Here is a 115,343-nt window from a genome sequence, read left to right on the forward strand (position 1 = left end):
CAGCGCAGGCAGGAGAAGCGATATGGGGTTGCGATGCGACCAGGTCCGCTAGAGCGGTGGCAGGTCCCGGGCAATATCGCCGGCCGCTTGGCGTACGGCATCGCGCGCCGCTTCCAGCGCCGGGTTGTCGTTGTCGTCGCGCCAGGCCAGATGCAGCTCGGCGCAGATGCCCGCCGGCAGCGGCAGTTCGCGAAAGCGTACCTGCTGGAAGCGGATCGCGCTGGCCCCGCGCGGCACCAGCGCCAGGCCGAGGCCAGCGTTGACCAGCGAGAGGATGGTCAGCGTCGAGCCGAGTGACTGCACGAATTCGGGCTGGATACCGCTGGCGCGGAACAGCCCGGTGTGCAGCTCGTTGAACGGCTGCCAGGCGCCATGGGCATAGAGGATGAACGGCTCGCCGTGGAGCATTTCCAGCATCGGCGCCGGATGCTGCGCCAGCGGGTGGTCGGCCGGCGTGGCCAGCACAAAGGGCTCGCGCAGCAGGCATTCACTGACCAGTCCCGGCTGCCGCAACGGCTCGCGCACCACCGCCAAGTCGACCCGACGCGCGCGCAGAGCCTGCAGTTGTTCGAAGGTGGTGGTCTCCAGCAGGTTGATGGCCACACCTGGCCGTTCCCGGCGCACTTGGGTGATGGCGCGCGGCAGGAAGTCGTAGACCGCGCTGGCAACGAAGCTGATGGTCAGCGAGCCGCTCTCGCCCAGTGCGGCCAGGCGCGCACCTTGTGCGGCGCGGTGGGCCTGGTCGAGCAGGGCCTGGGCCTCGACGAAGAAGGCGCGACCGGCAGCGGTGAGTGCTACCGAGCGCGTGCTGCGGGTGAACAGCGCGACGCCGAGCTGATGCTCCAGTAGCTGGATCTGCCGGCTCAGCGGCGGCTGCGTCATGTTCAGGCGCTCGGCCGCGCGACGGAAATTCAGTTCGCTGGCCAGGGTGGTAAAGCAGCGCAGTTGGGCGAGTTCGAACATTGATCCGTTCCTAGTATCAATCGAAAGCGTTAATGAATTGGACCGTATCAATCAGCCGGCGGATTATCCAGCGCATCCCCTGACTGGCGAGGCGGTGCACGAATGAGCGACCTCTATGAAGCTGACCGCATCAGCTGGATCGGCCTGCGTGCGGTGGAGCTGCCGCTGCAGCGGCCGGTCAGCGACGCCAAGGTACTCACCGGGCGGCAGCTGCCGCTGGCGTCGGTCAGCCTGTTGTTCGTTGAACTGCAGTCGCAGCAGGGTCATAAGGGGCTGGGCTTCAGCTACAGCCTGCGCAGCGGCGGGCCGGCGCAATATGCCCATGCGCGGGAGCTAGCGCCGTTGCTGCTGGGCGAGGATCCCAACGACATCGCCCGCCTGTGGAGCCGATTGAGCTGGGCCAGCGCCTCGATCGGGCGCGGCGGCCTGGCGGTGCAGAGCATCGCTGCCTTCGATACCGCGCTGTGGGACCTCAAGGCGCGCCGCGCCGGATTGCCGCTGGCCAAGCTGCTCGGCGCCCACCGCGACGCGGTGCCTTGCTACAACACCTCCGGCGGCTACCTGCAGGCGCCCATCGAGGAGGTCATCGAAAAGGCCGAGGCGTCTAGGGCGCGAGGCATTGGCGGGATCAAGCTGAAGGTCGGCCAGCCCGATCGGCACGCCGACCTGCGCCGGGTCGAGGCGTTGCGCAAGCACTTCGGTGACGGGGTGGCGCTGATGGTTGACGTCAACCAGCAATGGGATCGCACCACCGCGGCACGCATGGGCAGGGCGCTGGAGGAGTTCGAGCTGACCTGGATCGAGGAGCCGCTGGACGCCCACGATCTGGAAGGCCACGCCGCCCTGGCTGCACAGCTGATCACCCCGGTTGGCACTGGCGAGATGCTCGGCAGCGCGGCCGAAGCCTGTGCCTTCATCGAGCGCGGGGCGGTGGACGTGATCATGCATGATGCGCCGCGCATCGGTGGCATCACGCCGTTCCTGCAGGTGGCCGAGGCGGCGCGGCGACGTGGAATCGTGATGGCGCCGCATTTCGTCATGGAATTGCATATCCACCTCGCTGCGGCCTACGAACATGCCACGTGGGTCGAGCATTTCGAGTGGCTGGAGCCGCTATTCCGGGAGCGGCTCGAGATCCGCGATGGCTGCATGCAGGTGCCGACTCGGGCCGGGCTGGGGCTTAGCCTCAGTGAGCAGGTGGCGGGTTGGACGCTGGCAAGCGAGACGTTCGGCACCAAGCCGTGACGGCAGCCCCTCTGCTCGCGCAGAGGGGCGCAGGTTCAGGTGCGTAGCGCCTGACCGAGCACGCCGCTCCGTGGCCGCATCGCGCTGTACAGCTGCCAGAGCACGAAGGCCAGGGCCAGCCCGAGGAAAGTCGCGGCGATGGGGTTGGTGAAGAAGGATGCAAAGTTGCCATCGGAGAGCATCAGCCCGCGGCGCAGGTTGGTCTCCGCCATCGGCCCGAGGATAAAGCCGATTATGAAGGGCGCGACGGGCATGCCTGCCTTGACGAATCCGTAGCCGAGCACACCGAACAGCAGGATCGACCAGACATCGAACAGTCGGCTGGAGAGGCCGAAGGCACCGACCACACAGAGCACCAGGATGATCGGCAGCAGGATGTGTTTGGGCACGTCGAGCAGCTTGATGAACAGGCGCAGGCCGTAGAACTCCATGAACAGCATCATCACCGAGGCCACCAGCAGCGCGGCGAAGATGGTGTAGACCAGCGGGCCCTGGCTGATGAACAGCAGCGGGCCGGGTTGGATGCCGTGGATCAGGAAGCCGCCGAGCAGGATCGCCGTGGTGGTGTCGCCGGGAATGCCCAGGGTCATCAGCGGCATCATGGCGCCACCGATGCCGGCGTTGTTCGCGGTCTCGCTGGCGACCACGCCACCGATGTTGCCCTTGCCGTAGGTTTCCGGCTGCTTGGCGCGCTTCTTCGCGACGATGTAGGAGAGCAGGTTGGAGGTGCCGGCACCGATCCCCGGCAGGATGCCCACCGCCAGGCCGATCAGGCCGGAACGGGTCGCGTTGGGCAGCTCCTGGCGGAACTCCTTGAGCGAAAAGCCGAAGCCTTTGATCTGCTTCATGCTCACTGAACCGGCCTTGTTGCGCACGGCATGCCGGCCGGTTTCGGCGAGCTTGATGACCTCGGCCACGGCGAACATGCCGATCATCACCGTGAGCATGGAGAAGCCGCCGTTCAGCTCGCTGACGCCGAAGGTGAAGCGGCGCACCGCCTCCACCGGGGCGATGCCGACGGTGGATACGGCGATGCCGAGGGTGCCGGCAAACAGGCCCTTGACCATCGAGCCGGCCGACAGGGTGGCGATCAACGTCAGCGAGAACACCGCGATGGCGAAGTATTCGTGCGGGCCAAAGCTCAGCGCCACCTTGGCCAGCTGCGGGGCGATGAACATCAGCGCGATGATGCTGAAGATGGTGCCGAGAAAGGAGAACACGATGCCGACGCCGAGCGCCTTCACGCCCATGCCCTGCTCCATCAGCGGGCCGCCGTCGAACACAGTGGCGATGGACGATGGCGTACCGGGGATCTTCAGCAGAATCGCTGAGATCAGCCCGCCGGACGTAGCGCCGATGAACAGCGCGACGAGCAGCGACAGGCCAGCTTGCGGCCCCATGGTGAAGGTCAGTGGCAAGCACAGCGCCACTGCCATCGTCGCCGACAGGCCGGGTACGGCGCCGAAGACGATGCCGACCGCGACGCCGCCGAGCATCAGCAGCAGGATGTTGAGCGAGAAGACGGCACCGAAGCCTTGCTGCAGTAATTCGAGCATGGTCGATTCCTCAGAGGAAATTCAGCAGGCCAGCGGGCAGCAACAGATCGAAGGCCTCGCGGAACAGCAGATAGATGACGATGGACGTGACAAGCGCGATGCCCGCATAGGGCAGGTGGCGGATCTTGCGCTCCACCGGGGTCAGCACGATGAACTGCAGGTACAGGTAGAGCGTGGTCATGATGGGAAAGCCCACCGGTCCCAGCAGCACGACGTAGAGCAGGATCAGGCCCAGTGTCTTGAGTACGGTCAGCGGCTCGGTGACCGTTGCCTTGGGCTCGTCTGGCGTATCGCTGGTGCCTACGTCAGCCCGCGCATGGCGGGTGAAAGCGCTCAGGGTCTGCAGCAGGCCCAGCAGACAGAGCAGGACGGCCAGCAGAAAGGGCACGGTGGCGGCATCGATGCCTTCGTGGCCAGGTACACGAGAGGCCATCACCAGATAGGCCACGCTGGCGCCGAGCATGGCTACACCGATGGTCAGTTCTTTCTTGTTCGCAGTGGTCATGGCAAACCTCCGTACGCGAAGAGGAGCGGCCAGCCGGTCCGTTCAGCCGGCTGGCGCTGCGTCGGGTTTATTTCTTGGCCGTGCGCAGCTCGTCCTTGAATTGCATGAAGTCCTCGCGGGTCTTGGCCAGGATTTGCTTGGCTTCCTCGGTGCCGTAGTAGGCCACCGGCTGCTTGAACTTCTTCAGGTCCTCGGCGTACTCGGGGATCTCGGTGATCTGCTTCATCAGGTCGGCCATCTTCTTCACGATCGCCGGGTCGGTGCCTTTCGGGAAAGCGACCACGTAGGGCTTGTCCATGGTGATATCCAGGCCCTGCTCCTTGAGTGTCGGCACGTCGCCGAGCAGCGGGTTGCGCTCGTCGTTGGGCTGGCCGAGGGCGACCATCTGCCCGCCGCTGACGTAGTCCTGCACCGAGCCGTAGGTGATCGCGCCGAGGTCCAGGCGGGCGCCGAGCATGCCCACCACGCGGTCGGAAACGGTGCCGCCGTCAACCATCTTCAGCTTGGTGTCGGTCAGCTTCTCCAGCATCAGCCCCTGCACGTGGGAGAAGCTGCCCATCTCGGTGCCGTAGGTGACGCTGCCTGGCTTGGCCTTCGACTTGTCGATCAGGTCCTGCATGCTGGTCACGCCGGACTGCTTGGAGGCGACGAACACCGTGCTCTTGTCGACGCCGGCGATGCACGAGACGTCGAAGGTTTCGTAGCTGTCCTCGGTGAGGCCGGCGACCTCGTTGACGATCAGCTGGCCGGGGTGGGTGAAGAGGATGGTGTTGCCATCGGCTGCGGCGCCCTTGACCTGCTCGGCGGCCAGGGTGCCGCCGCCGCCGGCGATATTGGTCACCACCATGCTCTTGCCGGTGATCTGGTTGAAGTACTTGGCCATGGTGCGGGCGTTGAAGTCGGTGTCGCCGCCGGGGTTGGCGATCACCACCACCTGCACGGGGCGGGTCGGCCATTTCACATCGGCGGCCATCGTGGTGGAGGCGGCAGCGAGACCGGCGATGCCGACGAGGGCGGAAAGCAGGGAGGCGCGGAATATTGTTTTCATTGGAGTTCTCCGGGTTTGGGCTGCGGGTTCAGGTATTGCGGCCGAGGCTGGGTTTCTTCGGGTCGTAGGTCCAGCCAGGCACCAGGTAACGCATCGCCATGGCGTCGTCGCGCGAGCCGCTGGCGACCTTCTTGTACAGCTCGTGGGCGGCCATGATCCGGTCCATGTCCGGCTCGATACCCAGGCCCGGGCGCTCGGGCACGCGCACCTGGCCGTCGACGATCTGCAGTGGCTCGCGGGTCAGGCGCTCCTGGCCTTCCTGCCAGATCCAGTGGGTGTCGATGGCGGTAATGCGTCCCGGCGCGGCGGCTGCGGCGTGGGTGAACATGGCCAGCGAGACGTCGAAATGGTTGTTCGAATGCGAGCCCCAGGTCAGGCCGAACTGCTCGCACATCTGCGCCAGGCGCACCGAGCCCTGCATGGTCCAGAAGTGCGGGTCGGCCAGCGGGATGTCGACTGCCTCCAGGCGCAGCGAGTGGCCCATCTGCCGCCAGTCGGTGGCAACCATGTTGGTGGCAGTGGGAATGCCGGTGGCGCGCTTGAACTCGGCCATGATCTCGCGGCCGGAGTAGCCATTTTCCGGGCCGCAGGGGTCTTCGGCGTAGGCGAGCAGGTGGCCCTGGCCCTTGCACAGGGCGATGGCTTCGTCCAGCGACCAGGCGCCGTTGGGGTCCAGCGTCACGCGGGCATCGGGGAAGCGCGCCTTGATCGCGGCGATCGCCTGCATCTCCTCCTCCCCGCGCATCACGCCGCCCTTGAGCTTGAAGTCGGCGAAGCCGTAGCGCGCACGCGCGGCCTCGGCCAGGCGGGCGATGGCGTCCGGGGTCAGCGCCTGCTGATGGCGCAGGTGGTACCAGTCCTCGCCAGTGCTGGCCAGATAGGGCAGGTCGGTGCGCTGGCGATCACCTATATAGAAGAGGTAGGCGAGCATCGGCACCGCGTCGCGCTGCTGACCGCTGCCGAGCAGCTCGGCTACCGGCACGTCGAGGTGCTGGCCGAGCAGGTCGAGCAGGGCGGCCTCTACCGCGGTGATCACGTTGTCCAGGCGCAGGTTGATCTCGTGAGGCTGCTTGAGTACCGCCGCCTCGGCTTCGGAGGTCACCTCGTGGCGGGTTGCCTGCGGCGTACCGGCGGCGTTGCTGGCGATGGCGCTGCGCAGGCTGTTGAGCGTGCGGTTGTAGAGGCCGATCGGCTGGCCGATGACCAGCGCCCGGCAGCGCTCCAGTGCCTGGCGGATGCCTTCGCCACCGGGTACTTCGCCGATGCCGGTGTTGCCGGCATTGTCGGTGAGCAACACCAGATTGCGGGTGAAGTAGGGGGCATGGGCGCCGCAGAGGTTGAGCAACATGCTGTCGTGGCCGGCCACGGGGATGACCTGCATGCTCTTTACATGGGGTGTCGCGCTGAACGGCTGACTCATTGTGCACGGCCTCCGCTGCAGGCGAAGCGAGCTGCCGGGACAGTCGCCCTGTGAGAATTGGCTGGGGTGGTGCGGCGGATGGTGGTATCGGCAGCCGGCGGCTGCGCAGGGGACGGGCAATTGCGGAACATGTCCGGGGCCTCGCTATTGTTATTGTGGTCATAGGTCGTCGTACGACTATGGAGGATTTTTTACAGTTCGCTACGTCAGCTGTCAAACGAAATAATCAGTGCATTTGCCTGGGTTTGCTCAACTGCTTATGCCATTAAGCAGCAGACTTCGCACCGCTTGCCCTGGCGGGAGGAGTGAAAGGCAGAAAGCTTTCATTCAGCTTTCAGCGCTGAAGAAAATGCGAAGAAAAAACGGTTGGACTATTTTTAGTTGTACGATAACGTATCTCACGGCTGATGCCCTTGTACCTCCTCAACATGCATTCAGGATGCTCGAATAATGAATCCACAAGAATTGAAGGCCATCCTCTCTTCCGGCCTGCTGTCGTTCCCGGTCACTGACTTCGACGCGCAGGGCGACTTCCATCGCGCCGGCTATATCAAGCGTCTGGAATGGCTCGGCCCCTACGGTGCCTCGGCGCTGTTCGCTGCTGGTGGCACCGGCGAGTTCTTTTCGCTGGAGCCGCGCGAGTACAGCGAGATCATCAAGACCGCCGTCGACACCTGCGCCGGCACGGTGCCGATCCTTGCCGGTGTCGGTGGTCCGACCCGCCTGGCCATCCAGATGGCGCAAGAAGCCGAGCGCCTCGGTGCCAAGGGTTTGCTGCTGCTGCCGCACTACCTCACCGAAGCCAGCCAGGAAGGCGTAGCGCTGCATGTCGAGCAGGTCTGCAAGTCGGTGAACATCGGCGTGGTGGTTTACAACCGCAACGTCTGCCGCCTGACCGCGCCGCATCTGGAGCAGCTGGCCGAGCGCTGCCCGAACCTGATCGGCTACAAGGACGGCCTCGGCGATATCGAGTTGATGGTGTCGATCCGCCGCCGCCTCGGCGAGCGCTTCAGCTACCTCGGCGGCCTGCCGACCGCGGAAGTCTATGCCGCCGCCTACAAGGCGCTGGGCGTGCCGGTGTATTCCTCGGCGGTGTTCAACTTCATTCCGAAGACCGCCATGGACTTCTACCAGGCCATTGCCCGCGAGGATCACGAAACTGTCGGCAAGCTGATCGACGATTTCTTCCTGCCGTACCTGGACATCCGCAACCGCTGCAAGGGCTACGCGGTCAGCATCGTCAAGGCCGGTGCACGCATCTCCGGCTACGACGCCGGCCCGGTGCGCGCGCCGCTGACCGAGCTGAAGCCCGACGAATACGAGCGCCTGGCGGTGCTGATCGAGAAGCAGGGCGCCCAGTAAGCCTTTCCGGAATCGCCCCGGCGCTACGCTGCCGAACGGCCGCGTCGGGCATCATCAGAGGACACTTTGCATGGCTGACGTACAACGCTACGACAACTTCATCGACGGCCAGTGGGTCGGCTCGGATCGCTACCAGGCCAACACCAACCCGTCCGACCTCTCTGACGTGATCGGCGAGTACGCCCAGGCCGATGCCGCACAGGTCGAGCAGGCCATCGCCGCCGCCCGTCGCGCCTTCCCGGCCTGGGCCACCTTTGGCATCCAGGCGCGCGCCGATGCGCTGGAAAAGGTCGGCCTGGAAATCCTCGCCCGACGCGAAGAACTCGGCACGCTGCTGGCGCGGGAAGAGGGCAAGACCCTGCCGGAAGCCATTGGTGAAGTCGCCCGCGCCGGCAATATCTTCAAGTACTTCGCTGGCGAATGCCTGCGCCAGGCCGGCGAGACGCTGCAGTCGGTGCGCCCCGGTGTCGGCGTGGAAGTGACCCGCGAACCGCTCGGCGTGATCGGCCTGATCACCCCCTGGAACTTCCCGATTGCCATTCCGGCCTGGAAGATCGCTCCGGCGCTGGCCTTCGGCAATTGCGTGGTGATCAAGCCGGCCGACCTGGTTCCCGGCTGCGCCTGGGCCATCGCCGAGATCATCTCCCGTGCGGGCTTCCCGGCCGGCGTGTTCAACCTGGTGATGGGCAAGGGCCGTGAGGTCGGCGAGGCCATCGTCAATGCCAAGGATGTCGATGCGGTGAGCTTTACCGGCTCGGTGGGTGTCGGTCGCGGTATCGCCCAGACCTGCGTGGCGCGTGGCGCCAAGGTGCAGCTGGAGATGGGCGGCAAGAACCCGCAGATCGTGCTGGACGATGCCGACCTCAACGTTGCCGTCGAGCTGTGCACCCAGAGCGCGTTTTATTCGACCGGCCAGCGCTGCACGGCGTCGAGCCGCATCATCGTCACCGAAGGCATCTACGACCGTTTTGTCGAAGCGATGGTCGAGCGCATCAAGAAGATCAAGGTTGGTTCGGCGCTCGAGCAGGGCGTTGACGTCGGCCCGGTGGTGTCCGAGGCGCAGCTGGAGCAGGACCTGCGCTACATCGAGATCGGCAAACAGGAAGGCGCACGCCTGGCCTGCGGCGGCGAGCGGGTGAAGTGTGGCACCGAGGGCTACTTCCTGGCGCCGACGCTGTTCGTCGACAGCGACCCGAACATGCGCATCAGCCGCGAGGAAATCTTCGGCCCGGTGGCCAACGTGGTGAAGGTCAAGGACTACGATGAAGCGCTGGCGATGGCCAACGACACCGAGTTCGGCCTGTCCGCCGGCATCTGCACCACCTCGCTGAAGTACGCCAATCACTTCAAGCGTCACGCCCAGGCCGGCATGGTGATGATCAACCTGCCCACCGCCGGGGTGGATTACCACGTGCCGTTTGGCGGCCGCAAAGGTTCGTCCTACGGCCCGCGCGAACAGGGCCGCTACGCCCAGGAGTTCTACACCACGGTGAAGACCACCTACATCGGCTGAGGTGAAAGCCGGTCGAAAGGCCACGCTGCGAAACTGCGTAACGGCGCCCCGCGCGGGCGCCGCATCCCCGACAAGAACAACAGAGGACACCCATGACCATTGCCGCAACGGGCACACCCCGCATTACCGAACTCACCGTCGTGCCCGTCGCCGGGCAGGACAGCATGCTGATGAACCTCAGCGGCGCTCACGGCCCCTGGTTCACCCGCAACATCCTCATCCTCAAGGACAGCGCCGGGCATGTCGGCGTCGGCGAAGTGCCGGGCGGCGAAGCCATCCGCCAGACGCTGGAAGACGCCCGCGTGCTGCTGGTCGGCGAGCCCATCGGCCAATACAACGCCCTGCTCAACCGTGCGCGCCGCGCTTTCGCCGACCGCGATTCTGGCGGCCGCGGCCTGCAGACCTTCGACCTGCGCATCGCCATTCACGCCGTCACCGCACTGGAGTCGGCGCTGCTCGACCTGCTCGGCCAGCACCTTGAGGTGCCCGTCGCTGCACTGCTCGGCGACGGCCAGCAGCGCGATGAAGTGGAAATGCTCGGCTACCTGTTCTTCATCGGTGATCGCAACAAGACCGACTTCGGCTACCGCGACGAATCCGGCGCCGATGACGCCTGGTTCCGCCTGCGCAACGAGGAGGCCATGACGCCGGAGAGCATCGTCCGCCAGGCCGAGGCGGCCTACGAGCGCTACGGCTTCAAGGACTTCAAGCTCAAGGGCGGCGTGCTGCGCGGCGAAGAAGAGGTCGAGGCCATCCGCGCCCTGGCCGCGCGCTTCCCCGACGCCCGCGTGACGCTGGACCCCAACGGCGCCTGGTCGCTGGACGAAGCCATCGGCCTGTGTCGCGACCTGCACGGCGTGCTGGCGTACGCCGAAGACCCCTGTGGTGCCGAGAACGGCTATTCCGGCCGCGAAGTGATGGCTGAATTCCGCCGCGCTACTGGCCTGCCCACCGCGACGAACATGATCGCCACCGACTGGCGGCAGATGAGCCACACCGTGCAGCTGAACTCGGTGGACATTCCGCTGGCCGACCCGCACTTCTGGACCATGGCCGGCTCCGTGCGCGTGGCGCAGATGTGCGCCGACTTCGGTCTGACCTGGGGCTCGCATTCGAACAACCACTTCGACATCTCGCTGGCGATGTTCACCCACGTCGCCGCCGCCGCACCGGGCCGCGTCACCGCCATCGACACCCACTGGATCTGGCAGGACGGCCAGCACCTGACCCTCGAGCCGCTGAAGATCGTCGGCGGCAAGGTCGCGGTGCCACAGAAGCCGGGGCTGGGTGTCGAACTCGACTGGGATGCCCTGCAGCAGGCCCATGCCCACTACCAGGAGAAGGGCCTGGGCGCCCGCGACGACGCCATCGCCATGCAGTACCTGATCCCGGACTGGACCTTCAACAACAAGAAGCCCTGCATGGTGCGCTGAGCGAAGCACCCGGTGGACGGCTTCGGCCGTTCACCGTCCGAGGTCGGCCATGCATGGCATCCTCGGTGATCGCCAAACAGAACAACAACCGGACCAACCGGAGCAGACATGAGCGAAACCGTGCAACTGATTCCCCACCAGGACTCCCCGCGCTGCATCCGCCTGAATGAGGCGGACAACGTCGCCGTGGTGGTCAATGACGGCGGCGTGCCGGTCGGTGCGCAGTTCGAGGGCGGGCTGGTCACGGTCGAGGCCGTGCCGCAGAGCCACAAGGTCGCGCTGGTCGATATCGGCGAAGGCGAGCCGGTGCGCCGTTATGGGCAGATCATCGGTTACGCGCTCGAACCCATCCGTTGCGGTAGCTGGGTAAAGGAAACGCAGTTGAAGATGCCCAGCGCGCCGCCGCTGGAAAGCCTGCCGCGTGCCACCGCCGTGCCGGACAAGCTCGCGCCGCTGGACGGCTATACCTTCGAAGGCTTTCGCAATTCCGATGGCACGGTCGGCACGCGCAACATCCTCGGCATCAGCACCACGGTGCAATGCGTCACCGGCGTGCTGGAACACGCGGTCAAGCGCATCCGCGACGAGCTGTTGCCGAAATACCCGAACGTCGATGACGTGGTCGCGCTGACCCACAGCTACGGCTGCGGCGTGGCGATCAATGCCCGCGACGCCTACATCCCGATCCGCACCGTGCGCAACCTGGCGCGCAACCCCAACCTCGGCGGCGAAGCGCTGGTCATCAGCCTCGGCTGCGAGAAGCTGCAGGCCGAGCAGGTGATGCACGAGGGCGATCCCTCGGTGGACCTGCGCGAGCCCTGGCTGTACCGCCTGCAGGAATCGAACAGCGGTTTCGGCGAGATGATCGAGCAGATCATGGCGCTGGCCGAAACGCGGCTGAAAAAACTCGACCAGCGCCGCCGCGAAACGGTGCCGGCCAGCGAGCTGATCCTCGGCATGCAGTGCGGCGGCAGCGACGCCTTCTCCGGCATCACCGCCAACCCGGCGCTGGGCTATGCGGCGGACCTGCTGGTGCGCGCCGGCGCCACGGTGATGTTCAGCGAGAACACCGAGGTGCGCGATGCGGTGTACATGCTTACCGCCCGCGCCGAAACGCCGGAAGTGGCCGATGCGCTGATCGCCGAGATGGACTGGTACGACCGCTACCTGGAGCGCGGCGCCGCCGACCGCAGCGCCAACACCACGCCGGGCAACAAGAAGGGCGGGCTGTCGAATATCGTCGAGAAATCCCTTGGTTCGATCGTCAAATCCGGCAGCGGCGCCATCAGTGGCGTGGTCGGGCCGGGCGGGCGGGTCGCGCGAAAGGGCCTGATCTTCTGCGCCACCCCGGCATCCGACTTCGTTTGCGGCACGCTGCAGCTGGCGGCCGGGATGAACCTGCACGTGTTCACCACCGGCCGCGGCACGCCCTACGGCCTGGCCATGGCGCCGGTGGTCAAGGTTGCCACGCGCACCGAGCTGGCCGAGCGCTGGCCGGACCTGATCGACATCGATGCCGGGCGCATCGCCAGTGGCCGCGCAAGCATCGAGGAGCTCGGCTGGGAGCTGTTCCACTACTACCTGGACGTCGCCAGCGGCCGCCGCAAGACCTGGGCCGAGCAGCACCGCCTGCATAACGACCTGGTGCTGTTCAACCCGGCGCCCATCACCTGACGGGCGCCGCAAAGGCCGGATCGGGCTGGCACACTCAACACCGCGAAACTGACATCAGGCGCGGTCTACGGAGCACGCTTCGAGGAGAACACCATGGCTTATCTGCTGCAGGTCGCGCCGCTGTCGGCGCGGCTCGACCGTGAACTGGCCAGCCGCTACGACATCCTGTCGCTGTGGCAGGCCGAGACCGCAGCGCGCCTGGACGAGCTGGCCGACGCGATCGAAGTGGTGGTGACAGGCTCGCGCTTCGGCTGCTCGGCCGAGCTGATGGCGCGGCTGCCGGCGCTCAAGGCCATCGTCAGTTTCGGCGTCGGCTACGATCCCATCGACGTGCCGGCGGCGCAGGCCCGCGGCATCGCCATCAGCAACACGCCGGAGGTGCTCAACGACTGCGTCGCCGACCTCGCCATGGGCCTGATCATCGACGGCCGCCGGCAGCTGAGCCGCGCCGATCGCTTCGTCCGCGCCGGCGGCTGGCCCAGCGGCAACCTGCCGCTGGCGCGTCGGGTCACCGGCAGCCGGCTGGGCATTCTAGGTCTCGGCCGCATCGGCCACGCAGTAGCCAAGCGCGCCGAGGGCTTCAGCATGCCCGTGCGTTACCACAACCGCCGGCCGCTCGCCGACTGCCCCTACGAGTACGCCGGCAGCCTGGTGGAGTTGGCGCGCTGGGCCGACGTGCTGCTGCTGACCTGCGTTGGCGGCCCGCAGACTCGCGGTCTGGTGAGCCGCGAAGTGCTCGATGCGCTCGGCCCGGACGGCCTGCTGGTGAACGTCGCGCGCGGTTCGGTGGTGGACGAGCCGGCGCTGGTCGAGGCACTGCAGGCGGGCCGCCTCGGCGGCGCCGCGCTGGATGTGTTCGCCGAGGAACCCCAGGCGCCCGAGGCGCTGCTGGGCATGGATAACGTGGTCCTGCTGCCGCACATCGGCAGCGCCACCCGGGAAACCCGCGGTGCGATGGAGGACCTGGTGCTGGCCAACCTGCAGCGCTTCCTCGCCGAGGGGCAGTTGGTGACGCCGGTCTGAGTACGGCTGGCGTCCGTACACGGCACGGGCCATAAGCCTGCGTCGGCATTGCATGACCCATCGCCGCCGCACCTGGGGCGCCACAAGCGCCCTAGCGGTGTGGCGGCACACATTCTGGAAAGACGCATGGCTTCGTTCGACGAACTCCACCTGACCCGTGGCGGTTTTCAGCTCGCCGTCTGCCCGGCGCTGGGCGGCGCGATCACCCGTTTCGCCTTCGACGGCTTCGATCTGCTGCGGCCCTGGGATGGCAGCGAGCAGGTACGGCGCACGGGCTGCTTCGTGCTGGCGCCGTATTCCAACCGCGTCGCCGATGGCCGCTTCGACTTTGACGGCAGCTCCCATCAACTGCGACGCAACTCGGCCGATCACGCCTTGCCGATTCATGGCGTGGCCTGGAAGCGGGCCTGGCAGCTGGACGAGCGGGGCGCCGATCACCTGCTGCTCAGCCTGTCGCATGACCCGCGCGAGGGCGAGAACACCGCGGACTGGCCGTTCGCCTTTCACCTCAGCCAGCGACTGCAGCTTCTCGATGACGGCCTGGCACTGGAGCTACGGCTGCACAACCGCGACAGCCGGCCGATGCCGGCGGGACTCGGCTGGCATCCGTACTTCCCTCGGCATGCCGGTGTCGAGTTGCAGTTCGCCGCCGCGACGGTTTGGCTGGCCGATGAGCAGCAGCTGCCGCTGCACCAGGCGGCGATTCCGGCTAGCTGGGATTTCCGCCAGCTACGCGCGGTGGACGAGCCCGGGCTGGACAACAATTTCAGCGGCTGGAACGGCCAGGCCCAGCTCTGCTGGCCGGAGCAGCGGCTGAGCCTGGCGATCGAGGCTGGGCCGGGGCTGCAGCATCTGATCGTCTACACCCCGCCGGCCGTCCAGGGCTTCATCGCCGTGGAGCCGGTGTCGCACGCCAATGGCGCACTCAATCGTGGCGCAGAAGGGCTGGAAATCCTCGCGCCCGGACAGACCCTGATCCGTGATTGCCGCTGGCGGCTCAGTCCAGCGGCGGGCTGACCGCGCCGGCTGCCATCTGCTCAGAGGCGACCCTCCAGCAACGGGCAGGCAAGGCATTTCCACGAAAAGCCGAACCGCTCGGCAAAACAAAACACATCTTCTAAATGCAAACATTTATCAATATCATGCGCGTTCACATAACAACCAAGGAAGAACGCCATGAGTCGCGTTGTCGCTTCGCCTCCATTTTCGTTGCGCCCGCTGGTGCTGGGTCTGCCCATGCTGGTCGCCTGCTTCGCCGTGGAGGCGCAGGAAGCGGTCGAGCTGGAGGCACAGCAGATCACCGCGCCGCGCGAAGTCGAGCGGGGTAATGGCCCGGTGGAAGGCTACGTTGCCAAGCGCAGCGTCAGCGCCACCAAGACCGACACACCGATCATCGAAACGCCGCAGTCGATCAGCGTGATCACTGCCGACCGCATTCGCGACCAGGGCTCGCTGACCATCCAGGACTCGCTGCGCTACGTGGCCGGCATGCGCGGCGAGGCCTATGGCTTCGACAGTCGCGGCGACTTCGCGCTGATCCGCGGCGTTGCGCCAACACTCTTCTTGGATGGCCTGCAGCAGAGCGTGGGCTTCTACACGAACTCACGTACCGATCCGTTCACCCTGGAACGCGTCGAGGTGATCAAGGGGCCATCCTCGATGCTCTACGGGCAGAGTTCGGTCGGCGGCCTGCTCAATTTCGTCAGCAAGCGTCCGCAGGCGGAACAGAAGAGCGAGCTGCAGCTGCAGTACGGCAGCTTTGATCGCAAGCAGATCGCCTTCGACAGCACCGGTCCGCTGGACGACGATGGCACGCTGCTCTATCGCGTGGTGGCGATCCAGCGCGACAGCCAGACCCAGGTCGATCACACCAAGGACAACCGTCTGCTGTTCATGCCGTCATTGACCTGGCGCCCGAACGAGCAGTTCGAATGGACGCTGATAGCCAACGTGCAGAAGGACGATGGCGGCACCACCAGTGGGTTCCTGCCGCACCGCGGCACTGTGCTCAGTGCGCCTTATGGCGAGATCGGCAGTGAGCGCTTCGTCAGCGAGCCCGGATTCGACGAGTACGACACCGAGCAGAAAGCGCTCACCTCGCAGATGGCCTGGCGCCTGGACGACACCTGGACACTGCGGCAGAACCTGCGCTGGCAGAAGAGCAAGGTCAGCTACCAGTCCATATACGGATGGCCGCCAGTACTGGGCGCCGACGACCGCACGGTCAATCGTGTCTATTACGTTTCCAAGCCGGAAGTGACCATCTGGAGCGCAGACCATCAGGCCGAGTCGCGCTTCGACACCGGCCCGCTGCAGCACACCGCGCTGGTGGGCATCGACTATCGGCATGCGGTCACCGATAGCCGGACCGCTCGCGGTAACGCTACGCCGCTGGACCTTTACGACCCGGTGTACGGCACCTTCGATCCGTCCGGCATCACCCTGTCTGACGTTCCGCAGCAGCGTGTCGCGCAGCAGGGTCTTTATGTTCAGGACCAGATCCGTCTGGACAAGTGGCTGGCCACCCTGGGCCTGCGCAAGGACTGGGCCGACACCCGCGTCGAGCAGGGCACCCGGCAGAAGGATGACGCGGTCACCGGTCGCGTCGGTCTGACTTACCTGTTCGACAATGGTGTGGCGCCCTACATCAGCTACAGCGAGTCCTTCACCCCTATCATCGGTCTGGATAACGTCACTCAGCAGTCCTACAAGCCGCTAGAAGGCGAGCAGTGGGAGCTCGGTGTGAAGTATCAGCCGGCTGGCAGCAACACGCTGCTCACGGCCGCAGTGTTCGATCTGCGCGAGAAGAACCGCCAGATGCCGAACCCGGCAAACCCGCTCAGCACCATTCAGGCCGGTGAAGCGCGGGTCAAGGGGCTGGAGCTGGAAGGGCTGGTGGAGATGAACTCGAACTGGGATCTGATCGGCACCTACACCTACCTGGACAGCGAAGTGGTCAAGGGACCGGTCGCCCAGCAGGGCAAGCGCATCGCCAGCGTGCCCGAACACATGGCCTCGCTGTGGTCGCAGCATCGCTTCAGCATCGCCGGCATTCCCGGCTTCAGCGCCGGTGCCGGGGTGCGCTATGTCGGCGCCAGCTGGGACGGCACCGATAGCCTGAAGACGCCTTCGACCACGCTGTTCGACGCCATGCTCGGCTACGCCTACCAGGACTGGTCGCTCACCCTCAACGCCACCAACCTGGAAGACGAGACCTACTACACCACCTGTCTGTCACGCGGCGACTGCTTCACCGGCAACCGTCGCACGCTGACAGCGACGGCGAGCTACAGCTTTTGATCGCCGCTGAGCCAGGCGCCGCATACCGACCTGCAAGGGAGGGCTCCAGGTGAGTCGCAACATATCCATCAACCGCTGGAACATCGCGTCGCGCGTGCTCGCGGCGCTGGTCGGCGGTTACGCGGTCGCCTACGCGGTGACCGCCTTTCTTGCGGTCTACCTGCCGCTGGCGCGCCCTGATCGTGTGGTGTTTTCCAGCCTGGCGAGCTTCGCCGTGTGGACCGCCGTGGTGATCTACGTGTTCGCTGCCCGCAGCGCCACACGGGTATGGCTGTTGATCGTCGGCGTGACTGCGGTGCTGTGCCTGGCCGCATTCTTTTCCGGTGACTGGAGGGTGCGTCCATGAAACTGCGCCAAAGCATGGCCGGCCTGCACACCTGGGGCGGACTGCTACCGAGCTGGTTGCTGTTCGTGATCATCTTCGCCGGCACCGTCGCCTGCTTCGACAAGGAACTCAGCCGCTGGATGCGTCCCGCGCTGCACGACGGCGTGGTATCGAGTCTGGGCGCCGATGACGTGCACGGCTGGTTGCAGCAGAACGTCAGCGAGGAGCTGCATGCCTTCTGGATGCACGGCCCCACCGAGCGCGAGCCCTATTGGCGACTGGGCTGGGAAGTGGACGCCACCAAGACGATCCACAACGTCGCCTTCGACCCGCGCAGTGCGCAGGCCGAACCGATGGCGGAAACCGTCGGTGGCGAGTTCTTCTTCAAGCTGCATTACAACCTGCACGCCGGCGACATCGGCATGTACATCGTCGGTTTGGCCGGCATGTTCATGCTTGTCGCGCTGGTGTCGGGAGTGATCATCCACCGGCGCATCTTCAAGGACTTCTTCACCTTGCGGCCCAAGGCCAACGGGCAGCGTGCATGGCTCGATGCGCACAACCTGTTCGGCGTGGTCGGCTTTCCATTCCATCTGGTGCTGGCCTACACCGGCGTGGCGATCTTCGTTGCGTCCTACATGCCGGCTGCCGCCCAGGTGAGCTATTCCGGCAACGTCATGCAGTACTTCGGCGAGGTGATGGGCAGCTTCGAGCGCGAAGAAGTGGGCCAGCCGCCACCGGCTCCGGTGTCCCTCGATGCGCTGATGGTCGAGTCGCAGCGGCAGTGGGGCGGAGGCGAGGCGGGCTGGGTCAGCGTGCATCATCCCGATGATGCGTCGGCGGTGGTGGACGTCCGGCGCCGGGACCGTTCGCGGATCGGCTCGCCGCAGGACACCCTCAGCTACGACGCCGGCACTGGTGAACTGCTCAACCGTCAGGATGCCTCCACCGGCTATCGCGCCTACCTCTGGCTGGCGGGGCTGCACATGGCGCAGTTCGGCGGCACGCTGGTGCGTCTGCTCTATCTGCTGATGGGGCTTGCCGGTTGCGCCATGCTGGTCGGCGGGCTGCAGGTCTGGCTGGCCAAACGCGAGCAGCGCGGTGATGCGAGCGTGGTCTGGGTGCGTGCGCTGAACGCCTCGGTGTTCGCCGGCCTGCCGCTGGCCAGCCTGGCGCTGCTGTGGGGCAACCGGTTGATCCCGGCCGGTTTCGCCGAGCGGGCGGTCGCCGAAGGCTGGGTGTTCGCCGGCGCCTGGCTGCTGGTCGCGCTCTGGTCCGTGCTGCGGCGTCAGCAGGCGCGGCAACTGCTGCGTGAGCAGTTGCTAATCGGTGCGGCGCTTGCGCTCGGCTTGCCGCTCATCAACGCGCTGAGCTCCGATGGTCACCTGATCGCCAGTCTCGGACGTGGTGACTGGGCGCTGGCATCGGTCGATCTGTTCATGATCGTCGCCGGGCTGATCTGTGCGACCTGCGCCTGGCGCCTGAACACAACCCCGGCTGCCGCTGCGGTGCGCGGTCGTGCGACTCGAGTACAGGAGGCATGAACGTGCTGCTATTGGCTTTTGCCCTGGCCTATCTGGGCATGGCGTTGTTGTGCCTGACGATGAATCGCCACCGGGGCGTGCTGTTGCGCGCCGGTACGCGTCTGCCTGGCGTGGTGATCCTGCGTTTGCTGGCTGCGGGCTGTTTCGGCATCGCCTTGTGGCTGGGAATCGCCAGCCAGGGCGGCGAGATCGGAACGGTGGTATGGCTTTGTCTGGTGATGCTATCGGGGTTGCTGCTGGTACTGCTGTTGGCCTGGCGTGCGCACTGGGTGCTGCCCGCGGCGCCGTTACTGACGCTGGGCGGTATCTTGCAGGGGGTGTTGTAACGGCTGGGCGCCGGGTTCGCCCGGCGTGAGACGAAAAAAGGCCCGTCAGACGACGGGCCAAAGATTTACCGCAACCGGAGCGAGGAGGGTTGCGTACTGCGCTACCGCTTACAGCACAGATAGCGGGTAGTTGAAGATCAGGCGGTTCTCGTCGAACTCGTTGGCGCTGTAGTCGCGACGGATGCTGGAGTTGCGCCACTTGACGTTGAGGTTCTTGAACGGACCGCTCTGCACCGTATAGGCGAGCTCCGACTCGCGGCCCCATTCCTTGCCGTCATCCACGCCGCCAGCTTCGATGCGATCGCCGCTGATGTAGCGGTTCATGATCGTCAGACCCGGAACGCCCATGCCGGTGAAGTTGTAGTCATGGCGCAGCTGCCAGGAGCGCTCGTTGCGGTTGTCGTAGGCCGAGTTGAACGAGTCGTTGGCCAGGGTGCCGCCGCTGGTGCCGTTGACGCGCATCCAGCCATTGTCGCCGCTGACCTTCTGCAGGCCGACGTAGAAAGTGTTGCCACCCACTTGCAGACCGAACAGACCGGAGTAGGTCTTGTTGTCCAGGTCGCCGACCCGCGCACTGCCTTCTTCCTTGCCGGTGAAATAGCCGAGGTTGGCGGTCAGCGCCATGCCTTCGCCGATTGGCTGGGTGTGCAGGAACTGGAAGTAGTTCTGTTGGTAGATGTCTTCCAGTCGTGCATGCCAGGCGCCGACCTTGGTCTTGGCGCCAAGCTCGTACTCGCCACCCACGAAGTTGAAACGGTCGGACGTCACGCCAGCGAAACCCTGCAGGAACATGTCGTCCATGCTGCCGTCGTCGCGCGGGCTGTTCTGCCGCATCTGGCCGCCGTAAAGCGCCAGGCCGTTGATCTCCCTGGAGGTGATCATGCCGCCCTGGAAGGTCTGCGGCAGCGAGCGGCCGTCATCCGAGCGCAGGATCGGCAATGCCACCATCCACTCACCGACACGCACTTCGGTCTCGGACAGCTTGGCCTTGGCCGCGACTGCCACGCGGGCGAAATCATCCGGCGGATGGCGGTCGCCCGGTGCGCCATGTACCGGCAGCAGGCCGGTGCCGTAGGTGCCGCCACCGCCATCGAGCTTGACGGCCAACAAGCCCAGCGCATCCACACCGAAACCGACCGGGCCAGGCGTGTAGCCGGACTGGAAGTTGAGGATGAAGCTCTGTGTCCATTCCTCACCCTTGCTCTGGGCGTAGTCGGGGTCGACGAAGTTACGGTTGATGTAGAAGTTGCGCAGGTTCAGTGAAAGCTTTGCGTCATCGATGAAGCCTTCGGCTTGCGCGCTGGCGGTAAAGCCGAGCGATGCCAGGGTCATGCAGCCGCCAGCGAACAGCGCGACGGACGAGGGGGTGCGTGGGGTCATTATTGTTGTGCTCCCTTGCTTGATGGGCCGCCCCGGTGTGGCCACCGTGGGGGCGGTGGTCTATGCCTGATGGCAAGTCTAATGACGTCAGTTGTCATATGACTGCTCGCATTATGGGCATGCCTGCATCGTTGTCAACGTCGCCTAAAGTCGAACGCAAGGGCAGGTTGTATGGGCGGCTGGCAGTTTTTTAGCCCGTAGAATGGCCATGAGCGCCATTCTGGCGGCTATGCAGCGCTTGAAGATGGGCTATTGCATCTCGTCGGATGCGTGCCCGAAGGATCACCCTTGAATCGACGGGTGATCGTATGACCTAGGGGCGGCGATAGGGTGAGGTTGCTGCCGGAGAGAGATCGAAGGTGCCTTTCTCGACGAAGCGCTGGGTGCCGAACAGGCCGCCGGCAAGCTTGCCGCGCAGCACGTAGGGCACCTCGTCGAGACCGACGTGCTCGGCCAGCCCCAGCGCCTGGCGCGCAGCCGAGAAGGCGGAAATGGTCACCGGCACGCTGAGCACGCTCTCGCCGAAGCGCGGCACCGTGCCGCGCTGGTCGCTGACGCCGCTGGCCAGTCGGCGACCGTTGACCTCCAGATCGAGGGCGACGCCGTTGTAATCGATGGCGGCCTCGTTGGGGTTCTGCAGGCGCAGCCGGACCATGAAGCGCAACTCCAGACCTTCGCCCTGCAGCGGCTGGATGCCGGCGACCTGAACGTTCAGCGGGTCGCGTGGCGAAAAGGCTGCGCAGGCGCCGAGCGCCGAGGCAAGCAGGGCGATCAGCAGCAGACGCAGCGGGCGGTGAAGCGTGGCAAGTATGTGCACTCAGGGTTTCCTGTCGAGGTTCTTGATGCCCTGCAGCAGCTCGATGGGCAGCGGGAAGACGATGGTGGAGCTCTTGTCGCCGGCGATGTTGCTCAGCGTCTGCATGTAGCGCAGCTGCATCGCGCCTGATTGCCGGCCGAGCATTTCGGCGGCCTGCATCAGTTTTTCCGAAGCCTGCAGTTCGCCCTCTGCATGAATGACCTTGGCGCGCCGCTCGCGTTCCGCCTCGGCCTGGCGCGCGATGGCGCGGACCATGGACTCGTCGAGGTCGACGTGCTTGATCTCGACGTTGGCCACCTTGATGCCCCAGGCGTCGGTCTGTGCGTCCAGAACCTGCTGGATATCGGTGTTGAGCCGCTCGCGCTCGGCCAGCATGTCGTCCAGTTCGTGCTTGCCGAGTACCGCGCGCAAGGTGGTTTGCGCCAGCTGGCTGGTCGCCGAGTGGTAGTCCTCGACCTCGATGATCGCCTTCTGCGCATCGAGCACTCGGTAATACACCACCGCATTGACCTTCACCGAGACGTTGTCGCGGGAGATCACGTCCTGCGTCGGCACGTCCAGCACCAGTGTGCGCAGGTCGACCCGCACCATCTGCTGCACGCCGGGGATGATCAGAATCAGCCCAGGCCCTTTGACCTTCCAGAAGCGGCCGAGCATGAACACCACGCCGCGTTCGTACTCGCGCAGGATGCGAAACGCCGAGGCCAGCACCCCCACCAGCAATACCAGCAGCACCAGAAAACTCATTTCATAAGCCATGGTTCAGCTCCTCTCGATTGGTTGCAGATGGTGGCGCGACCTCCAGTTGCAGACCGTCCCGGGCGATCACGCGCACCTGCTGGCCGACCTGCAGTGCGGTGGTGCTGCGCACCTGCCAGTTCTCGCCGTGCAGGTGCACCCAGCCGCTGTGCGGGTTCTGTGTTGGCACTGCGTCGACCAGCACCAGGCTGCCGATCAGCGCGCTGTCGCCGCTGACCAGCCGCTGGCGTCTCGCTTTCAACGCCATGGCGACGAGGGCGAACACCAGCAGGGCGCTGATGATTCCCAGCGGCACGATCAGCGAGAGCGGTATGCCGAAACCGGGCACGTCGGTGTCGATCAGGATCACCGCGCCGGTGACGAACGCGGCAACGCCACCGATGCCGAGCATGCCGAAGCTGGGCAGAAAGCCCTCGGCGACCATGAAGGCGATGCCGAGCAGGATCAGCGCGACGCCGGCGTAGTTCACCGGCAGCAGTTGCAGCGCATACAGCGCAAGGATCAGGCAGATGCAGCCGAGCACGCCGCCGCCACCCATGCCCGGGCTGGAAAATTCGAGGATCAGCCCGTAGATGCCGATCATCATCAGGATCAGCGCGACGCTCGGGTTGGTGATCACCGCCAGCAGGCGTACCCGCCAGTCCGGCGCATGCTCGATCAGCTGCGCATCGGCGGTGTTCAGGCTGACGTCGCCCGCGATGGTGGCGAGGGTCTTGCCGTCGAGCTGGCGCAGCAGGTCGGCGACATCGCGCGCCAGGTAATCGATCACCTCCAGTTCCAGCGCTTCGCTGGCAGACAGGCTGACCGCCTCGCGCACCGCCTGCTCGGCCCACTCGGCGTTGCGTTCGCGCAGCTGAGCGAGGCCGCGGATATAGGCCGCCGCATCGTTGATCTGCTTGCGGCTCATGGCATCGGCGGGCTTCTGCGTGTCCTCATCCTTTTCGCCCTTCGGCTGCTCGGGTGGAGCACCGGGCATACCGCCGCCGATCTGCACCGGCGTTGCCGCGCCGAGATTGGTACCGGGCGCCATCGCCGCGACATGACTGGCGTAGAGCATGTAGGTGCCGGCGCTGGCGGCACGGGCGCCGCTGGGGGTGACATAGGTGGCCACCGGGATCGGGCTGGCGAGGATCGCCTTGATGATGGCGCGCATGGAAACGTCGAGCCCGCCGGGAGTGTCCAGCTCCAGCACCACCAGTTGTGCGCCCTCGTCGCGGGCATGTTCGAGGCCGCGCAATACATAGTCGGCACTGGCCGGACCGATGGCGCCATCCACCCGCAGCAGTGTCACCGGCGCCGCGGCGCTCGCACCCTGGACCGCCAGCGCGCAGAGCAGGAAAAGCAGCCAGCTAAGGGGGTGGCGAGGCATGACGATGTCCTCTGGCGACGGCACGGCACAGTGTCGTGCCCTTGCTGGCAGCTTAGACCACCGCCGTGCTGGCACAGCGAGGCAGGACGCCGCGCATCCGCCGGCCGGGCTGAACTCCGGTCGCGTCCACGGCCTCAGAGCCAGTAAGGGCAGGCCTTCCGGCCTGCATGCTGATCAAGGGAGTCGCCATGCGCATCCATCATTTGAACTGTGGCTGCATGTGTCCGCTCGGCTGCCTGAAGCATCGCGCCGAGACGCGGTTCTGCAGTCACGACTCGCGGGAACTGGCGCGCATGCAGGGCGGGGCGCACTGATGGCGGCGCCACGCAGCAAGACGGTCGAGACGATGATGGCCGCGGTGCGCTGGATCGGCTTCGCTGCCTGTTCGGTCGCCGCCGTCGGCTATGCAGCGATCGGCAATTACAACATGGCCGGGGCGATGCTCGCGCTGGCCGTGCTTTCCTGGATCAATATCCGCCGCAAGCGCGGGGCGCCGCCGCCCCGCAGCTGAATGCCTCAGCGTCTGCGCCGGCCCAGCGCCCAGCCTGCGCCCAGGGCCAGTAGCGTGCCGGCACCCAGCGCGAGCTTGCCAACAGTCGCCGAGCTGAGCGCCAGCGCACGTGGCTGGGCCTGATCGCTGAAGCGTCCCTCGGTGGCGTGCAGCCCCTCGACCGGCTCGAACAGGTTGTCGGGTCGGCCCTCAGGCGCGCGTTCGGGGATCAGCTGGCCGTCCCAGGCTTGCCGCGCGAGCATGCGATCGAGCAGGCCGGGCATGAACAGCGTGCCGATGATCGCCTTCAGGCTCGCGCTGCCGACCCACAGCTCTCGCGGCGCCTCCCGGGCTGCGTGCAGGATCGCACGGGCGGCGACCTCCGGCGTGTGGATCGGTGGCACCGGCTGCGCACGCCAGCCGATCTTGTTGCGCGCCCATTCGAACTGCGGCGTGTTGTGCGCCGGCAGCTGCACCATGCTCAGGCGGATGGCGCTGTTGTCGTGAATCAGCTCGCAGCGCAGCGAGTCGATGAAACCGCGGATGGCGAACTTGGCGCCGCAATAGGCGGACTGCAGCGGTATCGCGCGGTAGGCCAGCGCCGAGCCAACCTGGACGATGGTGCCGCGGTTGCGCGAGCGCATGTGGCGCAGCGCGGCCAGGGTGCCATGCACGCTGCCGAGATAGGTCACCTCGGTGACGCGGCGGATCTCCTCGGCGGTCAAGGCAGCGAAGGGGCCGAACACCGTGGCCATCGCCGCATTGACCCAGACATCGATGGCGCCGAGCTCCGCTTCGATGCGGCTGGCTGCGGCATCCAGCGCAGCGGCATCGGCGACGTCTGCGGAAATCGCCAGAACCGTCGCGCCGAGCGCTTCGAGTTGCTCCTGGGTGTCGCGCAGGCCCTGTTCGCCGCGCGCGATCAGCGCGACCCGGTAGCCGGCTTTGGCGAAAGCCTCGGCGGTCGCACGGCCGACTCCGGCGGTCGCTCCACAGATCACCGCGGTTGGTTCTGGCATAGGAAACCCTCTGGTCGATGCATGGGAAAGCCGCGTGGTGGCACGCAAGCTGTGGTTAGACGACCCGCGCAAGCCGTGGCGAGTTCCGACCCCGGCGCCGGGGTTGTTCCCTACCGAATTGCTCGGCTATCGACCAATGGCCAATGGCGGCTACGCCTTTGGTCTGGGATGGTTAGCAGGCTAAGCGAAAGCTGGCGCCGCCCCTTTGCTCAAAAGGCGAAGCGGCATGACGCACGATGCCACTCTAGGTGGCTGCGTCTTCCCTCTCTGAGCATCCATCCGATGCCCTCGGCGGCTTATCCGGTCGCCTGCGGACTTTTCTACCCGCTGCCCTGCGGCAGCGGGCATCCCGCCTCACAGCAAGGAACCCGTCTGCGCCGATCAGGTCGATTCAGTAGGCCCTCTTGATGGCCATCCCTGACTGACGGAGACCCTGATGGACCTTATCCGCATCATCGTTGCGATTCTGCTGCCACCGCTTGGTGTGTTTCTCCAAGTCGGCTTCGCTGGCGCGTTCTGGCTGAACATCCTGTTGACGCTGCTCGGCTACATTCCCGGCATCATCCACGCCGTCTGGATCATCGCCCGCCGCTGATCGTCCCGGCCCGGGTTCTGCCGGGCCGTTTTTGAACTCCTCTCCCTGCCCGTGTAGAGTCGCGCGTTCTGCGCTGCGGAACCTATTACGCGCGAAACACTCAAGAAAACGCTGGTAACCCAGCGCCATCGAACCTTGCTGGCGTCTGCACATCCATGCGCGTTCAGCCCACTCCGGGCATACGGAAAGGAAACCATGAGCGAGTCCTTCATCGACCAGAGCAATTTCAGACGGATACTCAACCGTAACGTGGCCGTGCCACTGGGTTTCGGTTTCCTCAGCGCCTTCTTCTTCAGCGCCATCGTCTATTACCTGCTGAGCGTCGGCCATTGGGTCGAACAATCGGTCAAAGGGGTCGCCCACGCCCATGAAGCGTTGCGCCTGGTCGCCGACCTGGAAACCGGTCTGCGCGGCTACCTGATCGCCGGTGAGGAGCCGTTTCTCGACCCCTATCGCCAGGGGCTGGGGCAGATGGAGCGCGAGCTGGACGCGCTCAAGGTCTACGCGGGCAGCGACCCTCTGCAGCTTTCGCGCCTCGAGAAAATCGACGCGGCCCACCATCTCTGGCTGGCTTTTGCCGAAGAGGGCATCTCACGGCGGGCGGCCGGTGAGCCGGTGGTCGATTACGTGCGCACCCGCCGGGGCCTGGACCTGACCAACCAGCGGCGCAACCTGCTCAACGAATTCATTGCCGAGGAGCGCCAACTGCGCGCCCAGCGCACCGATACTTCGGAAGTCATCACCACCGCGCTGATCGGTGGCTTCCTGCTGTTCAGCCTGATTTTCAGCGGCATGCTGGTCTATCTCGGTCGTCGTGACCTGACCTCCTTGTCCACCACCTACTCAGAGTTGCTGGGCAAGCAACATGCCCATGCCGAGGCATTGGAACAACAGGCCTGGTATCGCACCGGGCAGACCCAGCTCAGCGATTCGATCATCGGCGAACTGGCCTTGCCGGCACTGGGCCAAGGCGTGCTGAACTTCCTCTCGCGCTACATCGACGCGGCCGTGGGTGCGCTGTACGTGGTGCAGGACGGCAAGCTGCAGCGCGTCGCCGAATACGCCTACGACCCGGATCACCTGCAGAGCGGCCGAACGCTCAACGTCGGCACCGGTCTGGTCGGCCAGGCAGCGCTCGAACGCCGGGTCATGGCGCTGGAAGACCTGCCGGCGGATTATCTCAAGGTCACCTCGGCGCTGGGTGACACCGCGCCGCGCTCGGTGCTCATCGTGCCGGTGGAAGACAGCGGCATGCTCAACGGCGTGATCGAACTCGGCTTCCTGCGGCCATTGCGCGAGCAGGACAGCGAACTGCTGCGACGCATCGCTCCGAGCATCGCCTCGGCCATCGAAGCCGCGCGCTACCGTCAGCGCCTGCAGAAGGTGCTGGCCGAGACCCAGCAGCTCAACGAGGAGCTGCAGGTGCAGCAGGAAGAGCTGCGCGCCGCCAACGAGGAGCTGGAGGAGCAATCCAACGCCCTGCGCGAATCCCAGGCGCACATGGAAGAGCAACAGGCCGAGCTGGAGCAGACCAACGAACAGCTGGCCGAGCAGACCGAGGCCCTGGCCCGTCAGCGCGATCAGATGGACGAGAAGAACCAGCGCCTGAACGAGGCGCAGCTGATGCTCGAACAGCGCGCCGATGAGCTGCAGCGCGCCAGCCGCTACAAGTCCGAATTCCTCGCCAACATGTCCCACGAGCTGCGTACGCCGCTGAACAGCTCGCTGATCCTGGCCAAGTTGCTAGCTGACAACCCGGCCGGCAATCTCAGCGACGAGCAGGTCCAGTTCGCCCGCTCGATCTACTCGGCGGGCAACGACCTGCTCACGCTGATCAACGACATTCTCGACATTTCCAAAGTGGAAGCCGGCAAGTTCGAGGTCCATCCCGAGCTAACCATCCTCTCCCGTCTGGTCGACGGCATGAAGAATCTGTTCTTGCCCCAGGCGATGGAGCGCTCGCTGCAGTTCAGCGTCGAACTGGCCGACGACCTGCCGGCCAGCCTGTTCACCGACCGCCAGCGGCTGGAGCAGATCCTCAAGAACCTGTTGGCCAACGCCTTCAAGTTCACCGAGAAGGGTTCGGTGACGCTGCGTGTGGAGCCTCGTGATGACGACCTGCTGGCCTTCGCCGTGCGCGATACCGGCATTGGCATCGCGCAGGAACAGCAGGCAGTAATCTTCGAAGCGTTCCGCCAGGCCGACGGCACCACCAATCGGCGTTACGGCGGCACCGGCCTGGGCCTGTCGATTTCCCGCGAGCTGGCCAACCTGCTCGGTGGCCAGATCGAGGTGCAGAGCGCGCCGGGGGCGGGCAGCACCTTCACCCTGGTCGTGCCGCAGAGCTACAGCGAAGCACGCGTTGCCGAGCCGCTTGTGGTGGAGCCGAGCAGCAGCCCGTCTCTGCCGAGCCGGCCGGTCGAGCCGCCGCAGCGCCGCGCAGAGCCGCAAGCGCCGCGCCATGCGGTCAGTGCACCGCCGCAGCGCCTACCGGATGACCGCGACAGATTCCCCTTCAAGGAGCGCTGCGTGCTGGTCATCGAGGACGAGCCGCAGTTCGCCCGCATCCTCCACGATCTCGCCCATGAACTGCAGTACAGCTGCCTGCTGGCGCAGAACGCCGACGACGGCTTCGATACCGCGCTGCAGTACAAGCCGGACGCGATCCTGCTCGACATGCGCCTGCCGGACCACTCCGGCCTGACCGTGCTCGAGCGCCTCAAGGAAAACCCGGCGACGCGGCATATCCCGGTCCACGTGGTCTCCGTGGAGGATCGCAAGGAGGCTGCGATGCAGATGGGCGCGGTGGGCTATGCGATGAAGCCGACCACCCGCGAGGAACTGAAGGACGTGTTCAGCCGCCTGGAAGCCAAGCTGGCGCAGAAGGTCAAACGCATCCTGCTGGTCGAGGACGACGCCCTGCAGCGGGAGAGCATGTCGCGGCTGATCGAGGACGTCGACATCGAGATCACCGCTGTCGAGTTCGGCGCGCAGGCGCTGGAACAGCTGCGCGATACGGTGTTCGACTGCATGATCATCGACCTCAAGCTGCCGGACATGGACGGCAGCGAGCTGCTCGAGCGCATGGCCAAGGAGGACATCTGCTCCTTCCCGCCGGTGATCGTCTATACCGGGCGCAACCTCACCCGCGACGAAGAAGCGGCGCTGCTCAAGTACTCGCGCTCGATCATCATCAAGGGCGCGCGCTCGCCGGAGCGTCTGCTCGACGAGGTCACGCTGTTCCTGCACAAGGTCGAGTCGGATATGCCGCCGGAGCGGCAGAAGATGCTGAAAAGCGCGCGCAGCCGCGAGAAGGCCTTCGAGGGCCGCAAGATCCTGGTGGTGGACGACGACGTGCGCAACGTCTTCGCCCTGACCAGCGCGCTGGAACAGAAGGGCGCGCTGGTGGAAATCGCCCGCAATGGCCTGGAGGCCATCGACAAGCTGCAGCACGACACTGACATCGACCTGGTGCTGATGGACATCATGATGCCGGAAATGGATGGCTTCACCGCCATGCAGGAAATTCGCAAGGATGTTCGTTTCGCCAAACTGCCAATCATCGCGGTAACCGCCAAGGCGATGAAGGATGACCAGGATCGCTGCCTGAGCGCTGGTGCCAATGACTACCTGGCCAAACCCATCGACCTCGACCGGCTGTTCTCGCTGATCCGCGTCTGGCTGCCGAAAGTGGAGCTGCTGTGAAATGCCCGACCGTAATGTCGAGATCGAACTCAAGCTGCTGATCGAGGCCATCTACCTCAAGTACAGCTACGATTTTCGCGACTACTCCGGCGCCTCGCTCAAGCGCCGGGTGTTGCTGTCGCTCAAGCAGCTGAACTGCGACAGCATCTCGGAACTGCAGCGCAAGATTCTCTACGACCCGCAGGCTTTCATGGACCTGCTGCAGTACCTCACCATTCCGGTCAGCGAGATGTTCCGCGACCCGAGCTACTTCCGCTCGCTGCGCGAGCATGTAGTGCCGGTGCTGCGCACCTATCCGTCGCTGAAGATCTGGATCGCCGGTTGCAGCACCGGGGAAGAGGTCTACTCGATGGCCATCCTGCTCAAGGAGGAAGGTCTGCTGGAGCGCTCGATCATCTATGCCACCGACATCAACCCGCGTTCGCTGGAGCAGGCGCGCCAGGGCATCTTCGCCATCGACCACCTGCGCCAGTACACGGCCAACTATCAGCAGGCCGGCGGCACGCGCAGCTTTTCCGACTATTACACCGCCGCTTACGACTCGGCGATCATGGACAAGGCGCTGAAAGAAAAGGTTACGTTTGCCGACCATAGCCTGGCGACCGATAGCGTATTTTCCGAAACGCAGTTGATCTCCTGCCGCAACGTGCTGATCTATTTCAACAAGCCGCTGCAGGATCGTGCCTTCGGGCTGTTTCACGAATCGCTCTGCCATCGGGGTTTTCTCGGCCTCGGCAGCAAGGAAACCGTCGAGTTTTCCGGCTACGCCAGCTACTACGAGCCGTTCGACAAATCGGAAAGGATCTTCCGCAAGCTATGAGCAGCCCCGCGCAGGCGCTTCTTCAGGCGAGACGCCAGCCGCCCATCGAGGCGGTGGTGATCGGTGCGTCCGCCGGTGGGCTGGAGGCGCTCGGCATGGTGCTCGAAGGCCTGCCCAGCGGTTACCGTCCACCGATTCTGGTGGTCCAGCACATACCTGCCAGCGGACCCACTCATCTGGCCGAGATCTTCGCTCGCAGAACCCGGCTGCAGGTCAAGGAAGCGAACGACAAGGACCAGTTACGCTGCGGAATGCTGTACTTTGCCGCACCCGGTTATCACCTGTTGGTCGAGAATGACCGCAGCCTGTCGCTGAGCCAGGACGATGCGGTGCATTTTTCCCGCCCGTCGATCGACGTGCTGTTCGAATCGGCAGCCGATACCTGGGGCGCGCAGGTCGCCGGTGTTCTGCTGACCGGCGCCAACGAGGACGGCGCTGCCGGTCTCGAGGCGATTCACCGCTGCGGCGGTTTGACCGTGATCCAGGACCCCGCCGAAGCGGCGGTGCCGACCATGCCACGCGCCGCCCTGCAGCGCTTCGCACCGGATTTCATCTTGCCTCTGCGCGACATCCACCGTTTGTTGCGAGAACTGGAGTGACCATGCCCGACCGTGCCGACGAGGTGAACCTGCTGATCGTCGATGACCTGCCGGAAAACCTGCTGGCGCTGGATGCCTTGTTGCAGGCGCCTGGCGTGCGGGTGCATCAGGCCGAGTCGGCCGAGCAGGCGCTCGAACTGTTGCTGCGGTACGAGTTCGCCCTGGCCATTCTCGACGTACAGATGCCGGGCATGGACGGCTTCCAGCTGGCCGAGCTGATGCGTGGCACCGAGCGCACCAAGCAGATCCCGATCGTTTTCGTCAGCGCGGCCGGCCGCGAGCTCAATTACGCCTTCAAGGGCTACGAGAGCGGTGCGGTGGATTTCATGCACAAACCGCTGGATGCCCATGCGGTGCGCAGCAAGGTCAGCGTGTTCGTCGACCTGTACCGCAGCCGCAAACGCCTGGCGCGTCAGCTCGAAGCGCTGGAGCGTAGCCGTCGCGAACAGGAAGTGTTGCTCGATGAACTGCGCAGCACCAAAGCCGAGCTGGAAGATGCAGTGCGCATGCGTGACGATTTCATGTCGATCGTCTCCCATGAGCTGAAAACGCCGTTGAACACGCTGATTCTGGAGGTGCAGCTGCGCAAGCTGCAGCTCGGCCGCAACAACTTCGCGGCCTTCAGCGAAGAGCGCCTGCGCAACATGGTCGACAAGGACGAGCGGCAGGTCCAGAGTCTGATCCGCCTGATCGACGACATGCTCGATGTTTCGCGCATCCGCACCGGAAAGTTGTCGATTCGCCCGAGTCGCACCGACCTTGCCGAGCTGGTCGGTAACGTCGTGGAGAGCTTCGCCGCGCAGATGGAAGCCTGCGGTTGCGAGCTGCGACTGGAGCGGGCCGAGTCGATCATCGGCGTGTGGGACGCTTTCCGCATCGAGCAGGTGCTGGCCAACCTGCTGACCAACGCCATGCGTTACGGTGCCGGCAAGCCGGTGCAGGTCAGCGTCACCTCATGCGCAGAAGGTGCCTGCATCGAGGTGCGCGACCACGGCATCGGCATCAGCCCACAGAGCCTGGAGCGCATCTTCTGCCAGTTCGAGCGCGCCGAGGGCAGCGAAGGCAGCGCTGGCCTGGGGCTGGGCCTGTTTATCGCCGACCAGATCGTCCGCGCACACAACGGCCGCATCCAGGTGCAGAGCGTGGAGGGGCAGGGTTCGCAGTTCCGCGTCCTGCTGCCACTGGGCGAATAGCCGAAGCCTGTCGGCTGGCCTCTATCGCCTGTCCATCCTCAGGACGAACAGCTGATTTCCAGATGCTTGCCCCATTCCGGTGGCCGTTCGGCGTAGCGCTGCATGCCGGGCTGTTCCTCAAAGGGCCGGGCAAGTACGGTGTGCAGCTCGCGTACCGGGGCGTAGTCGCCTTTCTCCGCGGCCTCGATGGCCTGCTGCGCCAGGTAGTTGCGCAGGATGTACTTGGGGTTCACCGCCTGCATCCGCGTTTGCCGCTCGGCTGGATCGCCGCCCTCCAATGCCGTGCGGGTGCAGTAATCCGCCGCCCAGGCATCGAACCCCTGCAAATCGACGAAGTCCTCGCGTAGCCGGCGTACCGCCTGCTCAGCAGGGCTCTCGCTCAGCTCGCGAAAGAAATTCGTGTAGTCGACGGCACTGGCCTGCATCAGCTGCAACAGACGGCGCACCAGCGCATCATCAGTCGCTTCGGCCTGGGCGAAACCCAGGCGCCGACGCATCAGGTCCAGCCATTCGGCCTCGTACAGTGGCAGGAACAGCTCCATGGTTTCGCGCAGCACCTTCACCTCGACGAAAGGCGTCAGCGCCTGCGCCAGCGCGGCCAGGTTCCAGTGGGCAATGGGCACCTGATTCTCGAAGGAATAGCGGCCGGTGTCGTCGGAATGGTTGCAGATGAAGCGCGCATCGAAGTCGTCGAGGAAGGCGTAGGGGCCGAAATCGAAGGTGATGCCGAGGATCGACATGTTGTCGGTGTTCATCACTCCATGGCAGAACCCGTAGGCCTGCCAGCGCGCGATCAGCGCGGCGGTGCGCTCGAGCACCGTGCGGAAGAACGCATGGAAGGGCTCGGGGTGTTCGAGCAGCTCGGCGAAGTGCGCCGCGATGACGTGCTCGAGCAGCTGCTTCAGTTCGCCGTGCTGGCGGGTGTAGTAGAAGAATTCGAAGTGGCCGAAGCGCACATGGCTGGGCGCCAGGCGCAGCAGCATGGCACCGCGTTCCGGGCGCTCGCGGTAGACCAGTGAATCCGAGCTGGTGACGCACAGCGCACGGGAGCTGGGAATGCCCAGCGCATGCAGGTGTTCGCTGGCCAGGAACTCGCGGATCGATGAGCGCAGCACGGCACGGCCATCGCCCATGCGCGAGTAGGGCGTCTTGCCGGCGCCCTTGAGGTGCAGGTCCCAGTATTCGCCCGCTTCGTTGACGACCTCGCCGAGCAGCAGTCCGCGGCCATCGCCGAGTTGCGGGTTGTAGCTGCCGAACTGGTGGCCGGAATAGACCATGGCGCGCGGTTCGGCCGTGGACCAGATCTTGTGCCCGGAAAACAGCTTGGTGAACAGCGGCTGCTCGGCTTCGGTAGGGGCCAGATCCAGCAGCGCCATCGCCGCTTCGCTGGCAACTACCAGGCGCGGATCGCTCAGCGGCTGCGGCGACACCTCGGTGGAAAAGGTGTCGCCGAGACGGGCGAAGCGATTGTCGAAGGTCAGTTGGGTCAGGCTTTTCAAGATGCCTCCGGCACGGCGTACAGCAGCAATGGCCCGGCCGGTGCCGGGCGTATTCAGGACGTTGGAGGCCGCGAGCTGGCTGAGCGTTCCTCAGCCGCGATCGTCGGTCGACGGCTTCTGTTCGTCGGCGGGTTTGGGCGTGGCGCTCAATTGCAGCTGCTGACCGGCAAAATTCTTCAGGAACACGTCGACCTGGCGGAAGGCGATGTTGATGCCGGCCTTGTTGAACTCGCGATCGATGAAGCGGTTGATCTCGTCGGTGGCCGGGTTGCGGTCGCCGAGATCGCGCACGTGGATGCGCAGTTCGTGATCCAGGGTGCTTTCACCGAAGTTGAGGAAGAACACCTGCGGCTCTGGATCCTTGAGTACGCGCGGGTTGGCTTGGGCGGCCTTGTAGAGCAGGGTCTTCACCTGCTCAAGGTCCGAGCCGTAGGCCACGCCGACCTTCAGCGTCACGCGGGTGACGGTGTCGCTCAGCGACCAGTTGATCAGCTGGCCGGTGATGAAGGTCTTGTTCGGGACGATGATGTCCTTGCGGTCGAAATCGGTGATGGTGGTGGCGCGGATGCGGATCCGGCTGACGGTACCCGACAGGTTGCCGATGGTCACCACGTCACCGATGCGTACCGGGCGCTCGAAGAGGATGATCAGGCCGGAAATGAAGTTGGCGAAGATCTCCTGCAGGCCGAAGCCCAGGCCCACCGAAAGTGCCGCCACCAGCCATTGCAGCTTGTCCCAGCTGACGCCGAGGGTGGACAGCGTGGCGACGATGCCGAAGCCGGCCAGCGCGTACGACAGCAGGGTAGTGGTGGCATAGGCGCTGCCCTGGGCCAGGCGCAGCTTGGACAGCACCATGACCTCCAGTAGGCCGGGCAGGTTGCGCGCCAGGGCGACGGTGATGGCGATGATCAGCAGCGCGCCGAGCAGGTTGTTCAGGCTGATTGCCGCGGTGGTCAGGGCATCGCCGCTGCCGCTGGTGTATTCGTAGAGGGTGATGTTGTCCAGGTAGGACACCACCGAAATCAGGTCCGACCAGACCCAGTACAGCGCCACCAGGAACACGCCGAACATGGTCATGCGGGTCAGGCGCAGTGACTGCTGGTTGACCTGTTCGATATCCAGCCCCGGCTCGCCCTGGGTTTCCACCGGGTCGCCGGGTTCTTCGGTCTGCGCCTGACGCTTGGCCAGTGCGCGCTTGTAGGCCAGACGCCGCGCGGCTACGGTCAGTCCGCGGATCAGCGCCGCCTCGACGACGATCCAGATCATCAGCAGGTAGAGCGTATCGATCAGGCGATCGGTGAGCTTCAGTGCGGTGTAGTAATAGCCGAAGCCCACCGCGACGATCAGCGCGATCGGCAGCATGCTGAACAGCAGGCCGATCATCAGGCGCAGCGGCGGCGCGTTCTGGCTCGACGGCCCCTTGAGCAGCAGACGGTTGAGACGCCAGCTCATCAACGCGAAGCAGGCCAGCACCACGAGGATGCCGAGGACGTCGTCGGCCAACCGCGCTGGCTGGTGTTCGGCCACGCTGACCACGGCGACCAGAGCCATGACGATCATGCCCAGGCGGCGGATCTCGTCACGCAGGAACGCCACCTGCGGCCGTGACCAGCCGAAATGCAGTTCGGCCACGCGGCCTGGCGAGAGCATCCGGTAGGCGCTGTAGAACACCAGCCAGGCCTGGGCCATTTCGTACAGCGCAGCGCCAAGCACGTAGTTCTGCCCGCGGGCGTCCATCTGCAACAGGTAGCCGCACAGTGCCAGGAACAGTGCGCCGGGCAGCGCCAGCAACAGGTTGAGCAGCAGCGCCAGCGGCGTGTGCAGCTGGCTGTCGTTGCGGAAGTGGCCGATCTGCTCGCTCAGTGAGCTGAGCTTGGCGTCGATGGTCTTGCGCCACCAGAGCAGCCCGGCGATCAGCAACAGCAACGGCAGGAAGAACAGCGGGCGTTCCTTGAGCCCGGCGCCCAGTTCCTGGATTGCTGAAAGCCACGGCATCGCCGCCAGCTGGGCTTTCAGGCGCTGTACCGACCCCTGCAGCCAGCCGAGATCCAGCGGCTTGTTGCTCGGAATCCAGAACATCTGCTCGTCGAGGGTATCGCTCAGGGTGCGCGCGGTGTCCTGCAACTGTTTCTGATTCAGCTGCAGGGTGATCGAAGCGTTGAGCAGGGCGTCCAGTTCCCGGTTTAGGCGATCCAGCAGTTCGCTGCGGGTGGTCGCCAGGTCCATCAGCGTGCGCCGCAGCTCAGGCGTGATTTCCTCTTCCTTCTGCTGTGCCAGCAGTTGTTCGACGTAGGCCGCGGGGTTGCCGGCGGCCTCGCGGCGCTGGTTGAGTTCGAACTGATAGAGACGGATATCGGCGATTTCGTCGGCAAGATTCTTATCCAGTTGCAGGCTCGGCAAGGCTTGCTTCTGCTGGTAGAGAATGCGCGACAGCAGCAGGCTGCCCTCGAGCACGGCGATCTGTTCTTCCAGCGCCTGGTCGGTCTGGTTGAGGGTGTCGAGCTGCTGGCGGGTCCTGAGGTTCTGCTGATTGAGGCGGTTGAGGCGCTCGGTGGCGCGCAGCAGGTAGTCGGACAGTTTGAGGTTCTCGGCGCTCTCGGCGGCAAGCAGCTTGTCCGAGCCGGCCTGCTGCACCCGTGCCGAGAATTCGGCCACGGTCTGTTCCGATTCTGCGCGGCGCTTTTCGTTGATCAGGCTCTGCAGCGCCTGGGTGTCCTGCTCGGCGCGGGCGATGCGCTCGGCGAGCAGGTCACGGCGTGCCTTGCCCAGGTCCTGCAGCAGGCTGTTGCCGGCCAGTTCCTGGCGGCGCAGATCGATCTGCGCACTGAGCGAGACGATTTCGGCGTCCAGCAGCCCCCGGCGTTCCTCGCTCAGCGGCTTGCCTGACTCGCGCCCGCTCTTGAGCAGATTGTTGATTTCCTGGATACGCGTCTGCGCCGTGCTGATCTGCGCCTGGGCGCGCTCCGGGCGGGTCTGCGCGGTGATGATCATGCTGTTGGCAGCGCTGAACTGCTTCTGCCATTCGGAGAGTTCTTCGACCCGCGCGCTCAGACGCTGCTCCAGCGCTTCGACCGATTGCTTGGCGTAGCGCTGCGCCGGGTCTTCATCCGGACTGGCCTTGAGCTTTGCCAGCTCGCGCTGGGCCTCGGCGATCTCCTTGGGGGCCTGGGCCAGCAGCGCCTTCAGGTCCTCGGCGCGCTTGTTGCTGGTTTCGGTCTGCTGAACCATGCGTTGGGTTTGCTCGCCCAGCGACAGTTGCGCAGGTTTCGCCTCGCCTTCGGTGGCTGGCGGTGTGCCAGTCAAGCTATCCAGCGATTGGGCGTGCAGGGGAGCGACGAACAAACAGATCGTCGAGAACAGCAGGGTACGCAGAAGTGACATGGGGGCGTGACGTAGGCGGATGACCAGAGAGGGCGAAAGTCTACGGGCTGCGCCAGTTCTGCGCGAGTACCGCGCAACTGACCGACGGACGGGCGGTTGCCGCGCTGCTCGCCGGCTAGAACATCAGCTGCGGGCCGGGCTTGTCGCCTTCCGGGAATTTGAGGCCGACCTTGCGCACTTCGCCGGCTTCCATCGCTGCCACCGTCCAGGTCAGGCCGTTCCATTCGACCTGGTCACCGACCACCGGATTGCCACTGACCTGTTCGGCCATGAAGGCGCCGATCGTCTGGTTGCCATCCACCTCGCGGAGCTTGAGGCCGTAGAGCGCCGCGATGGCGCTGAGCTGAGCGTCGGCTTCGAGGATGAAATCACCGAAGAAACGCAGATCCTGGCCGCGCGTGGGCGCCTGGCTGAACAGCTTGCCGAGCGCCGGCAGATCTTCGTCGTGGCCGATCACGCAGAGAATGTCGTCGACCTGCAGCCGGGTACTGCCGGAGGGGTGCAGCAGTTCCTTGCCGCGGAACAGTGCGGCGATGCGTGTGCCGGGCGGCATCTTCAGCTCGCGCAGCGCGGCGCCGACGCACCATTTGCTGGCGCTCAGGCGGTAGACGAACATCTCCCACTGGCTGGTGGTGTGCACCTGCAGGCCGCTACGCGAAACCGGCATCGGCGAGGGCGGTACTTCCACCTTGGCCTTCTTCGCCGCCCAGGCCAGGGTCGAACCCTGCAGCAACAGCGACACCAGCACGATGAAGAACGCCACATTGAAGAACAACTGCGCGTTTTCCAGCCCTGCCATCAGCGGGAACACCGCGAGGATCACCGGCACCGCGCCGCGCAGGCCGATCCAGGAAATGAACAGGCGCTCGCGCAGGTGAAAGCTGCGAAACGGCAGCAGGCTGACGAACACCGCCAGCGGTCGGGCGAAGAGGATCATCCACAGCGACAGGGCCAAGGCCGGCAGCGCGATGGGCAGCAGCTCGCTGGGTGTCAGCAGCAGGCCGAGCACGAGGAACATGCTGATCTGGCTGAGCCAGGCCAGGCCGTCGAACATGTGCAGGATGCCGTGGCGATTGCGGATCGGCCGGTTGCCCAGCAACAGGCCGCACACGTAGATCGCCAGGATGCCGCTGCCGCCGATGGCGCCGGACAGCGCGAAGATCATCAGGCCGCCGGCCACTGCCAGCAGCGGATAGAGGCCGTCGGCCACCGACAGGCGGTTGATCAGTTGCAGCAACAGCCAGCCGCCAAGCAGACCGAGCACGGTGCCGATGCCGAACTGCTGCAACAGGGTGAGAAGGAAGTCCCAGCCGAAGGTGGTGCGGCCGGCGAGCAGCATGTCGATCAGCGCGACGGTGAGGAACATCGCCATCGGGTCGTTGCTGCCCGACTCGATCTCCAGGGTCGAGCCGACCCGCTCGTTGAGTCCCTTGCCGTTGAGCAGATTGAACACCACCGCGGCATCGGTGGAGCCGACGATGGCGCCGATCAAAAGCCCCTGCAGCAGCGGCAGATCGAACAGCCAGGCGGCGGCCAGCCCGGTCAATCCGGAGGTGATCGCCACGCCCAGGGTCGCCAGGGAGAACGCCGGTTTCAGTGCAACGCGGAAAGTGGCGGTGCGGGTGCGCATGCCGCCATCGAGCAGGATCACCGCCAGCGCCAGGTTGCTGATAATGAAGGCCAGCTGGTAATCGCCGAAGACGATACCGCCAACGCCGTCGACCCCAGCGAGCATGCCGACGGCAAGAAAGATGACCAGGATCGGTACGCCGAGGCGGTTCGACAATGAGCTCATCAGGATGCTCGCAGCCACCAACAAGGCACCGATAAAGAACAGGTGGTTGAGGTTGCCGAGGTCCAAATCAGGTCTCCGTCAGAGAATGCCGCCTCGCGCTCATGCACGGGATATGCCAGCGATTCTAACCCGATGATTTGGCAGGCTGTAAAAAAAACGCCCCGCATGAGCGGGGCGCCGTACGTGTTGTACGCGATGCCCTAGAACCAGGCGTCCTGCATGGTCAGGCAGGTGTCGTCGCGGGCTTCGAGGATGGCCAGTTCGGGCTCGCAGGCCGGAACTTCCCAGGTCAGGAAGTAACGCGCCGCCTGCAGCTTGCCGCGATAGAAGTCGGCGTCTGCGGCGTTGCCCTCGGCGAGTCCGCGTTCGGCGCGCAGGGCCTGTTCCAGCCAGCGCCAGCCGATCACCGCATGGCCGAACACCTTCAGATACAGTGCCGAGTTGGCCAGCGCCTGGTTCACCTTGCCCGCTGCGAGATCGCCGAGCAGCGCCTGGGTGACGCTGGTGAGGCGGGCGATATGCTGCTCCAGCGGCTTGCGCAGGGCGGTCAGCGAGTCGTATTCGGCGGCGCGTGCGCAGCTGGCCTGGATCAGCCCAAGCAGTTGACGCAGGCCGGCGCCCTTGTTCTGCATCAGCTTGCGGCCGAGCAGGTCCAGCGACTGGATGCCGTGGGTGCCTTCGTGGATCGGGTTCAGGCGGTTATCGCGGTAGTACTGCTCCACCGGATATTCGCGGGTGTAGCCATGCCCGCCGAGAATCTGGATCGCCAGTTCGTTGGCTTTCAGGCAGTACTCCGACGGCCAGGATTTGACGATCGGTGTCAGCAGGTCGAGCAGCTCGCTGGCATTGCGCCGCTCCTCCTCGCTCTCGGCGGTGTGCTCGTCGTCCACCAGGCGTGCCGAGTACAGGCCGAGATCGAAGGCGCCTTCGACGTAGGCCTTCTGCATCAGCAGCATGCGCTTGACGTCGGTGTGCTCGATGATCGGCACCTGGCTTGAGGCCGGGTCCTTGCCGTCCGGCAGGCGGCCCTGCGGGCGGCCCTGCGGGCGCTCGCGGGCGTAGTTCAGCGAATAGAGGTAACCGGCGTAGCCGAGCATGATCGCGCCCATGCCGACGCCGATGCGCGCCTCGTTCATCATCTGGAACATGTAGGCCAGGCCCTTGTGCGGCTCGCCTACCAGGTAACCGACGCAGTTGCCGTTGTCGCCGAAGTTCAGCGCGGTGCTGGTGGTGCCGCGCCAGCCCATCTTGTGGAACAGCCCGGCAAGCAGCACGTCGTTGCGCTGGCCGAGGCTGCCGTCGTCGTTGACCAGGAACTTCGGCACGATGAACAGGCTGATGCCCTTCACTCCGGGGGGCGCGTCCGGCAGCTTGGCCAGGACCATGTGCACGATGTTTTCCGACAGCGGATGGTCACCACCGGAAATGAAGATCTTGTTGCCCTTGAGCCGATAGCTGCCGTCGCCCGCCGGTTCGGCGCGGGTGCGGATGTCCGACAGCGAGGAGCCGGCGTGCGGCTCGGTGAGTGCCATGGTGCCGAAGAAACGGCCTTCGAGCATCGGCTGCAGGAAGCGCTGCTTCTGCTCTTCCGAGCCGAAGGTTTCGATCAGGTGCGAGGCGCCCATGCTCAGCATCGGGTAGGAACTGGTGGCGATGTTGGCCGACTGGAAATGCGCGAAGCAGGCCCGCGACAGCAGGTTCGGCAGCTGCATGCCGCCGTCGTCGAAGCTGCGCTGGGCGTTGTGGAAGCCCGCCTCGATAAAGGCGTCGACGGCCGGCTTGACCTCGGGAATCAGCACCGCTTCGCCGTTGACGTACTGCGGCTCGTGCTCGTCGGACTTGCGGTTGTGTGGTGCGAAGTATTTCTCGGCGATGGTCCGCGCGGTGCCGATGGCGGCGTCGAAGGTTTCGCGGCTGTGATCGGCAAAGTGCTCGCGGCGGGTCAGAGCCTCAGCGTCCAGCACTTCGTAGAGTTCGAACGCCAGGTTACGCGGGCAGAGCAGGGTCTCGGTCATGGTCAACCTCCGTTTTCATCCGCCCGAGTCTAAGGACCGCGGTTTTCCATTGCCTAGCTTCATCCATTGCACTGATGAAGCGTCAACACGGGGTCGGGCCATCGTTCAGCCGAACAGCTGGCGCATCATCGCGGCCAGCTCGCCATCGCCTAGGCCGGCGGCGTCGAGATGGGTCAGTGCGGCCTCTCGGTGAGTTGCCAGCTGTTGCTCGGCTGCCTGCTGGCCGAGCAGCGAGACCACGGTTGCCTTGGTCCGATCCTGCTGGCAGTTCTTGCCGGTCTGCTCGGGTGTCAGACCATCGGCGATATCGTCGAGCAGCTGGAAGGCCAGGCCCAGTTGGTTGGCAAAGCCTTGCAGGTGGCGTGTCCGCGTCCGCTCCGCGCCGGCAAGCAGGGCCGCAACTTCCAATGCGGCGGTGAACAGCGAGGCGGTTTTCAACTGGTTGGTGGCGATCACCGCGTCGAGCTGCTGTGCTTCTTGCGCACCATGCAGGTCGCGGAACTGCCCACGTACCAGGCCTTGCGCACCGACCGAGCGCGCGAGGATGGCCACCGCGTCGTTGCGCTGCCTGGGGGTGAGCCGGGGCGCGGTGGCGGTGATGCCATACGCATGGCTGAGCAGTGCGACCGAAGCGAGCACGGCGACGTCTTCGCCGAAGCGCAGATGAATGGTCGGCTGTCCACGCCGCAGGCTGGCGTTGTCCATGCATGGCATGTCGTCGAGAAACAGCGAGGCGGCGTGGATCATTTCCAAGGCGCAGGCCAGGTCCAGGCCGATATCCGGGTCGATGCCCAGATCACTTAGCGCCAGTAGCAACAGCAGCGGCCTGAGCCGCTTGCCGGGTGCCAGCGTGCCTTCGCGTAAGGCCAGGCTGACCTTATCCAGCTCCGACTCGGGGAATGGCAGGCGCAGCGCCAGGCGCTCATCGACCTGCCGGCGCAGGCGCAGCAGGCTGTCGCATTGCGGAAGCGGGACGGGGGAATTCTGCGTTTGCATGGCGGTGCCCTCGCTGGCGCCCCAGTTCGAGCAGCCGGGTTGCGCAATGTTGTACAACGATTGGACGTTATGACAAAAACCTGTACAACTCGTTGCCATCGCATAGCACTTTTTTCAGGGCGTCACGTCCAAACAAGTCTTCCCGGGAGCCGATTTCCATGAGCAAGCAATCGTTGGTCAGCCGCAAAAACGATCATCTGGATATCGTCCTGGACCCGGCGCGGGCAGCCGGTGCGACGGGTACCGGTTTCGGCGCATTTCGCTTTGAGCACTGCGCCCTGCCCGAGTTGCACCTGGACCAGATCGACCTGAAAGGCGCGCTGTTCGGGCGCAGCCTGCGAGCCCCGCTGCTGATCAGCTCGATGACCGGCGGCGCCGCACGTTCGGCCGCGATCAATGCGCACCTGGCGGAAGCCGCGCAACATTTGGGTATCGCCATGGCGGTCGGCTCGCAGCGGGTTGCACTGGAGACCGCCGGTGATCAGGGCCTGACTGGGCAGCTGCGTCAGCTCGCGCCGGACATCCTCTTGCTGGCCAACTTCGGTGCCGCGCAGCTGGTGCGCGGCTACGGCGTGGATGAGGCGCGCCGCGCGGTCGAGATGATCGACGGCGATGCGCTGATCGTGCACCTGAACCCGTTGCAGGAGGCGGTACAACCGGGCGGCGATCGTGACTGGCGAGGCGTGCTCCAGGCGATCGAAGCGCTTGCCCGCCGCCTTGCGGTGCCGGTGGTGATCAAGGAAGTCGGCGCGGGCATATCCGCGACAGTGGCACGGCAGCTGGTCGACGCGGGTGTTGCCGCCATCGATGTGGCGGGCTCTGGCGGGACCAGCTGGGCCGCGGTGGAAGCCGAGCGAGCCACCGATGTCAGCCAGCGCGCGATCGCCCAGGCCTTCGCCGATTGGGGCATTCCCACCGCGCAGGCGCTGCAGGCCGTGCGCGAGGCCTGCCCCGGCACACCACTGATCGCCTCCGGCGGCATTCGCGACGGGGTCGAAGCAGCGAAGGCGATCTGCCTGGGCGCCGATCTGGTCGGGCAGGCGGCCGGCGTACTGCAGGCGGCGATGCTCAGCAGTGATGCGGTGGTACAGCACTTCGAGGTGCTGATCGAGCAGCTGCGGATTGCCTGTTTCTGCACGGGCTCGGCCAGCCTCGCCGAGCTGCGGCAGGCGCGGCTGCTGCAAGTCTCCGGCTACTGAAGCCCGGACGGAGCCGCCAGATGACACATTTCGCGGCAATCGCCCCGCCTTATCTCAGCCATCTGCGCGCCTTCGAAGCCATTGCCTGGCAGCTGGTGCAGCGCGGTCATCGCGTCACCTTCGTTCAGCAGGCCGATGTCGCCGCGCTGTTGGAGCTGTCCGACGCCGGATTTACCGTCATCGGCGCCGATTCCCATCCGCCGGGCAGCTTGGCTGCGGTGGTCCGCCGCGCCGCGCAACCGGGGCCGTTCGGCATCCGTCGGGTCATCGCCGACATGGCGGCCAGCACCGAGCTGTTCTGTCGCGAGGCGCCGCGCGTGCTGCGTTCGCTGCAGGTCGACGCCGTGCTGGCCGACCAGATGGAGCCGGCGGGGGCGCTGGTGGCCGAGCATCTTGGCCTGCCGTTCGTTTCCATCGCCTGCGCCTTGCCGTTCAACCGCGAACCGCTGCTGCCCCTGCCGGTGATGCCCTGGCGCTACCGGGCGACAGACTGGGGCGAGCAGCTCAACCTGCACAGCAGCCGTGTCTATGACCGCCTGATGCGCCCCCACGCCGAGGTGATCGAGCGTTACTGCCAGGCGTTCGGCCTGGCGCCGCGCTCGACTCTGAGCGACTGCCTGTCGCCGCTGCTACAGATCAGCCAGACGGTGGCGGACTTCGACTTTCCGCGCCGCCAGCTTCCGCCGAATTTCCAGGCTGTCGGGCCGTTGCGTCGCCCGCTGCACGGCGAGGCCGAACTGAACCTGCCGATCGACCCGGCGCGGCCGTTCGTCTTCGCCTCGCTGGGCACCCTGCAGGGGCATCGCTACGGGCTGCTGCGCAATATCGCCCGCGCCTGCAAGCCGCTCGGCGTGCAGCTGTTGATCGCCCATTGCGGCGGGCTGAATGCAGCACAGGCGGCGCGGCTACGTGACGAGGGCGCGCATTGGGTCACCGACTTCGCGCCGCAGCGGGCGGCATTGGCCAGGGCTTCGGCGGTCATCACCCATGCCGGGCTGAATACCGTGCTCGATGCGCTGGAGGCCGATGTGCCGATGCTGGCGCTGCCGATTGCCTTCGATCAGCCGGGTGTCGCGGCGCGTATCGAACATGCCGGCGTCGGGCTGCGCTTGCAGCCGCTGTTGGCAAGTCCGGCGCGGATCAGCCACGCATTGCAGCGGCTGCTGAACGAAGGCGAGTTTCGCCAGCGGGCGGCGCAGCTCGGGGCAGAAGTGCGTGAGGCCGGTGGTGCGGTGCGTGCCGCCGAGCTGATCGAGGCGGCGCTCGGGACAGATGGGCAGCGAGCGGAGGTGGCGAGTGGCGCTTGATGCGGACCTGATCCTGGTTGGCGGCGGGCTGGCCAACGGCCTTCTGGCCCTGCGCCTGCGTCAGCAGCGGCCTGATCTGCGCCTGCTGGTGCTGGAGCAGGGCGACACCCTGGGCGGCAATCACACCTGGTCCTTTCATGAGCATGACCTGACGCCGGCTCAGCAGCGTTGGCTGGAACCTATGGTGGGCAAGCGCTGGCCCGGCTATGCAGTGATCTTTCCCGAACTGCAGCGCCGGCTGGCCAGCGGTTACGCGAGCATCTTCTCGGAGCGCTTTCACCAGTACCTGATGCCCGAACTGAGCGATGGCGTGCGTTTGCGCACCACTGTTGCCAGCGTGGAGCCGCAAAGGGTGCGTCTGGCCTCGGGGAACATCTTGCAGGCCGGTGCCGTGATCGACGGTCGTGGCGTGCGCAGGACCGATCAGCTGGCGCTGGGTTTTCAGAAATTTCTCGGCCAGGAACTGCGCCTGCAGCAGCCGCACGGCCTGCGTGAGCCGATCATCATGGACGCCAGCGTCGCCCAGCATGACGGCTATCGATTCGTCTACGTGCTGCCGTTCAGTGCCGACAGCCTGCTGATCGAAGACACCTACTACGCAGACGGTGACACGGTGGCGCCCGAGACATTGCGCGCCAATATCGAACGCTATGCTCAGGACCGCGGCTGGACTATCGCCGAGCTGTTGCGTGAAGAGCAGGGCGTGCTGCCCATCGTGCTTTCCGGTGACCTGCCGGCGTTCTGGGACGAGGCGTGCGGCGTGCCGCAGACCGGGCTGGCCGCGGCGCTGTTTCATCCCACCACCGGCTACTCACTGCCCGACGCGGTGCGTCTGGCCGATCACCTGATCGCGCTGGATCGCTGGGATGCCACCAGTCTGTTCGAGGCCATCCGCGATTACTCGTTGGCGCAGTGGCGCCAGCGCGGCTTCTTCCGGCTGCTCAATCGCATGTTGTTCATGGCCGGTCCGGCGGATCGTCGCTGGGCGGTGATGCAACGTTTCTACCGCCTGCGCGAACCGCTGATCCAGCGCTTCTACGCGGCCAATCTGACCACCCGCGACCGCTTGCGCATCGTCTCGGGCAAGCCTCCTGTTCCGCTCGGCGAGGCGCTGCGCGCACTTGCCGCCCATGATCTGCATCGCAAGGATTACCGATGAACCAAGCTAAACGAGCGGTGGTGATCGGCGCCGGCTTCGGCGGGCTGGCGCTGGCCATCCGCCTGCAGCGCGCCGGAATCCAGACCACACTGCTGGAGAAGCGCGACAAGCCGGGTGGCCGCGCCTACGTCTACCACGACCAGGGTTTTACCTTCGATGCCGGCCCGACCGTGATCACCGATCCGCCAGCGCTGGAAGAACTCTTCAGCGGCGCCGGCAAGCGCATGGCTGACTACGTCGAGCTGCTGCCGGTCAGTCCGTTCTATCGGCTGTGCTGGGAGGACGGTTACAGCTTCGACTACGTCAACGATCAGGTCGAACTGGATCGGCAGATTCATGCCCTGAACCCGAAGGACGTCGCCGGCTACCAGCGCTTTCTCGCCTATTCGCGGGCGGTGTACGAGGAGGGCTACGTCAAGCTCGGCACCGTGCCCTTCCTGTCGTTTCGCAGCATGATCGGCGTCGCCCCGCAGCTGGCGAAGCTGCAGGCCTGGCGCAACGTCTACAGCATGGTGGCCAAATTCGTGGAGAACGACCGGCTGCGCCAGGCGCTGTCCTTTCATTCGCTGCTGGTCGGTGGCAACCCGTTCGAAACTTCCTCGATCTACGCGCTGATTCATGCGCTGGAGCGCCAAGGTGGCGTCTGGTTTCCGCGAGGCGGCACCGGTGCGCTGGTGCAGGGGATGGTCCGGTTATTCGAGGACCTGGGCGGCAAGCTGGAGCTGAACGCCGAGGTTGCGCGGATCGACCTGGCAGGTGGACATGCCAAGGCCGTGATCACGGGTGACGGGCGTCGCTTCGATACCGATGCGGTGGCTTCCAACGCCGATGTGGTCAACACCTACAAGCAGCTACTCGGCCACGAACAGCGTGGTCGCGACGAGGCCAAACGGCTCTCCGGCAAGCGTTTCTCGATGTCGCTGTTCGTCATCCATTTCGGCCTCAAGCGCCGCCACGAGCACCTGCAGCATCACACGGTGTGCTTCGGCCCGCGCTATCGGGAGCTGATCGACGAAATCTTCAAGCGCGAAACCCTGGCCGACGACTTTTCCCTCTATCTGCACGCGCCCTGCGTCACCGACCCCTCGCTGGCGCCTGAGGGCTGCGCCAGCCACTACGTGCTGGCACCAGTGCCGCACCTGGGTACGGCGGATATCGACTGGGCGGTGGAGGGGCCGAAATACCGCGACCGCATCTTCGAGTACCTGGAGCGACACTACATGCCGGGACTGCGCGGCGATCTGGTCACCCATCGGATCTTCACGCCGCTGGATTTCCGCGACGAGCTCAACGCCCATCTGGGCTCGGCGTTTTCGCTGGAGCCGATCCTCACCCAGAGCGCCTGGTTCCGCCCGCACAACCGCGACGACGTGATTCCCAACCTCTATATCGTCGGCGCCGGCACTCACCCCGGTGCCGGCGTGCCCGGCGTCGTCGGTTCGGCCAAGGCCACCGCCGCGCTGATGCTGGAGGACTTCATGTTGAAGGAGCACGCCGGATGAACGACCGGGTCATCGATCACTCCACTCAGGCGATCAATGTCGGCTCCAAGAGCTTCGCCGCGGCGGCGAAGCTGTTCGATGAGCGCACCCGCCAGAGCGCGGTGATGCTCTACGCCTGGTGCCGTCATTGCGACGATGTGATCGACGGCCAGACCCTCGGCCACGGTCAGCTCGCCGGTGATCGCAACAGCGGTGAGGCGCGGCTGGCCGAGCTGGTCGATCTCACCGAGCGCGCCTATGCCGGCGAGGCGATGAGCGATCCGGCCTTTGCTGCGTTTCAGCAAGTGGTTCAGCGGCACCAGATTCCCAAGCGATACCCGCTGGAACATCTCGCCGGTTTTCGCATGGATGTGCAGAACTACCGTTACCAGACGCTCGATGACACGCTGCTCTACTGCTATCGCGTCGCCGGTGTGGTCGGTCTGATGATGGCGCGGGTGATGGGCGCCGAAGCGGAGCCGACGCTGGAGCGAGCCTGTGATCTGGGCCTGGCCTTTCAGCTGACCAACATTGCGCGGGATATCGTCGAGGATGCACAGATCGGCCGCGTTTACCTGCCGGCCGAGTGGCTGGCTGAGGTGGATATTCCAGAGGACGAAGTCGCACTGTTACAGCACCGTGCAGCGTTGGCGACGCTGGCGGTGCGGCTGGTGAATCTGGCCGAGCCCTACTATCAGTCGGCATCTCAGGGATTGCGTGACCTGCCGCTGCGCTCGGCCTGGTCCATCGCCACCGCCCATGGCGTCTACCGGCAGATTGGCGTCGAAGTGAAAGCGCGCGGCGCGGCGGCGTGGGATAGGCGCGTCTCGACCAGCAAGGGTCAGAAGTTGCAGTTCCTGTTGGGTGGCGGGGTACTGGCGCTGGCCTCGCGGCGGATGCAGGTCAGGCCGCGTCCTGACGATCTCTGGAGGCGTCCTCGCTAGCGCTAGCGCTCGCCTTGCGCAGCGGCCCATCGTGCAACCCGCGCAATTGGCGCTTGAGCACCGGCAGCGGCGGTGCATAAAGAAAACCGAAGGACACGCAGCGCTCCTTGCCCTCGACGGCATGGTGCATACGGTGCGCCTGATAGAGCCGCTTGAGATAACCGTTGCGCGGCACGTAGCGCAGCGGCCAGCGGTGATGGACCAGGCCGTCGTGGGCGACGAAGTAGAGAAAGCCGTAGGCCGTCATCCCGGCGCCGATCCATTCCAGCGGGTGATAACCGGCCATACCCAGGGCGATCAGCAGAATCGCCACGCCGGCAAACACCAGCGCATACAGGTCGTTCTTCTCGAACCAGCCGCTGCGTGGCTCGTGATGCGACTTGTGCCAACCCCAGCCCCAGCCATGCATCACGTACTTGTGTGCCCACCAGGCGAACAGCTCCATGCCGGCCAGGGTGGCGAGGAAGACGAGCGTATTGGTCAGTGGACTCATAGGCGGCGTTCCGTGAGAAGTCCGGTCGATTCTACGCGCCGTCGCCGCGGCTCAGGGCGCGCCGCGACGGAGTGCGTAATGACTCAGGCCCGCCAGCCGCCGGCAAGTTCACGGGTCAGCTGGCCGGCGGGGATCTCCCGGCAGCCGCTGGCGTTCTGCCCGGCCCACAGCGGCGTGCAGTGATCCAGGCCCTGCTTCTCGGTCTGGGCGCGCAGCGCGCCGATGGCGTTGCCGGCCAGCGGGAAGGGCGGCACGCCTTCGGGCAGCGGACCCAGCTCACGCATGATGCGGTTGACGATGCCGCGTGCCGGGCGGCCACTGAACAGGGTGGTCAGCGCGGTATGCGCCGCCTGCGGGCTCTTCAGCGCGGCGCGATGCAGCGCATTGGTGCGGCTTTCCGGACACAACAGGTAGGCGGTGCCTAGTTGTACGCCAGCCGCACCGAGGGTCTGTGCCGCAGCCACTCCACGTGCATCGGCAATGCCGCCAGCGGCGACCACCGGCACGTCCAGCGCGGCAACCAGTTGTGGCAGCAGGGCAAAGGTGCCGAGCTGGGTGGTCAGATCCTCGCTGAGAAAGATGCCGCGGTGGCCGCCGGCTTCCAGGCCCTGGGCAATCACCAGATCGACGCCGTGCTGCTGCAGCCAGAGGCCTTCGGCAACGGTGGTCGCGCTGGAGGCAATCTTCGCCCCGGTGGCGCGGGCACGCTGCAGCAGATCGGGCGCCGGCAAGCCGAAGTGGAAGCTGACCAGCGCCGGCCTGTGCCGCTCCAGCACCTCGGCCATCGCCGCATCGAACGGTTGGCGGGTGGCGCCGGTGGCAATGCTCGCCGGGTCGATGTCGAATTCGGCGAACATGGGTGCGAGCATCCGATGCCAGGTGTTGAAGGCCGTCGGGTCGGCGGGCGGCGTCTGGTGGCAGAAGAAGTTGACGTTGTAGGGACGGTCGGTCAGTGCCTCGATGGCGGTCAGCTCGGCGTCCAGCGCCTCGGCGTTGAGCATGCCGGCCGGGATCGAACCCAGCCCGCCGGCCTCGCAGACCGCGGCGGCCAGCAGGTGATTCTGCGCACCGGCCATGGGTGCCTGAATGATGGGGTGCTCGATGCCGAAAAGATCACGCAGGTCCATGAGGTCAGCTCCGTTCAGTCGTCGTGGGCCGCCACTGTAGCCCTAGTCAGTGGCCGGGGAAAACGACGCTGGTCATGCCGGACCTGCGCGGCGCAAGGCGGACGGGTAAACTGCGCGGCTCTCGAGGAGGATCAGATGAACTACCGCCACGCGTTCCATGCCGGCAACCACGCCGATGTGCTCAAACACCTGGTGTTGAGCCGGATATTCGCCCTGCTGTCGCGCAAGGAGGCGCCGTTCGCCTACCTCGACAGCCACGCCGGTGTCGGTCTCTACGACCTGGCGGGCGACCAGGCCAGCCGTACCGGCGAGTGGCTGCAGGGCATCGCGCGCATCTGGCAGGCCGAGGCGCAGCCGGCGCTGCTCGATGACTACCTCGGCGTAATTCGTGAGTTGAATCCAGATGGGGCGTTGCGCTACTACCCGGGCTCGCCGGAGCTGGCGCGGCAGCTGACCCGCGAGCAGGATCGCCTGCAGCTCAACGAGAAGCATCCCGAGGATGGCGCCCTGCTCAAGGACAACATGGCCGGCGACCGCCGTGTGGCGGTGCACCGCGGCGAGGGCTGGTTCGTGCCGCGGGCGCTGATGCCGACGCAGGAAAAGCGCGTGGTGCTGTTGATCGACCCGCCGTTCGAGCAGGCCGACGAGCTGAGCCGCTGTGTGACGGCAATTAAGGAAGCGCTCGGCCGCATGCGCCAGACCATCGGCGTGATCTGGTATCCGATCAAGGACGAGCGCCAGCTCAAGCGCTTCTATCAGGATCTGGCGCGCAGCGGTGCGCCGAAACTGCTGCGTGCCGAACTGTTCGTTCACCCCGCCGACGACTCCAGCCGCCTGAGCGGTTCGGGCCTGGCCATCGTCAACCCGCCGTGGGGGCTGGAGGAAGAGCTGCGCGAGCTGTTGCCCTGGCTGGCCGAGCAGCTGGCGCAGAGCCAGGGCAGCTGGCGCCTGGACTGGCTGATTGAAGAGGGTAAAGCCGAGTAAGGCGCTGGAGGCTGGACGAGGCCTGTAGGGTGGATGTCGCTTTTTACATCCACCGGGGCGCTGTCTTGGTGGATCGATGAAGCGCGATCCACCCTACGGATTCGCGACGGTTCGGGGCGCTGGAGCACGCCCTGCGCCAGGGCGGCACTTGGGTGGCGTGGCGATGGGTGGCTTCAATTCGTAGGGTGGATGTCGCTTTTTACATCCACCGGGGCGCTGTCTTGGTGGATCGATGAAGCGCGATCCACCCTACGGATTCGCGACGGTTCGGGGCGCTGGAGCACGCCCTGCGCCAGGGCGGCACTTGGGTGGCGTGGCGATGGGTGGCTTCAATTCGTAGGGTGGATGTCGCTTTTTACATCCACCGGGGCGCTGCGTTGGTGGATCGGTGAAGCGTGATCCACCCTACGGTTCTGCGCCATCGTGCGCGTTCTCGTCAGTCAGTTACATGATCCCGAAAGGCGACTCGCTGGCCTCCAGCTTCCAGCCCTAGAACAGCTTCAGCGGCTCTTCCTGCAGCGCTGAAATCTGTTCGCGCAGGATCAGCACCTGGTCGCCCCAGTAACGTTCGCTGCCGAACCAGGGGAAGCTCATCGGAAAGGCCGGATCGTCCCAGCGGCGGGCGAGCCAGGCGCTGTAGTGCATCAGCCGCAGGGCCCGCAATGCCTCGATCAGCGGCAACTCGCGAGGGGCGAAATCATGGAATTCGTTGTAGCCGTCAACCAGTTCGGCCAGCTGGCCGAGCCGCTCGTGGCGTTCGCCGGCGAGCATCATCCACAGGTCCTGCACCGACGGGCCCATGCGGCAGTCGTCGAGATCGACCAGATGAAAGGCATCGTCGCGGGCGAGGATGTTGCCTGGGTGGCAATCGCCATGCAGGCGGATCGGGGTGAAGTCCGTGCTGGCGAACACATCCTCGACCCGCTTGAGCAGATCGCGCGCCACCGACTCATAGGCCGGCAGCAGGCTTTTGGGCACGAAGCCGCCTTCCAGCAGGGTATTCAGCGAGGCATGACCGAAGTTCTGCACGCCCAGGGTTTCCCGGTGCTCGAACGGGCGGTTGGTGCCGACCGCATGCATGCGCCCCAACAGCTGGCCGAGGCGATAGAGCTGGTCGAGATTGCCCGGCTCCGGCGCACGACCGCCGCGGCGTGGAAAGAGCGCGAAGCGGAAGCCGGCGTGCTCGAACAGGGTCGTGCCGTTGCGCTGCAGCGGCGCCACCACCGGCACTTCATGTTCGGCCAGCTCCTGACTGAACTGGTGCTCCTCGAGAATCGCCTCGTTGCTCCAGCGGCCAGGGCGATAGAACTTGGCGATCAGCGGCGTTTCGTCTTCGATGCCCACCTGATAGACGCGGTTCTCGTAGCTGTTGAGCGCCAGCACGCGGGCATCGCTGAGATAACCGATGCTTTCCACAGCGTCGAGGACCAGGTCCGGCGTGAGTGTATCGAAGGGATGAGACATGACCGGCTCCGCAGGATAGACCGTTCAGTGTATTGCACCCGGGCTTTTAAACAACCGCGCGTCCGCCGCGATCAGTCGCCTGGCTTGGGCGTGCGTGCCAGGCAATAGACGTCCACTCGCACAGCACCCGCACGCTTGAGCAGGCCCGCCAGTGCCTCGGCGGTCGCGCCGGTGGTCAGCACGTCGTCGATCAACGCCAGATGGCGGCCCGTGATGTCGTTGCCCGGCGCCAGGCAAAACGCCTGGCGCAGATTGCGCCGTCGCGTGGCGGCGTCCAGTTGCTGTTGCGGAGGCGTATCGACGACGCGTTCCAGCAGGCGCTCACCGACCGGCAGTTTCAGCGCGCTGCCCAGCCACTGCGCGAGCATTTGCGCCTGATTGAAGCCGCGCTGGCGCAGGCGACGGCGGGCCAGCGGCACCGGCACGAGGAGATCAGGCTGCGGCAGCCCGTCGGTGAACGCGTGCTGCAGATGCAGCCCCAGTCGCTCGCCAAGCAATCGCCCAAACGGCCAGCGCGCCTGATGCTTGAAGCGGGTAATCAGCGCATCCACGGGAAAGGCGAAGCGCCAGGGCACTTCAACGTGATCGTAGCTGGGCGGCCGCTTCTGACATTCGCCGCAGATCAGCCCATGGGTCGGCAGCGGAACGGCGCAGACCGCGCACTGGCCATCGAGCCAGGGCAGCTCCGCTTCACACGGAATACACAGTGGATGGCCTTCGCAAGGCTCATCGCACAGCAAACAGAATTGTTTATTAATTGACCACTTGTAAACCATGATTCCATTCCTGGTTGACAGCGTATCGGGCTTGGCTAACCATTCCGCATCCGTGCCAGGCCGCCGAGCCGCTATTAATTACAAGGAATGCCCATGAGCGCCACCTCCGCTTCCGTAACGCGTCACGATTGGACCCTTGCCGAGGTCAAGGCGCTCTTCGAGCAACCCTTCAACGATCTGCTGTTCCAAGCGCAGACCGTGCACCGCCAGCATTTCGATGCCAACCGCGTGCAGGTCTCCACGCTGCTGTCGATCAAGACCGGCGCCTGCCCGGAAGACTGCAAGTACTGCCCGCAGTCCGGCCACTACAACACCGGCCTGGATAAAGAAAAGCTGATGGAAGTGCAGAAGGTGCTGGAGGCGGCGGCCGAAGCCAAGGCCATCGGCTCGACCCGTTTCTGCATGGGCGCGGCTTGGAAGCATCCGTCGGCCAAGGACATGCCCTACGTGCTGAAGATGGTCGAGGGTGTCAAGGCGATGGGCCTGGAAACCTGCATGACCCTTGGCAAGCTCGATCAGGAGCAGACCAAGGCGCTGGCGGCGGCGGGGCTGGATTACTACAACCACAACCTCGATACCTCGCCGGAGTACTACGGCAACATCATTACCACCCGCACCTACGGCGAGCGTCTGGAAACGCTGAGCTACGTGCGCGAGGCGGGCATGAAGATCTGCTCCGGCGGCATCCTCGGCATGGGCGAATCGCTGGACGATCGCGCCGGCCTGCTGATCCAGCTGGCCAACCTGCCGGAGCACCCGGAATCGGTGCCGATCAACATGCTGGTCAAGGTCAAGGGCACGCCGCTGGCCGAAGAGCAGGACGTCGATCCGTTCGACTTCATCCGCATGCTCGCCGTCGCGCGGATCATGATGCCGAAATCCCATGTGCGCCTGTCCGCCGGACGCGAGCAGATGAACGAGCAGATGCAGGCGCTGGCCTTCTTCGCCGGCGCCAACTCGATCTTCTACGGCGAAAAGCTGCTGACCACCGCCAACCCGCAAGCGGACAAGGACATGCAGCTGTTCGCGCGCCTGGGTATCAAGCCGGAAGAGCGCCACGAGCACGCCGACGAAGTGCATCAGGCGGCCATCGAGCAGGCATTGATCGAGCAGCGCGACAGCAAGCTGTTCTATAACGCGGCGGTCTGATGGCCCGTGCGCTGGATGGCTAAAGTGTCATCCATGCGCCAGCCCAACCCTTTCGTAGGGTGGATATCCCGCGTGCGGTTATCCACCTCTTGCCACGCCGAATAGCCATGACCTTCGATCTCGCCTCCCGTCTTGCCGAGCGCCGCGCCGCGCATCTCTATCGCCAACGCCCGCTGCTGGAGACGCCGCAGCAGCCGGAGGTGATGGTCGATGGCGAGCGCCTGTTGGCATTCTGCTCCAACGACTACCTGGGCCTGGCCAGCCATCCCGAGGTGATCGCAGCCATGCAGCAGGGCGCCGCGAAGTGGGGCGTGGGCGGTGGCGCCTCGCATCTGGTGATCGGCCACAGCACGCCGCATCACCAGTTGGAGGAGGCGCTCGCCGACTTCACCGGCCGCCCGCGCGCGCTGCTGTTTTCCACCGGCTATATGGCGAATCTGGCCGCGGTGACGGCGTTGGTCGGGCAGGGCGATACGGTGCTGGAGGATCGTCTCAATCACGCTTCCCTGCTCGATGCCGGACTGCTCTCCGGCGCGCGCTTCTCGCGCTACCTGCACAACGACGCCGAAATTCTCGCCAAGCGCCTGGACAAGGCCGGCGGCAATACCCTGGTGGTGACCGATGGCGTATTCAGCATGGACGGTGATCTTGCCGACCTGCCGGCGATCTGCGCCACAGCGAAGCCGCGCGGCGCCTGGGTGATGGTCGACGATGCCCATGGCTTCGGCCCGCTGGGCGCAACGGGCGGCGGCATCGTCGAGCAGTTCGGCCTGGGCATCGATGACGTGCCGGTGCTGGTCGGCACGCTGGGCAAGGCCTTCGGCACCGCGGGTGCTTTCGTCGCCGGCAGCGAGGAGTTGATCGAAACGCTGATCCAGTTCGCCCGGCCCTACATCTACACCACCAGCCAGCCGCCGGCGGTAGCCTGTGCCACACTCAAAAGCCTGGAGCTGCTGAGTAGTGAAGGCTGGCGTCGAGAGCATCTGAACCGGCTGGTCGCGCGTTTCCGCGAGGGCGCGCAGCAGATCGGGCTGACGCTGATGGACAGCCCGACGCCGATCCAGCCGGTGCTGGTGGGCAGCAGCGAACGGGCGTTAAGGCTGTCGGCATTGCTGCGCGAACGCGGCATCCTGGTCGGCGCCATTCGCCCGCCGACCGTTCCGGCCGGCAGCGCACGGTTGCGGATCACCTTCACCGCAAGCCATAGCGATGCGCAGCTCGAGCGCCTGTTGGAGGCGCTGGCCGAGTGCTGGGCCTTGTTGCCCAAGGAGAGCGACGATGCGTGATCGACTGATTCTTCTGCCAGGCTGGGCGTTTGGCCCGGCTGCCCTGGAGCCTCTGGCCGAGCTGTTGCGTGATCGTGAGCCGCGGCTGCAGGTCGACATTGTCCCGCTGCCAGCGCTGGAACGACCAGAAGCCTGGCTCGACGAATTGGATGCACGGCTGCCTCTCGACAGCTGGATAGCGGGCTGGTCCTTGGGCGGGATGCTGGCGACCCAGCTGGCAGCACGCCGTGGCGACAACTGCCCTGGGCTGATCACTATCTGCAGCAATCCCTGCTTCCGCAGCCGCGACGACTGGCCGACGGCGATGCCCGCGGAAGTCTTCGATGCCTTCGATGCGGCATTCCAATTGGGGCCGGAGGACACGCTCAAGCGCTTCAGTTTGCTCTGCAGTCGCGGTGCTTACGATCCGCGCACGCTTGCGCGGCAGTTGCAGGTCAGCCTGCTCGATCAGTCCACGGCCGTCGCGGCGGCCGGTTTGCGCCTGCTTGCCGAGCTGGACGGGCGCGAGTCACTGCAGCGTTACGTTGGGCCGCAGCTGCATCTGTTCGCGGGCAGCGATGCATTGGTCCCTGCGGCTGCCGCCGAGGCGCTGCTGGCCTGCCTGCCGGATGTGGAAGTCGATGTGTTGGCCAACGCCAGCCATGGGTTGCCGCTGGAGCGGGCCGACGACGTGGCGACGGCCATGCTGGCGTTCATGGGTGAGGGCGAGGATGACTGACGCCGCCCTGTTGCCGGACAAGCGTCAGGTCGCCGCGTCCTTTTCCCGTGCCGCGGCGACCTACGACAGTGTGGCTGCCCTGCAGCGGCAGGTGGGCAACCAGCTGCTGGCGCGTCTGCCGGCCGGTGCACAGCCGCTGAGCTGGATTGATCTCGGCAGCGGTACCGGCTTCTTCTCGCGCGCACTGGCGGCCAATTTTCCACGAGCTGAAGGGATTGCGCTGGATATCGCCGAGGGCATGCTGCGTCATGCCCGGCCGCAGGGCGGTGCGCTGCACTTCGTGGCGGGCGATGCGGAGCGCCTGCCGTTGCGTGATGGCAGCGTCGATCTGATCTATTCCAGCCTGGCCCTGCAATGGTGCGAGGACTTCGCCAGCGTACTGCGTGAAGCGCGGCGGGTCTTGCGCTCTGGAGGCACCTTGGCCTTCAGCAGCCTTTGCACTGGCACCCTGCAGGAACTGCGCGACGCCTGGCAGGCGGTGGACGGCTTTGCTCACGTCAACCGTTTCCGCTCGCTGGCCACCTATCAGGCGCTATGCCGGGACAGCGGTCTGGCCATGGTGAGCTTGGACGTGCGGCCGGAGGTTTTGCATTTCCCTGATCTGCGCCAGCTGACCGGTGAACTCAAGGCGCTCGGCGCACACAACCTCAACCCCGGACGCCCCGGCGGGCTGACCGGGCGTGCACGCATTCGTGCACTGATCGACGCCTACGAAGGTTTCCGTCAGCCCGCGGGCCTGCCGGCCACCTATCAGGTGGTCTATGGCGTTCTGCGCAAGGACTCATGAGATGGCCCGCTCTTTCTTCATCGCCGGTACCGATACCGACGTCGGCAAGACCACCATCGCCACTGGCTTGCTGCATGTGGCTCGATCGGCGGGGCTTTCTACCGCAGCGGTAAAGCCGGTCGCCTCTGGCTGCGAGCTGACCGGGCATGGCCTGCGCAACAGCGATGCGCTGGCGTTGATGGCCGAATGCAACCCGGCGCTGGAATACGCGACGGTCAACCCGTTCGCCTTTGCCCCGGCCATCGCCCCGCATATCGCCGCCCGAGAAGCCGGCATCGAGCTGAGCGCCGAGCGACTGGCCGATGCCGTGGAGTCGGTGCTGAACTGTCGCGCGGATTTCACTCTGGTAGAGGGCGCCGGCGGTTGGCGTGTGCCTCTGAGCGGGCAGCAATACCTGTCGGCGCTGCCTGTTCTCTTGGGGTTGCCGGTGATCCTGGTCGTGGGAGTCCGCTTGGGATGCATCAATCATGCGGTGCTAAGTGCCGAGGCCATTGCGCGTGACGGTCTGACGCTGGCGGGCTGGGTGGCGAATATCGTCGACCCGGCGACGTCGCGCCTGGAGGAGAATCTCGCCACGCTCGAGCAGCTGCTTCCGGCGCCTTGCCTGGGGCGGGTGCCGCGTCTTGCCCGCGCGGACGCACAGCAGGTTGCGCAGCATCTGACGCTGGCGCCGCTGCAACTGGCGTGACGGTGACTCTCGCGGCGGTCAGCGCCTTGCGATGTCCAACAGCATCTGCTTGAATGCTGGCAACCTGACAGCGCGTGGAGCCGCCATGCAGATCACCAGTAATCTTCTCGGTGCCGGACTGAGCACCTATCAGGGCGGCCAGCAACGCGTCGAGCAGGCCGCTTCGGCCATCGCCTCTGCTACCGCGCCGGTGCTCGGCAACTCTCAGGCCGTCAGCGAGATCACCGAGCAGCTGATTCAGTTGAAAGTCGGTGAGCACAGCGCCAAGCTCGGCGCCCGCATGATCCAGAGCGCCGATGAGGTGCTGGGTACGCTGATCGACACTCAGGCCTGATCGCCAGGCCTGGATCCACACTTTCGCGCGCCCCTGTCGCCGCTCCTCCGCGCTCGCCAATCGATCCGTTCCGTCCCGCTCCATTGCGTCGCGCCCGCCTGTCACATTTGCAACAGCTCGTTTCACCATCCTTCGCTCGGCCACCCAGTGTTCCGCTCAGGTGCTACACCTGACAGCCGGAGCGATGGCTTCTGGCTATGCAATACAGGCATGTTCCGTCGCTTGACATTGCACAGGTCGAAACGTATGTTTCAAACGCCTGTTTGACCTGCCGGGGCGATGCCGGATGGTCCAATTCATAATCAAGCGTGGCTGATCATCAGTCACCTGAACCAAGAACCTACCGCTGAGGTTTACGCTATGCCTGACTACAAGGCCCCCTTGCGCGATATCCGCTTTGTACGTGACGAACTGCTCGGCTACGAAGCGCACTATCAGAGCCTTCCGGGTTGTGAAGACGCCACCCCGGACATGGTCAGCGCCATTCTCGAAGAAGGCGCCAAGTTCTGTGAGCAGGTCATCGCCCCTCTGAACCGTGTGGGTGACGTTGAAGGCTGTACCTGGAGCGAAAGCGGCGTGAAGACGCCCGCTGGCTTCAAAGAGGCCTACCAGCAGTTCGTCGAGGGCGGCTGGCCGAGCCTGGCCCATGACGTCGAGCACGGCGGCCAGGGCCTGCCGGAGTCGCTGGGCATGGCGATCAGCGAGATGATCGGCGAAGCCAACTGGTCCTGGGGCATGTACCCCGGCCTGTCCCATGGTGCGATGAATACCCTGCATGAGCACGGTACTCCTGAGCAGCAGCAGGCTTACCTGACCAGGCTGGTATCCGGCCAGTGGACCGGCACCATGTGCCTGACCGAACCGCATTGCGGTACCGACCTGGGCATGTTGCGCACCAAGGCCGAGCCTCAGGCCGATGGCACCTACAAGGTCTCCGGCACCAAGATCTTCATCTCCGCCGGTGAGCACGACATGGCCGAGAACATCGTCCATATCGTCCTTGCCCGTCTGCCCGATGCGCCGGAAGGTACCAAGGGGATTTCGCTGTTCATCGTGCCGAAGTTCCTGCCTAACGCCGAAGGCGAAGTGGGTGAGCGCAACGGCGTCTCCTGCGGTTCCATCGAGCACAAGATGGGTATCCACGGCAACGCTACCTGCGTGATGAACTTCGACGGCGCTACCGGTTTCCTGATCGGCCCGCCGAACAAGGGCCTCAACTGCATGTTCACCTTCATGAACACGGCCCGTCTGGGCACCGCTCTGCAGGGTCTGGCCCATGCCGAGATCGGCTTCCAGGGCGGTATCGCCTATGCCCGTGAGCGTCTGCAGATGCGTTCGCTGACCGGGCCGAAGGCGCCGGAAAAGGCCGCTGACCCGATCATCGTGCACCCCGACGTGCGCCGTATGCTGCTGACCATGAAGGCCTTCGCCGAAGGCAATCGCGCCATGCTCTACTTCGCTGCCAAGCAGGTCGACGTGATGCAGCGCAGTCAGGACGAAGAGCAGCGCAAGGCCGCTGACGCCATGCTGGCCTTCCTCACCCCGATCGCCAAGGCGTTCATGACTGAGGTCGGTTTCGAAGCGGCCAACCACGGCGTGCAGATATACGGTGGCCACGGCTTCATCGCCGAGTGGGGCATGGAGCAGAACGTGCGTGACAGCCGTATTTCCTGCTTGTACGAAGGCACTACCGGCATCCAGGCGCTGGACCTGTTGGGCCGCAAGGTGCTGATGACCCAGGGCGAGGCGCTCAAGGGCTTCACCAAGATCGTGCACAAGTTCTGTCAGGCCAACGAAGGCAACGACACCGTCAAGGAGTTCGTCGAGCCGCTGGCCAAGCTGAACAAGGAATGGGGCGAGCTGACCATGAAGGTCGGTATGGCCGCGATGAAGAACCGCGAGGAAGTTGGCGCTGCTTCGGTGGACTACCTGATGTACTCCGGCTATGCCTGCCTCGCCTACTTCTGGGCCGACATGGCGCGCGTCGCCGCCGAGAAGCTGGCCGCTGGCACCGAGGAAGAAGGTTTCTACAAGGCCAAGCTGCAGACTGCGCGTTTCTACTTCGCGCGTATCCTGCCGCGTACCCGCACTCACGTGGAAGCCATGCTGTCCGGCGCGGATAATCTGATGGACATGGCCGAAGCGGATTTCGCTCTTGGCTATTGATAGCGTAAGGCTGTAAACGAAGCCGCTGCTCTGCAGCGGCTTTTTTTTGATCAAAGATTGCGGTATTTGCGCATTCTTCAAGCCATTGGCTGCATGTTCGTGTGTGTAAAGGCACAATGCCTGCTTTCCTGTAGGTCGCCGGAGCCGCTGTGTCGCGTGCCGTCTCGCCTCGCTTCAATCACTTCGTAGCGCCGCTAGCCTTGCTGGTCGGTGGTGAGGTCATTGCGCGCCAGGTGTCGCTCAACGAGTTCTTCACTTCGCTTTATAACGTCCTGCCGACGGTACTGCTTTTGCTCGGTGGTGCGCTTTGCTTGATGTACGGCCGCATCCGGGAATGCTTTCTGCTGCTCTGCGTTTATCTCGTCTATTTCCTACTCGACACGCATGCTGACTATTACCGCGATCGTGGCAGTCTGTTGGATGACGCAGCCCTGACATTCCATCTGTGCAGCCTGCTGCTGCCATTGCTTTATGGCCTGTTTGGGGTGTGGCGCGAGCGCAGCCATCTCGCTCAGGAAGGATTGGCGCGTGCAGCGGTACTCTTCGCCGTCGGTATTGTGGCTCTGGCATTGGCGAGGCGATTTCCGGATGCGCTGCATGCCTGGCTGGTGGTGATTCGTTGGCCAGCCCTGCAGGCCGACTGGCTGCAACTGATCCAGTTGGCGTACCCGGCGTTTCTTGCCGCGCTGGTGTTATTGACGATGCAGTACCTGCGTCAGCCGAGGCCGTCCCATGCCGCTCAGATCGTCGGACTGGTCGGCGTGCTGCTGATGCTGCCGCAAACCTTCAGCCGCGGCGCGGCGTTGAATGTCCTGAGCAGCCACGTGTTGTTGATGCTGGTAGCGGCGATCGCCCATGAGGCCTATCTCATGGCCTTCCGTGACGAGCTGACCGGCTTGCCCGGGCGCCGCGCGTTGAACGAGAGGCTACAGCGTCTGGGTCGCCAGTACGTGCTGGCCATGGCGGATGTGGATCATTTCAAGCGCTTCAACGATACCTATGGCCACGACGTAGGCGATCAGGTTCTGAAAATGGTCGCCAGCCGACTGCGCAAGATAGGCGGTGGCGGGCGCGCCTATCGTTATGGCGGCGAGGAGTTCACCCTGGTGTTTTCTGGCCGTAGCGTCGAAGAGTGTCTGCCGCACCTCGAGGCGATACGTCAGTCCGTGGAGAGCTATGCGCTGCAGTTGCGCGACGCGAGCAGCCGCCCGAAGGACGACCGTCTGGGTCGCACGGCGCGGGGCAAGGTGTCGACGAGTCAGGTATCGGTGACCATCAGCATCGGTGTGGCCGAGCGCCAGGGCGAGCAACGCACCCCGGACGAGGTCATAAAGGCGGCCGACCAGGCGCTCTACGGCGCCAAGAAGGCCGGTCGCAACTGCGTGCGCGTACATGGCAGCGGGCGCGGCGCGGTACGTATGAACGGGCATTCGCGTTAGGTTTAAGGGGTTTTAATTGTGACCATGAAAAACTATCCGGTCACAAAAAGACGCTTAATCCTGACTTCGTTATTCGGTTAGACTCATTGGAAACGGCCTTCAGTGCCGCAACCCAGTGTCTTGCGAGGAACCTTGCCATGGCTGACTACCAAGCGCCGCTGCGCGACATGCGTTTTGTCCTGAATGAAGTCTTTGACGCGCCGAAGCTCTGGCAGGCGCTGCCAGCGCTCGCCGAGGTGGTCGACGCTGAAACTGCCGACGCCATCCTCGAGGAGGCGGGCAAGATCACCGCAAACAGCATCGCGCCATTGAATCGCAGCGGTGACGAAGAGGGCTGTCGATGGGATGCGGGCGCGGTGTCGACCCCCGCCGGTTACCGCGAGGCTTATCAGTTGTATGCCAAGGGCGGCTGGGTCGGCGTCGGTGGTGATCCGGCGTTTGGCGGCATGGGCATGCCCAAGGTCATTTCGGCCCAAGTCGAGGAGATGATGAACTCCGCCAGCCTGGCGTTTGGTCTGTATCCGATGCTGACCTCCGGTGCATGCCTGTCGATCTACGCGCATGCCAGCGAGGAACTGAAACAGAAATACTTGCCGAACATGTATGCCGGGGTCTGGTCCGGCTCCATGTGTCTGACCGAACCGCATGCCGGGACCGATCTGGGCATCATTCGCACCAAGGCCGAGCCCCAGGCAGATGGATCCTATAAGGTCAGCGGTACCAAGATCTTCATCACCGGCGGCGAGCACGACCTGACCGAGAACATCATCCATCTGGTGCTGGCCAAGCTGCCGGATGCGCCGGCCGGTTCCCGCGGGATCTCGTTGTTCCTGGTGCCCAAGGTAATGGTCAACGAAGACGGCTCGCTGGGCGAGCGCAATTCGCTGTCGTGCGGTTCCATCGAGCACAAGATGGGCATCCAGGCGTCGGCTACATGCGTGATGAACTTCGATGGCGCCGTCGGCTGGATGGTCGGCGAGCCGAACAAGGGCCTGGCGGCGATGTTCACCATGATGAACTACGAGCGCCTGGGCGTTGGCATCCAGGGTCTGGCAACCGGCGAGCGTTCCTATCAGAGCGCAATCGAGTACGCCCGCGATCGCATCCAGAGTCGCGCACCGACCGGACCTGTGGCTCAGGACAAGGCGGCCGATCCGATCATCGTGCATCCCGACGTGCGTCGTATGCTGCTGACCATGAAGGCTCTGAACGAGGGTGGCCGAGCATTCTCCAGCTACGTCGCGCTACAGCTCGACATTGCCAAGTTCAGCGATGATGACGAGGCACGTCAGCGCGCCGAGGCGCAGGTCGCACTGCTGACCCCCGTTGCCAAGGCCTTCCTCACGGATATGGGGTTGGAAACCACCGTACATGGTCAGCAGGTATTTGGCGGCCACGGCTTCATCCGCGAATGGGGGCAGGAGCAGCTGGTGCGCGATTGCCGTATTACCCAGATCTACGAAGGTACCAATGGCATCCAGGCGCTGGACCTGGTCGGCCGTAAGATCGTCGGCAGCGGCGGCACCATGTATCAGGCTTTTGTCGACGAGATCCGCGCCTTCATCGCCGATGCTGGTCCGGAGCTGACAGAGTTCGCCGAGCCGCTCAAGGCCGCCATGGACAACCTGGACGAGCTGACAGCTTGGGTCATCGATCAGGCCAAGGCTAATCCGAACGAGATCGGTGCCGCCTCGGTGGAATACCTGCATGTATTCGGCTACACCGCCTACGCCTACATGTGGGCGCGCATGGCTGCGGTCGCGGTTGCCAAGCGGGAGGAGGGCGACTTCTACCAGAGCAAGCTTGGTACCGCGCGCTTCTATTTCGCCCGGCTGCTTCCGAGGATCCATTCGCTGAGTGCTTCGGTTAAGGCTGGTAGCGAGTCGCTGTACCTGCTCGACGCGGCTCAATTCTGATCGCTGCGGCTTAATCTAAAGGCAATATGAAATTATTTGGCCATGATACGGAACGATTAAGCCGCCCCTTCGGTCATAAAAATCGCGCAATGTAAGCTTCGACTTACAGCTCTGCATCATGGATGACGCGATGTAGGAAAAGGCTTACAAGGCGTGATGCATAATGGCTACTACAGGTCCGCGAGGGCAGGCAGTAATCTACTGCATAGGGACGTGGCGCATGGAAAGCGCGAATCAACAATACGGACCACACAGGGAGCGGTGCCAGGACGGCGCGCGATCATGGATGTCAGGATTCAGTCTGCAGAGCCCCGCTTCGGCGGGGTTTTTCTTTTCTGCTTAGTCATCAGCGTCAATTCTGCGCGGTCAGGCTGACATTGACGGTGCGGACTTAACCCTTTCGCGTTCTTCGTATCAGTCCGGCATGCAGACGCCAGTGCCACCCAGCCCGCAATAGCCGCCCGGATTTTTTGCCAGATACTGCTGGTGGTAAGCCTCCGCATAGTAGAACGGCGGTGCGTCGGCTATCTCGGTGGTGATTGCCGGAAAGCCAGCATTGCTCAGACGCTGCTGAAAGCGCTCCCGACTGCTCTCCGCCTCGCTGCGCTGTTGCGCATCCGTGCAATAGATCGCCGAGCGGTACTGGCTGCCGATATCGTTGCCTTGGCGCATCCCCTGTTAGTATGACTTGGCCTGGCAGCTATCTATGTAAACTGATATCACCGCCAGCCTAGCTTCTACGAATGGTCTGAGAAGATCCTTTCTCGAAATATGCAGCCCAGCAACCATGAGTGTTGCAGATTAGCTATTTCGCGATACCGAGGCGTATTCGGCGTTTCCGCAAAGTTCCGAAGTTTTGTTTCTTAAAAAATTGAGTAACTGGATTTAGCCGTTCCGGGCTTATCTTTGTTTTGTACTGGCTTTGCGACAGGTCACAGAGGAGAGTACATGGTTCTGATTGTCAATGTTGACTTTCGCAGTAGTCACGATTCGAGGCTATCACAGCTCTCACATAAAATTCCGCAGTTTTTCAATGATTCAGCTGAACCATATAGCGAGGCAAACGCCTACATGCGGTTTTTGTCCCGCCGATTAATGCCGAAAAGTATGAAAACTATCGCGGAACATATTAAAGAGTTTTTGGTTTGGTCGGAAAACTCCGGAATTGAACTTATAGATGTTACGGATGATGTCTTTGACAGCTACGTAGATGCGCTCTGTGGTTATCGAAAGGCATCTGGAGTGCCGCTTAGCTGGAATACTGTAAATGCAAGAGCGACAGGTGCTTATCGCTATCTTGTATGGTGTTATGAGAAAAAGTTATGTCCCGATTTGAATCCAATTGAGGTCGCTAGCTCATACGGCGGGTTGCGGAAAAAATATAACACCAAAGGACATCACTCAAGAGAAATAAAAGATCATACAAAATTTCTTATCTTGGAAACTGCTGTTAAGTTCATTGATACCCTTTCCGAGGTTTCGGGGGTCGCTAATTCAGAAGTAAGGCTAAGGAATAAGTTGATTGGAGCGTTTATGCTTCAGTCGGGACTTAGGATATCTGAAGTAGTAGGGTTTCCTTTAAAAGATCTGCCCGAGGTTAATCTAAGAGGGCACTCGACTCCAGCGAGAGTTATCGGCAAGGGGGGGAAAGCAAGACTGGTTTTGATACCCAATAAGCTGCTTGTTAAGTTTTGGCAGTACGTAGATTTTGACAGGCAAAGAGTTGTAGAAAAAATAGAATCGATCGCTGGAAATGATGTTGTAGATGATGTGCTCTTCTTAAGTGAAAAAGGTCGAAGGTTGACAGCTAACTGGATAGAAAAGTTGTTTACCAGGGCAAGTGAGAGGCTTGGGGTTAAGACCGTACCTCATGTGTTAAGACATACATATGGTACTTACCATTACCTTTTGAATAAAGATCTGGCGGGGTTGGCCAATTTAATGGGGCACTCCAATGAGAACACGACTCGGAATTTCTATGTCCATACGGCTTTACTGATTTCCTACGCTGGGACATATAGAGCTCTACAGGATGAGATTGATAGATTGATAGGGGCTGCTAATGGATGAAAACAGGTCTAGCTCTCTTTATTTCCTTACTGTGGCTGAGGAACGTGCTGAAACAGAGCTTAAATTCACTGCGGAATGTAAGAACACGGCGAAAATATATGCATATGACTTAAGTGACAAGCCATACTCTGATTCATTTCGGGATGTGCTCGGAGTAGTGGTGTGGGCTATTTACAGGCGAAGAAATATGATGGGGCATTTAAGTCGGTTGGCGATTATCGAGATACTTCCAAGGTTCTTTAAATTTCTTGAAAGTGTTCTGATCTATAGAGCAGAGCAGCTCTCAGGGGATACGCTGCGATACTTTGCGGAATGGCTAAAAAAGGATAAAAGTTTAAGCTATTCAACTGCGGCCTCTATGTATCGAAAAATTTCACCCGTATTTTTGCAAATGAGTAGCCATTATAAGGTTAGCGATAGTTTTATTCCCGTTCGTAATGCCTTTCCCAAGTCAAGCTCGCTTGTCTCGTCCTGTATTGGATATGATCAGGAAGAGTTGAAAGGTATTCTCAATGCGGCTGTGCGTGGGATGCGTGAAAGCGCGTCTAAGTTTGAGAAGACGTATCAGCCTAAATGGATTGGAATAGCTCCGCCATTAGAAGATGTGGCTCCTATTGGTCCGTCTGGCAGTAGGTCATATTGGGCCAGTGAAGAATATAGAATCTGGTGGTGGGAGAATAATTGTGGATGTATGAGGCTTAATAGCAATGCACTTTACAAGCTGCCAAAAGGGCAGGCTTTTTTTCAGTCTACGGCACTGGATGGTAAAAATGGCAGTGTCAAGTATTTGAGCGAGTTTTATGACCGCATAGGTGCTGGCCCTGATTATAAACCAAAGTATTTGGGGTTGCCTTGTCCTATCAATTACCGTACGCCATGGAAAAAGAAAGATTATCTTGTCTGGTACTGGGAAAACAAATTAGGTTGCAGAGCTCTATCTGGCAGTGAATTGAAGAAAATTGCGCCAGAGTTCTGGGGGGCTTTGAAAGAATATTTTGGGGGAAGGATAAAGGATTTTTACAAGGAGTTGGGTGTATATCGCTGGGTTCAAGCAGAGGACCTGATTCCATATTACTTGTTGCTCTTGATTAGAACGCAGTTGAATCCATTTACTGTCCAGCGCCTGACAATAGACTGCCTAGTTCCTGACCCGTTGAATGATGGTCGTGTCATGATTAACTGGAAAAAGTATCGGTCTTTTAAGAAAGGAATGACCATTCCTACTGATAAAGGCAACGATAGCTGGCCTGCGATGATAATTAAACGGGTGAGTGCTATTACCGAGTCTATTAGGGAAGACGGCCAAGATGAGTTGTGGATTGCAAACGCCAATCGTTTCAAAGTTAGCCAGCCTCTAGGTAGCTCCGCATTTAAAAGGGCTCTTCAAGCTTTTTCACGAAAACATGCATTAACAAGCAGTGATGGTAAACCTTTATCTATTCAGGCGCGACTGATTCGTCCAGCAATGGCTTGGAGTGAATACTTAAGGACTGAAGATATGAACTATCTTCAGGCGTTATTAGGACATGCTAGGCTTTCAACAACTGCTGATTATTTGAGGCGGTTAGATGATCCAATCTTTCTGACCCGACGAGCAGTTCATCAGGATGCAGTTTTTGTTCGACTTTCCTCTGCTGAGGATGGCTCTTTGATTAGCGAGTCTCTGGAAGCAAGTGAGAGTACTCAAGGAATGCACGAGGCTCTTTTAAATCACTGCAGGGATCCGATGAAATCTCCTGTTTCTGGGCAAAAAACTGGGTCCTTATGTAGCGCTAGTAATGAGGTGTGTTTGGGGTGTCAGAATTTAATAATAACCTTTCTTGATATAAAGAAGTACTTCTGCTTCATTGCCTTTCATGATTATCTTTTGCAGGTTGGAGATATAACTGATTTGGAGCACAGGAAGGCTACTTCTGAGAAGCGATTCATTTGGGAGAATTATATACTTGTAAAATATGACTCAGGCGTTATTGAGAGGATAAGGTCTGAGGCTCTGAGTTTTCCAATCCCGGAGTGGGATATTTCCTTGTATGAGGAGAGAAAGCATGGTTGATCGTTTAGGCTCTCCTCTATATTTATTTACGAGAGATATTGTCCAAGAGTTGAATAATGAGCTGGGCTTTTACACTAATCTCAAGGGCGTGTCGGAGGCGGTTAGAGCGAAAATTAAGATATCGGCATTGTCATTTTATAAAGATAATGTTTGGGATTTTTCTGCTGAGTATCCAAGTTTACGCTCAAGGGCCGTTGTTCTTAAGTTCAGCCAGATTCATTTTGAGGATGGTAGCGATATAACCATGCCGGGTTATGAGTGTTATTTGAGTTCGGTTAAGGAGTATTGTTATTCATTGTTGGTTGATCCTCCCTCTACATATCCCAAGTGGTCAACTATTTGCGTTGCAATGACAAAGGGGGTCAGAAGTCTTTTAAGGTTCATGAGAGAAGCGGGGATCGACAGATTTTCTGATGTTATCGATCTTGATTTTCAGGCGTTTCAGGATTGGGTGGCTGAGTCCGCAAATAAAGCTGGAGGATTGATTACGGATAGGACGCTTAAGTCAAGAATTTATGGGCTCTCGTGGCTCTATGAGCAATCTGGAAAGCTTACTGACGGATTGTGTACTTGGCCTTTTGGAGATAGTCGCAGTGAAACGGAATGGGCTAAGGATCGTGCGCAGAAAAAACTACCTAGAAAATATCAGACTACACCAGAGATGCCGGACTCGGTTGCGAAGAAGCTAATTCAATGTGCGATAGATGATTTATCTATTGCTGGCAAATTGGAGGAAATAAGGGCGAAGCGTAAGGAATATAAGTCTGGAAGAGCAACTTCTAGAAAGCTGCTGCCCACTGGTGAGTATAAGCATTCTGTGGAGGTGATTAATCCATTTCCTTGGGATAGATATGGTATTTCTTCTTGGCATCAAGTAAAGACATTGGAGTCAAGGCTCCTTGTGGCTGGTTATATTTTGATAGCGATGTTTTCAGGTATGCGGTTCCATGAAATGGCCCATATTAAGGTTGGTCGTGCTAATAATTGGAGTGTGCGACCGGTTAGCGTTGATGGTGGGGTTAAATATTTTTATTTCTTGATGTCGAAAACGAATAAATTGCAGCATGATGCTACTAGCTACCTCTGGCAAACGATTCCTTACGTCGAGCGTGTTTTGGAGGCGCTTGAACAAGGCTTGGCTCATCGTTATAAGAGAGGAAATTCTTTTCTTTTCTCGGGCTACCTAAACACCGGTGAAAGGATCTCACTTTCTACCATAAATGGCGCCTTAAAAAAATATGCTGAATATCATTGTGTGGAATTTGATGGGGAGGTGTGGCCGGTTGCGACACATCAGTTTAGAAAGAAGTTCTCACGACTTATGATTAGGAGTGGTCTTGGTTTGGTTGAGCTTCAAGATCAATTGAAGCACTTTGATATTGAGATGACGAAGAATTACGGTGACTTAAATCTCTACTCTGAATTGCAGCAGGAGAAATTTACCCTGTCTAGAGAGAAGTACGACGAAATTATGCTGACTCAGGCCCCTATTATTGGCGGTGGTGCTGATGAGGTTGAGGGGTATAGGAAGGCTTTTATGGGTATGTCTGCCGATGATAGAGAGCGGCTCTTGGATAATCTATCCAAGAAAGCGCTTATTGAGCAAATGGATGATGGCTTGTGTATGTTTAGAGCCAAAAAGGCGCTTTGTGGGGGAGATAGTGCAAACTGTCGTCCAGCGGATTGTAATAATTCTATTATTCCCGCTGAAGGTATGAGGCGAACCTTGACCTGGCGTAAGAGCGAGAATCAAAGAATGAGAGACTTCTTTTCTGGTCAGCCACTAAAGGTGGCCCATTTAGATGACAGGATCTCTGAAATTGATAAATTGCTCAGTCAAATGGATGGCTTAAATTGTGAATAATAAAAAACCTCGTGGCAGTTTGGTAGGCCTCAAGGAAAATCGAGAGGCCCTGAAGGTAAAAAATACTGAAGCAATGTTGAAGGTTGTTGAGAAACTGGGGAAGGAAAAACCAGATGCGCTATGGTCTTACAAGGACGTTTGGTCTGGTGCGGGCTTGAAAAGTAATGTTGCCCTCAATAGTCCATGGAATTCTCATGTTCGTGATGCAATCGACGCTCATAACTCTAGTATTCGAGAAGCATCAGAGCTTGAGGTGTTCGCTTCAACGCAAAAAAAGACGCTGAGGGTAATAAATGGAGAATTGAGGAAACAGGTTGAAGTCATGCGAAAAGAAAGAGATCAAGCCTTGTCGAAGATTGCTATTTATGAGGCTGAAACTGACTTCTATAAAAGAAAATGTGAGGGGCTTTTGAGGGTGAATGAGCGCCTAAGGAGCAGCCCCGGCGGTTTAAGTGTCGTTTAGTCAATTGGCGTTATTAAGACGTCTCTGTTTTCGCTATGGATGGTCTGAAGTAGTTGTGTATTTCTGGCTGACTTCAGCCCCTGCCGATTTTAAAAGCGGCAAATCGATCAAAAACGCTCAGATCACCCGCTTATTTCTGTGTTTTTAGCCGCCGCGAGCACCTCGCGGCAGCCATTTTCCACATTACAGGCGCACCTCTCCTGCATTCGCCAGTAAATGTCGGCGCGCCATCCACAGGTTCGACAGCGCGAACAGCGTCATCAGTTGCGCCGTGTTCTTCGCCAGACCACGGAAGCGCACCTTCACATAACCGAACTGGCGCTTGATCACCCGGAACGGATGCTCGACCTTGGCTCGTACCTGAGCCTTGGCCTTCTCAATCTTGCGCTTGGCTTTGTACAAAGCACTGCGCTTATCAAGCTTCTTGTAAGTACTACGGCGGGCGGCGATCTGCCAGATGGCCTCCCGGCCTTCATGTTCAGGGCGTTTCTCGACGCCGGTGTAACCCGCGTCGGCACCGACCATGTTCTCATCGCCGTGCAGCAGCTTATCGACCTGGGTGACATCGGCCACGTTGGCCGCCGTGCCCACCACGCTGTGCACCAAGCCCGACTCATCATCGACACCGATGTGCGCCTTCATGCCGAAGTAGTACTGGTTACCCTTCTTGGTCTGATGCATTTCCGGGTCGCGCTTACCGTCCTTGTTCTTGGTCGAACTCGGCGCATTGATCAGCGTGGCATCGACGATCGTGCCTTGGCGCAGCGACAGCCCTCGGTCGCCCAGATAGCCATTGAGGACAGCCAAGATGCCGGCGGCTAGTTCGTGCTTCTCCAGCAAACGACGGAAGTTGAGGATGGTGGTTTCATCGGGGATACGCTCCAAGCTCAGCCCCGCGAACTGGCGCAGGATGGTGGTCTCGTACAGCGCCTCTTCCTGAATCGCCCCGGCTTTCCTAGACACTCTCCAAGCTCTGGAAATAACGCTTTTCAAACTCCACTGGCGACAGCTGCATAGCGCTGCTGTGCCGGCGCTTGGGGTTATAGACCATCTCGATGTAATCGAACACATCACTGCGGGCTTCTTCGCGAGTGCCGTAGGTTTTCCGTCGGATGCGCTCCCGCTTCAGCAACTGGAAAAAGCTTTCCGCGACCGCGTTGTCGTGACAGTTACCGCGTCGACTCATGCTGCTGATTAGGTTGTTGGCCTTTAGGAAGCTCTGCCAGTCCGAGCTGCTGAACTGGCTGCCCTGGTCGGAGTGGATCATCACCTCCTGCCTGGGCTTGCGCCGCCAGACCGCCATCAACAACGCATCGATGGCCAGGTCGCTGCACATCCGTGGTTTCATCGACCAGCCGATCACCTGGCGCGAAAACAGATCCAGCACCACCGCCAAGTACAACCAGCCCTCATAGGTGCGGATGTAGGTGATGTCGGTGACCCAGACCTTGTTCGGCTCGCTGACCTTGAACTGCCGCTCCAGGCGGTTGGGCGAAGCCACCGTCGGCTTACCGCCGTAATAGCCGGGGCGCCGACGATAACCGGTCTGCGAACGCAGCCCCTCCACCCGCATTAGGCGAGCCACGCGGTGCCGGCCACAGGACTCGCCCAGCTCACGCAGGTCGTCGTGGATCTTGCGGTAGCCGTAGACCCCGCCGCTTTCCAGCCAGGCATGCTTGATCAATCCGAGCAGGCGCTGATCTTCCTTCTCGCGTGCGGATTTCGGCTCGGCCAGCCAGGCGTAGTAACCGCTGGGATGTACCTGGAGGGTCTGGCAGAGACGCCGTACCGGGTACTCCACCGACAGCTTGCTGATGACGGCGTACTTCAGCCGGACTCCTTGGCAAAGTACGCGGCGGCCTTTTTTAGGATGTCTCGCTCTTCGGTCACCCGCTTGAGTTCCGCGCGCAAGCGACGCAGCTCGGCCTGTTGATCATCTACCTGCTGCCGCTGTGCTTGGGGCTTGCTGTAGCGCTTTACCCAGGCGTACAGGCTGTGCGCGGACACGCCTAGACGCTCCGCCACATCGGCAACGCGCAAACCGCGCTCGGTGACTTGCTTGACCGCTTCGATCTTGAATTCTTCGGGGTAACGCTGGTTGCTCATGGCACCTCCTGATGGGCCTCATTATGAGGCTTGGAGGTGTCTACGAAACCAGGGGCGATTCATCCATCGCTGGATCGCTGTAACCGAACCAGTTTTGCATCAGGTGCACGCGCAGCATCGCCATCAGCGGATAGGCCGGACGACCGCCTTCACCCTTGGGATAATGCGGCTCGATCAAGGCAATCAAACCCTTCCACGGCACCACCCGATCCATCTCGATCAGGAACAACTCTTTGCGGGTTTGTTTGCGCTTACCGGCGTACTCGGCGTCAGCGAAGGTCATCTGCTTCATGGGGAAACTCAGCGGGTGGAATCCGGGTCTTTTGCCAAAATCTGGAAGTCTTCTTCAGAGTTTCCCTAGCATTAAGCTGGGCGCGACAACAGACGTCTAGTTGGGCGGCACCTGAAGGTTTCGACCAGCCACATAACGGCCTAGGTCAATCGACGGGCAAGAATAGAATGTCTCCTATAGTCCGCTAGTGTGCGCTCTCTTGCTTGGATGGCATTACGTTCTGGCCCAACGTTACTGTAGCGAATCCGCAGCAGTATCAATCAAAGCCTCCTGTATCCCGCGTGAAGAAAGACGCTACGTTGCGCCCGTTCTTCCACGGCTTCGCTTGCCGCCCCGCTACGGCAGATTCGAAGTATTCATCGAAATGTCATCCTTTAGAAACAGTGCGTTAACAAGGAATTTCTACCCTTTGCATCGCGAACCGCAATTGTGCGGCCAGCAATATTGCGAAAGGTGATCAAATGACGCCCCATCCGATACAGGACGCCGTGCTGCGGGTCGACCGGTTGAGCGTCGTCTATCCAGGCGGCGTGACAGCCCTACGCGATACCTCGATTGCATTTCGGCGTGGTGAGTTCACCGTGCTGCTTGGTCTCTCGGGCGCAGGCAAGTCGACCTTGCTCCGTAGTCTCAATCGACTCGTCACGCCCACTGGCGGCAGTGTCACCAGCGAACTCGGTGAACTCGGCAGCGGCTCGGCCTTGCGTCAGCATCGTCGGCGTACCGCCATGATCTTTCAGCACCACCAGCTAATCGAACGTCAAAGCGCACTGGCTAATGTGCTTACCGGTCGGCTGGCCTTTCACAACACGCTCCGCTCGCTGTTTCCTCTGCCGCGTGCCGATCAGGAGATTGCGCTCAGTTGCCTCGCTCGGGTCGGTCTGGCAGACAAGGCGCTAAGCCGGGTGGACAAACTGTCCGGTGGCCAGCAGCAGCGGGTAGGCATCGCGCGTGCGCTAGCGCAACAGCCGGCGATCATTCTGGCCGATGAGCCGGTAGCCAGTCTCGACCCGGCCACTTCGGTCCGTGTTCTCGGATTGCTGCGCGACATCTGCAAGGAAGACGGCATCACCGCCATCGTTTCGCTGCATCAACTCGAATATGCCCGCCGCTTCGCCGATCGCGTCGTCGGGCTGGCCGATTCTCAGATCGTTTTCGATGCCGCGCCCTCGGAACTCACCGATGCGCAGCTTGAGCGCATCTATGCAGGCCGCTCTACGACTCAGCCAGCGAATGCTCCGGCTGAACCACCTGTCATGCTCGAACCTTCACTGGAGATGTCCCGATGAAACGCTTATCCGCGCTCTTATTGACTTGCTTGCTGTCCGCTGTTTCAAGTTTGTCCGCCCTAGCGGCCGATGCCGATCCGGATGTGCTAAAGGTTGCCCTGCTGCCGGACGAAAACGCCTCCGAGCTGATCAAGCGTAACCAGCCGCTGAAGGATTATCTGGAAGAGCATCTGGACAAGAAGGTGCAGCTGATCGTAACCACCGACTATTCCTCGATGATTGAGGCGATGCGCTTTGGCCGTATCGACCTGGCGTATTTCGGTCCGCTGTCCTACGTCATGGCCAAAAGCAAAAGCGACATCGAGCCCTTCGCTGCCATGGTCATCGACGGCAAGCCGACCTATCGCTCGGTGATTATCGCCAATGTGGCGTCAGGCGTGAATGAGTATGCCGACCTTAAGGGCAAGAAGATGGCCTATGGTGACCGGGCATCGACGTCCAGCCATTTGATTCCCAAAGCCGTGCTTCTTGAGACGGCCGGTTTGACGGGTGGGCAGGACTACGAACAACATTTTGTGGGCACGCATGACGCCGTTGCCGTCAACGTGGCGAACGGCAACGCCGATGCGGGTGGGCTGTCGGAGGTAATTTTCAATCACGCAGTCGAACGTGGCCTAATCGATCCGAGCAAGGTGAAAGTACTTGGTTACAGCGGCGAATACCCCCAGTACCCCTGGGCGATGCGCTCGAACCTGAGCCCCGAGCTGAAAACCAAGGTGCGGGATGTATTCGTCGGTATCGACGATCCCGAAGTGCTGCGCAACTTCAAGGCCGAGGCCTTCGCGCCAATCACCGACGCCGACTACGATGTGATCCGCAACATGGGATCGCTGCTCGGCCTCGACTTCGCCACGATGTGAGCACCGATATGTCTACTCATTACGACGTGCAGGCGCTGCCTGCAGAGCAACGCGAGCACATCCTTCGAGGCTTCGGCCTCGGTTGGTGGCGCCAGCTGGGGCAGGTGGCGATTGTATTCGGAGTGGTGCTGTTGGCCTGCTGGTACGTGGGGCTGCTCGATGCCACCACGCTGCTGAACGGGCTGCCCTCCATCGCGACCCTGGCAGGCGAGGCCATGCCGCCAGACTTTTCGGGCTATCGAAGCTGGATTCGCCCCTTGATCGACACCTTGGCGATGAGCATCGCCGGTACGGCCATCGCAGTGGTGTTCTCGCTGGTGGTGGCCTTCGTTGCAGCGCGCAATACGGCGCCGCACCCCCTTGTGTTCGGTGTTGCCCGGGTGCTGCTCAATGCCCTGCGGTCGGTGCCGGAGCTGATCATGGGCATCATCTTCGTTGCAGCCGTAGGGTTCGGCGCCTTGCCGGGCGTGCTTGCCCTGGGTCTGCATTCGGTCGGCATGGTCGGCAAGTTCTTCGCCGAGGCCATCGAGCACGTCGACGAAGCGCCGGTGGAAGCCGCTCGGGCGGCGGGGGCTACGCCGATGCAAGTGCTGCTGCACGCGGTTTTGCCACAGGTGACGCCGCAGTTCGCCGACGTGGCGATCTACCGCTGGGAATACAACTTTCGCGCCTCCACCGTGATGGGCATGGTTGGCGCCGGCGGTATCGGCTTCGAACTCATGGGCTCGCTGCGCATCATGCAGTACCAGGAGGTTGCAGCAATCCTGCTGGTCATCCTGGCCATGGTCACGCTAGTAGACGCCTTCAGTGGCGTGCTGCGCAAACGTTTCAAATAGGACAAACCATGCTGCCGAAACTCGTTATAACTCACCGAGTACACGATGAGATCCTGCAACTGCTGGCGCCACATTGCGAGCTGATGACCAACCAGACCGACAGCACGCTGCCGCGCGAGGAAATTCTGCGCCGCTGCCGCGATGCTCAGGCGATGATGGCGTTCATGCCCGATCGGGTCGATGCAGACTTTCTTCAAGCCTGCCCTGAGCTGCGTGTAGTCGGCTGCGCGCTCAAGGGCTTCGACAATTTCGATGTGGACGCCTGTACTGCCCGCGGGGTCTGGCTGACCTTCGTGCCTGATCTGTTGACGGTCCCGACTGCCGAGCTGGCGATCGGACTGGCGGTGGGGCTGGGGCGGCATCTGCGGGCAGCAGATGCGTTCGTCCGCTCTGGCAAGTTCCAGGGCTGGCAACCACAGTTCTACGGCACGGGGCTGGATAACGCTACGGTCGGCATCCTTGGCATGGGCGCCATCGGACTGGCCATGGCTGATCGCTTGCAGGGATGGGGCGCGACCCTGCAGTACCACGAGGCGAAGGCTCTGGATACACAAACCGAGCAACGGCTCGGCCTGCGCCGGGTGGCGTGCAGCGAACTCTTCGCCAGCTCGGACTTCATCCTGCTGGCGCTTCCCTTGAATGCCGATACCCAGCATCTGGTCAACGCCGAGCTGCTTGCCCTCGTACGGCCGGGCGCTCTGCTTGTAAACCCCTGTCGTGGTTCGGTAGTGGATGAAGCCGCCGTGCTCGCGGCGCTTGAGCGAGGCCAGCTCGGCGGGTATGCGGCGGATGTATTCGAAATGGAAGACTGGGCTCGCGCGGACCGGCCGCGGCTGATCGATCCTGCGCTGCTCGCGCATCCGAATACGCTGTTCACTCCGCACATAGGGTCGGCAGTGCGCGCGGTGCGCCTGGAGATTGAACGTTGTGCAGCGCAGAACATCATCCAGGCATTGGCAGGTGCGCGCCCAATCAACGCTGCGAACCGTCTGCCCAAGGCCGAGCCTGCCGCATGTTGAATCCGGTCTGGCTGAAGAGCCTGGTAGCGATCGTTCAAACAGGCAGTTTTCAGAGCGCGGCGAGGGCGTTGGGGCTGGCCCAGCCGACGGTGTCGCAGCACTTGCAGAAGCTTGAAGAGCAGGTCGGCGTAACGCTGGTGCAGCGCAGTCGTAGCGGCTGCCAGCCTACCACACGGGCGCTGGCCTTCATGCCGCATGCGACCGCCTTGCTCGACATGCACGCCCGGGCGCTAGAAGCCCTGCATGGCAATCGTGAGCGCGTCGGGGCCAGCTCCAACATCGGCACCTACCTTCTCCAGCCATTCGTGCGCAACTATCTGACGACCGCAAATGAGAGGGGCGAGGTGGATCTGCGCATCGCCGCCAACCCGGATGTGGCCGACCAGCTACTGGCGGGCCAGCTCGACGCCGCGATCATGGAATGGTGGCTACCTCACCCCGACTTCGAACACCGCCTCTGGCGGGTCGAGCCGCTGGTGCTTATCGTCAGCCCCGACCATGCGCTGGTTGAAGCAGGGTGCATAGAACGTGATCGTCTGGTGGACCTGCCGATGCTGGGAGGTGAACCGGGTAGCGGTACCGGACGGCTTCTGACCGAATACTTTGGCGAACTGGGCGTGCCTCGCAGCGGTATGCAGCTAGGCAGCACCGAGGCAGTCAAACAAGCAGTGAGGGCGGGACTCGGCGTGTCGTTGGTGATGGCTTCCGCAGTACAAGACGAAGTTCGCAGTGGCGCGCTGGTAGCTCTTCCCATCCCGGGGCTTGAAAAGCGTCTCCAACTGATCTGGCGCAAACCTCCCGGAAATCTGCACCCGCCGGGATTTGTGCGGCACTTATTGGAGGAGGCAGATCTAGCTGGATAAGGTGATGGATGGTTGCGATCCAGCGCTTGGCTTGTCAGCCTAGGGAAACTCTGAAAAAGACTTTCTGATTTGGCAAAATACCGCGACCCCAACCTCGTGAACGAGCAGACGGTGGACGAGAAAGTCTACGACCGCCTTTCCGAACGCATGAAGGACCGCTTTGATCTGTTCGGATCGTTGCCGGACACCATCAAGGACGAATGGATTGACGACATCGAGCATCTGGGAGAATTGATGGATCAGTACATCAATGCCCAGAAGCAGGAAACCGGCTTCGATCTGCGCTACAACGCCACCATGCGCCCAACCGATAACGACTGGCGCAACTGCGCACAGGTCTTGTCACGTCGAGATTTTGAGACGCTGATGAGGAAAGGGTGGTGACCGAGGTCCAATCGGTGAGCTGGTTCGCCACTGCTTATCTGGCGCACTAAGCTCGCTCAGGCGCCTTGTTCAGTGAGGCAGGTTCATAGTTGGCATTAGATAATACCTCCTGCATCCATTTCGGCATCATGCATGCTCTAAGGGTTGCCAGTTCGACAGGGCTGAGGGCGCAGGTAATTTTGGAAAGCGTCTGCGAAGACAGCCCATCTTTGCCGAGGTAATAAAGTGCGGTCAGTGCCATGCCCACCATAGTGCCAGCGTGCTGCAAGCGATGACTGGACACATGCTGTAGGCGAACCACCGCATTACCAACCTTGATTTTGCGGGTTGCTCCGCTTGTGTAGAAAGTCGGTACTACCTGCATCTGAGTACTAAGTCCCAGCCTGCGCACAGCTTCCGCACCATGTATCTGAATCGTCTCGCCATTTGCTTTAGTGAGAATGCTCATGATGGCTAGCGGGCTAGGTATGAGCCGGCGACCGGTGTAGCGGCTAAATTTTGGTCGCATGTAAATGCCGCGAGCGACGCGCTCAAGATGACCTGATTGCACTAGCCTGGAGAATGCCTTATCGACGGCAGCACGAGAGCCAGCCTCTGCGAATAGCGAGCGAGGAAAGGGCTTCCCCTTCTGCATTCGCTTAATTCGGTTCGAGATTGCTTCTGCGACGGACATGGCACCCTTAGCGATCTGATTCTTCGAAATGGACTGACTAGAGGTCTCTCTTTCAACGTCGAGTGTTACCCGTAAGCCTATGATGCAGGCTCAGCGAGCAGGCTCTGTAACTCATCTCCAACTCTCTTTAGCAGTAACTCACGGTCAGCGGGGGCCTCTGCTCCGAGCAAATAGGTGATGGCCAGGAGGGTGACCGGGTGGACATCGAGCACCTTGCAGAGATCATCAAGCTTTTCGAGCGTAGGACTGGTAGCCGCCCGCTCCAGCATGCTGACGTAGGTGCGGCTGCTAACCATTGAGAAGTCTTCCTGGGTAAGCCCCTGGCTGTGACGCACCAACCTCAACGCTTTACTAAACGAATTCCGGACTTCCATTTTGCGCTCCCGCAAAATGGAAAGATGAAGCGTGATTGAACAATATATGACTACAAAATATATTGTTCATTAGTCGAGCATGATTCTCATCAAGGGGCCTGGGATGTTCAAGACAAATCGGAAATCTGAGCTGTTTCCTGGGCGCTCCAACGGCTCTGATGACGTTCAGTTCTGGTCATTTATTGAGCAGGATGCGGCTTGGCCTTGGTTCTATCTTCAGCTGGTGGAGGACGCTGGTGGGGAATTGTTTCGCAGCATGCTAATGGTTCCGACACCCGTACAGCTTGAGCAGGTCGTAGCCGTAAAAGATGATCATGCTTGGATTGAGCAGGCCCAGCTTGTGACTCCATCGCACATCAACGATACGGAGCGCTGGACAATGGAGCCTTTGTTGGAGGTCAGTCTGATCCTTGATGATCAGGGGCTTGAGCTCGGATATAGGTATCGCGTAGAGGGAGGTCGAGAGTACAGCGTTTCTGTCGATCCGTTTCCAGACGGACAGCTGAAAACTCACATGATCTTCTCTGCTGCATTGCACATCAGGGCGGAAGGCTATTGATTTCAGGTGTTTAGCTTGTTTGGAGGTGAGGCATGACAATGCCATGCGAACGTACCCGAGCAGTGATACAGACACATGACTTTCTTCTTGAGCTCTCGCGTGATGGGTCTTTGCCCGAACGGGTTCGGCGTGATGCTCGATTCCTGCTGCGTCATTATCCAAGCCGGACTGACATGCTTATGGCCGGCCGGATTGAGGAACAGGCGGAGACGCTGCCAATTGGAGCTCTTGGCCCTGTATTCAGCTCGACAACAACTCTCTAATAGGTATCGAATCGGATGTGATCGCTCTCGCCCTCTACAATCGCGGGCCCACATGAGCGTATGAGGAAGCTTTAAGAAGGGGCTCAGTCGCGCGCGGTGGGGGGATAGGCCTGTACAACTGGGCTGGCGTTTCCCTGCGGTAACGGATAACCCATATATTGCTGCCTTCAGCCGCATCACCGGGTTCGCAGCGCGAGCCGATGCTGTCCTGGCAGCTTCTGAAGGCGAGTCACCCATGTCTGAAGACATCAAGAATACCGCGATCACCGCCGCAGGTTACATTTATCAGAACCGTCAAGGCCTCAGGGTTCTTTGCGATTGGCTTGACGCACCGGCTCGCTATACCCGGGTGAGGTTTGAGTGTGACGACGAGGCTGTCGCGCCGACAGGGCTGGATGACATCGTTGTCGAGCGTGCAGATAGCCTGCTTGATCTCCAGCAGGTCAAGTTCACCCCTGATCCAAACGCGCATCCGCTCTGCTGGGATTGGATGCTGGAAAAGACTGGCAAGACAGCGCGATCGAGGTCGATGTTGCGCAAGTGGTTCGATGCTTTCAAGGCGTTGGAACCGGCGCGTACGGGCTTATTTTCGTTGACGACCAATCGCCGGCCGGATGCCGATATCGAAGCTTGCCTCAGCGGCGGCAAGATCTCCTTTGCCAGGATCCCCGAGCCCAGGCGCTCTGAGGTCATCGCGGAACTTGGTGGCGAGCAAGACTGCGAGGCGTTTTTTAGCCAGCTGCACATTTTTCACAGTGACAAGGGGTTCGACACGCTGGAGCAAGAGGTCGATGCGCGACTTCGCAAACACGGCACTCCTGAGGGTATTGCTAACCTCAAGTACGTAGCTTTGAACTGGGCGACGCGGAAAAACTTCCCACCCCCTGACGGTTGGATCACGCTGGAGCAGGTTCGCACCATCCTGCGCTCGACACCAGCGGCGCCTTTGCCAGAGGACTTCGTTGTCCCACTGGGCTACGAGGTGCCTGATGAGACGTTCCATTCGGAGTTTGCCCGTGACACCGTCAATGCTACTGGTGGGGCGATCGTGCTCACTGGGCCGCCGGGTCGTGGAAAAAGTACCTATCTGAGCGCGTTGTGCGACACGCTCGCTGAGCGGGGCATCCCTACCGTCCGGCATCATTACTTCCTCTCGACGACGGAGCGAGGGCGAGACCGGGTGAACAGCTATGTAGTCGAGCAGTCCATCGAGGCGCAAGTCAAACGGTTTCATCCGGATGTTCAGGTGCCGGTGGGCGACCTGCGCTCGCTACTTGAAGCGTGTGCTTCTCACTACAAGCAACTGGCCAAGCCGTTCGTTCTTGTCTTGGACGGGCTGGACCACGTCTGGCGCATTAACGCCGAGGACAAGCGGCCGCTGGACGATGTGTTTGCCCAGGTGATCCCATGCCCGGACAACATGGTGCTGCTCGTCGGCACCCAGCCAGTGGACGACGTCCAGTTACCGACGGACCTGCTTGCTGTCGCGCCTAAAGCGGAGTGGCGTACGCTGCCAGCGATGTCTGAAAACGCAGTCCTGTCCTATTTGCGCAAGGCATTTCAGGAAGGCAGATTTACGACTGGATTCGAGGGCGAGGATGGAGTTGAAAGGCAACTGCAGGAGACTGCGACCGCGCTTCGTACGCAGACCAATGGTCATCCTCTGCATGTCATCTATGCCGTTGCGGAGCTTGAACATACCAGTCGCAGTTTGTCGAGGTGGGACGTCGAGCAGCTGAAGGGGGACTTAAGTAGGGAGGCACAGTTCTACTACGCATCGCTTTGGCAAAGCCTCCCTCCAAGCCTCAAGGACACATTGCGGCTCGTATGCGCCTTCTCGTTCTTCTGGCCTAGATCTGCATTCGGGGAGATCGCCACAAAAGTCGGCACGGCGGAGCCGGAGGTCGCAAAAGTTGAGCATCTGCTTCACTCCTCGGCGGCTGGCCTGAAGGTTTTCCACGAGAGCCTTGCAGTCTTCGTGCGCGCAACCCCAGGCTACGTCGACCGCATTGAGGAGCTGATGCCAGCAGTAGCAAGTTGGTTGGAGAGCTCAGCGCCCACCTCGCTACGCGTGAACTGGCTCTGGACGGTTCAGGCGAGATTGGGTGACCCCAAGAACCTTATCGCCGGTCTCACCCGCGACTGGATCATGCTCCGCCTGGAAGAGGGATACCCGGAGTCGCTTTTTGACACGCTGCTATCAGACGCGCTGGTTGCAGCGCTGGATACCAAAGAGTTTGCTGAAGCCTATCGGCTCCAGCATTTAAAGGGGCGGATGGTCGGTGGGAGCCGATACCAGATGCAGAGCGACGACATGGCCAGGCTGATCTCGTTCACCTTCTTCCTCACCACAGAGGAGAGTGTCGTGCGTGAGGCTCTAGCCTCTAGACACGAGATGGACATCCTCCAGCTCGCCGCGCTTGGGTTGGCCCTGCGTACACGGGGCGATGAGATTGTGGCTGAAATGTGTGGTGAAGAGGCGCTTCGTCGGTTCAGGGGGCTTAGTCGTTTCTCCAGCAGGTACTCGTCGAGTGCTGGCTCTGATGAGTTCCAGTTCCTGGTCGACGCATTTGCACGGCTTGGCGTCATCGGTGCGACACCAACAGCGCTAGCTCAGCTGGTTTCCGAAAACGGGGCGGCCGTTTGGCTGCCAAGAGTCCAGATATTGGTTGAGGAAGGTAATTTAGACGACTTGATGGAGGTCGCTGCTTCGCTTGCTGCTGGTAGGAGCAAGAACCTCATCAGTGACGCGTGCGTTCGCGCGGCAGCGACCGCTGGAGTGAGCATCACCGAGCGCGATGACTTCAGCGCGCTTGCCCGAACGCCCCTCGTCGCTGCCGTAGAGGCAGCTTGTAAGAGGGTTTCCAAGCCCATGAACGAGCCTATCCCCATTGAGTGGCTCAATGGTAACTACTACGAGCGCAAAGAAGATCTGGCTACACTCGCGCACCACTGGTTCTTTAGCGCCGTTCATCTGAGCCTGTCTATGGCTGTAGAAGGGCAGACCGCCTTCGAGTTCGTGCGAGCTCCCTCCTACAAAGACAAGGCGAACATCACCGACTTTCTCAACGCACTCTCTGCGGCCGGTGCACAGGTTGCGCACCAATGGTGGCAGGGGGAGTTCATAGACTTCCATGAGCTGTTCGCGTTACTCCAGACAGTGGAGTTCAGGCGTTTCAGGCAAAACCATGACGAGAGCTCTGCAGCCGAGGACTTCCGGAGCGCACTGCATCGAATTGCCTGCGACATTCGTGTAGGGAGCATCCTGCAGGGGCACTTCGACGATGTGCCCCTGACCAAGGAAACTATGGAGGCGGCCGGGCAGTACGTTTGGTTTGACAGTGAGTCCTTCCGCACTCAGTACGCGTCCGGATTGCTGGCGAGGATGGGCGATGATGCGGCGGCGGCGTTCGTTGAGTCCCAGCGTATCCTGCTTGATGCAGAGATCTGCCGTGAAACCAGCGTACATCTTCAGACACCGCTCCAGCTTTGTTCCATTGCGCTAGCCCATGGGTTGAGCGCCAGTGCTCGCGAGTTGTGTAAGCAGACCTGGGAGCTGAGTACTGGCTATGCGCATCGTAAAGACCCTACGCTGAACAACACGGTCGACGCCATCGGCTACCTAGTTGATGTCGCACCGAACGACTCCCGTCGATTGCTCGGCCGTATTGCGCCGCAGGTGCACCACGTCCTGGACTACACCGACGGGAAGGGCACCAGACATGTTCTGGCGGCCGCCGATCGGCTGCTTGCGAAGTTGAAGCCGTCTGCTCTGGTAATCAAGTACGAGGAGCACATACACGCAGGCGACTGGTCGCAAGCAGAGGACAGTCTGCGGGAATACGTGGTGCAAGGCATCGAGGACGGTTGGCCTCTGGACGCGTTGATGCGAACCGCACTACATCCTGAGATTCATGACGTGCTGAGTAAACTTGCACTCGAAGGTAACTCAAGGGCTGCAGAGCGGCTTGGCGTCCTTCGGGAGCACGTCGGTTGGGACATCGGTTTGCTGCAGAGACCGGAGTATCCCGGCAGTAGTAGCGAGAGCAAACCTTACACGGGAGATGTAACGGACTTTGCACCGGAACAACTCAGCGACCTGCTCGACAGTTTATCGGCCAGCCACAGCGAGCAAGAGAAACTCCTTCGCGACTGGTATCAGCACTGGGATAAAGCGGGGCAAGGAAAGCGACTGCTCTCGGCGCTCGACGGCTTGCTTCTGTCAGAAAAGGGCTGGCCCAGCGGAGTCTTGGTGCTGTCTGACCTGGCCTTTCAGACGAGGCGCAAACTAAGTGGCGTGAAGGCAGCATGGAAGTACCTTGTCCAGGCGCATATCCGAAACGGTGCCTGGGTCGGGTTTGCGGAGAAAGAAGAGAAGACCCTCAGCAGACTCGATTTAGTCGTCAAGCATTATCCGCAGCGCTGTGACGAGTTTGTGGCTGCGACAACCTACGCCATGTTCGGCGATCCTGAACCGCCACGTGTGGCGCCCACGGAAGTTATGGTCTACTTCTATGCGCGACAAAATAGGATCGCTGAGGCAGTGAAGTTCGCGGAGACGATGGTCAATTGCGTTATTGAAGACACCCGTACCCTGCCGTTGGAGCGGCCTCGCTGGGCGGCTGAGTTGGTATCTTCTGAGATAGCGGAGGCTTGATGGACGAGCTTCGCATCCTCGTTGCTCGGCTTGGTTGGCCGTCAACGTCTACAAGGTGGTGGGCCATGCAGGAGCTGGCAGCTAGGCTGGGGGAGCCAGGTTCGAAGGCTGAGACCGAGTCCGTGCTTCTCCAAATGCTGAGCTCACGCCAGCTTGAGGCCGAAGTGGTCGAGATCCTGTGTATCTTCTGGATGGCGGTAAGAGCATGCGGCTACTCCCCCACTTCCAAGCTGGCTGAGAGCACTTCGAGGTCATCCATCCTTTCGGACCTCGTTCTGGAAAGCTGTGGTCTGTTGCCAGAGGGCGACGACGAAGCGCTGGAGGAGGTTCCCGAGGAGTTCGAGATACCCCAGGACTTTGACGGCGTGCAGGGCTCAGATTTGCCTCGGATCTTCCGAACTTCCTTGGGAAAGCTTGAGAGTCATACTGGGCTGCCGTTCGTCCGGCAGATGGCCTTTGAGTGGACGGCGAACCGCACCGCCTACCCAGACGCTCCGTTCCAAGGAGACCCCTGGCACTTCCTGAGGCCCATGGGCGAAGGTTTTGTCGGACAGCTATCCTCGCGGGCTGCTCTTCGCGCCATCTCCGCCTACCTTCGCACGCTGGCGGTTGCCGAAGATTTGTGGGGTATGCCAACGGATCTGGCGGAAGAAAGGGCTCTCTTGGCTTTACCTGTTCATCCGACCTTAGCCTTCCTCCGACCACTACGCCCTGTTTGGTTCCCTGCAACAACCGACTTCGACGGTGACACCGAGGCAATCGAAGCCTCCCTGCGAGCTCTGATTAGTCGCGTAGAGGCAGCGCGACCAAGTGACGAACTGATCGCGTTCAGTTCGCCAATCGTGATGTCGATCGAGAGGTGTGTGGAGGTCTCGATCGTTCGCTGGTCACAAGCGGCGGGCAGCGAGATCGCTGATGTGGATTTGGCTGTACATTTGGAGAACATCTGGTCCAGCGGGCGGATGCTTCGCAGTGCGGCGCCTGAGCCTCTGAGCACGACGACTCTTTTGATACCCCCCCATCTTGGCAGCCTAATAGATGGAAAGTGCAAGGCCTGGCCGCTTGCCGCGCCGCTCGATCTCGACCGCATAGGCTATCTTCAACACGATTTGTATCCGGGGCGGCTATTCCTTCCAACGCTCCCTGGCTGCGACCAGGCCGAGTTCACCCCTTGTGGTGGGCAGTTGGAGGTCAAGGTGGGCGAGCAGGTCATCGCTGATCTCTGTTACTGGAATGCGGGCTGGGGACCCGCACGCCCCATGCAGTTCGAAGGCAACTGTGGTGCCGCACTCATTTCAAGAGGTACGAGCTATCGGGAAGCGGGGGGCTCAACGGAAGGGGCGGTTCGCTCGTTCTATCTTTGGCAGGTGCGAACACTGCACCGAGACAACACCTTTGACAGGTTTAACCAAGCGCTGGCTATGGGCGCTATGTTCGTCTAGTTAGTCCCAAATCACTGTTGATGGCCGTTTATGGCTCGGGCTGTGTAAAAACCTCTGAGTTTTGCCGCTGGTTCGGAATCCCGAAGGGCCGTATTTGAGGCGCACGTAATCCCATCGAGCAAAGCTCCTGAAGGCATATCGTGTACCAGATGAACGAAGGCGTGCATGTACCCTGATTGGAGGCTTCGATGAAGATCACAGCTATGGAACAGAGCAAATCGGTCAGTGATGTCCTGTGCGACATCTGCGGCGATAGCACGCGCGTTGAAGGGCAAGGATTGCAATTTGGCACTCTTCGCGCCAGTTGGGGCTATGGCTCGGCTCATGATGGCGAGCGCTATGAGGTCCATCTGTGCGAGTCCTGTTTTTTCAGAACGCTTTTAGGTCTCAGACGTGAGCGGATGGTGAACTTCATGTTCAGTGATGAAGACCAAGATCTCAGCGACTTTGGGCGCGTTGCTCACGATGATTTTTTCAATGAGGGTGGTAGCTCGGCCACCTAATTCCCGGCTGTGGCAGCACCCAAGTCTAGCCTGCATCTCATCTTTAATTGTGAGATCAACGTCAGCTGAGGCGACGTGATCCCCTGCGCGGAGAGCACTAAACCAAACACGTCGAGGATGCATTGCCTGCTTAAATGGCTGAGTCCGTAGGGTACTTGCAATAGCAGGCGAATATTGACTACCCGCGACTCTGTAGCCGAGCAGCCTGTTGAGCCTTTTGCTGTTCCCTTGCCACAGCCTGCTGCGCTATCCGCTCCTGAATCTGGGTGTAGAGCTGAGCATGCTCATTGTCCCGATCAGCTACAGTGACCACCAGAGAATAGGGCTCCTTCTCTGCTGCAGAGGGGTTCCAGTCACGGTCTTGCCTGACCACGACCAAAAACCACTTTTCACCCGGTTTACACTGCCGAAGCGTCCAGCGTGAAGACTGGACCGTACCGCGGTTTCTCAGCTGGGCCGAGATGTCGCGATTGCTGGACTTGGCCTCCTTGAGCACCTCCGTCTCAGCCTTGAGTTCCTTGCTAAAGTGCTTCTGAACTTCGTCTAGCGAAGTGCCTACAGCCAAGCGATAGTTGATCTGAGTGGCCAAGTAATCAATTCTGGTAGTTCGGACTACTGGCGAGTAAGCCAATGTTATCGAGAGCTCACGTGTCCCACGAGCGGAACGCAGGTAGTCGTCCGGCAAAGGCAGCTCAAAGAACTGGCATCCGTCGTTTTCAATAGTCTCCTCCGACATCAGAACTACGACGTTATTGGAAGATCTGAAGAGGTCGGCCTCACTCACTACGCCATAGCCAGCGACATCTCTCGCCACATCACGCTTCCGAGTGGCTTTAGCCTCCTTGTAGCCCTTTCTGAACTCATTAGAAAACGTGGAAATAACCTCACCTGGAAGGTAGGCCTGATTGACCAGCATCGCGCGAAGCATATTCGCTGACGCAGTTGGATATTCATTCAGCAAGCGCCCGGCCAAATGAGTGATGTATGGTGCCGCGAAGCTCGTTCCGCTAACTTCTTTGAAGATGGTGTTGCCTGCCCACTGATGGTTAAGCGTAAGTACACCCAGCCCCCGCATGTGCGGCGACCACTGAGCATTGGCCTGCCTCATGGGGCTGGCAAGGTTACCACCCGCCGCAACAAGCTCGGGCTTGAGCGCACCCTTAACCGAGGGGCCATGCCGAGTGAAAGGTGATGGTTGGTTTTCCGAGGCAGGCGAGAGCTGACTGATATCTGGATATTTCTGGCTGTCAAAAGTGGCGTTGTGCCGGGAGATGCTTCCCACCGTCAGCACCATCATTGCGGGTGCCGGATCGATGATTGCGCTTTGTTCTGCGACAAGATATTCGGGGTACTCGTCACGCCAGCTGTTTACCGGAACTGGAGGTTCTTCAGAGCCGCGGAAGTTACCCGTAGAGACCACAAACAAAATGTTATGCCGCCTTGAGAGGACGTCCAGGATGTAGGCGAGCCCCCTGACATGAGCTCCATCGTACGGAGCATTATTGTTACCCAGGGAGAGATTGAAGATCCGACATCCAAGCTCGACGAAGTACTCAACCGCTTTCGTCAGTGATGCCTCAAGCGAGAGCTCGTCATAGATCGCATCGCCAGTATGCGGACACTTCTTCATCACCTTCCCATTGAAAATCCAGAGCTCCGGGCGCCAGAAATTTGAGTTGTTGCAGGCCTCTACGTCGCCATACAGGGCCACACCGGCTACAGCAGTACCATGTCCCGCCTGGTCATCGTCTCCTTCCTCATCCACAAAGGAGGCGCTTTCAGCCATCGCAGGTTTCAAGAGGGGGTGGTTCCCGTTGATACCACTGTCCAGAATGCAGACCCGTGCCGCATCTGCGGCCGGTGCAGGTATGTTTCGAGGTAGCTCGTTGATATCCCGATTCAGCTGCTGAATGCTGATTCCGGTGGCGGGAATGAGATCAACAAGCCGGACATCGCGGTGGTTCAGCAGTAGCTGTGCTTGTTCGGGCGTCACCTCAACCCGGTACATGAGCAAGCTGTCCAGATTCAGCTTGTCGAGCCTTTTAATGCGCTCCCCTGAGAGCCAGGCCTCGAAAGCATTTGTGAGTAGGATTCGCTTCGGGTGGCTCGCTACATAGACAGGCCATAGTTCGACATCAAGCTTGAAGGTGGGGGTGTCCGGAATCCCGATATGGGTGATCGCCCAGCTCTTCCGATCCTCCGCAGACCATGTCTCCACCCCTGCGATAGCCTCCAGAATCTGGCCATAGGTCAAGGCGTCGTCCATAACACCCAGCTTCGTCAGATGGTCAGCGAACTTGGCCAAACCTTCTTCTGTCGCGAAAACAACGCAAAGCTGTTTATCCTCCTGGCTGACGAACTCCAAGCCATGGACATCAAGGTTTGAGAAGTTGAGAGTGCCGTCGTATTTCAGTTTGAGGACGTAGGGAGAGTTAGCTGTCGAGCCGATCTGCTTTTTGGCTTGCCCTTCAGCCGTAAGAAAGTAAGCATTGAGTTTCTGGCCATGCCCTCGACGATCTTCACGTTTGGTGAAGGGAGGGGGATTCTTGGTCCGGCGTGAGTTATCCAGAACTTCCCGTGCAATGTTCAGATGCTTGTAGGTAGCCACCGCTTCTTCCTTGAATTGTTATGATTCAGGACTTCCTGAGATCTTCTCTTGCAAGTGCGCTTTTCAGCTCTTTGAGGGTCAGAAACTCTTGCTCCCGCAGGATCATCCGCTTCGCGGCGCGACGTATAACTCGCTCAACATCAGCTCCGCTCTTGCCCTTAAACTCCGTCAATACTTCCTTGTCGTCAATCTCAAATTGACGCCGGATTCCTCTCAGCTTCAGTGACAAAATATCTTTCAGTTGCTTCTCATCCGGGAGCGGAAATTCGATGGATTCATCAAATCGTCGCCAAATGGCAGTGTCCAGAATCTTCTCATGGTTAGTAGCAGCCAAGATCAAACTGCGACCTTCGTATGAGTCCATCATCTGAAGCACTGCGTTTACTACACGTCGCAGCTCACCATGGTCGCCACTATCGCCGCGCTCTTTACCGATTGCATCGAACTCATCGAATAGAACAACAAACGGATGCTGGGCAATAAAATCGAAGACCTTGCGAAGGTTGGCAGCCGTTTCACCAAGGAAAGACGAAACCAGCGCATCCAATCGGACAATTGCCAAAGGTCGATCAAGTTCGAACGCTACTACCTCGGCTGCCAGTGTCTTTCCGCAGCCCGGTGGGCCGAAGAAAATCACCTTGCCCGCGGGCTTCATACCGTAGCTGCGGAGCACATCAGCACGACGGTTCTCTTCGAGTATCTCCTCTAGTGCAGCAGAGCTGCTGGGAGGGAGAATCACTTCATCAAGGGAGCGCTTAGGTGACCTTATGTCAAGCAGCGGTAAACCGCGCTCTTTATCTACGGGAACATCATAGTGAGTGCGTGATGTGCTACTAGATGCTTTGAAGTTCAAGTCGCTGCCGTAGAGGATTTGCTCTAGATCATTAGCGAGAAGATGGTGTTGTTTCTGCCGCTCTTCCTCGATAACAGCTTTAGAGGCAAGGCGAAACGCATCGGTATCACCTGCAGTGCCCGCTTTGAACAACTGGCGAAGAATTTTCCCATTGGCCATAGTCGCCACCCTCTGAGTTACCGCTATTTTATATTATATGTAGGTATTGATAAACCCAGTTGCGGCTACATAACTTGCAATAAATTGTTTCGCATTTTGATCTTCATGGTCAAGGACTCCATTCCTCATTAAATAGCTAAACACACTTGAGATTAAAAGTTTGGAGTAGTGCGGCTGATATGGCAGTGTAGCCTAACTCACGTTCTAAAAACTTTAAATAACTAGCCTTCGAAATTCCGCCGAGCGGCAGAGCATCATGCCGCCTAGCGCCCAATCGCCAATGCTACCCAAGAGTGAGGCAATGGGCCTGCAGGCCTCAAAGCCTGCTAGGCAGCTGGAGTCTGATGCTTACGCAGCTTCTTCATCATCCGCCACCTCCTCGCCCATCGGGGCGGGCGGTCGTGATGGTTGGACTCGGTTTTACATTGGGCACTATTCGCGCCCAGTTGCTTTTTGGTTTTTGAATATAGTTTCCAGCTTTGCGAGCTTTGGTGCTATTGATATCTGGCAGTATCTATTGCTTGGGTTCTTTGTGAAGAAGTCTTGGTGGTATTCCTCGGCTTCGAAGAATTCAGTTAACCTCTCTAAGGTGGTTGCCGTTGGGTTTTTCCAAAGGCCATTTTTTTCAGTTTCTAGTATTGCGGTTTTCGCGGTTACTAGCTGTTCGTCGCTATCATAAAATATGGCAGATCGATATTGGGTTCCGATATCTGCACCTTGCCTATTTAGAGTGGTTGGGTCATGTATTGCAAAGAAAATCTCAAGCAATTCGGATAGGCTGATTTTGCTACTATCAAATTCAATCTTTATTGCTTCGGCATGGCCTGTTTTGCCAGTGCATATATCATCATATGTTGGTGCGTTGAGGGTTCCCCCCGTGTAGCCACATTTCACAGACTGAACGCCCTTGATTCTCTTGAAGACTGGTTCAAGACACCAAAAGCAACCGCCTGCCAGTACTATTTTTTCGGTTTTCATACGGGTCTCTGTATAAAATTCAGGGGGCTGGGGTGCTGCCGATATGGGTGCAGTATGGCTGCTGTGCTGTCACGTAGATCGCCTGGCTGGGCTATAGCTATGCTGAGGCGCGCTAGCAATAGGATTCCTAGCATAGATTTACTCTTGACTGTCCTCCTAATCCCTGGGTGGGGTTGTGCGCCTCCCAGAACGTTCGCAGCAAAGTGGAGTAATCGATCTGCTGAGGGTCGAATACCACCAGCACCACCTCCGTATGGCCTGTCAGGCCGGAACAGACTTCGTCGTAGGTCGGGTTCGGTGTCAAACCGCCGGAGTAGCCTACGGCGGTGGTCCACACACCCGGTAACTCCCAGAAGCGGCGCTCTGCTCCCCAAAAGCAACCCATGGCGAATATGGCCTGGGATAAGCCAGCCGGCAAGGGCGGCTGCAAAGGGTTGCCGTTCACATAATGGGCTGGTGGTACTGGTACGGCTGTCGAGCGGCCGGGTAACGCCTGCTCGGCAGTTGGCAGTGCCTGTTTGTTGACCAGAATCTGCGAGCGTAGCGACATGGTTGCCTCGGTCGAAATGGGGGCGGACAGCTAGGCTACAAAAGCAGACATGATAGTGAAAGCTTGACGGCGACCACGCGTCGCCGATCTGGCGAAAGTGTTTCCCGGCGCTTAGCGCCAATGGGGATAGCGGCGCAAGGCGTCGCTCAGGATGTTGCCGGGAATCGGTTTGTCGAACAGATAGCCCTGGCCGATATCGCAGCGATGATGGCGGAGGAACTTGAGTTGCTCGGCTGTCTCGATACCTTCGGCGACCACCTTCAGGTGCAGCTTGCGCGCCATGGCAATGACCGCGGAGGTGATCTCCATGTCGTCCTGATTGTCGGGAATATCCTTGATGAAGCTGCGATCGATCTTGATCACGTCAATGGGAAATTTCTTCAGGTAACTGAGCGAGGAATATCCCGTGCCGAAGTCATCCATGGCCAGGGTCAGGCCCAATGCCTTCAAACCGATCAGCTGCTGCCGGGTTTCTTCGGTTGCGTCGAGCAGCAGGCTTTCGGTCAGCTCCAGTTCCAGCTGACCCGGAGAAAGCTGCTCCTCCAGAAGGATGGAGGCAATCGAGCCCAGCAGATCCGGGTCAGAGAATTGCTTGGGAGACAGGTTGATCGCAATCTGCGGTTTGCCGTGGCCCAGCGCCGACAGTCTGACGCCCATGCGACATGCCTCGCGCAGGACCCACTTGCCGATAGGAATGATCAGGCCGGTCTCTTCAGCGACACTGATGAACTGATCCGGGCGGATCATTCCTTTTTCCGGATGGTTCCAGCGCAGCAACGCTTCCAGTCCCTGCAGCTGTCCGCTACGCAGGCACAGCTTCGGCTGATAGAAGACTTCAAGCTCGTTCTGAGTGAGGGCGCGGCGCAGGTTGTTCTCGACGAACAGCTTGTAGTTGGCCTCGGCATGCAGTGCCTCGGTGAAGATCTGCACCTGATTCTTGCCGTTGGCCTTGGCCTTGTGCAGCGCTTGTCCCGCATGCTTCATCAGCGTTTCCGGATCCCGACCGTGTTGCGGCGAGCAGGCCAGTCCCAGCGACGCGCTGACGCTGATCAGCTGCTTGTCGACGAACAGTGGTTTGTCGAGGACGCGCAGAACCTGATCGGCCAGCCGCAGCCCTTCATCCAGCTCCATGTCATCGAACAGCAAAGCGAACTCGTTGCTGGCAAACCGTGCCAGCACGCTCTGCTGACTGAGGCCGTTGCGCAGTCGGCGCGCCAGGCTGGTAAGCAGCTTGTCGCCGGTCTGGTGGCCGAGGCTGTCGTTGATGCGCTTGAAGTTGTCGATATCCACCAACAGCAGGCAGAGCCGAGGCTCGGCACCTGCAGCAAAGCGTTCCTCGAGGCTGCGAATGAAATATGGCCGGTTGCCGAGGTTGGTCAGGTTATCGGTATAGGCCAGTCGCTCAATATGCTGATGGGCCAGTTTGCTGCGGGTGATGTCTTCGTAGATGCCGATGTAATGAGTCAGCACGCCTTCATCGTTGAACACCTTGGAGATCGACAGCTGACCCCAGTAGGGCTCCAGATTCTTGCGGCGGGAGCGGAACTCGCCCTGCCAGCTGTTGCTGTGGGCGAGCACCGATGAGGTATCGAACAGCAACTCGCTGAGATTTTCCAAGGCCTTCAGATCGGTCAGGCGGTGGCCGCGTACCTCGGCCGCGGAGAACTGGCTGATGCTGGTGAAGGCCGGATTGACATACTCCACGCGACCGTCACGGTCGACCAGGATGAAGGCACTTGCGCTCTGTTCCACGGCGCGCTGGAACAGACTGAGCATATGGGTCGCGCTCAGGCGTTGCTGGTTGGCCAGCACTTGTGCGTATTGGTCCGCCAGCTCTCCGGCGAAGGCGACCTCGTCGGCTTGCCAGGTTCTCGGCTGACCGGCGTGCTGCAGGCTCAACACGCCAATCACTTCACCACCGACTCGAATGCTGGCGTCGAGGATCGAGCGGATGCCTTGCGGACGATGGAGCTGCTCGCCTAATGCGCTGGTGCGATGGTCCTGCGACACGTCCTGCGCATCGACGGCCCGCCCGCTCTGCAGGGCTTGCAGATAGCGCGGGAAGGGCGTCAGCTCCACTTCCGGCAGCGTTTCATAGTTGTCGCTGCCGAGCCTGTAGCAAGCAATCGGCTCGAGGCGGGTGCCGTTCAGATGCCAGATGGCTGCACGGTCGACCTCATAGACTTCGCAGGCGGCCTGCGTGATCAGTTGCGCTGCTTCCTGCTGTGGATTGGTGGAGCTGTATCGGTGCCGCGCCAGCTTGACGATGAGTCCCTGCTGCGTACGTGAGCGCAGCATGTGTTCGAGGTGTTCGTCCTGCGTCTGCTGGTGCTGCTGCAGCGAGGTGCGAAGGCGGGCATTCTGGGACCTGAGGTCCTGATCCGACTCTGGCCTTCGGCCCGCCATCAGATAGCCCCGCAGCAATTCACGCCCGTACTGCTGGCAGACTTCGCCCAGCTCAGTGATATCCAGCACACTGTCAGGTGTGTGTAGCCGGTAACTGACGGAATAGTGGTTGCGTGCGCTCAGCTGCTGCTGGATATCTTCATGCAGCTGAAGACGAGCGCTGGGCTCCATCAGGCTGGCATAAGGGGAGTCGATCAGTGAGCACAGGTCGCTGGCAGACACGCCGAGCAGACGTTCACAGGCAGGGTCGAGAAACAGCAGCGTCCAGCTGGACTCGTTCAGCCGCTCGAAACGCAGCATGCCCAGCCGTGAAGGCACTGGCAACTGCGTCACAACCTCGGTCGCCAGGCGGCTGGCGGCATCGGTATGTATTTTCATCGAGCGGTTGGCTTCCAGTATGCTCCACGGAGTCGGGCTGGCTCGGGCTCCAGGCACCGTTCCAGCGAAGGACGATGGCTAAATAATATTAATTTCGGCAAGGGTGCATCATGCGACAGGGACTGACAAGTCGACTTGCAAAGTTAGTGATGGTCTCGGTTTTCTGGACGATCGGCACACCATCGATGGCGGCTGAGCCAATCGAATTCGGTTCTGACGAATCGACCCTTTACCTGACCGAACTGAAGAAGCTTTATCTCACCTCGAGCGATCGCACGGCGCTGCTGACGCACAGCAATAGCCTGTTGGATACCTACGCATTGCGTGCCGGTTACCAGGTCGGCCAGGCCAATCCCCAGGACTTTCTCTACGAGCTGAGCGTCACCGCGCCGGGCGAGTTGCGTATCCGTGAGGAAGTGCGCGGCAGCAGTGGCGGCGTAGCCGTTCGCAATCGCAGTCTGTCGGTATTTGGTCTCGATCCCTACCTGCAATACCAGTGTCCTCCTCAGGGGCCTAGCTGCTTCGTCAACAGTCCGGTCGACGGCCTGCCGTTGGTGGTCATCCTGCGCGACCCCAAGGGCGCCGAAGAGCTCGCCAAGGCACTGTCGTTTCTGATTCGCAACCTGCAAAAGGGCTGACAGAACGGCCAGCGACTGCACCTGAGCTGATGGCTTTCCGGCAACCTGGAAAACAAGAACGCCGCGCCCTCGTGAGAGGACGCGGCGTTCCTGTTTGGGTACAGGCGTTTACAGCAGCATCGTACGAATATCCGCCAGCAGCTCGGATAGGCGCTTGGTGAAGCGCGCCGCCGCCGCACCGTTGATGACACGGTGGTCATAGGATAGCGACAGCGGCAGCATCAGCCGTGGCTGGAAGGCCTTGCCATCCCACACCGGCTGCATGGTCGCCTTGGATACGCCGAGGATCGCCACTTCCGGTGCATTGACGATCGGCGTGAAGCCGGTGCCGCCGATGTGGCCGAGGCTGGAGATCGTGAAGCACGCACCCTGCATCGCATCCGGTGAAAGCTTCTTGGTACGTGCCTTCTCAGCCAGCTCCGCAGCCTCGCCGGCTAGTTGCAGCAGGCTCTTCTGGTCGACGTTGCGAATCACCGGGACCATCAGGCCATCCGGCGTGTCGACGGCAAAACCTACGTGCACGTACTTCTTGCGGATCAGCGCCTTGCCGCTCGGGGCCAGCGAACTGTTGAAGTCCGGCAGTTCCTTGAGCAGGTGCGCGCACGCCTTGAGCAGCAGCGGCAGCACGGTGAGCTTGACCCCAGCCTTTTCGGCGATTGCCTTCTGCGCGACGCGGAAGGCTTCCAGCTCGGTAATGTCGGCCGACTCGAACTGGGTCACGTGCGGCACGTTGAGCCAGCTGCGATGCAGGTTGGCGGCACCGACCTGCATCAGGCGAGTCATTGCTACTTCTTCGACTTCACCGAAACGGCTGAAGTCTATCGCCGGGATCGGCGGGATGCCCGCACCACCGGTAGCACCTTCGGCAGGAGCCTGCTTGACCTTGTGCAGCATGTTCTTGACGTAGGCCTGAACGTCTTCCTTGAGGATTCGGCCCTTCGGACCAGTGGCCGGAACATCAGCCAGCTCTACGCCAAACTCGCGGGCAAGCATGCGTACCGCTGGCCCCGCATGCACCTTGGTGCCAGCCTTGCTCGGACCGCTGACCGCCGGAGCGGGCGTTGCGGCAGCTTTCGCCTCGGGAACGCCTTGCTTGTTCGGTGCAACCGCCTGCTGTTGCGGTGCAGCCTCCGCCTTGGTGGCGGGCTTCTTCGCTGGTGCGGTGCCTTGAACCCTTAGGGTCAGGATCAGATCGCCGGTCCTGGCTTCGTCGCCGACCTTGATCGACAGCGATTCCACAATACCGGCCTTGGGTGCCGGAATCTCCATGCTGGCTTTGTCCGATTCCAGCGTGATCAGCGACTGGTCCGCCTCGACGCTGTCCCCGGCCTTGACCATCACTTCGATGACATTGGCACTGCCGCTGGAGCCGATGTCCGGGATGCGTACTTCTTCCACGGATTCGCCGGCGTCTTCGGCAGGTTCTTCAACTGCCGGCTCGCTGAGCTTTTGCTTCGGTGCGCTTGCCGCCTGGCTTGCTGGCGCCTTGCTTGCTGCCGGCTTGCTGGGCGCTGCGCCTTTGAGAACCAGGATCAGATCGCCGGTGCCGACTTCATCGCCTACCTTGACCGAAATGCTCTCGACCACGCCGGCTGCGGGAGACGGAATCTCCATGCTGGCCTTGTCCGACTCGAGCGTGATCAACGCTTGCTCGGCGGCAATGGTATCGCCGGGTTTAACCGCGATTTCGATCACGCTGGCTTTGCCCAAGGAGCCGATATCCGGAACCTTGATCTCCTGTGTCTCGCCTTCGCCGGCCGAGGCCGAAGCATCGTCGTCGCCCGGAGGCGTCGGCGCTTCGGTTTCATCGGTCGGGCCGCCGCTCGCCGCGCCAGCAGGTTCGGCTGCAGCCTGTGAGGGAGCCGCGCTGTCCTGGCCGTCTTCGCTTTCCAGTTCCAGCAGCTCGTCGCCTTCTTTCAGGCGATCGCCGAGCTTGACCTTCAGGCTCTTCACCACGCCCGCCTTGGGCGCGGGAATTTCCATGCTGGCCTTGTCGGATTCGAGCGTCAGGATGCTCTGGTCGGCTTCGATACGGTCGCCGACCTTGACGAACAATTCGATTACTTCACCCTCACCGCTGCCGATGTCGGGTACGCGTATGGTTTCACTCACAATAGGTTCTCCTGTGCGCACGCATCAGCAATCCAGCGGATTGCGCTTCTCGGGGTCGATACCGAACTCGGTGATGGCGTTGGCCACCACGGTGCGTTCGATGGCGCCGCGATCGGCGAGTGCTTGCAGTGCGGCCACAGTCACCCAGCGACGGTCGACCTCGAAGAAATCACGCAGCTTGGCGCGCGAGTCGCTGCGGCCGAAACCGTCCGTACCCAGCACCTGGTATTCGCGCGACGGCACCCACTGGCGGATCTGGTCGGCGAACAGCTTCATGTAGTCGGTCGAGGCGATGACCGGACCTTCGCGGCCTTCCAGGCACTGCTGGACGTAGCTCTTGCGCGGCTCCTCGGTCGGGTGCAAACGGTTCCAGCGGTCTATCGCCAGGCCATCGCGGCGCAGTTCGTTGAAGCTGGTGACGCTCCAGACGTCGGCGCCCACGCCCATCTTGGCGAGGATGTCCACCGCGGCGCGGACTTCGCGCAGGATGGTGCCCGAACCCAGCAGCTGCACTCGGTGCTTGAAGTCGCCCTTGGCTTCTTCGAGCAGGTACATGCCTTTGATGATGCCGTCCTCGACACCCTGCGGCATGGCCGGCTGCTGGTAGTTCTCGTTCATCACGGTGATGTAGTAGTAGACGCTCTTCTGCTGCTCCATCATCTCGTGCATGCCGTGGTGCATGATCACCGCCAGCTCGTAGCCGTAGGTGGGGTCATAGCTGCGGCAGTTGGGGATGGTGCTGGCGAGGATGTGGCTGTGGCCGTCCTCGTGCTGCAGGCCTTCACCGTTGAGCGTGGTGCGCCCGGAAGTGCCGCCGAGCAGGAAGCCGCGGGTCTGGGCATCGCCGGCCGCCCAGGCCAGGTCACCGATACGCTGGAAGCCGAACATCGAGTAGAAGATGTAGACTGGCAGCATCGGCTGGTTGTAGTTGCTGTAGGCGGTACCTGCGGCAATGAACGAGGAGAACGCACCGGCTTCGTTGAGACCTTCCTGCAGGATCTGGCCGTCCTTTTCCTCGCGGTAGTACATCACCTGGTCGCGGTCGACCGGCTCGTACAGCTGCCCGACCGGGGAGTAGATACCCAGCTGGCGGAACATGCCTTCCATGCCGAAGGTGCGCGCCTCGTCGGCTAGGATCGGCACGATACGCTTGCCGAGATCCTTGTCCTTGACCAGCTGCGAGAGGATGCGGCCGAAGGCCATGGTGGTGGAAATCTCGCGGTCACCGGAGCCGTCGAGCACTGCCTTGAGGGTATCCAGCGGCGGTGTCGGGATGCTGAAGCTCTTCGGCCGGCGCTGCGGCAGATGCCCGCCCAGCTTGTCGCGGCACTTGCGCAGGTACTTCATTTCCGCGCTGTCTTCGGCCGGGCGATAGAACGGCAGCTCTTCGAGTTGCGAGTCGTTGACCGGGATGTCGAAGCGATCGCGGAATTTCTTCAGGCTGTCGATATCGACTTTCTTGGTGTTGTGGGCGATGTTCTTCGCCTCACCGGCACCGGTGCCGTAGCCCTTGATGGTATGCGCCAGGATGACGGTCGGCTGGCCCTTGTGGTGCACGGCCTGGTGGTAGGCCGCATAGACCTTGTAGGGGTCGTGGCCGCCGCGGTTGAGCTTCCAGACCTCTTCGTCGGACATGCTCTCGACGCGCTTGAGCAGCTCGGGGTCGGCGCCGAAGAAATGCTTGCGCACGTAGGCGCCGTCTTTGGCCTTGTAGTTCTGGTATTCACCATCGATCGCCTGGTCCATGCGGCGTTGCATGCGACCGTCCTCGTCGACCGCGAACAGCGGGTCCCACAGGCGGCCCCAGACGACCTTGTTGACGTTCCAGTTGGCGCCTTTGAACACGCCTTCCAGTTCCTGAATGATCTTGCCGTTGCCACGAACCGGGCCGTCCAGACGCTGCAGGTTGCAGTTGATGACGAATACCAGGTTGTCGAGATTCTCACGGCCAGCCAGGGAGATCGCGCCGAGGGTTTCCGGCTCGTCGCACTCGCCGTCGCCAATGAAGCACCAGACGCGCTGCTTGCCTTTCGGAATGAAGCCGCGGTTTTCCAGGTACTTCATGAAGCGCGCCTGGTAGATCGCGGTGATCGGGCCGAGGCCCATGGAGACGGTCGGGAACTGCCAGAAGTCCGGCATCAGGTGCGGGTGCGGGTAGCTCGACAGACCCTTGCCATCGACTTCCTGGCGGAAGTTGAGCATCTGCTCTTCAGTCAGGCGGCCTTCCAGGAAGGCGCGGGCGTAAATGCCGGGGGAGGCGTGGCCCTGGTAGTAGATCAGGTCGCCGCCATGCTCTTCGGTCGGTGCCTGGAAGAAGTAGTTGAAGCCGATGTCGTAAAGCGTGGCGCTGGAGGCGAAGGTGGAAATATGGCCGCCCAGGTCCGGATCCTTCAGATTCGCACGCATCACCATGGCCAGGGCATTCCAGCGGACCAGAGAGCGGATTCGACGCTCCATGAACAGGTCGCCGGGCATCTTGGCTTCACGGGTGACGGGGATGGTGTTGCGGTACGGCGTGGTGATGCCGTAGGGCAGCGGAGTGCCGCTACGTGTGGCCAGTTCGCCCATCCGGGTCATCAGGTAGTGAGCGCGGTCTTCACCCTCGCGGTCGAGGACGGACTCGAGGGCGTCCAGCCATTCCTGGGTTTCGACGGGATCGAGATCTTGCATGGCTTGCTCCATGGCGGAAAGGCTTCCAGAATCGGTCGCCTGTTCGCTACCGGCTTTGTGGGCCGGTGCGTGTAATGTCTTGGACGAATGCCGGGGGTAGAACCGGGCGTCTGTAGTTTTACTACAAAAACGCGCCGGGATCAGCCCCCTGAAATACTCTTTAGTAGTAAAACTACAGATCAGCGGCGCTGGCATTTTCCTGAAAAAGGCATATGCGAGGCTCTGAATCGCGGTTTACCGTACTGCTGTCGTAAAGGAAACCACAATGAGTCTGCCCCCGCTGGTTGCATTGCCGTCCTCGCTCCTGCCTTTTGTCAGTCGAGCCGAAGAGTCGTTCCTCGCCGCTGCCGGCAGCCTGTCGGAAGCGCTTGCGGCACGTTGTCACGTCTGGTTGGCTGAGCAGCGTGAGGCGTTCAGCCGGGTCTGTGCAGCGAGCGATTTCGTCAGCGAACAGGTTAGTCGAGATCCGCAGATGCTGCTGCAGCTGGCCGAGCTGGGCTGGCTGGAGCGGTCGCTCGAGGCTGGCGAAATGCGCGAAGCACTCGGCGAGCTGGTCGGTGCCTGCGACAACGAAGACGCCTTGGCGCTGACCTTGCGCCGCTTTCGCAATCGCCAGCAGGTGCGCATCATCTGGCGCGACCTGACTCGTCGGGCCGATCTTGCTGAAACCTGCCGTGACCTTTCCGATCTCGCCGATGCCTCCGTCGATCTGGCCTATCACTGGCTGTACGTGCGTCATTGCGAGCAGTTCGGCGTACCGACCGGGCGTCGCAGCGGCACCGCGCAGCACATGGTCATTCTTGGCATGGGCAAACTGGGCGCCCATGAGCTTAATCTCTCTTCCGACATCGACCTGATCTTCGGCTATCCGGAAGGCGGCGAGACAGTCGGCGCCAAGCGCTCGCTGGACAATCAGGAGTTCTTCGTCCGCCTCGGTCAGCGACTGATCAAGGCGCTGGACGCGATCACTGCCGATGGCTTTGCCTTCCGCGTCGATATGCGCCTGCGCCCGTACGGCTCGTCCGGGCCGCTGGTGTACAGCTTCAATGCACTGGAGCAGTACTACCAGGACCAGGGGCGCGACTGGGAGCGCTACGCGATGATCAAGGCGCGGGTGATCGGCGGCGACCAGCAGGCCGGCAAGGAGCTGCTGGAGATGCTGCGGCCCTTCGTCTATCGGCGCTATCTGGACTTCTCGGCGATCGAAGCGCTGCGCACCATGAAGCAGCTGATCCAGCAGGAAGTGCGGCGCAAGGGCATGGCCGCCAATATCAAGCTCGGGGCTGGTGGTATCCGCGAAGTCGAGTTCATCGCTCAAGCCTTTCAGCTGATCCATGGCGGGCGCGATCTCAGCCTGCAGCAGCGTCCGCTGCTTGGCGTGCTGGCCACCCTGGAAGGGCAGAGCTACCTGCCAGCCGCGGCGGTCGTCGAACTGCGTGAAGGCTACGAATTCCTGCGCTACACCGAGCACGCACTGCAGGCCATCGCCGATCGGCAGACGCAGATGCTGCCGGAAAGCGAAGTCGACTGCGCGCGGGTCGCCTTCATGCTCGGCTTCGACAGCTGGCTGGCCTTTCACGAGCGACTCCTGCACTGGCGTGGGCGCATCGACTGGCATTTCCACCAGGTGATCGCCGACCCAGACGAGGACGAAGCCGCCGAAGGCGATACATTGGTCGGCGGTGAGTGGTTGCCCCTGTGGGAGCAGGACTGGGACGAGGAATTCGCCTGCCGACAGCTGTCCGAAGCCGGCTTCCGCGACGGCCAGGGCGCCTGCCAGCGCCTTGCCGCACTGCGCAATGCCAGTCAGGTGCGCACCATGCAGCGTCTCGGTCGTGAACGACTGGATGCCTTCATTCCCCGCCTGCTGGCGCAGACTGTCGAGCAGGCCGACCCCGATCTCGTGCTCGAACGTGTGCTGCCGCTGGTGGAGGCGGTCGCCCGGCGTTCGGCCTATCTCGTATTGCTGACCGAAAACCCCGGTGCGCTGCAGCGACTGCTCGAACTCTGTGCGGCGAGCCCGTGGATCGCCGAGCAGATCGCCCGCTTCCCGCTGTTGCTCGACGAGCTGCTCAACGCCGGTCGTCTGTACAGCCCGCCGCTGGCGCCGGAACTGGCGGCTGAACTGCGCGAACGGCTGATGCGCATTCCCGAGGATGACCTCGAGCAGCAGATGGAGGCGCTGCGGCATTTCAAGCTGGCGCACCGGCTGCGCGTTGCTGCCTCGGAGATCGCCGGTACGCTGCCGTTGATGAAGGTCAGCGACTACCTGACCTGGCTGGCCGAGGCGATTCTGCAGGAAGTGCTGACCCTTGCCTGGCGCCACACTGTCGCGCGTCATGGCCAGCCGCAGCGCAGCGACGGCACGCTCTGCGATCCGGCATTCGTCATCGTCGGTTATGGCAAGGTCGGCGGGATCGAGCTCGGTCACGGCTCCGATCTGGATCTGGTGTTCATCCACGACGGCGACCCTGCTGCGGAGACCAATGGCGCCAAGCCCATCGACACCGCGCAGTTCTTTACCCGTCTGGGGCAGCGCATCATCCATCTGCTGACCACCCAGACCACCTCTGGCCAGCTCTATGAAGTGGACATGCGCCTGCGTCCGTCCGGCGCTTCCGGGTTGCTGGTCAGTTCGCTGGGCGCCTTCGAGCGCTACCAGAGCCAGGAGGCCTGGACTTGGGAGCACCAGGCGCTGGTGCGTGCGCGGGTGCTGGTCGGTTGCCCGCAGCTGACCACCGATTTCGAGCGGGTGCGTGCCGCTGTGCTCGGTCGCGAACGCGATCTGGATGCGCTGCGCCGCGAGGTCAGCGACATGCGCGCGAAGATGCGCGACAACCTCGGTACCCGGGCGACGCATGCGGGGACCGCTGAGCAAGCCTTCGACGGCGCGGCCGAGTTCAATCTCAAGCAGGACGCCGGTGGTATCGTGGATATCGAATTTATGGTGCAATACGCGGCTTTGGCGTGGTCGCACCAGCATCCCGAACTGCTGCGCTATACCGATAACATCCGCATTCTCGATGGGTTGGAGCAGGCCGGGTTGATGACCGGCGATGAGGTCCGGCTGCTGCAGGACGCCTACAAGGCCTACCGCGCGGCAGCCCACCGGCAATCACTGCAGAAGCAGCCCGGACTGGTGAGTGGGGATCAATTCCACGACGAGCGTCGCGCAGTCATGCGTATCTGGCGCGAGTTGGGGCTCAGCTGAGTCCCTCGTCGGGCTACCAAGCAATATCGAATTCTGAGGAGCTGGCAACGATGTCGATGGCCGATCGTGATGGCGTCATCTGGTATGACGGCGAACTGGTGCAGTGGCGCGATGCGACCACCCATGTGCTGACCCATACCCTGCACTACGGCATGGGCGTGTTCGAAGGCGTGCGCGCTTACAACACTCCGGACGGCACGGCGATCTTCCGCCTGCAGGCGCACACCGACCGCCTGTTCGATTCGGCACACATCATGAACATGCCGATGCCGTACTCGAAGGAAGAGATCAACGAGGCGACCCGCGCCGCGGTACGCGAGAACAACCTGGAAAGCGCCTACATCCGCCCGATGGTGTTCTACGGAAGCGAAGGCATGGGCCTGCGCGCCAGCGGCCTGAAGGTGCATGTGATCGTCGCCGCCTGGCACTGGGGCGCCTACATGGGCGACGAAGCGCTGGAACTGGGCATCAAGGTCCGCACCAGTTCCTTCACCCGCCATCACGTCAACATCACCATGACCCGCGCCAAGTCCAACGGTGCCTACATCAACTCGATGCTGGCCCTGCAGGAAGCCATTTCCGGCGGCGCCGACGAAGCGCTGATGCTGGACCCCGAAGGCTACGTGGCCGAGGGCTCGGGCGAAAACATCTTCATCATCAAGGATGGCGTGATCTACACCCCGGAAGTCACCGCCTGCCTGAACGGCATCACCCGCGGCACCGTGCTGACCCTGGCCGCCGAGCATGGCCTGAAGATAGTCGAGAAGCGCATCACCCGCGACGAGGTGTACATCGCCGACGAAGCCTTCTTCACCGGTACCGCCGCCGAAGTCACCCCGATCCGCGAAGTGGACGGTCGCGCCATCGGTATCGGCCGTCGTGGCCCGATCACCGAGAAGCTGCAGAAAGCCTACTTCGATCTGGTCACCGGCAAGACCGATGCCCACGCCGAATGGCGGACCCTGGTCAAGTAAGCCTGGCGCTGGGAGCCGGCAGCGCATGACTCGCTTGCCGGCCACGCTTCCAGCCCCTCAGCTTATGGCTTAGAGCTTATGAACATACTGATCGTAGGACCCAGCTGGGTTGGCGACATGGTGATGGCGCAGACGCTGTTCGTCTGCCTGAAACAGCGCCATCCCGACTGCCAGATCGACGTGCTGGCGCCTGAGTGGAGCCGGCCGATTCTCGAGCGCATGCCCGAGGTACGCCAGGCGCTGAGCTTTCCGGTCGGGCACGGCGTGCTCGACATGGCGACCCGGCGCAAGGTCGCGCAGAGCCTGCGTGGTCAGTACCAGCAGGCGATCCTGCTGCCCAACTCGCTGAAATCGGCACTGGTGCCGTTCTTTGCCGGCATCCCCAAGCGCACCGGCTGGCGTGGCGAAATGCGTTTCGGCCTGCTCAACGACATGCGCAAGCTGGACAAGCAGCGCTATCCGCTGATGATCGAGCGGTTCATGGCGCTGGCCTTCGAGCCGGGTAGCGACCTGCCCAAGCCGTATCCGAACCCGTCACTGCGCATCGACACCGAAACGCGCGATGCGGCCCTGGCACGCTTCGGCCTGAGCCTGGACCGGCCGGTGCTGGCGCTGTGCCCCGGTGCCGAATTCGGTGAGTCGAAGCGCTGGCCGACGGAGCACTTCGCCAAGGTCGCCGAGGTGAAGGTTCGCGAAGGCTGGCAGGTCTGGCTGTTCGGCTCGAAAAACGATCATCCGGTGGGTGAGCAGATCCTTGAGCGGCTGATTCCGGGCCTGCGTGAAGAGGCGGTGAACCTGGCCGGCGAAACCAGTCTGGCCGAAGCGATCGATCTGCTCTCCTGCGCCGATGCCGTGGTGTCCAACGACTCCGGTCTGATGCATGTCTCGGCAGCGCTCGGCCGGCCGTTGGCGGCCGTCTACGGTTCCACCTCGCCAACCTTCACCCCGCCGCTTTCCGAACAGGTCGAAGTGGTGCGCCTGGGCCTCGACTGCAGTCCCTGTTTCGAGCGCACCTGCCGCTTCGGCCACAACAACTGCATGCGCGAGCTGAAGCCGCGCGCGGTGATCGAGGCGCTGGATCGTCTGGTCCCGCAGTCGGTCGAGGTGCGCTGATTGAAGGTCCTGCTGGTCAAGACCTCGTCGCTGGGCGATGTCGTGCATACCCTGCCGGCCCTGACCGATGCGCAGCGGGCGCTGCCCGGCATCCGGTTCGACTGGGTGGTGGAGGAGGGCTTCGCCGAAATTCCGGCCTGGCATCCGGCAGTGGCACAGGTGATCCCGGTAGCGATTCGCCGCTGGCGCAAGCACCCGCTGCAGACTCTGCGCAACGGTGAATGGCAGCGCTTCAAGGCACGCCTGCGGGAAGGCCGTTACGACCTGGTGATCGATGCCCAGGGCTTGCTGAAAAGCGCCTGGCTGACCCGCTACGTCAAGGCTCCGGTCGCCGGATTGAACCGGGAGTCTGCGCGTGAGCCCATCGCCGCACGCTTCTATGACCGATGCTACGCAGTGCCGCGTGACCAGCATGCGCTGGAACGGGTGCGTCAGCTGTTCGCCCAGGCGCTCGCGTATCCGCTGCCGCAGGATGTCGCCGACTACGGGCTCGATCGCGAGCAGATGGCGGCGCCCAGCGACCAGCCCTATCTGCTGTTTCTGCACGGCACCACCTGGCCGAGCAAGCACTGGCCGGAAGCCTATTGGCGCGAGCTGGCCGAGCGCATGAGCGATTTCGGCTGGGCGATCCGCTTGCCGTGGGGCAATGCCGAAGAGAAGGCGCGGGCCGAACGCATCGTCAGCGGCATAGCCAACGCCGCGGTGCTGCCGAAGCTCAATCTTGCCGGTGTCGCCCGGGTCATCGCCGGTGCACGCGCCTGCGTCGCGGTGGACACCGGTCTCGGCCACCTGGCCGCGGCGCTGGATGTGCCGAGCATTTCACTTTATGGTCCGACCCTGCCCGGGCGGGTCGGCGCGTATGGGCGCTCGCAGGTGCACCTGTGTGCCAGCGGGCCGAACGCCGGTCGCGGTGACCGGCACAAGCCCTGTTTCGACGACCTGCGCCCCGAGCGCGTCGTCACCGAATTGAAAGCCCTGCTGCGGGCCCCGGAGTCCGTCTGATGCAACTGGCCTTCATTCTCTACAAGTATTTTCCCTTCGGCGGTCTGCAGCGCGATTTCATGCGCATAGCCCTCGAATGCCAGCGTCGCGGCCACACGATCCGTGTCTACGCGATGATCTGGGAAGGCGACGTGCCGGACGGCTTCGAGGTGCTGATTGCACCGGTCAAGGCGCTGTTCAATCACACCCGCAACGAGCGCTTCACTGCCTGGGTCGAGGCGGACCTGAGCAAGCGGCCGGTCGACCGGGTGATCGGCTTCAACAAGATGCCGGGACTGGATGTGTATTACGCCGCCGATCCCTGCTTCGAGGACAAGGCGCAGACCCTGCGCAACCCGATTTACCGCCGCTGGGGTCGCTACAAGCATTTTGCCGAGTACGAGCGCGCGGTGTTCGCGCCCGAGGCGAAGACCGAAATCCTGATGATCTCCGAGGTGCAGCAGCCGCTGTTCGTCAAACACTACGGCACGCCCGCCGAGCGCTTTCACTTGTTGCCGCCGGGCATCGCCCAGGATCGCCGCGCTCCGGCCAATGCCGCGCAGATCCGTGCCGAGTTCCGCGAGGAGTTCGAGGTGCGCCCCGACGAGCTGCTGCTGGTGCAGATCGGTTCCGGCTTCAAGACCAAGGGCGTCGACCGCAGCCTCAAGGCCTTGGCTGCACTGCCGCGCGAACTGAGCCAGCGTACCCGGCTGCTGGTGATCGGCCAGGACGATCCCAAGCCGTTCAAGCTGCAGGCCAAGGCGCTGGGCGTCTCCGGCATGGTCGAGTTTCTCAGGGGGCGTAGCGACATCCCGCGCTTTCTGCTCGGTGCCGATCTGCTGATCCATCCGGCCTATAACGAGAACACCGGTACCGTGCTGCTCGAGGCGTTGGTCGCCGGGCTGCCGGTGCTGGTCAGCGACGTATGTGGCTACGCCCACTACATCGCCGATGCCGATTGCGGTCGCGTGGTGCCCGGCCCGTTCGAGCAGAGCGTCCTTGATCGAATGCTGGCACAGATGCTGGCCGAGGATCAGCAGCGCGCCGCCTGGAGTCGCAACGGGCTGGCATATGCCGAAACGGCCGACCTTTATTCGATGCCGCAGAAAGCGGCCGATGTGATCCTGGAGGAGCGCGCATGACCGTCGCCGCTCAGTCAGCGACCTGTCGATTGGCGGAGCCTCTATGCGCCTGATGCTCTCGGAGCCGTTCAAAAGCCTCTGGCATGGCACGGATCCGTTCGTCGAAGTCGAACGTCTCGATGGTCAGGTCTACCGCGAGCTGGAAGGCCGGCGCACCCTGCGCACGGAGGTCGGCGGGCGCGGATACTTCGTCAAGATTCATCGGGGCATCGGCTGGGGCGAGATCGCCAAGAACCTGCTCACCGCCAAGGCGCCGGTGCTGGGAGCCGGCCAGGAGTGGCGCGCCATTCAGCGGCTGCACGAAGTGGGGGTTCCGACCATGACCGCGGTTGCCTATGGCGAGCGTGGCGGCAATCCGGCGACTCAACACTCGTTCATCATCACCGAAGAACTGGCGCCAACGGTCAGCCTGGAGGACTTCTCGGCTAACTGGCGTGAACAGCCACCCGCGCCGGCGCTCAAGCGCGCGCTGATTGCCGAAGTCGCGCGCATGGCCGGCGCCATGCACCGCGCTGGCGTCAACCACCGTGATTTCTACATCTGCCACTTTCTGCTGCATACCGACAGGCCGGTGACAGCGAGCGATTTCCGTCTGTCGCTGATCGACCTGCATCGCGCGCAAACCCGAGCCCAAACACCGCGGCGTTGGCGCGACAAGGATCTGGCTGGGTTGTATTTCTCCGCCCTGGAAGTCGGCCTGACCCGCGGCGATAGACTGCGTTTCCTGCGCAATTACTTTCAGCGCCCGTTGCGGGAGATTCTGCGTGACGAGGCTGGGCTGTTGGCATGGTTGCAGCGCAAGGCCGAAAAGCTGCAGGCGCGCAAGCTGCGCTATGGGGATGCGCTTTGAGGACTGAGATGGAATGGAACGGCAGGCGCGTTGTTATCGCTCCCTGCCCTGCTCTAGGTGACGTGACGATATATTTGCGTTTGGCTTGGTTATTTCATCTTGCCGGTGCGGAAGTACGCTTTGTCAGTAGCTTGCTTAAGCCAGCTGAGAAGTATTTTGGCTGGTTGAAGGTAGAGCTGAGTGAACAAGTCGATCTGCTGCATCTGTGCACCCAAGCAGATCTGGTCATTTGCTACATCAACTGGCTGACTTGCCATCCAGACTCGCTAGATCGGGTACTGGAAGAACGGAACATCTGCTTCGTCACGGCGAAGAAGCTGCCTGCTGCACTTAAGTTGGACGGCCGAGAAGTCGTCGTAGGCGATCACGTCTTTGCTGGAGCGAGCCGTGCGCTTTGTCAAAGCTCACGTGCAGGGCTAACCATGCTGGGGTGGGTAGATGAGTATGCGGCGACAGTTTTCGGCTTGCGGAGCGACGCCCCGATTAACGTCGACCTATCGAAGCACTGCGCTGATTCAAAAAGGCGCGTAGCAATATTCCCCACTACCCCTCACGCGAAGAAAAACTACACAACGAGGGGATTCCGTTGGCTGGCTCAGCGTTTGCAAAAGCGGGGCTGGTTGGTCGAAATCGTTGGGATGCCTCACGAGATCGAAGTTCTGGCCCGGTGTTTTCCAGGTTTTTCCATTCGCACATTTCCCGATGTGCGTGCGCTGATGGACTTTCTGGTCAATTGCTCGGTAGTTGTCAGTAATGATTCTGGCGGCGGCCATCTCGGTTCGCTGCTGGGGCTGCAGAGCTTTACGGTTACGCGTAAGCACACGGGTTTCGTATGGCGGCCGGGCTTCAATACGCGCAACGAAGTGTTGGCGCCAATCGTCTCGTTCAAGTTGCTGGGGCGTTACATATGGCGGCCTTTCATCCCGATTTGGCGGATCAGCAAGCGTCTGGGATATAGCCGCTGATGGCAAGTTGGACGTTGGATCCAGCCTACCTCGATCTGGACGGCGAGTTTGGCAGCCTGGAGGCTGTGTTTGCCCTCAACGGCGAGCGTCTGACGAAAGACCCCTTATCGGAGGTCATTCGAGTCGAGCGCAACGGTGTGCGCTACTACGTAAAACGTTATTCCGGCGCGGGCAAAGGGTTACGCCGATTTATCGGTCGGCCGCGGGTAAAGGCGGAGTGGCAGAACCTTATGCTCTTTCGTCGTTGGGGCATTCCGACGGCGCCGATCGTGGCTTACGGCATGGAGCGACGCGGCGGGGCATTCCTACGAGGCGCGCTTATAACCCGGGAGCTGGAGCAGACGGACGATCTGGCGTTGCTGGCGGCCAACCACGATGCTCGCCTTCGCGATCCCCGCTGGGTACAGGAAGTCAGCCTGCAGCTGGCGCGTTCGACGCGAGCGATGCATGACCGGGGCTTTGCTCACAACGATCTCAAGTGGCGCAATCTGTTGGTCGACCCGCAGCGCCGCCTTTACCTGATCGACTGTCCGACCGGCGCGTTCTGGCGCGGTCCGTTTCTACAGCGGCGCATCATCAAGGACCTGGCCTGTCTGGACAAGGTTGCCAAGTACCAGCTCAGCCGAACCCAGCGCCTGCGGTTCTATCTGCAGTACTGCCAGCGAAAGCGTTTGGTTGAGAAGGACAAGCCGCGCATCCAGCAGATTCTGAATTATTTCCAGGGGCGGGAATGAACGATTTCATTGCACAGGCTGATCGCGCGACGCTGGAGCGTCACGGCTTAGCGGGGTTCGATGCTCTCTGGTCAGTGCAGTTAACGGCGGTGGATGAGCCCAACGTCGAGCGCGGCGGCTGGAGCAGTGTCTTCCGGCTGGAGCTTGACGACTCGGCGTTCTACCTGAAGCGGCAGAGCAATCATCTGACTCGCACATTGGCGCACCCGTTTGGCGAGCCAACGTTTGCCCGGGAGTTTCGCAATATCCGTCGTTATGCGCAGCTTGGCGTACCGGCGTTACAGGCCAGTTTCTTCGGGCAGCGCAAGGTCGGTGGCGACAGGCGGGCTATTCTCCTGACGCGTGCGCTGGATGGCTGGATGGATCTAGAAGGCTGGCTGAAGCGATGGCCTGAGCTGGACGAATCACATCGCCAGGCCATCGTCGGCGCGGTCGGCAGGCTGGCGCGCACCCTGCATCAGGCCGGACAGATGCATGGCTGCTTCTATCCGAAGCACATCTTCCTCCGCGAGCAGGGCGGTGACTGGAAGGCCTGCCTAATCGACTTGGAGAAGACTCGTCCTCTCCTGTTAGGACGGCGTGATCGCATCAAGGATCTGGAACCGCTGGTGCGGCGTGCAAGCTGCATCGGTGAGCAAGGCGTGCGGCATCTGCTGAATGCCTATCTGGACGATCCTCGCCAGGTCGAGCCATGGCAGCTGCAGTTGCAGCGGCGACACGAAGCCAAGGAGGCCCGCGGATGAAGCCGTCCGATTTGGCCCGCGCAGGGCGACAGCCGGCCTGCCCCGCGCAAGTCGAGTTACCCGGCGGTGGGGTTCTCGATATTGGCTGCTGGCTGCGCATCCTGCCCGGACAGCGCTACGTCGGCCGAGCACTTTGGAACGGCCGCCAGGTCCTGGCCAAGCTGATGGTGGGCGGCAAAGCGCAGCGTCATCATCTGCGTGAGATGGCTGGCGCGCAGCTGCTGGCGGACCAACAGTTGCCTACGCCGTCACTGGTCGCCCAGGGTTGGCAGGAGGGCGAAGGTGGCTGGTTGCTATTCGACTGGCTCGATTCCTCCGAAAGCCTGTGGGATGCCTGGCGCTCGGTAGAGGCCGAGCATGCCCTCTCGGATGGGCAGCGAGACGTACTCGGTGAGGCGCTTGAACTGATCGCCAGGATGCATGCGCAAGGCCTCTGGCAGGCGGATCTGCACCTGGACAATCTGCTCAGGGCCGACGGGCGGCTCTATGTGGTCGACGGTGGCGGCGTGAGGGCAGAGACACCCGGGCAGCCTTTGTCTCGCGAGCAGGTGCTGGAGAATCTCGGGGTCTTCTTCGCGCAGCTACCGGCCGAAATCGAGCCGTTCATCGAAGAGCTGCTGGTGCACTACCTGCTCGCTAACAGCGAGCATGCGTTGCCATTGGAGGCGTTGCTCAAGGAAATCCGCAAGACCCGCGCTTGGCGTCTGAATGATTACCTCAAAAAGGTCGCTCGCGATTGCAGTCTCTTCAGCGCGCGTATCGGTGCGTTCGGTGCGCAGGTCATCAGGCGCGATGAGGAAGCAGGCTTGCAGGTCGTGCTTGCCGACCCGGATGCGTTCATCGCCAAGGGCAAACTGTTCAAGACCGGCGGCGCAGCCACCGTTGCGCAATGCGAACTGGACAGCCGCGCACTGCTGATCAAGCGCTACAACATCAAGAATCCATTGCATTGGCTCAAGCGCTTCTGGCGGCCGAGCCGTGCCTGGCACAGCTGGGTCGAGGGCAATCGGCTCGACTTTCTCGGAATTGCCACTCCGCGATTGCTGGCGGTCATCGAGCGACGCTGGCTGTGGATGCGCGGGCCGGCATGGCTGATTACCGAATTGCTGCGCGGAGAAGATATAATCGCGCGCTTTCAGCCATACCTGAATGATTGTCCGCCCGAGGAGGAGCTGTTCGCCCTCGATCGGCTGTTCGCAGCGCTGATTCGCGAACGTATCAGTCATGGCGACCTGAAAGGGCACAATGTGTTCTGGGAGCAAGGCCGCTGGGCACTCATCGATCTCGATGCGGTTCAGCAACATGGCAGCGATGCCAGCTTCGCCCGGGCTTATGCCAAGGACCGTGCACGTTTTCTGCGCAACTGGCCGGCTGACAGCGCACTACATCGACTGCTTGACCAACGTTTACCCGCGGTGCCCGGCACCAGCATCGAAGATTAAGAGGCAATACCCGTGGCATTGACGATTCTTGGCCTTTCCGGCGCCCTCAGTCATGATCCTTCCGCCGCCCTGTACATCGACGGCAAGCTGATCGCTGCCGTCGAAGAAGAGCGCTTCGTGCGTGACAAGCATGCCAAGAACCGCATGCCGTACGAATCCGCCAAGTTCTGCCTTGAGCAGGCGGGCATCAAACCGTCCGACGTCGACGTGGTGGCGATTCCTTTCGCGCCTATCAGCATCTTCGAAAAAGCGCGCTGGCACTACGCCAAGCGCTACTGGTACGCACCGGATCGTGCGCTGGATGCCATCCTCATGGGCAACCGCCGCTACTACCGCTACAAAAAGCGCATCGAATGGTGTCTGCAGCAGCTGGGTTTCGACCTGAAAAAGGTCAAGCTGCAGCCGGTCGAGCATCACCTAGCTCATGCCTCCAGTGCCTACCATTGCTCGGGCTTCACCGAGAAGACCGCGATCCTTGGCATCGATGGCAAGGGCGAATACGCCACCACCTTCTTTGGCTGGGGCGAGAACGGCAAGATCCACAAGGTCAAGGAATTCTACGACCCGGATTCCCTGGGCGGGCTGTATGGCGCGATCACCGAATATCTCGGCTTCGAGATGCTCGATGGCGAGTTCAAGGTGATGGGCATGGCGCCCTACGGTGACGCGGCCAAGTATGATTTCTCGCGCCTGGCGACCTTCGAGAACGGCGAGCTGACCATCAATACCGAGTACGCCAACGTCATCGGCTTCCGCCGCTACAAGGAGAAGGGCAAGGGCTACTACTTCTCGCCCAAGCTGATCGAGTGGCTGGGGCCCAAGCGCGAAGGCGATATCGCCGACGATCCCTACATCCATTACGCGGCCGCCATGCAGGCGCTGTTCGAAAAGCTCGCGCTGCAGATGATGGATTACTACCTGGGGGGCATCATCCGCGAGACCGGCAAGATTGCATTCGCCGGCGGTTGCGCGCTGAACGTCAAGCTCAACCAGAAGATCATCGCCCGTGACGAGGTCAAAGAGCTGTTCGTTCAGCCAGCCTCTGGTGACGCCGGTACTGCGGTTGGTGCTGCGGCTTATGTATCGGTCCAGCGCGGCGTGCCGGTGGAGAAGATGGAGCATGTTTATCTCGGTCCGTCGTACTCCAACGAGGATGTCATCGCTGCCTGTGCTAAGCACCCGAACAAGCCGGTGTTCAAGCAGATCACCAATACACCTGAGCGCATCGCCCGGATCATGGCCGACGGCAACCCCGTGGCCTGGTTCCAGGGCCGCATGGAATTCGGTCCGCGTGCGCTGGGTGGTCGCTCGATCATCGGCTGCCCGAGCGTGCCGGGCGTGGCCGATCGCATCAACGAACAGATCAAGTTCCGCGAGCGTTGGAGACCCTTCTGCCCGTCGATGCTCGATACCGTGGCGCCGCAGATGCTCAAGGTCGACCATCCGAGCCCGTTCATGACATTCACCTTCGAGGTCAACGAAGGCTGGAAGGAGCGTGTCGGCGAGGTGGTCCATGAAGACGGCACCTCTCGCGCCCAGGTTCTCGAGCGCCGGCACAACCCACGCTGGTACGACCTGATGCTGGAGCTGGAAAAGCTGACGGGCAATGGTGTGTCGCTGAACACATCGCTCAACCGCCGCGGCGAACCGATGATCTGCTCGCCGACCGACGCGCTGAACATGTTCTATGGCTCGGATCTGCAGTACCTGATCATGGAGGACATCCTCGTGGTCAAGGACGGCAAGGACTGGTATGACAACAATTGAACGGCTGCCTGATCAGACGCGGCGATGGGTGCTGCAGTTCTGCCATGGCTATGACGGCCCGTTTCTGGACTGTGCGCGGCAGTACGCCGCGCTGTTCAAGGGTACGACCTACAAGGTCTGCACCGTCTACCTGACCGGCGAGCCGAGCGTCGAGGTCGAGCGCGGGTCGGCCTCCGACGAGGTGATCTTCCTCGACTACTCCAGCGCCCAGGTGCGTGGCCTTAAACTGAGGGCGATCCGCGATTTGCGCAGGATCGCTGTTTCGCGCGACTTCGCCCTGTGCGTCGCCCACCGCTTCAAGCCGATCTACGTCGCGCTGCTCGGCAGCAACCTGCCGGTGATCGGCGTTCATCACGCTTTCGGTGACTACAAGCGTCGTTCCCGACAGATTTTCGCCAATTTCTTTCGCAAGCGCCTGGCGCTGCTCGGTGTCTCCAACGCCGTACGCGACGATATGCGCGCCTGCCTGCCCGCCTGGCCGGCCGATCGCATCGAAACCCTCTATAACCGCATCGATGTCGAGGCCGTGCAGGCCGAGCAGGTATCCCGCGAGGTCGCGCGCGACCATCTGTGTCTGCCCCAAGATGCCTGGGTAGTCGGCAACGTCGGCCGCCTGCACCCGGACAAGGATCAGGCGACCCTGATTTGCGGCTTCGCCCAGGCCCTGCCGCAGATGCCGGTGGGCAGCCTGCTTGCGATCATGGGTAGCGGCAAGCTGGAAGGCTCGTTGAGAGCGCTGGCTGCCGAGCTCGGGGTAACGGAGTCGGTGCGCTTTCTCGGCCAGATGCCCAACGGCCGGCGCTACTTCAAGGCGTTCGACCTGTTCGTATTGACCTCCGACCACGAGCCGTTCGGCATGGTGCTGCTGGAAGCGATGGCGGCCGGCGTTCCGGTGGTCGGCACCGACTGCGGCGGCGGGCGCGAGGTCGTGCAGGGCGCTGGCGAGTTGTTTCCGCGCGGCGATGCCAGCGCCCTGGCCGAGGTACTGCAGCGTCAGGCGCAGATCGTTGATCTGCCGGCACTGCGCGAGCGCATGCAGACGCACCTGCAGCAGCGCTTCTCCGACCCGGTGGTACGCGAACGCTTCTGGTCGCTGTCCCTGCTCGCCATGCTGAGCTGAGGTCGACCCGATGCAGGATGCAGTTGCCAATCCTTGGGCCGCCAAGGCCCGCGCCCTGGACCGCTACCGCTGGTTGCAGCTACGCGAGCGTCACGGCCTGCTCGGCAGTGCGCTGCGCTTTGCTCGGGAGGCGCTGGGCGACTGGTGGTTCGGTGTGCGCGCCAAACGCCGTCTGGGCTCATCCATTGCGACCGAGCCTTGCGACTTTCTGATGCTGCAGTCCGCGCCCAAGGTCATCGCGTTCCAGCGCAAGAAGTTGCTGATCGAGGGGTTGCGCGGGCGTGGTCATAGCCTGGTGGAGACGGCACTGCAGGCGCCGAAGACGATTCTGCGTAAACGCCTGCTCAAGTCTCCGCCACATGCCGTGCCGACCCGCTATTTCGGCATCGCCGCCTATGCCGAATGGCTGGCGGAACACCACCAGCCGCGCATCCTGCTCAACGACCGCAACGGTAGCCTCTACGCGCCCTTCCTGCGTCTGGCGCTGAACGCTCGCGGCAGCCTGCTGGTACATCTGGCCCACGCCACCACGGTGGAGAGCTCGCGCCGGCTGGGCATGAACGACTATGACTACTACTTCCTGTTCGGCCAGAGTTCGCTGGAGGCCCTGCAGGCGCGGGCGCTGCGCTTCGGCAGTTCGACCGCGGTGCCGGCTGGCTCGCACATGATCGACAGCACTTATGACCTGCCACCGGCCGATCCGTCCTTACGGACACTGCTGATCCTCGGTGTCGGCCCCGACAAGGAAAAGGAGGCGGGTTACCAGGCGACTTATGTATTGCTGCGCGACTGGGTCTCGGTGCATCCCGAATACCAGGTGCTGGTGAAGGCTCATCCGCGCAGCCAGGTGCCGTTCTGGCGGCAGGCTGCCGCCAAGCTACCGAACCTGTGGGTGCTGCCGAAAGAGAGTACCTTGGCCGATGCGCTGGCTCAGACCTCGCTGGTTGTTAACATCATGTCGAATGCGGTGATTGAAGCCGCGCTGGCTAGGCGTCCTATTCTGTATGTCAATGCAGGGGATGACGTCGATATCTTTTCCCAGCAGCGGTTCCTAGGAAATAGAGTATCTAACCTTGAACAGCTATCCAGCGCGTTGGAACGTATGGCCGGCGACTATGCAGGCGCAGTCGAGCGAGCCGATCGCTTTGCTGAGTACCATCTTGCCCAGGGCAGTAAAGGGTTGTCGAACTGCTTGACCCTTCTTGAGCAATTGCTGGCAGGGCAAGGGTGCGAGGGTAGTGAGCTGTCGGAGTTGTTGGCTTGTGAGGCAGGGCTCCGAGGCATGCAGCAGAG

Annotated in this window: 89 protein-coding genes and 4 pseudogenes (1 of these 93 only partly in view); 61 read left to right on the top strand and 32 right to left on the bottom strand. The window is 61.8% G+C overall.

Annotation, left to right across the window (positions count from 1 at the left end):
• Positions 1-48: 48 nt before the first annotated feature.
• Positions 49-963, bottom strand: coding sequence for a LysR family transcriptional regulator (locus tag PSEST_RS01825; protein ID WP_015275372.1), 915 nt, complete (start codon positions 961-963; stop codon positions 49-51).
• A 102-nt stretch (positions 964-1,065) separates the two neighbouring features.
• Between PSEST_RS01825 and PSEST_RS01830 the strand changes: the two genes are divergently transcribed.
• Positions 1,066-2,208, top strand: coding sequence for an L-talarate/galactarate dehydratase (locus PSEST_RS01830; RefSeq protein WP_015275373.1), 1,143 nt, complete (start codon positions 1,066-1,068; stop codon positions 2,206-2,208).
• Between the two features lie 35 nt (positions 2,209-2,243).
• On the opposite strand, the gene PSEST_RS01835 is transcribed toward PSEST_RS01830, so the two are convergent.
• The 4 genes from PSEST_RS01835 to PSEST_RS01850 form a co-directional block, all read right to left on the bottom strand.
• Positions 2,244-3,764, bottom strand: a complete 1,521-nt coding sequence (locus tag PSEST_RS01835; protein WP_015275374.1) for a tripartite tricarboxylate transporter permease — start codon at positions 3,762-3,764, stop codon at positions 2,244-2,246.
• 10 nt (positions 3,765-3,774) lie between these two features.
• On the bottom strand, positions 3,775-4,269 hold the full coding sequence (locus tag PSEST_RS01840) for a tripartite tricarboxylate transporter TctB family protein (RefSeq protein WP_015275375.1): 495 nt from the start codon (positions 4,267-4,269) through the stop codon (positions 3,775-3,777).
• 67 nt (positions 4,270-4,336) lie between these two features.
• On the bottom strand, positions 4,337-5,317 hold the full coding sequence (locus tag PSEST_RS01845) for a tripartite tricarboxylate transporter substrate binding protein (RefSeq protein ID WP_015275376.1): 981 nt from the start codon (positions 5,315-5,317) through the stop codon (positions 4,337-4,339).
• A 28-nt stretch (positions 5,318-5,345) separates the two neighbouring features.
• Complete coding sequence (locus PSEST_RS01850; protein WP_015275377.1) at positions 5,346-6,737, bottom strand: enolase C-terminal domain-like protein; 1,392 nt, start codon at positions 6,735-6,737, stop codon at positions 5,346-5,348.
• Between the two features lie 450 nt (positions 6,738-7,187).
• Between PSEST_RS01850 and kdgD the strand changes: the two genes are divergently transcribed.
• The 10 genes from kdgD to PSEST_RS01900 all read left to right on the top strand — a co-directional run bounded on the left by kdgD (position 7,188) and on the right by PSEST_RS01900 (position 19,237).
• The gene (gene kdgD, locus PSEST_RS01855) at positions 7,188-8,099 is read left to right on the top strand and encodes a 5-dehydro-4-deoxyglucarate dehydratase (RefSeq protein WP_015275378.1); all 912 of its coding nucleotides are present in this window, start codon (positions 7,188-7,190) and stop codon (positions 8,097-8,099) included.
• Positions 8,100-8,169: 70 nt separating this feature from the next.
• Positions 8,170-9,612, top strand: coding sequence for an aldehyde dehydrogenase family protein (locus PSEST_RS01860; protein WP_015275379.1), 1,443 nt, complete (start codon positions 8,170-8,172; stop codon positions 9,610-9,612).
• 92 nt (positions 9,613-9,704) lie between these two features.
• A complete protein-coding gene (gene gudD, locus PSEST_RS01865) occupies positions 9,705-11,045 on the top strand; it encodes a glucarate dehydratase (protein ID WP_015275380.1) in 1,341 nt (446 codons plus the stop codon).
• Between the two features lie 120 nt (positions 11,046-11,165).
• Positions 11,166-12,719: a galactarate dehydratase gene (gene garD, locus PSEST_RS01870; RefSeq protein WP_041756867.1), complete on the top strand. Its 1,554-nt coding sequence runs from the start codon at positions 11,166-11,168 to the stop codon at positions 12,717-12,719.
• Positions 12,720-12,812: 93 nt separating this feature from the next.
• A complete protein-coding gene (locus tag PSEST_RS01875; RefSeq protein ID WP_015275382.1) occupies positions 12,813-13,742 on the top strand; it encodes a 2-hydroxyacid dehydrogenase in 930 nt (309 codons plus the stop codon).
• A gap of 126 nt (positions 13,743-13,868) precedes the next feature.
• Complete coding sequence (locus PSEST_RS01880; protein ID WP_015275383.1) at positions 13,869-14,759, top strand: aldose 1-epimerase; 891 nt, start codon at positions 13,869-13,871, stop codon at positions 14,757-14,759.
• A 159-nt stretch (positions 14,760-14,918) separates the two neighbouring features.
• Positions 14,919-17,042: a TonB-dependent siderophore receptor gene (locus tag PSEST_RS01885; RefSeq protein WP_015275384.1), complete on the top strand. Its 2,124-nt coding sequence runs from the start codon at positions 14,919-14,921 to the stop codon at positions 17,040-17,042.
• A gap of 49 nt (positions 17,043-17,091) precedes the next feature.
• Entirely contained in the window at positions 17,092-17,388 is a 297-nt protein-coding gene (locus tag PSEST_RS01890; protein WP_015275385.1) for a DUF3649 domain-containing protein, read from the top strand.
• Positions 17,385-18,911 (top strand): PepSY-associated TM helix domain-containing protein, encoded by a 1,527-nt coding sequence (locus PSEST_RS01895; RefSeq protein ID WP_015275386.1) that lies wholly within the window; start codon positions 17,385-17,387, stop codon positions 18,909-18,911. The genes PSEST_RS01890 and PSEST_RS01895 overlap by 4 nt, the downstream gene beginning before the upstream one ends.
• A complete protein-coding gene (locus PSEST_RS01900) occupies positions 18,908-19,237 on the top strand; it encodes a DUF3325 family protein (protein WP_041756411.1) in 330 nt (109 codons plus the stop codon). Before PSEST_RS01895 ends, PSEST_RS01900 begins: the two co-directional genes overlap by 4 nt.
• A gap of 108 nt (positions 19,238-19,345) precedes the next feature.
• Here the strand turns inward: PSEST_RS01900 and PSEST_RS01905 are convergent, their stop codons facing one another.
• The 4 genes from PSEST_RS01905 to PSEST_RS01920 all read right to left on the bottom strand — a co-directional run bounded on the left by PSEST_RS01905 (position 19,346) and on the right by PSEST_RS01920 (position 23,562).
• Complete coding sequence (locus PSEST_RS01905; protein ID WP_015275388.1) at positions 19,346-20,617, bottom strand: OprD family porin; 1,272 nt, start codon at positions 20,615-20,617, stop codon at positions 19,346-19,348.
• A gap of 313 nt (positions 20,618-20,930) precedes the next feature.
• The gene (locus PSEST_RS01910) at positions 20,931-21,434 is read right to left on the bottom strand and encodes an LEA type 2 family protein (protein WP_015275389.1); all 504 of its coding nucleotides are present in this window, start codon (positions 21,432-21,434) and stop codon (positions 20,931-20,933) included.
• Positions 21,435-22,193 (bottom strand): slipin family protein, encoded by a 759-nt coding sequence (locus PSEST_RS01915; protein ID WP_015275390.1) that lies wholly within the window; start codon positions 22,191-22,193, stop codon positions 21,435-21,437.
• Positions 22,183-23,562 (bottom strand): NfeD family protein, encoded by a 1,380-nt coding sequence (locus PSEST_RS01920; RefSeq protein ID WP_015275391.1) that lies wholly within the window; start codon positions 23,560-23,562, stop codon positions 22,183-22,185. The genes PSEST_RS01915 and PSEST_RS01920 overlap by 11 nt, the downstream gene beginning before the upstream one ends.
• A gap of 313 nt (positions 23,563-23,875) precedes the next feature.
• On the opposite strand from PSEST_RS01920, the gene PSEST_RS01925 reads away from it, so the two are divergent.
• A complete protein-coding gene (locus tag PSEST_RS01925; RefSeq protein ID WP_015275393.1) occupies positions 23,876-24,073 on the top strand; it encodes a hypothetical protein in 198 nt (65 codons plus the stop codon).
• 5 nt (positions 24,074-24,078) lie between these two features.
• On the opposite strand, the gene PSEST_RS01930 is transcribed toward PSEST_RS01925, so the two are convergent.
• The gene (locus tag PSEST_RS01930) at positions 24,079-25,071 is read right to left on the bottom strand and encodes an SDR family oxidoreductase (protein ID WP_015275394.1); all 993 of its coding nucleotides are present in this window, start codon (positions 25,069-25,071) and stop codon (positions 24,079-24,081) included.
• A 436-nt stretch (positions 25,072-25,507) separates the two neighbouring features.
• Between PSEST_RS01930 and PSEST_RS21595 the strand changes: the two genes are divergently transcribed.
• From PSEST_RS21595 to PSEST_RS01955, 5 genes are all read left to right on the top strand, one after another.
• Positions 25,508-25,666 carry a YqaE/Pmp3 family membrane protein gene (locus PSEST_RS21595; protein WP_015275395.1) on the top strand — a complete coding sequence of 53 codons (159 nt, stop codon included), beginning with the start codon at positions 25,508-25,510 and terminating at the stop codon, positions 25,664-25,666.
• Positions 25,667-25,861: 195 nt separating this feature from the next.
• On the top strand, positions 25,862-29,371 hold the full coding sequence (locus PSEST_RS01940) for a response regulator (RefSeq protein ID WP_015275396.1): 3,510 nt from the start codon (positions 25,862-25,864) through the stop codon (positions 29,369-29,371).
• Between the two features lies 1 nt (position 29,372).
• Positions 29,373-30,191 carry a CheR family methyltransferase gene (locus PSEST_RS01945; RefSeq protein ID WP_015275397.1) on the top strand — a complete coding sequence of 273 codons (819 nt, stop codon included), beginning with the start codon at positions 29,373-29,375 and terminating at the stop codon, positions 30,189-30,191.
• Positions 30,188-30,790 carry a chemotaxis protein CheB gene (locus PSEST_RS01950; protein WP_015275398.1) on the top strand — a complete coding sequence of 201 codons (603 nt, stop codon included), beginning with the start codon at positions 30,188-30,190 and terminating at the stop codon, positions 30,788-30,790. Before PSEST_RS01945 ends, PSEST_RS01950 begins: the two co-directional genes overlap by 4 nt.
• A 2-nt stretch (positions 30,791-30,792) precedes the next feature.
• On the top strand, positions 30,793-31,983 hold the full coding sequence (locus PSEST_RS01955) for a hybrid sensor histidine kinase/response regulator (RefSeq protein ID WP_015275399.1): 1,191 nt from the start codon (positions 30,793-30,795) through the stop codon (positions 31,981-31,983).
• A gap of 38 nt (positions 31,984-32,021) precedes the next feature.
• Here PSEST_RS01955 and selO read toward each other — a convergent pair whose 3' ends face one another.
• From selO to PSEST_RS01980, 5 genes are all read right to left on the bottom strand, one after another.
• Complete coding sequence (gene selO / locus PSEST_RS01960; protein ID WP_015275400.1) at positions 32,022-33,482, bottom strand: protein adenylyltransferase SelO; 1,461 nt, start codon at positions 33,480-33,482, stop codon at positions 32,022-32,024.
• 90 nt (positions 33,483-33,572) lie between these two features.
• Entirely contained in the window at positions 33,573-36,863 is a 3,291-nt protein-coding gene (gene mscK / locus PSEST_RS01965) for a mechanosensitive channel MscK (RefSeq protein ID WP_015275401.1), read from the bottom strand.
• 115 nt (positions 36,864-36,978) lie between these two features.
• Entirely contained in the window at positions 36,979-38,724 is a 1,746-nt protein-coding gene (locus PSEST_RS01970; protein ID WP_015275402.1) for a potassium/proton antiporter, read from the bottom strand.
• Positions 38,725-38,858: 134 nt separating this feature from the next.
• Complete coding sequence (locus PSEST_RS01975) at positions 38,859-40,673, bottom strand: acyl-CoA dehydrogenase (protein WP_015275403.1); 1,815 nt, start codon at positions 40,671-40,673, stop codon at positions 38,859-38,861.
• Between the two features lie 105 nt (positions 40,674-40,778).
• On the bottom strand, positions 40,779-41,669 hold the full coding sequence (locus PSEST_RS01980) for a polyprenyl synthetase family protein (RefSeq protein WP_015275404.1): 891 nt from the start codon (positions 41,667-41,669) through the stop codon (positions 40,779-40,781).
• Positions 41,670-41,827: 158 nt separating this feature from the next.
• Between PSEST_RS01980 and fni the strand changes: the two genes are divergently transcribed.
• Genes fni through PSEST_RS02005 form a run of 5 tightly spaced genes read left to right on the top strand, consistent with a single transcriptional unit; the run spans position 41,828 to position 47,759 of the window.
• The gene (fni, locus tag PSEST_RS01985) at positions 41,828-42,868 is read left to right on the top strand and encodes a type 2 isopentenyl-diphosphate Delta-isomerase (RefSeq protein ID WP_015275405.1); all 1,041 of its coding nucleotides are present in this window, start codon (positions 41,828-41,830) and stop codon (positions 42,866-42,868) included.
• A gap of 20 nt (positions 42,869-42,888) precedes the next feature.
• Positions 42,889-44,175, top strand: a complete 1,287-nt coding sequence (locus PSEST_RS01990) for a glycosyltransferase (RefSeq protein WP_015275406.1) — start codon at positions 42,889-42,891, stop codon at positions 44,173-44,175.
• Entirely contained in the window at positions 44,165-45,334 is a 1,170-nt protein-coding gene (crtY, locus tag PSEST_RS01995) for a lycopene beta-cyclase CrtY (protein ID WP_015275407.1), read from the top strand. The genes PSEST_RS01990 and crtY overlap by 11 nt, the downstream gene beginning before the upstream one ends.
• Positions 45,331-46,836, top strand: coding sequence for a phytoene desaturase (locus PSEST_RS02000; RefSeq protein ID WP_015275408.1), 1,506 nt, complete (start codon positions 45,331-45,333; stop codon positions 46,834-46,836). Before crtY ends, PSEST_RS02000 begins: the two co-directional genes overlap by 4 nt.
• Complete coding sequence (locus PSEST_RS02005; protein WP_015275409.1) at positions 46,833-47,759, top strand: phytoene/squalene synthase family protein; 927 nt, start codon at positions 46,833-46,835, stop codon at positions 47,757-47,759. The genes PSEST_RS02000 and PSEST_RS02005 overlap by 4 nt, the downstream gene beginning before the upstream one ends.
• On the opposite strand, the gene PSEST_RS02010 is transcribed toward PSEST_RS02005, so the two are convergent.
• Positions 47,719-48,252 (bottom strand): sterol desaturase family protein, encoded by a 534-nt coding sequence (locus PSEST_RS02010; RefSeq protein ID WP_015275410.1) that lies wholly within the window; start codon positions 48,250-48,252, stop codon positions 47,719-47,721. The two genes, PSEST_RS02005 and PSEST_RS02010, sit on opposite strands and share 41 nt — an antisense overlap.
• 83 nt (positions 48,253-48,335) lie before the next feature.
• Positions 48,336-49,379: an NAD(P)H-dependent flavin oxidoreductase gene (locus PSEST_RS02015; RefSeq protein WP_015275411.1), complete on the bottom strand. Its 1,044-nt coding sequence runs from the start codon at positions 49,377-49,379 to the stop codon at positions 48,336-48,338.
• Between the two features lie 135 nt (positions 49,380-49,514).
• Between PSEST_RS02015 and PSEST_RS02020 the strand changes: the two genes are divergently transcribed.
• Complete coding sequence (locus PSEST_RS02020; protein ID WP_015275412.1) at positions 49,515-50,363, top strand: 23S rRNA (adenine(2030)-N(6))-methyltransferase RlmJ; 849 nt, start codon at positions 49,515-49,517, stop codon at positions 50,361-50,363.
• Between the two features lie 489 nt (positions 50,364-50,852).
• Here the strand turns inward: PSEST_RS02020 and PSEST_RS02025 are convergent, their stop codons facing one another.
• Positions 50,853-51,827: a serine/threonine protein kinase gene (locus PSEST_RS02025; protein WP_015275413.1), complete on the bottom strand. Its 975-nt coding sequence runs from the start codon at positions 51,825-51,827 to the stop codon at positions 50,853-50,855.
• A 71-nt stretch (positions 51,828-51,898) separates the two neighbouring features.
• Entirely contained in the window at positions 51,899-52,603 is a 705-nt protein-coding gene (locus PSEST_RS02030; protein ID WP_015275414.1) for a ComF family protein, read from the bottom strand.
• A 93-nt stretch (positions 52,604-52,696) separates the two neighbouring features.
• Between PSEST_RS02030 and bioB the strand changes: the two genes are divergently transcribed.
• The 9 genes from bioB to PSEST_RS02075 all read left to right on the top strand — a co-directional run bounded on the left by bioB (position 52,697) and on the right by PSEST_RS02075 (position 63,086).
• Positions 52,697-53,752, top strand: a complete 1,056-nt coding sequence (bioB, locus tag PSEST_RS02035; RefSeq protein WP_015275415.1) for a biotin synthase BioB — start codon at positions 52,697-52,699, stop codon at positions 53,750-53,752.
• 107 nt (positions 53,753-53,859) lie between these two features.
• Entirely contained in the window at positions 53,860-55,038 is a 1,179-nt protein-coding gene (bioF, locus tag PSEST_RS02040) for an 8-amino-7-oxononanoate synthase (protein ID WP_015275416.1), read from the top strand.
• Positions 55,031-55,756: an alpha/beta fold hydrolase gene (locus tag PSEST_RS02045; RefSeq protein WP_015275417.1), complete on the top strand. Its 726-nt coding sequence runs from the start codon at positions 55,031-55,033 to the stop codon at positions 55,754-55,756. The genes bioF and PSEST_RS02045 overlap by 8 nt, the downstream gene beginning before the upstream one ends.
• Positions 55,749-56,543 (top strand): malonyl-ACP O-methyltransferase BioC, encoded by a 795-nt coding sequence (gene bioC / locus PSEST_RS02050; protein WP_015275418.1) that lies wholly within the window; start codon positions 55,749-55,751, stop codon positions 56,541-56,543. The genes PSEST_RS02045 and bioC overlap by 8 nt, the downstream gene beginning before the upstream one ends.
• 1 nt (position 56,544) lies before the next feature.
• Positions 56,545-57,231 carry a dethiobiotin synthase gene (gene bioD / locus PSEST_RS02055; protein ID WP_015275419.1) on the top strand — a complete coding sequence of 229 codons (687 nt, stop codon included), beginning with the start codon at positions 56,545-56,547 and terminating at the stop codon, positions 57,229-57,231.
• 85 nt (positions 57,232-57,316) lie between these two features.
• Positions 57,317-57,565, top strand: coding sequence for a hypothetical protein (locus PSEST_RS02060; RefSeq protein WP_015275420.1), 249 nt, complete (start codon positions 57,317-57,319; stop codon positions 57,563-57,565).
• A 360-nt stretch (positions 57,566-57,925) separates the two neighbouring features.
• The gene (locus PSEST_RS02065; RefSeq protein WP_015275421.1) at positions 57,926-59,731 is read left to right on the top strand and encodes a phenylacyl-CoA dehydrogenase; all 1,806 of its coding nucleotides are present in this window, start codon (positions 57,926-57,928) and stop codon (positions 59,729-59,731) included.
• 149 nt (positions 59,732-59,880) lie between these two features.
• Positions 59,881-61,170, top strand: coding sequence for a sensor domain-containing diguanylate cyclase (locus tag PSEST_RS02070; protein WP_015275422.1), 1,290 nt, complete (start codon positions 59,881-59,883; stop codon positions 61,168-61,170).
• 137 nt (positions 61,171-61,307) lie between these two features.
• Entirely contained in the window at positions 61,308-63,086 is a 1,779-nt protein-coding gene (locus tag PSEST_RS02075; protein ID WP_015275423.1) for an acyl-CoA dehydrogenase C-terminal domain-containing protein, read from the top strand.
• A gap of 414 nt (positions 63,087-63,500) precedes the next feature.
• Here PSEST_RS02075 and PSEST_RS02080 read toward each other — a convergent pair.
• Positions 63,501-63,764, bottom strand: a pseudogene (locus tag PSEST_RS02080) (peptide-methionine (S)-S-oxide reductase); the annotation flags it as partial.
• A 270-nt stretch (positions 63,765-64,034) separates the two neighbouring features.
• Here PSEST_RS02080 and PSEST_RS21600 point away from each other — a divergent pair.
• Genes PSEST_RS21600 through PSEST_RS21610 form a run of 4 tightly spaced genes read left to right on the top strand, consistent with a single transcriptional unit; the run spans position 64,035 to position 69,536 of the window.
• The gene (locus tag PSEST_RS21600) at positions 64,035-65,156 is read left to right on the top strand and encodes a tyrosine-type recombinase/integrase (RefSeq protein ID WP_003246636.1); all 1,122 of its coding nucleotides are present in this window, start codon (positions 64,035-64,037) and stop codon (positions 65,154-65,156) included.
• Positions 65,149-67,209 carry a hypothetical protein gene (locus PSEST_RS22245; RefSeq protein WP_015275424.1) on the top strand — a complete coding sequence of 687 codons (2,061 nt, stop codon included), beginning with the start codon at positions 65,149-65,151 and terminating at the stop codon, positions 67,207-67,209. The genes PSEST_RS21600 and PSEST_RS22245 overlap by 8 nt, the downstream gene beginning before the upstream one ends.
• Positions 67,202-69,073, top strand: coding sequence for a tyrosine-type recombinase/integrase (locus PSEST_RS21605; RefSeq protein WP_015275425.1), 1,872 nt, complete (start codon positions 67,202-67,204; stop codon positions 69,071-69,073). Before PSEST_RS22245 ends, PSEST_RS21605 begins: the two co-directional genes overlap by 8 nt.
• Entirely contained in the window at positions 69,066-69,536 is a 471-nt protein-coding gene (locus PSEST_RS21610) for a hypothetical protein (RefSeq protein WP_225775528.1), read from the top strand. The genes PSEST_RS21605 and PSEST_RS21610 overlap by 8 nt, the downstream gene beginning before the upstream one ends.
• A gap of 183 nt (positions 69,537-69,719) precedes the next feature.
• On the opposite strand, the pseudogene PSEST_RS02095 reads toward PSEST_RS21610, so the two are convergent.
• The 3 genes and pseudogenes from PSEST_RS02095 to PSEST_RS02110 all read right to left on the bottom strand — a co-directional run.
• Positions 69,720-70,472 (bottom strand): annotated as a pseudogene (locus tag PSEST_RS02095) (IS5-like element ISPre1 family transposase); the annotation flags it as partial.
• Positions 70,473-70,491: 19 nt separating this feature from the next.
• Positions 70,492-71,642, bottom strand: a protein-coding gene (locus tag PSEST_RS02100) for an IS3 family transposase (RefSeq protein WP_085990595.1) whose coding sequence is annotated in 2 segments (ribosomal slippage) — positions 70,492-71,405 and positions 71,405-71,642 — 1,152 coding nt in all. Because the reading frame shifts where the segments join, the coding sequence is not laid out codon by codon here.
• A gap of 55 nt (positions 71,643-71,697) precedes the next feature.
• Positions 71,698-71,934 (bottom strand): annotated as a pseudogene (locus PSEST_RS02110) (IS5/IS1182 family transposase); the annotation flags it as partial.
• A 461-nt stretch (positions 71,935-72,395) separates the two neighbouring features.
• Between PSEST_RS02110 and phnC the strand changes: the two are divergent.
• From phnC to PSEST_RS02140, 6 genes are all read left to right on the top strand, one after another.
• Positions 72,396-73,223 carry a phosphonate ABC transporter ATP-binding protein gene (phnC, locus tag PSEST_RS02115; protein WP_003118432.1) on the top strand — a complete coding sequence of 276 codons (828 nt, stop codon included), beginning with the start codon at positions 72,396-72,398 and terminating at the stop codon, positions 73,221-73,223.
• Entirely contained in the window at positions 73,220-74,083 is an 864-nt protein-coding gene (phnD, locus tag PSEST_RS02120) for a phosphate/phosphite/phosphonate ABC transporter substrate-binding protein (protein ID WP_010562501.1), read from the top strand. Before phnC ends, phnD begins: the two co-directional genes overlap by 4 nt.
• Before the next feature lie 8 nt (positions 74,084-74,091).
• The gene (gene phnE / locus PSEST_RS02125; protein ID WP_010466252.1) at positions 74,092-74,919 is read left to right on the top strand and encodes a phosphonate ABC transporter, permease protein PhnE; all 828 of its coding nucleotides are present in this window, start codon (positions 74,092-74,094) and stop codon (positions 74,917-74,919) included.
• An 8-nt stretch (positions 74,920-74,927) separates the two neighbouring features.
• Positions 74,928-75,938, top strand: coding sequence for a phosphonate dehydrogenase PtxD (gene ptxD / locus PSEST_RS02130; RefSeq protein ID WP_003127732.1), 1,011 nt, complete (start codon positions 74,928-74,930; stop codon positions 75,936-75,938).
• Entirely contained in the window at positions 75,932-76,801 is an 870-nt protein-coding gene (locus PSEST_RS02135; protein WP_015275427.1) for a LysR family transcriptional regulator, read from the top strand. The genes ptxD and PSEST_RS02135 overlap by 7 nt, the downstream gene beginning before the upstream one ends.
• A 111-nt stretch (positions 76,802-76,912) precedes the next feature.
• Positions 76,913-77,185 (top strand): hypothetical protein, encoded by a 273-nt coding sequence (locus PSEST_RS02140; protein ID WP_041756420.1) that lies wholly within the window; start codon positions 76,913-76,915, stop codon positions 77,183-77,185.
• Between the two features lie 46 nt (positions 77,186-77,231).
• Here the strand turns inward: PSEST_RS02140 and PSEST_RS02145 are convergent, their stop codons facing one another.
• Both PSEST_RS02145 and PSEST_RS02150 read right to left on the bottom strand, forming a co-directional pair.
• Positions 77,232-77,858: a DUF6088 family protein gene (locus tag PSEST_RS02145; protein WP_015275428.1), complete on the bottom strand. Its 627-nt coding sequence runs from the start codon at positions 77,856-77,858 to the stop codon at positions 77,232-77,234.
• Positions 77,859-77,935: 77 nt separating this feature from the next.
• The gene (locus tag PSEST_RS02150) at positions 77,936-78,232 is read right to left on the bottom strand and encodes a helix-turn-helix domain-containing protein (RefSeq protein ID WP_015275429.1); all 297 of its coding nucleotides are present in this window, start codon (positions 78,230-78,232) and stop codon (positions 77,936-77,938) included.
• A gap of 79 nt (positions 78,233-78,311) precedes the next feature.
• Here PSEST_RS02150 and PSEST_RS02155 point away from each other — a divergent pair, with 79 nt between their 5' ends.
• The 5 genes from PSEST_RS02155 (at position 78,312) to PSEST_RS02170 (ending at position 85,656) form a co-directional block, all read left to right on the top strand.
• Positions 78,312-78,791 (top strand): hypothetical protein, encoded by a 480-nt coding sequence (locus PSEST_RS02155; protein ID WP_177282070.1) that lies wholly within the window; start codon positions 78,312-78,314, stop codon positions 78,789-78,791.
• A gap of 38 nt (positions 78,792-78,829) precedes the next feature.
• Positions 78,830-79,054, top strand: coding sequence for a BPSL0761 family protein (locus PSEST_RS22505; protein WP_282611471.1), 225 nt, complete (start codon positions 78,830-78,832; stop codon positions 79,052-79,054).
• Between the two features lie 235 nt (positions 79,055-79,289).
• A complete protein-coding gene (locus tag PSEST_RS02160) occupies positions 79,290-83,711 on the top strand; it encodes an NACHT domain-containing protein (protein ID WP_015275432.1) in 4,422 nt (1,473 codons plus the stop codon).
• Positions 83,712-83,776: 65 nt separating this feature from the next.
• On the top strand, positions 83,777-85,153 hold the full coding sequence (locus PSEST_RS02165) for a multidrug DMT transporter permease (RefSeq protein WP_225775526.1): 1,377 nt from the start codon (positions 83,777-83,779) through the stop codon (positions 85,151-85,153).
• 188 nt (positions 85,154-85,341) lie between these two features.
• Positions 85,342-85,656 carry a hypothetical protein gene (locus PSEST_RS02170; protein WP_015275434.1) on the top strand — a complete coding sequence of 105 codons (315 nt, stop codon included), beginning with the start codon at positions 85,342-85,344 and terminating at the stop codon, positions 85,654-85,656.
• Positions 85,657-85,834: 178 nt separating this feature from the next.
• On the opposite strand, the gene PSEST_RS02175 is transcribed toward PSEST_RS02170, so the two are convergent.
• The 5 genes and pseudogenes from PSEST_RS02175 to PSEST_RS02185 all read right to left on the bottom strand — a co-directional run bounded on the left by PSEST_RS02175 (position 85,835) and on the right by PSEST_RS02185 (position 93,588).
• Positions 85,835-88,264: a S8 family peptidase gene (locus PSEST_RS02175; protein WP_015275435.1), complete on the bottom strand. Its 2,430-nt coding sequence runs from the start codon at positions 88,262-88,264 to the stop codon at positions 85,835-85,837.
• Positions 88,265-88,289: 25 nt separating this feature from the next.
• Positions 88,290-89,276, bottom strand: a complete 987-nt coding sequence (locus tag PSEST_RS02180) for an AAA family ATPase (protein ID WP_003246630.1) — start codon at positions 89,274-89,276, stop codon at positions 88,290-88,292.
• Between the two features lie 432 nt (positions 89,277-89,708).
• Positions 89,709-90,254: a peptide-methionine (S)-S-oxide reductase MsrA gene (gene msrA / locus PSEST_RS21620; RefSeq protein WP_003246627.1), complete on the bottom strand. Its 546-nt coding sequence runs from the start codon at positions 90,252-90,254 to the stop codon at positions 89,709-89,711.
• Between the two features lie 157 nt (positions 90,255-90,411).
• Positions 90,412-90,804 (bottom strand): annotated as a pseudogene (msrA, locus tag PSEST_RS21625) (peptide-methionine (S)-S-oxide reductase MsrA); the annotation flags it as partial.
• 111 nt (positions 90,805-90,915) lie between these two features.
• Positions 90,916-93,588, bottom strand: coding sequence for an EAL domain-containing protein (locus PSEST_RS02185; protein WP_015275437.1), 2,673 nt, complete (start codon positions 93,586-93,588; stop codon positions 90,916-90,918).
• A 149-nt stretch (positions 93,589-93,737) separates the two neighbouring features.
• Between PSEST_RS02185 and PSEST_RS02190 the strand changes: the two genes are divergently transcribed.
• Complete coding sequence (locus PSEST_RS02190) at positions 93,738-94,226, top strand: hypothetical protein (protein WP_041756422.1); 489 nt, start codon at positions 93,738-93,740, stop codon at positions 94,224-94,226.
• 108 nt (positions 94,227-94,334) lie between these two features.
• Here PSEST_RS02190 and aceF read toward each other — a convergent pair whose 3' ends face one another.
• A complete protein-coding gene (gene aceF / locus PSEST_RS02195) occupies positions 94,335-96,338 on the bottom strand; it encodes a dihydrolipoyllysine-residue acetyltransferase (protein ID WP_015275439.1) in 2,004 nt (667 codons plus the stop codon).
• Positions 96,339-96,362: 24 nt separating this feature from the next.
• Positions 96,363-99,008 (bottom strand): pyruvate dehydrogenase (acetyl-transferring), homodimeric type, encoded by a 2,646-nt coding sequence (gene aceE, locus PSEST_RS02200; RefSeq protein ID WP_015275440.1) that lies wholly within the window; start codon positions 99,006-99,008, stop codon positions 96,363-96,365.
• Between the two features lie 265 nt (positions 99,009-99,273).
• Here aceE and glnE point away from each other — a divergent pair, with 265 nt between their 5' ends.
• From glnE to PSEST_RS22250, 13 genes are all read left to right on the top strand, one after another.
• The gene (gene glnE / locus PSEST_RS02205; RefSeq protein ID WP_015275441.1) at positions 99,274-102,219 is read left to right on the top strand and encodes a bifunctional [glutamate--ammonia ligase]-adenylyl-L-tyrosine phosphorylase/[glutamate--ammonia-ligase] adenylyltransferase; all 2,946 of its coding nucleotides are present in this window, start codon (positions 99,274-99,276) and stop codon (positions 102,217-102,219) included.
• Between the two features lie 50 nt (positions 102,220-102,269).
• Positions 102,270-103,193: a branched-chain-amino-acid transaminase gene (ilvE, locus tag PSEST_RS02210; protein WP_015275442.1), complete on the top strand. Its 924-nt coding sequence runs from the start codon at positions 102,270-102,272 to the stop codon at positions 103,191-103,193.
• A gap of 78 nt (positions 103,194-103,271) precedes the next feature.
• Complete coding sequence (waaF, locus tag PSEST_RS02215) at positions 103,272-104,306, top strand: lipopolysaccharide heptosyltransferase II (RefSeq protein WP_015275443.1); 1,035 nt, start codon at positions 103,272-103,274, stop codon at positions 104,304-104,306.
• Positions 104,307-105,308: a lipopolysaccharide heptosyltransferase I gene (gene waaC, locus PSEST_RS02220; protein ID WP_015275444.1), complete on the top strand. Its 1,002-nt coding sequence runs from the start codon at positions 104,307-104,309 to the stop codon at positions 105,306-105,308. It begins immediately after the preceding gene.
• Positions 105,308-106,429, top strand: a complete 1,122-nt coding sequence (locus PSEST_RS02225; RefSeq protein WP_015275445.1) for a glycosyltransferase family 4 protein — start codon at positions 105,308-105,310, stop codon at positions 106,427-106,429. Before waaC ends, PSEST_RS02225 begins: the two co-directional genes overlap by 1 nt.
• Positions 106,430-106,472: 43 nt before the next feature.
• On the top strand, positions 106,473-107,279 hold the full coding sequence (gene rfaP / locus PSEST_RS02230; RefSeq protein ID WP_015275446.1) for a lipopolysaccharide core heptose(I) kinase RfaP: 807 nt from the start codon (positions 106,473-106,475) through the stop codon (positions 107,277-107,279).
• Between the two features lie 8 nt (positions 107,280-107,287).
• On the top strand, positions 107,288-108,244 hold the full coding sequence (locus PSEST_RS02235) for a glycosyltransferase family 9 protein (RefSeq protein ID WP_015275447.1): 957 nt from the start codon (positions 107,288-107,290) through the stop codon (positions 108,242-108,244).
• Positions 108,244-108,978, top strand: a complete 735-nt coding sequence (locus PSEST_RS02240) for a lipopolysaccharide kinase InaA family protein (RefSeq protein ID WP_015275448.1) — start codon at positions 108,244-108,246, stop codon at positions 108,976-108,978. The genes PSEST_RS02235 and PSEST_RS02240 overlap by 1 nt, the downstream gene beginning before the upstream one ends.
• Positions 108,975-109,721 carry a lipopolysaccharide kinase InaA family protein gene (locus PSEST_RS02245; RefSeq protein ID WP_015275449.1) on the top strand — a complete coding sequence of 249 codons (747 nt, stop codon included), beginning with the start codon at positions 108,975-108,977 and terminating at the stop codon, positions 109,719-109,721. The genes PSEST_RS02240 and PSEST_RS02245 overlap by 4 nt, the downstream gene beginning before the upstream one ends.
• Positions 109,718-111,163, top strand: a complete 1,446-nt coding sequence (locus PSEST_RS02250; protein ID WP_015275450.1) for a lipopolysaccharide kinase InaA family protein — start codon at positions 109,718-109,720, stop codon at positions 111,161-111,163. Before PSEST_RS02245 ends, PSEST_RS02250 begins: the two co-directional genes overlap by 4 nt.
• Before the next feature lie 12 nt (positions 111,164-111,175).
• The gene (locus PSEST_RS02255; protein ID WP_015275451.1) at positions 111,176-112,930 is read left to right on the top strand and encodes a carbamoyltransferase; all 1,755 of its coding nucleotides are present in this window, start codon (positions 111,176-111,178) and stop codon (positions 112,928-112,930) included.
• Entirely contained in the window at positions 112,917-114,050 is a 1,134-nt protein-coding gene (locus PSEST_RS02260; RefSeq protein ID WP_015275452.1) for a glycosyltransferase, read from the top strand. The genes PSEST_RS02255 and PSEST_RS02260 overlap by 14 nt, the downstream gene beginning before the upstream one ends.
• Before the next feature lie 10 nt (positions 114,051-114,060).
• Positions 114,061-115,343: the 5' portion of a glycosyltransferase family 25 protein gene (locus tag PSEST_RS22250; protein ID WP_015275453.1), read on the top strand. 739 nt of this gene lie beyond the right edge of the window; 1,283 of the gene's 2,022 nt are visible here — the first part of the coding sequence; the start codon lies at positions 114,061-114,063; its stop codon lies off the right edge, out of view.

It is taken from the genome of Stutzerimonas stutzeri RCH2, from assembly GCF_000327065.1.
Taxonomy (GTDB): Bacteria; Pseudomonadota; Gammaproteobacteria; order Pseudomonadales; family Pseudomonadaceae; genus Stutzerimonas; species Stutzerimonas stutzeri_AE.

What these genes read in the sequence shown, in the direction of transcription:
- PSEST_RS22245 (WP_015275424.1), top strand. Translation starts at nt 65,149, where the DNA reads ATGGATGAAAACAGGTCTAGCTCTCTTTATTTCCTTACTGTGGCTGAG.
- PSEST_RS02155 (WP_177282070.1), top strand. Translation starts at nt 78,312, where the DNA reads ATGATTCTCATCAAGGGGCCTGGGATGTTCAAGACAAATCGGAAATCT.
- PSEST_RS02150 (WP_015275429.1), bottom strand. Translation starts at nt 78,232, where the DNA reads ATGGAAGTCCGGAATTCGTTTAGTAAAGCGTTGAGGTTGGTGCGTCAC.
- PSEST_RS01945 (WP_015275397.1), top strand. Translation starts at nt 29,373, where the DNA reads ATGCCCGACCGTAATGTCGAGATCGAACTCAAGCTGCTGATCGAGGCC.
- PSEST_RS02075 (WP_015275423.1), top strand. Translation starts at nt 61,308, where the DNA reads ATGGCTGACTACCAAGCGCCGCTGCGCGACATGCGTTTTGTCCTGAAT.
- bioB (WP_015275415.1), top strand. Translation starts at nt 52,697, where the DNA reads ATGAGCGCCACCTCCGCTTCCGTAACGCGTCACGATTGGACCCTTGCC.
- PSEST_RS01850 (WP_015275377.1), bottom strand. Translation starts at nt 6,737, where the DNA reads ATGAGTCAGCCGTTCAGCGCGACACCCCATGTAAAGAGCATGCAGGTC.
- PSEST_RS01975 (WP_015275403.1), bottom strand. Translation starts at nt 40,673, where the DNA reads ATGACCGAGACCCTGCTCTGCCCGCGTAACCTGGCGTTCGAACTCTAC.
- PSEST_RS01990 (WP_015275406.1), top strand. Translation starts at nt 42,889, where the DNA reads ATGACACATTTCGCGGCAATCGCCCCGCCTTATCTCAGCCATCTGCGC.
- PSEST_RS01880 (WP_015275383.1), top strand. Translation starts at nt 13,869, where the DNA reads ATGGCTTCGTTCGACGAACTCCACCTGACCCGTGGCGGTTTTCAGCTC.
- PSEST_RS01830 (WP_015275373.1), top strand. Translation starts at nt 1,066, where the DNA reads ATGAGCGACCTCTATGAAGCTGACCGCATCAGCTGGATCGGCCTGCGT.
- bioF (WP_015275416.1), top strand. Translation starts at nt 53,860, where the DNA reads ATGACCTTCGATCTCGCCTCCCGTCTTGCCGAGCGCCGCGCCGCGCAT.
- PSEST_RS01875 (WP_015275382.1), top strand. Translation starts at nt 12,813, where the DNA reads ATGGCTTATCTGCTGCAGGTCGCGCCGCTGTCGGCGCGGCTCGACCGT.
- PSEST_RS02170 (WP_015275434.1), top strand. Translation starts at nt 85,342, where the DNA reads ATGAAGATCACAGCTATGGAACAGAGCAAATCGGTCAGTGATGTCCTG.
- PSEST_RS01955 (WP_015275399.1), top strand. Translation starts at nt 30,793, where the DNA reads ATGCCCGACCGTGCCGACGAGGTGAACCTGCTGATCGTCGATGACCTG.
- PSEST_RS01930 (WP_015275394.1), bottom strand. Translation starts at nt 25,071, where the DNA reads ATGCCAGAACCAACCGCGGTGATCTGTGGAGCGACCGCCGGAGTCGGC.
- phnD (WP_010562501.1), top strand. Translation starts at nt 73,220, where the DNA reads ATGAAACGCTTATCCGCGCTCTTATTGACTTGCTTGCTGTCCGCTGTT.
- PSEST_RS02185 (WP_015275437.1), bottom strand. Translation starts at nt 93,588, where the DNA reads ATGAAAATACATACCGATGCCGCCAGCCGCCTGGCGACCGAGGTTGTG.
- PSEST_RS01845 (WP_015275376.1), bottom strand. Translation starts at nt 5,317, where the DNA reads ATGAAAACAATATTCCGCGCCTCCCTGCTTTCCGCCCTCGTCGGCATC.
- PSEST_RS01835 (WP_015275374.1), bottom strand. Translation starts at nt 3,764, where the DNA reads ATGCTCGAATTACTGCAGCAAGGCTTCGGTGCCGTCTTCTCGCTCAAC.
- phnE (WP_010466252.1), top strand. Translation starts at nt 74,092, where the DNA reads ATGTCTACTCATTACGACGTGCAGGCGCTGCCTGCAGAGCAACGCGAG.
- PSEST_RS01900 (WP_041756411.1), top strand. Translation starts at nt 18,908, where the DNA reads ATGAACGTGCTGCTATTGGCTTTTGCCCTGGCCTATCTGGGCATGGCG.
- PSEST_RS21600 (WP_003246636.1), top strand. Translation starts at nt 64,035, where the DNA reads ATGGTTCTGATTGTCAATGTTGACTTTCGCAGTAGTCACGATTCGAGG.
- PSEST_RS02235 (WP_015275447.1), top strand. Translation starts at nt 107,288, where the DNA reads ATGGAATGGAACGGCAGGCGCGTTGTTATCGCTCCCTGCCCTGCTCTA.
- PSEST_RS01840 (WP_015275375.1), bottom strand. Translation starts at nt 4,269, where the DNA reads ATGACCACTGCGAACAAGAAAGAACTGACCATCGGTGTAGCCATGCTC.
- PSEST_RS02000 (WP_015275408.1), top strand. Translation starts at nt 45,331, where the DNA reads ATGAACCAAGCTAAACGAGCGGTGGTGATCGGCGCCGGCTTCGGCGGG.
- PSEST_RS02250 (WP_015275450.1), top strand. Translation starts at nt 109,718, where the DNA reads ATGAAGCCGTCCGATTTGGCCCGCGCAGGGCGACAGCCGGCCTGCCCC.
- PSEST_RS02010 (WP_015275410.1), bottom strand. Translation starts at nt 48,252, where the DNA reads ATGAGTCCACTGACCAATACGCTCGTCTTCCTCGCCACCCTGGCCGGC.
- PSEST_RS02145 (WP_015275428.1), bottom strand. Translation starts at nt 77,858, where the DNA reads ATGTCCGTCGCAGAAGCAATCTCGAACCGAATTAAGCGAATGCAGAAG.
- rfaP (WP_015275446.1), top strand. Translation starts at nt 106,473, where the DNA reads ATGCGCCTGATGCTCTCGGAGCCGTTCAAAAGCCTCTGGCATGGCACG.
- PSEST_RS01860 (WP_015275379.1), top strand. Translation starts at nt 8,170, where the DNA reads ATGGCTGACGTACAACGCTACGACAACTTCATCGACGGCCAGTGGGTC.
- PSEST_RS02025 (WP_015275413.1), bottom strand. Translation starts at nt 51,827, where the DNA reads ATGTCTCATCCCTTCGATACACTCACGCCGGACCTGGTCCTCGACGCT.
- PSEST_RS02260 (WP_015275452.1), top strand. Translation starts at nt 112,917, where the DNA reads ATGACAACAATTGAACGGCTGCCTGATCAGACGCGGCGATGGGTGCTG.
- PSEST_RS02160 (WP_015275432.1), top strand. Translation starts at nt 79,290, where the DNA reads ATGTCTGAAGACATCAAGAATACCGCGATCACCGCCGCAGGTTACATT.
- PSEST_RS01915 (WP_015275390.1), bottom strand. Translation starts at nt 22,193, where the DNA reads ATGGCTTATGAAATGAGTTTTCTGGTGCTGCTGGTATTGCTGGTGGGG.
- PSEST_RS02005 (WP_015275409.1), top strand. Translation starts at nt 46,833, where the DNA reads ATGAACGACCGGGTCATCGATCACTCCACTCAGGCGATCAATGTCGGC.
- PSEST_RS21605 (WP_015275425.1), top strand. Translation starts at nt 67,202, where the DNA reads ATGGTTGATCGTTTAGGCTCTCCTCTATATTTATTTACGAGAGATATT.
- PSEST_RS01905 (WP_015275388.1), bottom strand. Translation starts at nt 20,617, where the DNA reads ATGACCCCACGCACCCCCTCGTCCGTCGCGCTGTTCGCTGGCGGCTGC.
- PSEST_RS02135 (WP_015275427.1), top strand. Translation starts at nt 75,932, where the DNA reads ATGTTGAATCCGGTCTGGCTGAAGAGCCTGGTAGCGATCGTTCAAACA.
- PSEST_RS02015 (WP_015275411.1), bottom strand. Translation starts at nt 49,379, where the DNA reads ATGGACCTGCGTGATCTTTTCGGCATCGAGCACCCCATCATTCAGGCA.
- PSEST_RS01925 (WP_015275393.1), top strand. Translation starts at nt 23,876, where the DNA reads ATGGCGGCGCCACGCAGCAAGACGGTCGAGACGATGATGGCCGCGGTG.
- PSEST_RS01920 (WP_015275391.1), bottom strand. Translation starts at nt 23,562, where the DNA reads ATGCCTCGCCACCCCCTTAGCTGGCTGCTTTTCCTGCTCTGCGCGCTG.
- PSEST_RS02245 (WP_015275449.1), top strand. Translation starts at nt 108,975, where the DNA reads ATGAACGATTTCATTGCACAGGCTGATCGCGCGACGCTGGAGCGTCAC.
- glnE (WP_015275441.1), top strand. Translation starts at nt 99,274, where the DNA reads ATGAGTCTGCCCCCGCTGGTTGCATTGCCGTCCTCGCTCCTGCCTTTT.
- msrA (WP_003246627.1), bottom strand. Translation starts at nt 90,254, where the DNA reads ATGAAAACCGAAAAAATAGTACTGGCAGGCGGTTGCTTTTGGTGTCTT.
- PSEST_RS02065 (WP_015275421.1), top strand. Translation starts at nt 57,926, where the DNA reads ATGCCTGACTACAAGGCCCCCTTGCGCGATATCCGCTTTGTACGTGAC.
- PSEST_RS01980 (WP_015275404.1), bottom strand. Translation starts at nt 41,669, where the DNA reads ATGCAAACGCAGAATTCCCCCGTCCCGCTTCCGCAATGCGACAGCCTG.
- PSEST_RS01950 (WP_015275398.1), top strand. Translation starts at nt 30,188, where the DNA reads ATGAGCAGCCCCGCGCAGGCGCTTCTTCAGGCGAGACGCCAGCCGCCC.
- fni (WP_015275405.1), top strand. Translation starts at nt 41,828, where the DNA reads ATGAGCAAGCAATCGTTGGTCAGCCGCAAAAACGATCATCTGGATATC.
- mscK (WP_015275401.1), bottom strand. Translation starts at nt 36,863, where the DNA reads ATGTCACTTCTGCGTACCCTGCTGTTCTCGACGATCTGTTTGTTCGTC.
- ptxD (WP_003127732.1), top strand. Translation starts at nt 74,928, where the DNA reads ATGCTGCCGAAACTCGTTATAACTCACCGAGTACACGATGAGATCCTG.
- ilvE (WP_015275442.1), top strand. Translation starts at nt 102,270, where the DNA reads ATGTCGATGGCCGATCGTGATGGCGTCATCTGGTATGACGGCGAACTG.
- PSEST_RS02180 (WP_003246630.1), bottom strand. Translation starts at nt 89,276, where the DNA reads ATGGCCAATGGGAAAATTCTTCGCCAGTTGTTCAAAGCGGGCACTGCA.
- aceE (WP_015275440.1), bottom strand. Translation starts at nt 99,008, where the DNA reads ATGCAAGATCTCGATCCCGTCGAAACCCAGGAATGGCTGGACGCCCTC.
- PSEST_RS21595 (WP_015275395.1), top strand. Translation starts at nt 25,508, where the DNA reads ATGGACCTTATCCGCATCATCGTTGCGATTCTGCTGCCACCGCTTGGT.
- gudD (WP_015275380.1), top strand. Translation starts at nt 9,705, where the DNA reads ATGACCATTGCCGCAACGGGCACACCCCGCATTACCGAACTCACCGTC.
- kdgD (WP_015275378.1), top strand. Translation starts at nt 7,188, where the DNA reads ATGAATCCACAAGAATTGAAGGCCATCCTCTCTTCCGGCCTGCTGTCG.
- PSEST_RS02045 (WP_015275417.1), top strand. Translation starts at nt 55,031, where the DNA reads ATGCGTGATCGACTGATTCTTCTGCCAGGCTGGGCGTTTGGCCCGGCT.
- PSEST_RS01940 (WP_015275396.1), top strand. Translation starts at nt 25,862, where the DNA reads ATGAGCGAGTCCTTCATCGACCAGAGCAATTTCAGACGGATACTCAAC.
- PSEST_RS02225 (WP_015275445.1), top strand. Translation starts at nt 105,308, where the DNA reads ATGCAACTGGCCTTCATTCTCTACAAGTATTTTCCCTTCGGCGGTCTG.
- PSEST_RS22505 (WP_282611471.1), top strand. Translation starts at nt 78,830, where the DNA reads ATGCCATGCGAACGTACCCGAGCAGTGATACAGACACATGACTTTCTT.
- phnC (WP_003118432.1), top strand. Translation starts at nt 72,396, where the DNA reads ATGACGCCCCATCCGATACAGGACGCCGTGCTGCGGGTCGACCGGTTG.
- bioD (WP_015275419.1), top strand. Translation starts at nt 56,545, where the DNA reads ATGGCCCGCTCTTTCTTCATCGCCGGTACCGATACCGACGTCGGCAAG.
- PSEST_RS02030 (WP_015275414.1), bottom strand. Translation starts at nt 52,603, where the DNA reads ATGGTTTACAAGTGGTCAATTAATAAACAATTCTGTTTGCTGTGCGAT.
- PSEST_RS02240 (WP_015275448.1), top strand. Translation starts at nt 108,244, where the DNA reads ATGGCAAGTTGGACGTTGGATCCAGCCTACCTCGATCTGGACGGCGAG.
- PSEST_RS01825 (WP_015275372.1), bottom strand. Translation starts at nt 963, where the DNA reads ATGTTCGAACTCGCCCAACTGCGCTGCTTTACCACCCTGGCCAGCGAA.
- PSEST_RS01885 (WP_015275384.1), top strand. Translation starts at nt 14,919, where the DNA reads ATGAGTCGCGTTGTCGCTTCGCCTCCATTTTCGTTGCGCCCGCTGGTG.
- PSEST_RS02020 (WP_015275412.1), top strand. Translation starts at nt 49,515, where the DNA reads ATGAACTACCGCCACGCGTTCCATGCCGGCAACCACGCCGATGTGCTC.
- PSEST_RS02060 (WP_015275420.1), top strand. Translation starts at nt 57,317, where the DNA reads ATGCAGATCACCAGTAATCTTCTCGGTGCCGGACTGAGCACCTATCAG.
- bioC (WP_015275418.1), top strand. Translation starts at nt 55,749, where the DNA reads ATGACTGACGCCGCCCTGTTGCCGGACAAGCGTCAGGTCGCCGCGTCC.
- waaF (WP_015275443.1), top strand. Translation starts at nt 103,272, where the DNA reads ATGAACATACTGATCGTAGGACCCAGCTGGGTTGGCGACATGGTGATG.
- PSEST_RS01895 (WP_015275386.1), top strand. Translation starts at nt 17,385, where the DNA reads ATGAAACTGCGCCAAAGCATGGCCGGCCTGCACACCTGGGGCGGACTG.
- PSEST_RS02190 (WP_041756422.1), top strand. Translation starts at nt 93,738, where the DNA reads ATGGTCTCGGTTTTCTGGACGATCGGCACACCATCGATGGCGGCTGAG.
- PSEST_RS02165 (WP_225775526.1), top strand. Translation starts at nt 83,777, where the DNA reads ATGCAGGAGCTGGCAGCTAGGCTGGGGGAGCCAGGTTCGAAGGCTGAG.